Source organism: Rhodohalobacter sp. (assembly GCF_034521535.1).
Classification (GTDB): Bacteria; Bacteroidota; Rhodothermia; order Balneolales; family Balneolaceae; genus Rhodohalobacter.
On record NZ_JAXHMF010000010.1, the window covers coordinates 1 to 115,343 of the forward strand.

At 43.4% G+C, this 115,343-nt stretch carries 95 protein-coding genes and 1 pseudogene (1 of these 96 running past the window's edge); 59 read left to right on the forward strand and 37 right to left on the reverse strand.

Translation table 11 applies throughout. The features are described 5' to 3' along the window. Window positions 1-37: 37 nt before the first annotated feature. Window positions 38-724 (reverse strand): outer membrane beta-barrel protein, encoded by a 687-nt coding sequence (locus U5K35_RS18315; RefSeq protein WP_322572969.1) that lies wholly within the window; start codon window positions 722-724, stop codon window positions 38-40. 240 nt (window positions 725-964) lie between these two features. On the opposite strand from U5K35_RS18315, the gene U5K35_RS18320 reads away from it, so the two are divergent. The 3 genes from U5K35_RS18320 (at window position 965) to U5K35_RS18330 (ending at window position 5,545) form a co-directional block, all read left to right on the forward strand. Beyond that, window positions 965-2,116, forward strand: a complete 1,152-nt coding sequence (locus U5K35_RS18320) for a DegT/DnrJ/EryC1/StrS family aminotransferase (RefSeq protein ID WP_416221676.1) — start codon at window positions 965-967, stop codon at window positions 2,114-2,116. Between the two features lie 180 nt (window positions 2,117-2,296). Further along, window positions 2,297-4,213 carry a nucleoside-diphosphate sugar epimerase/dehydratase gene (locus U5K35_RS18325; protein ID WP_322572971.1) on the forward strand — a complete coding sequence of 639 codons (1,917 nt, stop codon included), beginning with the start codon at window positions 2,297-2,299 and terminating at the stop codon, window positions 4,211-4,213. Between the two features lie 264 nt (window positions 4,214-4,477). Beyond that, window positions 4,478-5,545: a hypothetical protein gene (locus tag U5K35_RS18330; RefSeq protein WP_322572972.1), complete on the forward strand. Its 1,068-nt coding sequence runs from the start codon at window positions 4,478-4,480 to the stop codon at window positions 5,543-5,545. Between the two features lie 6 nt (window positions 5,546-5,551). Here the strand turns inward: U5K35_RS18330 and U5K35_RS18335 are convergent, their stop codons facing one another. Both U5K35_RS18335 and U5K35_RS18340 read right to left on the reverse strand, forming a co-directional pair. Next, entirely contained in the window at window positions 5,552-5,827 is a 276-nt protein-coding gene (locus U5K35_RS18335) for a hypothetical protein (RefSeq protein ID WP_322572973.1), read from the reverse strand. A 1,003-nt stretch (window positions 5,828-6,830) separates the two neighbouring features. Beyond that, on the reverse strand, window positions 6,831-7,229 hold the full coding sequence (locus U5K35_RS18340) for a hypothetical protein (protein WP_322572974.1): 399 nt from the start codon (window positions 7,227-7,229) through the stop codon (window positions 6,831-6,833). Window positions 7,230-7,629: 400 nt separating this feature from the next. On the opposite strand from U5K35_RS18340, the gene U5K35_RS18345 reads away from it, so the two are divergent. After that, the gene (locus U5K35_RS18345) at window positions 7,630-7,881 is read left to right on the forward strand and encodes a hypothetical protein (protein WP_322572975.1); all 252 of its coding nucleotides are present in this window, start codon (window positions 7,630-7,632) and stop codon (window positions 7,879-7,881) included. Between the two features lie 18 nt (window positions 7,882-7,899). On the opposite strand, the gene U5K35_RS18350 is transcribed toward U5K35_RS18345, so the two are convergent. The 6 genes and pseudogenes from U5K35_RS18350 to U5K35_RS18380 all read right to left on the reverse strand — a co-directional run bounded on the left by U5K35_RS18350 (window position 7,900) and on the right by U5K35_RS18380 (window position 12,102). Then, window positions 7,900-8,688, reverse strand: coding sequence for a lysophospholipid acyltransferase family protein (locus tag U5K35_RS18350; RefSeq protein ID WP_322572976.1), 789 nt, complete (start codon window positions 8,686-8,688; stop codon window positions 7,900-7,902). A 71-nt stretch (window positions 8,689-8,759) separates the two neighbouring features. Then, complete coding sequence (locus U5K35_RS18355) at window positions 8,760-9,122, reverse strand: YraN family protein (RefSeq protein ID WP_322572977.1); 363 nt, start codon at window positions 9,120-9,122, stop codon at window positions 8,760-8,762. A gap of 4 nt (window positions 9,123-9,126) precedes the next feature. Then, a complete protein-coding gene (locus U5K35_RS18360) occupies window positions 9,127-9,714 on the reverse strand; it encodes a hypothetical protein (RefSeq protein ID WP_322572978.1) in 588 nt (195 codons plus the stop codon). A 4-nt stretch (window positions 9,715-9,718) separates the two neighbouring features. Continuing rightward, entirely contained in the window at window positions 9,719-9,970 is a 252-nt protein-coding gene (locus U5K35_RS18365) for an FmdB family zinc ribbon protein (RefSeq protein ID WP_322572979.1), read from the reverse strand. 91 nt (window positions 9,971-10,061) lie between these two features. Next, window positions 10,062-11,271, reverse strand: a pseudogene (locus tag U5K35_RS19870) (pyridoxal phosphate-dependent aminotransferase). A gap of 264 nt (window positions 11,272-11,535) precedes the next feature. Beyond that, the gene (locus tag U5K35_RS18380) at window positions 11,536-12,102 is read right to left on the reverse strand and encodes an NUDIX hydrolase (protein ID WP_322572981.1); all 567 of its coding nucleotides are present in this window, start codon (window positions 12,100-12,102) and stop codon (window positions 11,536-11,538) included. A 14-nt stretch (window positions 12,103-12,116) separates the two neighbouring features. On the opposite strand from U5K35_RS18380, the gene U5K35_RS18385 reads away from it, so the two are divergent. The 8 genes from U5K35_RS18385 (at window position 12,117) to U5K35_RS18420 (ending at window position 17,990) form a co-directional block, all read left to right on the forward strand. Further along, on the forward strand, window positions 12,117-13,295 hold the full coding sequence (locus U5K35_RS18385) for an AMP nucleosidase (protein WP_322572982.1): 1,179 nt from the start codon (window positions 12,117-12,119) through the stop codon (window positions 13,293-13,295). A 271-nt stretch (window positions 13,296-13,566) separates the two neighbouring features. Beyond that, on the forward strand, window positions 13,567-14,379 hold the full coding sequence (locus U5K35_RS18390) for a DUF2975 domain-containing protein (RefSeq protein WP_322572983.1): 813 nt from the start codon (window positions 13,567-13,569) through the stop codon (window positions 14,377-14,379). Then, on the forward strand, window positions 14,376-15,002 hold the full coding sequence (locus tag U5K35_RS18395; RefSeq protein ID WP_322572984.1) for a DUF2975 domain-containing protein: 627 nt from the start codon (window positions 14,376-14,378) through the stop codon (window positions 15,000-15,002). Before U5K35_RS18390 ends, U5K35_RS18395 begins: the two co-directional genes overlap by 4 nt. A gap of 2 nt (window positions 15,003-15,004) precedes the next feature. Continuing rightward, window positions 15,005-15,217: a helix-turn-helix transcriptional regulator gene (locus tag U5K35_RS18400; RefSeq protein ID WP_322572985.1), complete on the forward strand. Its 213-nt coding sequence runs from the start codon at window positions 15,005-15,007 to the stop codon at window positions 15,215-15,217. 474 nt (window positions 15,218-15,691) lie between these two features. Then, window positions 15,692-16,411: a RadC family protein gene (radC, locus tag U5K35_RS18405; protein ID WP_322572986.1), complete on the forward strand. Its 720-nt coding sequence runs from the start codon at window positions 15,692-15,694 to the stop codon at window positions 16,409-16,411. A 120-nt stretch (window positions 16,412-16,531) separates the two neighbouring features. Then, window positions 16,532-17,071: a sigma-70 family RNA polymerase sigma factor gene (locus U5K35_RS18410; protein ID WP_322572987.1), complete on the forward strand. Its 540-nt coding sequence runs from the start codon at window positions 16,532-16,534 to the stop codon at window positions 17,069-17,071. Between the two features lie 98 nt (window positions 17,072-17,169). Continuing rightward, complete coding sequence (locus tag U5K35_RS18415) at window positions 17,170-17,667, forward strand: hypothetical protein (protein WP_322572988.1); 498 nt, start codon at window positions 17,170-17,172, stop codon at window positions 17,665-17,667. Window positions 17,668-17,729: 62 nt separating this feature from the next. Further along, on the forward strand, window positions 17,730-17,990 hold the full coding sequence (locus U5K35_RS18420; RefSeq protein ID WP_322572989.1) for a hypothetical protein: 261 nt from the start codon (window positions 17,730-17,732) through the stop codon (window positions 17,988-17,990). Between the two features lie 86 nt (window positions 17,991-18,076). Here the strand turns inward: U5K35_RS18420 and ppk1 are convergent, their stop codons facing one another. Next, complete coding sequence (ppk1, locus tag U5K35_RS18425) at window positions 18,077-20,311, reverse strand: polyphosphate kinase 1 (RefSeq protein WP_322572990.1); 2,235 nt, start codon at window positions 20,309-20,311, stop codon at window positions 18,077-18,079. An 82-nt stretch (window positions 20,312-20,393) separates the two neighbouring features. Here ppk1 and ruvB point away from each other — a divergent pair, with 82 nt between their 5' ends. From ruvB to U5K35_RS18445, 4 genes are all read left to right on the forward strand, one after another. Beyond that, complete coding sequence (gene ruvB, locus U5K35_RS18430; protein ID WP_322572991.1) at window positions 20,394-21,422, forward strand: Holliday junction branch migration DNA helicase RuvB; 1,029 nt, start codon at window positions 20,394-20,396, stop codon at window positions 21,420-21,422. Window positions 21,423-21,507: 85 nt separating this feature from the next. Next, window positions 21,508-22,659, forward strand: coding sequence for a methionine adenosyltransferase (gene metK, locus U5K35_RS18435; protein ID WP_322572992.1), 1,152 nt, complete (start codon window positions 21,508-21,510; stop codon window positions 22,657-22,659). Window positions 22,660-23,666: 1,007 nt separating this feature from the next. After that, a complete protein-coding gene (locus tag U5K35_RS18440; RefSeq protein WP_322572993.1) occupies window positions 23,667-24,959 on the forward strand; it encodes an amidohydrolase family protein in 1,293 nt (430 codons plus the stop codon). A 12-nt stretch (window positions 24,960-24,971) separates the two neighbouring features. Beyond that, on the forward strand, window positions 24,972-26,216 hold the full coding sequence (locus tag U5K35_RS18445; RefSeq protein WP_322572994.1) for an amidohydrolase family protein: 1,245 nt from the start codon (window positions 24,972-24,974) through the stop codon (window positions 26,214-26,216). Between the two features lie 171 nt (window positions 26,217-26,387). On the opposite strand, the gene U5K35_RS18450 is transcribed toward U5K35_RS18445, so the two are convergent. Beyond that, complete coding sequence (locus tag U5K35_RS18450) at window positions 26,388-28,625, reverse strand: Na-K-Cl cotransporter (protein WP_322572995.1); 2,238 nt, start codon at window positions 28,623-28,625, stop codon at window positions 26,388-26,390. A gap of 992 nt (window positions 28,626-29,617) precedes the next feature. On the opposite strand from U5K35_RS18450, the gene uvrA reads away from it, so the two are divergent. The 5 genes from uvrA (at window position 29,618) to U5K35_RS18475 (ending at window position 37,662) form a co-directional block, all read left to right on the forward strand. After that, the gene (gene uvrA, locus U5K35_RS18455) at window positions 29,618-32,434 is read left to right on the forward strand and encodes an excinuclease ABC subunit UvrA (RefSeq protein ID WP_322572996.1); all 2,817 of its coding nucleotides are present in this window, start codon (window positions 29,618-29,620) and stop codon (window positions 32,432-32,434) included. 419 nt (window positions 32,435-32,853) lie between these two features. Beyond that, on the forward strand, window positions 32,854-33,471 hold the full coding sequence (locus U5K35_RS18460) for a porin family protein (RefSeq protein WP_322572997.1): 618 nt from the start codon (window positions 32,854-32,856) through the stop codon (window positions 33,469-33,471). Between the two features lie 322 nt (window positions 33,472-33,793). Beyond that, complete coding sequence (locus U5K35_RS18465; protein WP_322572998.1) at window positions 33,794-35,344, forward strand: hypothetical protein; 1,551 nt, start codon at window positions 33,794-33,796, stop codon at window positions 35,342-35,344. Window positions 35,345-35,374: 30 nt separating this feature from the next. After that, window positions 35,375-36,916 carry a hypothetical protein gene (locus tag U5K35_RS18470; protein WP_322572999.1) on the forward strand — a complete coding sequence of 514 codons (1,542 nt, stop codon included), beginning with the start codon at window positions 35,375-35,377 and terminating at the stop codon, window positions 36,914-36,916. Next, window positions 36,901-37,662 carry an ABC transporter ATP-binding protein gene (locus tag U5K35_RS18475; RefSeq protein ID WP_322573000.1) on the forward strand — a complete coding sequence of 254 codons (762 nt, stop codon included), beginning with the start codon at window positions 36,901-36,903 and terminating at the stop codon, window positions 37,660-37,662. Before U5K35_RS18470 ends, U5K35_RS18475 begins: the two co-directional genes overlap by 16 nt. Window positions 37,663-37,766: 104 nt before the next feature. Here U5K35_RS18475 and U5K35_RS18480 read toward each other — a convergent pair whose 3' ends face one another. Then, complete coding sequence (locus tag U5K35_RS18480) at window positions 37,767-38,864, reverse strand: MFS transporter (RefSeq protein WP_322573001.1); 1,098 nt, start codon at window positions 38,862-38,864, stop codon at window positions 37,767-37,769. Between the two features lie 409 nt (window positions 38,865-39,273). On the opposite strand from U5K35_RS18480, the gene U5K35_RS18485 reads away from it, so the two are divergent. Beyond that, on the forward strand, window positions 39,274-40,029 hold the full coding sequence (locus U5K35_RS18485) for a GNAT family N-acetyltransferase (protein ID WP_322573002.1): 756 nt from the start codon (window positions 39,274-39,276) through the stop codon (window positions 40,027-40,029). 38 nt (window positions 40,030-40,067) lie between these two features. After that, a complete protein-coding gene (locus U5K35_RS18490) occupies window positions 40,068-40,835 on the forward strand; it encodes a lysophospholipid acyltransferase family protein (RefSeq protein WP_322573003.1) in 768 nt (255 codons plus the stop codon). Window positions 40,836-41,384: 549 nt separating this feature from the next. Here the strand turns inward: U5K35_RS18490 and U5K35_RS18495 are convergent. The 6 genes from U5K35_RS18495 to U5K35_RS18520 form a co-directional block, all read right to left on the reverse strand. Then, entirely contained in the window at window positions 41,385-41,708 is a 324-nt protein-coding gene (locus U5K35_RS18495; protein ID WP_416221673.1) for an efflux RND transporter permease subunit, read from the reverse strand. Further along, window positions 41,611-44,466: an efflux RND transporter permease subunit gene (locus tag U5K35_RS18500; RefSeq protein WP_322573005.1), complete on the reverse strand. Its 2,856-nt coding sequence runs from the start codon at window positions 44,464-44,466 to the stop codon at window positions 41,611-41,613. Before U5K35_RS18500 ends, U5K35_RS18495 begins: the two co-directional genes overlap by 98 nt. 87 nt (window positions 44,467-44,553) lie before the next feature. Continuing rightward, window positions 44,554-44,943, reverse strand: a complete 390-nt coding sequence (locus tag U5K35_RS18505) for a four helix bundle protein (RefSeq protein WP_416221674.1) — start codon at window positions 44,941-44,943, stop codon at window positions 44,554-44,556. A gap of 43 nt (window positions 44,944-44,986) precedes the next feature. Further along, window positions 44,987-48,259 (reverse strand): efflux RND transporter permease subunit, encoded by a 3,273-nt coding sequence (locus U5K35_RS18510; RefSeq protein WP_322573006.1) that lies wholly within the window; start codon window positions 48,257-48,259, stop codon window positions 44,987-44,989. Between the two features lie 12 nt (window positions 48,260-48,271). Then, window positions 48,272-49,612 (reverse strand): efflux RND transporter periplasmic adaptor subunit, encoded by a 1,341-nt coding sequence (locus U5K35_RS18515; RefSeq protein WP_322573007.1) that lies wholly within the window; start codon window positions 49,610-49,612, stop codon window positions 48,272-48,274. A gap of 298 nt (window positions 49,613-49,910) precedes the next feature. Continuing rightward, window positions 49,911-50,366 carry a GAF domain-containing protein gene (locus tag U5K35_RS18520; RefSeq protein ID WP_322573008.1) on the reverse strand — a complete coding sequence of 152 codons (456 nt, stop codon included), beginning with the start codon at window positions 50,364-50,366 and terminating at the stop codon, window positions 49,911-49,913. Between the two features lie 123 nt (window positions 50,367-50,489). On the opposite strand from U5K35_RS18520, the gene U5K35_RS18525 reads away from it, so the two are divergent. The 3 genes from U5K35_RS18525 to U5K35_RS18535 are packed head-to-tail and all read left to right on the forward strand — an operon-like array spanning window position 50,490 to window position 53,116. Then, window positions 50,490-51,170, forward strand: coding sequence for a MarC family NAAT transporter (locus tag U5K35_RS18525; RefSeq protein ID WP_322573009.1), 681 nt, complete (start codon window positions 50,490-50,492; stop codon window positions 51,168-51,170). Between the two features lie 8 nt (window positions 51,171-51,178). Beyond that, on the forward strand, window positions 51,179-51,646 hold the full coding sequence (locus tag U5K35_RS18530) for a DinB family protein (protein ID WP_322573010.1): 468 nt from the start codon (window positions 51,179-51,181) through the stop codon (window positions 51,644-51,646). Window positions 51,647-51,697: 51 nt separating this feature from the next. After that, the gene (locus U5K35_RS18535) at window positions 51,698-53,116 is read left to right on the forward strand and encodes an alanine/glycine:cation symporter family protein (protein WP_322573193.1); all 1,419 of its coding nucleotides are present in this window, start codon (window positions 51,698-51,700) and stop codon (window positions 53,114-53,116) included. Window positions 53,117-53,875: 759 nt separating this feature from the next. Here U5K35_RS18535 and U5K35_RS18540 read toward each other — a convergent pair. After that, entirely contained in the window at window positions 53,876-54,292 is a 417-nt protein-coding gene (locus tag U5K35_RS18540; protein ID WP_322573011.1) for a hypothetical protein, read from the reverse strand. A gap of 93 nt (window positions 54,293-54,385) precedes the next feature. Beyond that, window positions 54,386-54,784, reverse strand: a complete 399-nt coding sequence (gene mce / locus U5K35_RS18545) for a methylmalonyl-CoA epimerase (protein WP_322573012.1) — start codon at window positions 54,782-54,784, stop codon at window positions 54,386-54,388. A gap of 109 nt (window positions 54,785-54,893) precedes the next feature. Between mce and U5K35_RS18550 the strand changes: the two genes are divergently transcribed. Beyond that, window positions 54,894-55,322 carry a YciI family protein gene (locus U5K35_RS18550; RefSeq protein WP_322573013.1) on the forward strand — a complete coding sequence of 143 codons (429 nt, stop codon included), beginning with the start codon at window positions 54,894-54,896 and terminating at the stop codon, window positions 55,320-55,322. A 7-nt stretch (window positions 55,323-55,329) separates the two neighbouring features. Beyond that, entirely contained in the window at window positions 55,330-55,905 is a 576-nt protein-coding gene (locus U5K35_RS18555; RefSeq protein ID WP_322573014.1) for a DNA-3-methyladenine glycosylase I, read from the forward strand. 160 nt (window positions 55,906-56,065) lie between these two features. Here U5K35_RS18555 and topA read toward each other — a convergent pair whose 3' ends face one another. The 7 genes from topA to U5K35_RS18590 form a co-directional block, all read right to left on the reverse strand. After that, entirely contained in the window at window positions 56,066-58,615 is a 2,550-nt protein-coding gene (topA, locus tag U5K35_RS18560) for a type I DNA topoisomerase (protein WP_322573015.1), read from the reverse strand. 65 nt (window positions 58,616-58,680) lie between these two features. Continuing rightward, window positions 58,681-59,154 carry a peroxiredoxin gene (locus U5K35_RS18565; protein ID WP_322573016.1) on the reverse strand — a complete coding sequence of 158 codons (474 nt, stop codon included), beginning with the start codon at window positions 59,152-59,154 and terminating at the stop codon, window positions 58,681-58,683. Window positions 59,155-59,666: 512 nt separating this feature from the next. Next, window positions 59,667-60,158, reverse strand: a complete 492-nt coding sequence (coaD, locus tag U5K35_RS18570; protein ID WP_322573017.1) for a pantetheine-phosphate adenylyltransferase — start codon at window positions 60,156-60,158, stop codon at window positions 59,667-59,669. A 454-nt stretch (window positions 60,159-60,612) separates the two neighbouring features. Beyond that, window positions 60,613-61,170 carry a 16S rRNA (guanine(966)-N(2))-methyltransferase RsmD gene (gene rsmD / locus U5K35_RS18575; RefSeq protein WP_322573018.1) on the reverse strand — a complete coding sequence of 186 codons (558 nt, stop codon included), beginning with the start codon at window positions 61,168-61,170 and terminating at the stop codon, window positions 60,613-60,615. After that, on the reverse strand, window positions 61,167-62,054 hold the full coding sequence (locus U5K35_RS18580) for a hypothetical protein (RefSeq protein ID WP_322573019.1): 888 nt from the start codon (window positions 62,052-62,054) through the stop codon (window positions 61,167-61,169). The genes rsmD and U5K35_RS18580 overlap by 4 nt, the downstream gene beginning before the upstream one ends. A gap of 1 nt (window position 62,055) precedes the next feature. Continuing rightward, on the reverse strand, window positions 62,056-62,532 hold the full coding sequence (locus tag U5K35_RS18585; RefSeq protein WP_322573020.1) for a hypothetical protein: 477 nt from the start codon (window positions 62,530-62,532) through the stop codon (window positions 62,056-62,058). 128 nt (window positions 62,533-62,660) lie between these two features. Next, window positions 62,661-63,320, reverse strand: a complete 660-nt coding sequence (locus U5K35_RS18590) for a hypothetical protein (RefSeq protein WP_322573021.1) — start codon at window positions 63,318-63,320, stop codon at window positions 62,661-62,663. 73 nt (window positions 63,321-63,393) lie between these two features. On the opposite strand from U5K35_RS18590, the gene U5K35_RS18595 reads away from it, so the two are divergent. Both U5K35_RS18595 and U5K35_RS18600 read left to right on the forward strand, forming a co-directional pair. Then, window positions 63,394-64,704 (forward strand): MATE family efflux transporter, encoded by a 1,311-nt coding sequence (locus U5K35_RS18595; protein ID WP_322573022.1) that lies wholly within the window; start codon window positions 63,394-63,396, stop codon window positions 64,702-64,704. A gap of 74 nt (window positions 64,705-64,778) precedes the next feature. Next, the gene (locus tag U5K35_RS18600) at window positions 64,779-65,276 is read left to right on the forward strand and encodes a histidine phosphatase family protein (protein ID WP_322573023.1); all 498 of its coding nucleotides are present in this window, start codon (window positions 64,779-64,781) and stop codon (window positions 65,274-65,276) included. Between the two features lie 457 nt (window positions 65,277-65,733). Here the strand turns inward: U5K35_RS18600 and U5K35_RS18605 are convergent, their stop codons facing one another. Beyond that, window positions 65,734-67,959: a S46 family peptidase gene (locus U5K35_RS18605; protein WP_322573024.1), complete on the reverse strand. Its 2,226-nt coding sequence runs from the start codon at window positions 67,957-67,959 to the stop codon at window positions 65,734-65,736. 111 nt (window positions 67,960-68,070) lie between these two features. Between U5K35_RS18605 and U5K35_RS18610 the strand changes: the two genes are divergently transcribed. The 5 genes from U5K35_RS18610 to U5K35_RS18630 all read left to right on the forward strand — a co-directional run bounded on the left by U5K35_RS18610 (window position 68,071) and on the right by U5K35_RS18630 (window position 73,802). Continuing rightward, entirely contained in the window at window positions 68,071-68,421 is a 351-nt protein-coding gene (locus U5K35_RS18610) for a hypothetical protein (RefSeq protein ID WP_322573025.1), read from the forward strand. 183 nt (window positions 68,422-68,604) lie between these two features. Next, entirely contained in the window at window positions 68,605-69,072 is a 468-nt protein-coding gene (locus U5K35_RS18615) for a Dps family protein (RefSeq protein ID WP_322573026.1), read from the forward strand. 150 nt (window positions 69,073-69,222) lie between these two features. After that, entirely contained in the window at window positions 69,223-70,044 is an 822-nt protein-coding gene (locus U5K35_RS18620) for a mechanosensitive ion channel family protein (protein ID WP_322573027.1), read from the forward strand. Between the two features lie 191 nt (window positions 70,045-70,235). After that, window positions 70,236-72,467 (forward strand): DUF349 domain-containing protein, encoded by a 2,232-nt coding sequence (locus tag U5K35_RS18625; protein ID WP_322573028.1) that lies wholly within the window; start codon window positions 70,236-70,238, stop codon window positions 72,465-72,467. A gap of 207 nt (window positions 72,468-72,674) precedes the next feature. After that, window positions 72,675-73,802, forward strand: coding sequence for an MBL fold metallo-hydrolase (locus U5K35_RS18630; protein ID WP_322573029.1), 1,128 nt, complete (start codon window positions 72,675-72,677; stop codon window positions 73,800-73,802). A gap of 267 nt (window positions 73,803-74,069) precedes the next feature. On the opposite strand, the gene U5K35_RS18635 is transcribed toward U5K35_RS18630, so the two are convergent. Further along, the gene (locus tag U5K35_RS18635; RefSeq protein WP_322573030.1) at window positions 74,070-74,534 is read right to left on the reverse strand and encodes a hypothetical protein; all 465 of its coding nucleotides are present in this window, start codon (window positions 74,532-74,534) and stop codon (window positions 74,070-74,072) included. Window positions 74,535-74,706: 172 nt separating this feature from the next. Between U5K35_RS18635 and U5K35_RS18640 the strand changes: the two genes are divergently transcribed. From U5K35_RS18640 to cdaA, 9 genes are all read left to right on the forward strand, one after another. Next, the gene (locus tag U5K35_RS18640) at window positions 74,707-75,303 is read left to right on the forward strand and encodes a TIGR04282 family arsenosugar biosynthesis glycosyltransferase (protein WP_322573031.1); all 597 of its coding nucleotides are present in this window, start codon (window positions 74,707-74,709) and stop codon (window positions 75,301-75,303) included. Further along, entirely contained in the window at window positions 75,300-75,995 is a 696-nt protein-coding gene (locus U5K35_RS18645) for a TIGR04283 family arsenosugar biosynthesis glycosyltransferase (RefSeq protein WP_322573032.1), read from the forward strand. Before U5K35_RS18640 ends, U5K35_RS18645 begins: the two co-directional genes overlap by 4 nt. Before the next feature lie 204 nt (window positions 75,996-76,199). After that, on the forward strand, window positions 76,200-79,421 hold the full coding sequence (locus U5K35_RS18650) for a TonB-dependent receptor (RefSeq protein WP_322573033.1): 3,222 nt from the start codon (window positions 76,200-76,202) through the stop codon (window positions 79,419-79,421). A 275-nt stretch (window positions 79,422-79,696) separates the two neighbouring features. Continuing rightward, window positions 79,697-82,366: a TonB-dependent receptor gene (locus tag U5K35_RS18655; RefSeq protein ID WP_322573034.1), complete on the forward strand. Its 2,670-nt coding sequence runs from the start codon at window positions 79,697-79,699 to the stop codon at window positions 82,364-82,366. An 86-nt stretch (window positions 82,367-82,452) separates the two neighbouring features. Then, window positions 82,453-83,688: an ectonucleotide pyrophosphatase/phosphodiesterase gene (locus U5K35_RS18660; protein ID WP_322573035.1), complete on the forward strand. Its 1,236-nt coding sequence runs from the start codon at window positions 82,453-82,455 to the stop codon at window positions 83,686-83,688. A 20-nt stretch (window positions 83,689-83,708) separates the two neighbouring features. Further along, a complete protein-coding gene (locus tag U5K35_RS18665) occupies window positions 83,709-84,950 on the forward strand; it encodes an alkaline phosphatase family protein (protein WP_322573036.1) in 1,242 nt (413 codons plus the stop codon). 128 nt (window positions 84,951-85,078) lie between these two features. Then, entirely contained in the window at window positions 85,079-85,417 is a 339-nt protein-coding gene (fdxA, locus tag U5K35_RS18670) for a ferredoxin FdxA (RefSeq protein ID WP_322573037.1), read from the forward strand. A gap of 58 nt (window positions 85,418-85,475) precedes the next feature. After that, window positions 85,476-86,339, forward strand: a complete 864-nt coding sequence (folP, locus tag U5K35_RS18675) for a dihydropteroate synthase (protein WP_322573038.1) — start codon at window positions 85,476-85,478, stop codon at window positions 86,337-86,339. Between the two features lie 25 nt (window positions 86,340-86,364). Beyond that, window positions 86,365-87,177, forward strand: coding sequence for a diadenylate cyclase CdaA (gene cdaA, locus U5K35_RS18680; protein WP_322573039.1), 813 nt, complete (start codon window positions 86,365-86,367; stop codon window positions 87,175-87,177). A gap of 205 nt (window positions 87,178-87,382) precedes the next feature. Here cdaA and meaB read toward each other — a convergent pair whose 3' ends face one another. The 5 genes from meaB to U5K35_RS18705 form a co-directional block, all read right to left on the reverse strand. Further along, window positions 87,383-88,450 carry a methylmalonyl Co-A mutase-associated GTPase MeaB gene (gene meaB / locus U5K35_RS18685; protein WP_322573040.1) on the reverse strand — a complete coding sequence of 356 codons (1,068 nt, stop codon included), beginning with the start codon at window positions 88,448-88,450 and terminating at the stop codon, window positions 87,383-87,385. A 66-nt stretch (window positions 88,451-88,516) separates the two neighbouring features. Then, window positions 88,517-88,897: an endonuclease domain-containing protein gene (locus U5K35_RS18690; RefSeq protein ID WP_322573041.1), complete on the reverse strand. Its 381-nt coding sequence runs from the start codon at window positions 88,895-88,897 to the stop codon at window positions 88,517-88,519. A gap of 175 nt (window positions 88,898-89,072) precedes the next feature. Further along, window positions 89,073-89,459, reverse strand: coding sequence for a GxxExxY protein (locus tag U5K35_RS18695; protein WP_322573042.1), 387 nt, complete (start codon window positions 89,457-89,459; stop codon window positions 89,073-89,075). A gap of 158 nt (window positions 89,460-89,617) precedes the next feature. Further along, complete coding sequence (gene scpA, locus U5K35_RS18700) at window positions 89,618-91,756, reverse strand: methylmalonyl-CoA mutase (RefSeq protein ID WP_322573043.1); 2,139 nt, start codon at window positions 91,754-91,756, stop codon at window positions 89,618-89,620. Next, window positions 91,753-93,735: a methylmalonyl-CoA mutase family protein gene (locus U5K35_RS18705; protein ID WP_322573044.1), complete on the reverse strand. Its 1,983-nt coding sequence runs from the start codon at window positions 93,733-93,735 to the stop codon at window positions 91,753-91,755. The genes scpA and U5K35_RS18705 overlap by 4 nt, the downstream gene beginning before the upstream one ends. Before the next feature lie 153 nt (window positions 93,736-93,888). Between U5K35_RS18705 and U5K35_RS18710 the strand changes: the two genes are divergently transcribed. The 8 genes from U5K35_RS18710 (at window position 93,889) to U5K35_RS18745 (ending at window position 103,785) form a co-directional block, all read left to right on the forward strand. Continuing rightward, window positions 93,889-95,058 carry an acyl-CoA dehydrogenase gene (locus U5K35_RS18710; RefSeq protein ID WP_322573045.1) on the forward strand — a complete coding sequence of 390 codons (1,170 nt, stop codon included), beginning with the start codon at window positions 93,889-93,891 and terminating at the stop codon, window positions 95,056-95,058. A 224-nt stretch (window positions 95,059-95,282) separates the two neighbouring features. Beyond that, complete coding sequence (locus U5K35_RS18715; RefSeq protein ID WP_322573046.1) at window positions 95,283-96,542, forward strand: PAS domain S-box protein; 1,260 nt, start codon at window positions 95,283-95,285, stop codon at window positions 96,540-96,542. Window positions 96,543-96,602: 60 nt separating this feature from the next. Beyond that, on the forward strand, window positions 96,603-97,037 hold the full coding sequence (locus U5K35_RS18720) for a SufE family protein (protein ID WP_322573047.1): 435 nt from the start codon (window positions 96,603-96,605) through the stop codon (window positions 97,035-97,037). Window positions 97,038-97,127: 90 nt separating this feature from the next. After that, window positions 97,128-97,736 (forward strand): DsbA family protein, encoded by a 609-nt coding sequence (locus U5K35_RS18725; RefSeq protein WP_322573048.1) that lies wholly within the window; start codon window positions 97,128-97,130, stop codon window positions 97,734-97,736. Between the two features lie 3 nt (window positions 97,737-97,739). Next, window positions 97,740-98,288 carry a gamma carbonic anhydrase family protein gene (locus U5K35_RS18730; protein ID WP_322573049.1) on the forward strand — a complete coding sequence of 183 codons (549 nt, stop codon included), beginning with the start codon at window positions 97,740-97,742 and terminating at the stop codon, window positions 98,286-98,288. Window positions 98,289-98,592: 304 nt separating this feature from the next. Further along, window positions 98,593-99,729: a radical SAM family heme chaperone HemW gene (gene hemW / locus U5K35_RS18735; protein WP_322573050.1), complete on the forward strand. Its 1,137-nt coding sequence runs from the start codon at window positions 98,593-98,595 to the stop codon at window positions 99,727-99,729. 4 nt (window positions 99,730-99,733) lie between these two features. Beyond that, entirely contained in the window at window positions 99,734-101,452 is a 1,719-nt protein-coding gene (locus U5K35_RS18740) for an ATP-dependent DNA ligase (RefSeq protein WP_322573051.1), read from the forward strand. Between the two features lie 89 nt (window positions 101,453-101,541). Further along, window positions 101,542-103,785 carry a tetratricopeptide repeat protein gene (locus tag U5K35_RS18745; protein ID WP_322573052.1) on the forward strand — a complete coding sequence of 748 codons (2,244 nt, stop codon included), beginning with the start codon at window positions 101,542-101,544 and terminating at the stop codon, window positions 103,783-103,785. A gap of 3 nt (window positions 103,786-103,788) precedes the next feature. Here U5K35_RS18745 and U5K35_RS18750 read toward each other — a convergent pair whose 3' ends face one another. Beyond that, on the reverse strand, window positions 103,789-104,772 hold the full coding sequence (locus U5K35_RS18750; RefSeq protein WP_322573053.1) for a hypothetical protein: 984 nt from the start codon (window positions 104,770-104,772) through the stop codon (window positions 103,789-103,791). Then, entirely contained in the window at window positions 104,769-105,206 is a 438-nt protein-coding gene (locus U5K35_RS18755) for a hypothetical protein (protein ID WP_322573054.1), read from the reverse strand. Before U5K35_RS18755 ends, U5K35_RS18750 begins: the two co-directional genes overlap by 4 nt. Before the next feature lie 138 nt (window positions 105,207-105,344). Between U5K35_RS18755 and U5K35_RS18760 the strand changes: the two genes are divergently transcribed. Next, a complete protein-coding gene (locus U5K35_RS18760; RefSeq protein WP_322573055.1) occupies window positions 105,345-106,811 on the forward strand; it encodes a potassium/proton antiporter in 1,467 nt (488 codons plus the stop codon). Window positions 106,812-106,820: 9 nt separating this feature from the next. On the opposite strand, the gene U5K35_RS18765 is transcribed toward U5K35_RS18760, so the two are convergent. After that, entirely contained in the window at window positions 106,821-107,753 is a 933-nt protein-coding gene (locus tag U5K35_RS18765; protein ID WP_322573056.1) for a hydrogen peroxide-inducible genes activator, read from the reverse strand. A 99-nt stretch (window positions 107,754-107,852) separates the two neighbouring features. Here U5K35_RS18765 and U5K35_RS18770 point away from each other — a divergent pair, with 99 nt between their 5' ends. From U5K35_RS18770 to dnaE (U5K35_RS18795), 6 genes are all read left to right on the forward strand, one after another. Continuing rightward, complete coding sequence (locus tag U5K35_RS18770) at window positions 107,853-108,155, forward strand: acylphosphatase (RefSeq protein ID WP_322573057.1); 303 nt, start codon at window positions 107,853-107,855, stop codon at window positions 108,153-108,155. A gap of 3 nt (window positions 108,156-108,158) precedes the next feature. Beyond that, complete coding sequence (gene thpR / locus U5K35_RS18775) at window positions 108,159-108,704, forward strand: RNA 2',3'-cyclic phosphodiesterase (protein WP_322573058.1); 546 nt, start codon at window positions 108,159-108,161, stop codon at window positions 108,702-108,704. Continuing rightward, window positions 108,701-109,516, forward strand: coding sequence for an alpha/beta hydrolase (locus tag U5K35_RS18780; RefSeq protein ID WP_322573059.1), 816 nt, complete (start codon window positions 108,701-108,703; stop codon window positions 109,514-109,516). The genes thpR and U5K35_RS18780 overlap by 4 nt, the downstream gene beginning before the upstream one ends. A 623-nt stretch (window positions 109,517-110,139) precedes the next feature. Then, window positions 110,140-111,351, forward strand: a complete 1,212-nt coding sequence (locus U5K35_RS18785) for an ATP-binding protein (protein ID WP_322573060.1) — start codon at window positions 110,140-110,142, stop codon at window positions 111,349-111,351. 162 nt (window positions 111,352-111,513) lie between these two features. Continuing rightward, on the forward strand, window positions 111,514-113,733 hold the full coding sequence (gene dnaE, locus U5K35_RS18790; RefSeq protein WP_322573061.1) for a DNA polymerase III subunit alpha: 2,220 nt from the start codon (window positions 111,514-111,516) through the stop codon (window positions 113,731-113,733). Beyond that, on the forward strand, window positions 113,720-115,343 hold the 5' portion of the coding sequence (gene dnaE, locus U5K35_RS18795) for a DNA polymerase III subunit alpha (RefSeq protein WP_322573062.1). It continues 395 nt past the right edge of the window; 1,624 of the gene's 2,019 nt are visible here — the first part of the coding sequence; its start codon is at window positions 113,720-113,722; the stop codon falls past the right edge of the window. Before dnaE (U5K35_RS18790) ends, dnaE (U5K35_RS18795) begins: the two co-directional genes overlap by 14 nt.

Here is a 115,343-nt window from a genome sequence, read left to right on the forward strand (position 1 = left end):
ATAATAAACCGCCATCGTAACTCCCATATTCTGCGGCTTAAAGACCTCTAAGAACTTCGCGATTGCCGGAGTCGGTTATCGAAAAGAATGCCCTTACTTCCAGACCGATCTTTGATTTGGCTCCATGCTCAAGCCCGCCGCCTAAAATCAGTCCGCCGTCATAGGTTTTGTACTGATCGATCACATCTTCAGAAAAATCTCCCTGAAACTGGATTCCGATCGGGGCACCGCTGTTTGTGCCGCTAAATGTGGCATCGAGCAGGTAGCCGCCATAAAAGCCGCCCGTAAGGTGGTAGGTAGTCTCTGCTCTTTGGCGTCCGTAAACAGTGCGCTCGGGCGGTGTGGTGCTTAACTGTAGAAGCAAGGGCAGCTGAATGTACAGTAGGTCTGTTTTGCTGTCGGATTGAAAGTTGAATCCGCGCAATTCGAAGCTGTCGTCATACTTCGCTCCAATCCTGGCGATGGACGGTTCAGCTTGGAACCGGAGTGATTTATTGATAGGTACTCTTAAAATGAGTCCCCCATTTAAGCCCATTTTTGTACCGGGATTGAAGTCCAGATTGATGTCTCCTTCCTGAAACTGAAAGTTTTTGAGGTGGGAACTAACATTCGCTCCCGCCGAAATCCCTATTTGAACTCCCTGCCCGAAAGCAATATTTACCGTAAAAACAGAAAACAGAGTGGTAATGATTGTAAAAATAGCTGCATAAATAATGCTTTTCATAAATATGTCTTTAATAATTGGTGGTATCTCTCCGTGGATTGCGCTTAATCTAATAGAGAACAAATCTATAAAAAGAAAACCGAAATCAGAGGATTTTTCGGGATAATTAGAAAGGTGTAATGTTCATGAACTTACTCTTAATCTGCATTGATAGTGACAAAATTGTAGCTATTTTTCATTAGGTACTTAATCGTAATACAAAAACCTGCTTTGGATAGAATTTATCTTTCATCACCTCATATGGGGGGACAAGAAATTGACTTTGTACAGGAAGCCTTTGATACAAACTGGATCGCTCCGCTCGGTGCTAATGTAAACGGCTTTGAACAGGATTTGCAGAATTATACCGGGAGAAAACACGCTGCAGTGGTTACATCGGGGACAGCTGCCATTCATCTGGGGCTGATTCTCTGTGGTGTTCAGCCGGGGGATGAGGTGATCTGCCAGTCATTCACATTTGCAGCAACGGCCAATCCTATTAAATATCAGGGTGCGGAACCGGTTTTTATCGATTCAGAGCCTGAAACCTGGAATATGGATCCGGAACTTTTGGAAAAAGCCCTGAGAGAAAGAGGCGATAAGGTAAAGGCGATTGTTGTGGTTCATTTGTATGGAATGCCTGCAAAAATGGAGAGGATATTAGAGGTTGCTTCAAAATACGGGGTGCCGGTCATTGAAGATTCTGCTGAAGCTCTGGGTTCATCCATAAATGGAAGAAAGTGCGGCACGTTTGGTAAAATGTCAGTTCTATCTTTTAACGGGAATAAAATTATCACGACCTCAGGCGGAGGAGCGCTGTTGAGTGACGATGAAGAACTAATCCAAAAAGCACGGTTCTTAGCAACCCAGGCGCGGGACGATGCCCCTCACTATCAACACTCCGAGCTCGGTTATAACTATCGAATGAGTAACATTGTGGCGGGAATTGGCAGGGGGCAGATGAAGGTTTTGGATGATCGTGTGGAGGCGAGACGATCTTTGCATCAGCAATACTTTGAAAGTCTGAATGGAGCGTGGTACAACGGAGATGGCACAAGCTTTTCTCAGGATGATGATAGGGACGGGTCAGGATTTTATTTTCTGAACGAACCGGATGGGTACTACAGCAACAGATGGCTGACTACGATTTTGGTAAACCCCGAACAAACAGGTGGGTTGAGCAGGGAAGATATCAGAGTGAGTCTTGAAAAGAAGAATATTGAAAGCCGGCCGCTATGGAAACCGATGCACCTTCAGCCGTACTATAAAGACAATGTAATGTACAGTAACGGAGTGTCTGAGTTTCTGTTTGAACACGGCCTTTGCCTGCCATCAGGAAGCAATCTTACCGATGAGGAGAAGATTTTTGTAATCGAAAATGTAAAGAAGTTGTTGAAAGGCAGCGCAATGTGAGTGAAGTAATTATGATTAAGAGATTGTAATCAGACTTTTAATCTTAATTGGATAGATTACTGAACCAATTTGGGAACTTAGGTGGAAAAGCCTAATCAGTAAATTTGAAAATTAGGGGTATGAATTATTTTTGTTTCATCAGTTAGTTCGTTTTTAAATAGTGAATGAGAGTAGGAAATAATGAAGTTCAAAGAATCAAGCAGAAAATATAAGTTTCTGAATAAATACACCCGTGGGGCAGTGTTACTCACAGGCGACATGATTGGAGTTCTCCTATCCTGTGCCATCGCTTACCAGCTACTGTTTACAGTTTTAGAAGAGCAATTTTCTTTTGTAGTCGGCTACTCCCTGCTGATGACCGGTTCTATTCTTGTAGGGTTAGGTCTGTTTAAAATGTATGTGGTTACTTGGCGCTATACGGGATTAAGGGAGCTGATGCGCCTTATTTTAGGAATAACTGCCGGTGGACTTTTTACGGTTGTCATATCAAACATTTTATGGGAGCCGGGCCATACCGAACTAAATTATATGGCTTTGGTATTGGCAAATAGCATTTTGCTGATTGGTGCATTTAGAATCAGTAAACGCGTCGTTATAGAGCTGATTGATCTTCCCGGTAAGGATAAAAAGCATGCGATTGTCTTAGGCGGAGGTACCGAGGGCGAGCAGATCTTAAGGGATATAAAGAGAAATAGCAGCTGGGATCTCTTTGTGAACGCTATATTTGACGAGAGGAGTGTACCGGGAGTGATGATTCATGGTGTACACTGCCGGGGAGGGATTCCTGAGATGTACAGATATCTTGAGTCCAGCCCGGTTGAAATACTGATTGTTGCCTATCCGGAACTGCCTAAAAAAGAGTTAAGAGAGATTATTGACCGGGTAAAAGAACTTCGCCCGAAGATGGAGATCAAGATACTGCCATCTTTCCATCACTTGACGGACGATCCTGTTGGAATTAAAAATATTCGGGATATCAGCATTGAGGATATTTTGGGAAGGGATCCCGTAACCCTGGATATGGAGTCGATTACGGCCAGTATTAAGGATAAGACGGTTCTTGTGACTGGCGCGGGTGGTTCTATCGGGAGTGAACTGGTAAGGCAATGTATTAAGCTAAATCCGTCTCTGATTATTGCTTTGGATGTTGATGAAACGGAGCTATTTCATGTTGAGAATGAGTTAAAACATACCGGTGTTAATTTAATTCCTTGTGTGGCCAGTGTAACCGACGAGCACAAAATGAACCGAATATTGAATTACTACAGGCCGGATGTGATTTTTCATGCCGCTGCCTATAAACACGTCCCTATGTTGGAAAGCTATCCGGAGGAAGCTGTTAAGGTTAATATCGGGGGGACACATAATCTGGCAGAGCTTGCTTGTAAATATATGGTAGATAAATTTGTTATGATCTCTACCGATAAAGCGGTCAACCCCACGAACGTTATGGGAGCAACAAAACGCGTTGCTGAAGAGATATGCATGTCGTTCAATGGGGAGTGTGTCACTAAATTCATATCCGTACGATTTGGTAATGTTCTGGGTTCCAGGGGATCTGTAGTGCCTCTCTTTATGGAGCAAATCAAGAATGGTGGCCCCATTACACTTACTGATAAGAAAATGAAGAGATACTTCATGACCATACCTGAGGCTGTGCTGCTTGTAATGCAGGCCGGCTCTATGGGTGAGGGAGGCGAAGTGTTTGTACTCGATATGGGAGAACCTGTGAAGATTCTCGACATGGCATACGACCTAATTCGATTGCATGGGTTAGAACCTGAAAAAGATATAGATATAAAGGTAACCGGCTTACGTCCCGGAGAGAAGCTGTTTGAGGAGCTTTTAAATGCCGAAGAAGGAGTACTGAAAACGGATCATATTGAGATTTTTAAAGCGATTTGCAGTCGCAAATTGACGAAGCTGGAGCTTGAGATGAAGATTACAAATCTTTTCAATTTGATTGAGAAGAATGCAACCTCTTCGCTGAGAAACTCCCTTCAGGAAATTGTTCCTACGTACACGTTTAAGGATGAATTGAGAAATATGGGTTTTCTTCAAGATCAGCTTGATACTCATACTCAATCCGGTAAATAAGCACACTGCGTGAATCGACTTAGCCTCTCTGTTAATATATTCTAATCGCTATAGGCTCTTATTAGGCATATTTACGTAAGTATTAGCTTTTAAATTGCGTAAATTATTGTTAAATACTTAGTCCTGAATAAGGAGCGGAAAGTTTTTTATACAGGATATATGCTTTACAATAATAAGCTGTATTAGAGAGAATACAGGGTAAATTTTATAGGGGTAATTTTAATGTTGACGAACGAACTATATTTAGTACTCCCGGCGGTGATAATGGCTTTTTTATTAGCCTCTTTGCTGGTACCGGTATTAAATTCGATTGCGAATAAGACTTCTGATTTGAAAGATGACTTGAGCGAGGGACAAAATTCAGGGAATAGAGTGGCTGCCGGTTTAGGGATAATGTTAGCTGTGATCCTGTCTTTTCAACTCTGGAGCGTAAATGATATACACACCTTTCATCCATATTTCTTCGCTTCATTAGCTCTATTCCTGGTGTCCGGATATGTGGCCGGCAAAGGTTTTGCTACATCTTTAGTAAGAATTGGTATTCAATTTTCAGCTGCAGCCGTTTTGATTGTTGGAGTCAGTGGTGAGGTTGGTGGCTTTTTAGGCCTGATGGGATTTGAAGGTTACTCAATATACTTCTCTGTACTGTTCTTATCCGGTATCTTCACTTTGATCGCGTTCTTATTTAAATATATATCGAGAGTACCTGAAATGGCGGGTGGAATTGCGATTATAATCACAAGCGTTCTTGGAATTTGGTTTTGGGCAGCCGGCTTCTTTAATATGGCACTGTTTTCCTTTATCGTCTCGGCTTCCATTATTGGATATATGATGTGCAGAACAAATCTAAAGTCTGCCAAGCTGGGTAAATTTGGCTGGAGCAGTATGGGATTTGTTATCGCATTTCTGATGATGGAATTCTTGCTGGCAAACTCAATGGTTGCCGGAGAAGAAATTCACCTGGTGAATGGTATGGGTTTAATATTGTCACTGTTGATCATCCCGATGGTTATTTGGGCTGCAGATCTTATAAGCAGAAAAGGATTGCAGATTGAGGATAAAAGAAGTGGATACTTTTTAGTGAATCTATACGGCAGACTCGGAATGGATAAAAATCAGATCTCTTTTCTCTTTTGGATGATAAATCTGATTATAATCGGGATGGCCTATTCAACAATGCATTTGAACGTATCCATCCAGGCTGTTATTCTGATTGGTTTTGGCGTTCTTTACACAGTGGCTACTCATAAGGCTATACTTTTCACGAAAATTCTTTCCCGGAAAGTATCTAAGGTGGAGGCGAATTGGGTTAGGAACTGGATCAAAGACTAAAAAAAATTACGTCTCCGATTCATTTTTTTCAGCGGAAGGACCTAACAGTGAGCTAAACTTACCTGAAACCGAATTTAGGCTAAATCCACCCTGTTTGATTCGGAAAAAAAAATCTTTGCTCTGCTTCGACATATAGAGGAGATGAATAAATAGTGCCCCGCCAAATACCAATGTTGCAAGCAGCGGCCAATTCAACCACAAAGTTAGGCCGTAGATAAGTGGAGTAATTACAGCAATTACGATACTGTAGTAGATCATATCTTTTTTAGTGGTAGAGCTCATGCGAGTTATATTAGCGTGAGTGGTTATAGCTATTTCAACACATCATTTGTTATTAAGAGTCAAGAAATTGGTTTTTGTTACCAATTATCTTGAATCCATACTTATATTAATAAAATCTAATCTAAATTAAAAACCGGTAACATTAGAAATTAGTGGTTTGGGTGTAGGTGTATACATGGTGACGGCTTGCATTAGGGATGTTATTTAAAATGACGCCAGGGGTGCAACATGCATAGGAAGGGAATAATTTATCTGACCTTTAGAAATAAAAATTAAATTTTGGGTCATGCCTACGGCACTTTCGAATGGGTTATCGATAACATGAAACCCCACAATGAATTGTGGGGCTAGTGTGTTGGTCGTGTCTGACGACACTTGTTCGAACCAAAAACTACGACCGAATAAACACTGGTCTACTGAATTTTAATGCATACTAAATAAAACTAAAGGATACCGGTTTTCTGGAGCTGTATTGTTATAAACCAAATGGCGTAGCCATGATTAAACATCATAGCCACAGGTTTCAACCTGTGGTAGTAATGGATAGCGGGTTGGTAGAGAATGCCGTAGGCATGGTACACAGCTTGGGTTTCTCATGATCTGATGGGAAATTCATGATTGGCTGTGTTTGCAGCGTTTAATGAAGGCGGTGAGTCAACTAAAGAGATTATGCAGCTACCGCATTACTCCACCTGTTGCAGGCTTACAGCCTGCTGTCTGTTCTGTTGAACCTATTGACCCGGGACGTTGTCCCGGGCTGAGGTTGATTATATCAGGCTTTCAGCCTTTTGGTTCATTAAGAATAGATATGATTAGCCGTACGAATAAAGATAGTTACAAAATTTATGCTATTGTCGATATTCAAAGGTAAATGCATTCAGAATTGAGCCAGATCAGGTACTAAATTAAGTTAGTTCTTAGATGTAATAGGAATTCCCTTTATGAGGGATGTCCTAAGATGATTAGCGAACGATGAGATTTATATAGGGGCGCGGCTCTATTGTCACTTCCCCTTCGTCTTGGTTTTCTTTTTCTTTTTCACCCTTCCCCATGTGAACGTTCCAAACCAACCTGTAAAAATACCAAACCCAATGGCAAGCACCATAGAAAGAAGAAACTGGCTATGAATCATATTGGAGATGAGAATACGACTTACAAAGTAGGTAATTACAGCGAGCATGTATCCGATAATAAAGCTGGATATCATATCCTTTGACTTAAGGTTGACCACAAACAACGTGACAAATGAAGCGATTATACCCAAAAGCCCCCAAGAGATCAGAAATGAGATTTCGGTAAAATCAACCGCACGGTCTGTTTGAGTCCACAGAGGAATTCCTGCAGCGAGTGTAGAGATGAATATCGCTATGAGTTTATAATTTTGTCGGGTTGTATCAAGCATGATATCAGGTTGAATAGTTGTTAGAGGGCTTAGCAGAATCGGTTATTTGCCCAATTTTTGCGTTATCGTTCTCTTGAAAACCTTACATATGAACAATATCTGCGGTTTCAATTTTCCTCCGGCCTTGAACTTTACCAAAATCCCTGGTGCTGCAAAGTCCTCTGTTAGTAAATAAGAAAATAGTCAAAATCGGATAACTTTATATTTAAGTATTGAAAATAATTTTGTCATCAGCGAAATTATTAAATAAAAACAATTTAGAGAATTGTATATAAATGTTAATATCAAAATGATGGATTGGAATATTGAATTGATTGTAAAAATTATTTATTTATTGCGCCAAATGTATAAAGCTTTTTTATATTAAAGTGATGATTTAATAACTAACAAATAAATCGTAATGGATATAAAATTTGTCAAACGTTCTCAGGTTCAGTCCAGTAAAAGAAGATCTTCAAAATTTAAACCGTTGATGGATGCTCTTGATAAACTTGAGCCCGGCGGTCAGGCAGTTGAAGTAAGTTACACAAACGAAAAAAGTGTAAACTCAATGCGCACAGCTGTTTACCAGTACAACCAGGAACACAACGTGAAAATTAAAAGCGGTAAAGACGCCAACAACAAAAAGATCTACTTTTACAGAGAAAAGTAAACCGATTTTAAAGCACTCTTACTTTAAAGAGTGCTTTTTTAATACCGAATTCTCTTCCTCTGTTACGCCCGCCCATTTCAAATAGAGGTTCCTGACTCTCTCAATTTTTTCATCAATATTATTCAAACTCCAATCATTAGTTGAAATAGGTTCGTGTATGTGAGCTGTTGCCTTTCCGGTATGGGTAAATAGAAACCCGCCTTCACTTAACTCTCTGTTACCTTCAAAATAGATTGGCACGATTGGGTAATTTAAATCCATCGCCATTCTGAATGGCCCTTTTTTGAATGGACCGATAATCCCCGGATGTTTTCTTGATCCTTCAGGAGCCAGCATCACCGTCAATCCTTTCTCTTTTATTCGATCTACATTTCTTTTTAAGGTCTGTACGGCTTTGTCTGATTTTTCACGGCGTATAAAAACCTGCCCGGTTAACCTTCCCAATAAGAAGAATATTGGATTGTACTGGAGCTGCCACTTGGCTACAAAACGAACTTTGGGTAACCCAAGCGCAAGAATTGTCAGTATATCCAGTGTAGAACTGTGATTGATAATATAGACGGCGGGATAGTGAATTTCATCACAGTGCATTTTGATTTGAAAATCAATTCCCGCTACCCAAAAAGCCGGTTTGACAATAAATGGAGCGATCTGCTCAACAACAAAGTTGCTCATCTTTCCGAATGAAATGATCAGCAGAAACAGAATAACAGGCGTTGCCAGAAGAAGCATCAAAAAGAAAACGAGTATGGATAAAATACTTCGTATGTATTCTGTGATAGTGAGCCGTTTTTTTCTGTCTGTCATTTAAGATTTGTTTTTGAGCTGTTTCAAATCAATGTAATGAAATAGCTGTACGACAAACAAATAGATGAGTCTTATCGGAATACGTCTTTGAAATGTTTGATGTTCGGGGCGCTGTTTCCTTTTTGGGTAATGGAAATGACATCAAAACGAGCAACGGCTGTTTCCATCTTTCGTTCATAAAGCCATGCTTCGGAGGCTTTGCGAATGTTCTCTTCCTTTTTAGGGGTGATGAAATCTTCAGGCTCACCGAAATGCGTATTGGTTCGATATTTAACCTCAACAAAAACGATGTAATTTCTGTCAGTCGCTACAAGATCAACCTCGGCTTTTTCGAAGAAATAGTTGCGGTCAAAGATCAACCAGTCTTTTGATTCCAGATAGGCTGCTGCAATATCCTCGCCATGATTCCCGATCTCTCTCGTTGTTTTACCCATTTCTTTATGATTCTTCCTTCGATTTTTGATTTCCACTCTTCAATGACTGATGAGCTTCGGCAAGCTTGACGAGATGCTTCAAAAAAGTGAGATTTTTCTTGTTGATGTAGGGGAGGAGCGCTTTTGTGAATCGATCAAACATTTCGAGAAATTCGACAATGTTGTCGATTCGCTCTTTAAATTCCCGTTCTTCCTGATTAAGGTCATCTACATTCTCCAAATTGGAGAGTGTGCTTACTAAATTCTCTTTTATAGGCTCAATTTCACGCATTTGACGCTCTTCAACAATGCGAGATACAATGGTCCAGACTTCCTGTTCTGCCGAAAAGTAATCCTTCCGCTGCCCTTTGTAGTGAACTTTTTGAACCAGCTTCCACTGCATCAGATTTCGCAGGTTCATATTGGCATTTCCCCGGCTGATGCTCAGCTGATCCATGATCGTGTCTGTGTCGAGAGGTTCCCCCTCAGCGTACAGCAGCGCATGTATTTGAGCCATGGTGCGGTTAATGCCCCAGGCTGACGCCATCTCTCCCCAAACCTGAACAAATTGCTCAATCGCTTTTTGGTGATTATCAGACTTGGGAGTTTCCATGACGTTATTTTTCAACTGATTCTGCAGAACAGGCACACGTACTGCCGGAAGCGGGTTCGCAGGACGGAGCCGCTGTTTTATTTTTATAGTCCGTGTTGTAGAAGCCGGTCCCTTTGTAAACCACTCCGCCGCCACCGGAAATAATTCTCTTCACCGGTTGTCCGGTTTCAGGGCAGCTTGCAAGTGCATCGTCGCTCATGCTTTGGAAAACTTCAAAAACCGATCCGTCTTCTCTTTTGTATTCGTATGTAGGCATATCTTTAATTAGTTCTTTGTTGATAAGTTGCCGTAAACATCAGCAGAAAATGTGCCAATTTCGTTTTACGGTAAAGATTGTCAGGCAGAATTTATTTTAGCAGACCAAAACCGTTTTTCAATCTGATAACCGCCTGTTCCAAATTTTCCATTGAGGCCGCATAGCTGAGCCGAAGGCCGTTCGGTTCGCCAAATGCATCGCCCGGCACAGTTGCCACTCCGTGATCTTCAAGCAGGTAAAGCGCAAGATCGGTTGTAGTGTCCATTTTTTTACCGCCCGGAGTTTCCTTGCCAAGCAGTTGATGAACATCCGGAAACACATAAAAAGCACCGGAGGGTTTGAAGCACTCTACGCCATTCATGGAATTCAACTCTTCAACTATAAAATCGCGACGCTCCTTAAACGCCTTTCGCATATCGTGAATCGGTTTCATAGTTCCGGTATAGGCAGCCAGTCCGGCTTTTTGGGAAATGGATGAAGGGGCCGATGTCTCCTGGCTCTGAATTTTTGCCACAGCATCTGCAATCGCTTTGGGTCCGGCCATATATCCCAGTCTCCATCCGGTCATTGCAAAACCTTTTGAGAAATCCGTTGATGATCACCGTTTGATCTTTTAACTGAGGCGCCACATTCAGAATGCTTACGTGATCCTGATCGAAAACAATGTATTCGTAAATTTCATCTGATATGATCAGGAGATCAGGATGCTTTTTCAGTACGTCGGCCAGCTCCGTGAGTTCCTCTTCAGAATAACAGGCGCCGGTAGGATTAGACGGTGAACAGAGAATGAGGGCTTTTGTTTTGTCTGTGATGGACTCCTCGAGCTGCTCGGCAGTCAGCTTATAGTTGTTGTCAAATGTGGTGTTGATAATCACCGGTTTCCCATCCGCCATTTTCACCATTTCGGGGTACGAAACCCAGTAGGGTGCGGGAATCAAAACTTCATCACCCGGATCGATTGTGGCAAGCAGCGTAAATCCTATGGACTGTTTTGCCCCGTTGGAGCAGACAATCTGATTGGGATCAAATTCAAAACGATTGTCTTTTTTTAGTTTGGCGCTGATCGCCTCACGAAGTTCGGGCATTCCGGTGTTCATCGTGTAGCCGTGAAATCCATCCGTAATTGCCTCAATAGCTGCATTGCAGATATGGGCAGGAGTTTTAAAATCGGGTTCACCGGCGCTGAGAGAGATGACCGATTTACCTTCCCTGGCCAGCTCTTTGGCACGTGCCGTTATTTTTAAAGTTTCCGATGGTGATAGCTGTTGAGCTCGCTTTGATATCATGATTTCCTGATTTATAAATGAGATCTGAAAGGTAGTAAAAAGGCCTCTGTTTGTCTATCGGGTTCTTTCGTTGAATTGTGAGTGTTGAGTAGTAAGTATCGAGTATTGGGTATGGAGTAGAGAGAAGATGGCAAATAATTAAGTAGTGTATGTTTGATTTTGTCAGTAAAAATAAATCAGCTTTTTCGTAGACCGTAGACCGTAGACCGTAGACCGTAGACCGTAGACCGTAGACCGTAGACCGTAGACCGTAGACCGTAGACCGTAGACCGTAGACCGTCACTCGCTACGCTCATTCAATAGAAACTGAGCCACAGCGGCAAGTACGATCGCGTGGTGAACAGTCCCGTCCCGAACGAGGTCCAAAAAATCATTCAAAGGCATTTTATGAACCTTAATGTCTTCCGACCCGTCCGGATTATTGCTTCCGGTATACGTACAGTCTTTAGCAACATACAGATGGGTAAAATTGTTCAAAATGGCGGGATTGGAGCTGGTCTTCCCGATAAGCTCCCATTCATTTGATTTATATCCGGTCTCTTCCAGCAGCTCGCGTTTGGCAGCTTCCAGTGGTGATTCTCCCGCATCAACCATTCCACCCGGCAGTTCCAGCGTGGTTTGATCCACTCCAACCCGGTATTGCTCCACCAGTACAATTTCATTGTCTTTTGTGAGCGGGAACATGTTGATCCACTCCGGAGCTTTCAAAACATAGTAAGGATGCAAGGATTGCTGCCTGGCCGGATTTAATTCTAATTGGTGAAGAGAAAAAATGGGAGTTTCAAAGAGTTTCTTATCTTTGAGCAGTTCCCATTCGGGCTTGGTAAATTTGAACGAATTACTCATCAGTAAATTTTTTTATGGATAAACGACTAGAAATTACGAAAGACTCAATCAGCAACGAAAAGGAAATCAATGATCTGGCGAATAAAGCCTGCGATTTGATGGAGAAAATCTATGATGAGGGAGACTATCCGAAGCTGATGATTAAGCGATCCTGGTCGGAGCACAATCCTATCATAACGGGAGAGATGGCTCTTCCACATGCCTATCGCTGGTATTTGACCCGTGAGCTGAAAAAATTGATGCAAAAGGGAGCGGATGTTAAGGTATTTCCATCACGGCCTCGTGTTGAGATGAACGACCCAAATCTGTTTGATAACGCCGACGAAGATGAGTGGGATATCACACAGAAGAAACTGTTTCTGTTTACGCCGGAACGGATTGATATTTCCCTGAACAGGCTGGAACACTACACCGGTACAAAACCTCAGGATTTTCAGCGCTACATATTGTTTACCAACTACGACATGCACGTGGAGGTTTTTAATGCACGCTATCCGGACTGTGTGAAACCGGACAGGGCTGTTCAGATGCCGGCCTATCACCATAAACTTCCCGACAATAAAGGGGTGACGCTGATTAATATGGGAGTAGGGCCATCAAATGCGAAAACAATCTCTGATCACGTTTCCGTGCTTCGTCCGGATGCCATGGTAATGGTGGGACACTGCGGCGGACTTCGAAATCATCAGGAGATCGGGGATTTTGTACTCGCAACCGGTTTTATGCGCGAAGACAAGGTTCTGGATGATATATTGCCACTCAACATCCCGATCACACCCAATCATCTGTTGAATGTTTATTTGAAAGAGGTGATGGATAAATATGAAAGAGACTACCGGCTCGGTACGGTTTATACAACGGCCAACCGGAACTGGGAGTTTATCAAAAAACGAGCGGTAGAGCAGATTCACATCAGTCGGAGTCTGGCGGTGGACATGGAGTCGGCAACGGTGGCAACCAACGGTTATCGCTACCGGGTACCGTTTGCAACGCTGCTATGCGTGAGCGATAAACCGCTTCACGGAAAACCCAAGCTGTCCGGAGCGGCTCAGAGCTTCTATGAAAACTCCAAAGAGCTTCACTTGAAAATGGTAATTGAAGCACTTGACCTGAGTAAAACTCACTATCCGGAAGGATTGCCCAACTCCAGTATCCGTGCAATCAACGAGCCGCTGATGGGTGGGGCGGAATGATGTGATTGGCGAGAGGCCAGACGCAAGTTTAGTATAGATTTATAAAAACAGTTTATTAGCCGGCAGATTTGAAAGAGTCTGCCGGTTTTTTTATGCCTCCGTCAGACTGCTTCATGCGGTTAGACGGATATTTTAAATCAAGATTTAGCTTTTTGCCCGTTCGTCAGTAAGTACTAAATGATGTATGAATTTTCTATAAAGAGTAAATATTTGTTGTTTATCAATAAATTATTGGTGATATTCGAAATGTTCTTTAAATAAATAAATGGATATGAGTTTACCGAATAAGTTTTCAATCTTGGTTTGGACCTGTAATCTTACGCTTGTTGTATTATCAGCGATTATAATTGCTAGCGGTTACTACTATTCTGTTGTGCCCGGCCTGGTTGGTTTGGATAATACTTTCGAAGGGGCAACAAAATATTCTTCCCGATGGTCACAGAACTTTTTATCCGACCACTTTCTTTTTGAACAAATTGTAGATAAAGAAAAAGACATAGATACAGAGAATTATTACTTCGCTTCCACGTGGAATCTTTATCAAATTCCCATTACTGACTCTGTGCGTGTTGAGGTTAATAAAATTGATGAAGAGCTTAGTTCATCAGAAAGTAATTTTGCAGGCATCGTTACTAAAAAAGTAACCGTAAGCGAACCTGCCGGTACTCTACCGGTTCGTTTAGCCGCACCTGCCATACCGCTTGAGCGTGAGCAATATATTTCACTTGCACGCTCAAATATTCTCTTTTTTGCACTTACAGCTATCTACACGTTAATTTTTGTTTGGTTTTTGAGACGGTTTGTATCAGGATTGCGTAAACCTGACTTTTTCAATCGAAAAAATTCCCGAACTTTATACATAACAGCATCTTTGGTGTTGATGGCCCCGTTTTTAATGTGGGGATGGTTTACATGGATACGGCCGGACTTATTCTCGGGATACATCATTGGAAATGCATCTGCACTGGATACAGGTTCGCCACTTCCGGGAGCTCTCATCGTATTTGGTGTTATTTTGTTTGTAATCGCCTGGTGTTTTGATCAAGGCGTAAAACTCCAAAAAGAACAGGAGCTCACGATATGAAAATTTTTGGAAGCTGGTCGATTATCTCTTTTCTGCGCTTTGCAGTTCAATTGATCTGGGCGGTTCTGCTAGTAACAATAGTGGGGCAATTTCTGATGCTTGGCATATTTATTTATTCAGGGGGTGAGATTTGGGGTACATTCTCGGTTTATTTGGATTCATCATTTTTAGTTGATCATCTAAAAGAGATTTTAGCCGACGAACAGGCATTTCTATTCTCCGGAGGTTCTGTAAAAATGAGTTATGTGCCACTCCACGGTGAATTGTTTTTACGTACACTGTTATGGCTAATTCAAATCGGATTAATCGGGTTGGCGCTATACGGTTTTTCAGTGCTGAAACGTGTTCTAAATGCTATGCATATGACGGATACGTTTACGATTCAAAACGGGTCGGATATTCGTATCGTGGGTTTCCTTTTGATTGTAGCCGCACCTCTCAGGTTTCTTTTCGAGTGGGGAGTAAAACTCTATTTTGAATCTCATGTTATGACGGATGAGATCACAGCTGTTTTACCTCCGTTTGACTTTACTTTCTTCTTTGCCGGATTGGTCTGTTTTGTGATAGCTGAGATATTGAATCAGGCTTCTATTATGCATGAAGAACAAAAATTGACGGTGTAATCATGGCCATCATCGTAAACCTTGACGTAATGCTGGCCAAGCGAAAGATGTCGCTGACGGAACTTTCCGAGAAGGTCGATATTACCATGTCGAACCTATCCATTCTGAAAACCGGCAAGGCCCGGGCGATTCGCTTCTCTACCCTTGAGGCAATTTGCGAGGCGCTCGAGTGCCAGCCGGGAGATATTTTGGAGTTTCGGGAAGATGAGGGTTGATGAATATTGAATATCGAATCATGAATATCGAATGTTGAAGTATTGTTCGCCCACAACTTAACGTGAGTTCGATGTAAATACTTTGAATTTTTTTCCAAGAATTGAGACTGTCTCAAAAGTAAAAGTAATCGAGCTTAAGTAATTTAGACGACAAATCCCTCTCTATTAGTTAGAGAGGGAAATAGGGTGAGTCTGAAAGAAAGGTCTAAATTACTTAAGCGGTTTTAGAAGTACTTGAGTGCCAGCCGGGTGATATTTTGGAGTATCGGGAAGATGAGGAATGATGAATATTGAATAATGAATATCGAATGTCGAAGTGTACAACTATAACATAGCATGATTTTAGGCCCGAGCAATAAAGATTAAGCAGACTTCTTCCTACTTCATCATTCAATATTCGACGTTCGATATTCAACATTTCTAAATTTTTTCTGTAAGGATTTCTCTGTTTTTCCCTCTTACATATAAAAAGAGATGATGAAAACAGAGGAATTTGATACGAAAAAATACTTTGGAAGAGCGGTGCGGGACATGCAGCCGGATGAACAACCAAGAGAGAAGTTGCTCAAGTACGGGGCCGATTCTCTTTCCGACGCCGAACTGCTGGCCATTTTGTTACGAACCGGAACCAAAGGGATGAACGTGATCGATGCGTCTCGTGCGCTGCTGGATCGGTTTGATGGCCTGAGGAATTTGTCGCGGCAGAACTGGCAGTCGCTGAAGGTGATTCCCGGAATTGCCAAAGTGAAGGCGCTAACGCTTGAGTCTGTATTTGAGTTGTCCAAGCGGATTCAAATGGCATCGCTTGGCGACCAGGTGAAAATTACATCGCCGGATGATGCAGCCGCTTTTTTTGCTCCGCGTTTGAGAGATCTTCCACACGAGGAGTTTTACGTGGCGTTTTTGAACAATGCGAAAATTTTGACCGGATATAAGAAAATTAGTCAGGGCGGAAATAAGGCTACGGTTGTGGATGTTCCCGAGGTGATGCGTCAGGCTATTTTGAATCAGGCCAATTCGATTTTGGTGGCTCATAACCATCCATCCGGATATGCAAAAGAGTCTGCTTCAGATATAAACCTGACGAACCGCATTATTGAAAGCGGCAAACATATTGGAATTCCACTGGATGATCATATCATTATAGCGGGAGATCAGTACATAAGCTTCAGAAATAAAAACCTGATTCGCTAGTGGAGTCTTAGGATTTGAATTGAGAAACATTATTTACCTACGCTTTTACACGTATAATCTAATTTGCTCAAAACTTGCCAACTGTTATCTTCATATCTCTAAACAAAAACCAAATGGGGTATGGACTATTCTGAACTTGTAGATGCATTACGGAATGGGGATAGCAATTCTGTGAATGAGATTTGTTCCGATTCGCTGATCATCTTAAAAAAATATCTGATTGCCACCATGGGGGCCACGCCTCATGATGCCGAGGATGCTGTTCAGCAGATGTTCGAATATTTGATTCCAAAAATCCGCATGGATGTAATTGATAATCCGGGCGGCCTGGCAAAATATATGATGAAGGCTTCCAGGCACAGCTATCTGAATCTATTGAGAGATGATGATTTTAACGACCATGAAGTTCTGAGCGAGGAGCCGCATGTGGATGAGAATCAGATATGGAACCTGGTTAATGATGAGAGGGCAAAAATTTTAAAAATCTGTATTGAACAGCTCAAAACCCATTATCGCGCTCTGGTAGACTTCATTTTCAAGTATCCTGAAGCGGATGCCAAAGACGTTGCCGAAAAATTTGACATTTCACTGAATAATGCGTGGCAGCGTAAGCACAGAGTTATTAAGCAGTTAACTTCCTGTGCTGAAAAACATTATTAAAAAGTTAATTTATTCTGTAAGGATTGTTGAAAATCGGTTTCTTACAGCTGAATTCTGTGTTTGAAAATTCAGAGCTATCGAATAGTAAATAAAGAGAAATGTCAGAAAAAGAGATCTACAGAGAAATTACCCGTTATATAGATGGAGATCTTTCTAAGGAAGAGGTTGAGAACCTTTGGGCTCAGTTTGTGGATAATCCTGAGTACTACAAGTGGTTTGAAACAGAATTACATTTGAAAGATCTGGCGAAAAAGGCATCCCAGTCTAATATCCATTCTATCCAATCGGATTCTGAAGAGGACACCCCCAAAAGTTTCTGGAAGAGTTCTAAAGGCTGGATTTTAGCAGCGGCTGCAGCGGTGCTGATCAGTTTTGGATTGCAGCTATTTTCAGTAAGTGATACGGATATCTCCCATCCGGACTCCATTTCAAAAATTGACTTAAATGAAATGTCGGGTTCCGATATTCTGCGTTCAGAAGGAGATGTTTCGCAAACGATGGATATTGAGATAAACAGAGCCTTAGCATCTGCCTACGAAGACGACTCGGAAGGTGCCGTAAGAAAATTCAGGGCATTGCTTGCTTCAGGATCCTGATCCTCAACAGAAAGCTAGAATTGAGCTGAATCTTGGAATCCTGTACTACAACATGGCAGATTATGATCAGGCGGAAAGTATTTTTTGAGTCTGTAGCCAAGACAGAGGCGATGAACAGATTTTTCACGGAAAAAGCGTGGTGGTTTTTAGGAAACGCTTACTTGAATTTGGAAAAGCTTGAAGAAGCAAGAGAAGCCGTTTATAACGCCTATACATCCGACGGCAGATATGTGGATGTTGCACAATCCCTCTTAAATAAACTTGATGAAGAATTAGACAATGAACCTCCGGTTCAGGCAGATACGGAAACGCCTGAAAAATAAACCGAATTATTCACGAAGGAGTATATTACCAGGGTTATAATATTGATTTGTTTGTATGATTTCTCGGTGAATATTCCGGGTTAAGGTCACTTGGATGTTGAACAGGGAATTGGCGGATTGCCTGCTTTTACGTGATTCATCAGGAACCGATGTATTGAAAGCTCTTCCTCATCCTTGCCGGGCTTTACTTTTTTATACTTGCCATTCGGTTTGAGTACCCATCTCTGTTGATTGTCTTTCATATTTAGGTTCAGAAAGAACTTTAAATATTTTTTGAGTGCGGTGTTTTCAATAGGAGCTAAAACTTCGACACGCGCGTCAAGATTGCGGTGCATCCAATCTGCCGATCCAATAAAGTATTTATCCTCACCTTCGGAATGAAAGTAGTAGCAGCGGGAGTGTTCCAAAAAACGTCCGATTACGGCGTGAACATGTATGTTTTCGCTTAGTCCCTTTTTTTGTGGAATTAATCTGCAGACGCTTCTTACAATCAGGTCGATTTTAACACCAGCCTCCGAGGCTTCATAGAGCTTTTGAATAATTAACGGATCTTCAAGATTATTCATTTTACCTATAATGCGTGCTTCCTTTCCATTTTTGGCAGCTTTAATTTCTCCATCAATCAGATCTGTAATTCGCTGTCGCATATGTTTCGGAGCAACAAGCATCTTTTGGTACGACTGATCCGGCGCATAACCAGTAAGCAGATTGAATATATCCGTTACATCAGATGCCAGATCTTCCCGGCAGGTAAAGTATCCCAGGTCTTCGTAGAGCTGTGCTGTGTCGGGGTGATAGTTACCGGTGCCGATATGCAGATATCTTCTCAAGCCATCGTCCTCTTCTCGTACCACAATGGTGAGCTTGGTGTGAATTTTCAGCCCTGCAATTCCGTATGAGACATGGGCTCCGGCTTTTTCAAGTTTTTGGGCCCAGGAAATATTGCGCTCTTCATCAAAACGTGCTTTCAGTTCAACCAAAACAGCAACCTGCTTATCGGCTTCGGCAGCTCGAACCAGGGCGTGCATCACCGGCGAATCGCTGGAAGTTCTGTACAGTGTCTGTTTGATAGCAAGCACTTTTGGATCTTTGGCGGCTTCTTCGACAAATCGCTGGGTGGACGTTTCAAAACTTTGATAGGGATGATGGACTATAAAATCCCCATCACGTATCGCATTAAAAATATCCGGTAATTCTTCGTCTAGTTCGTGTTTGAAAACAGGATGAAGTGTTGGCGTCCACGGAGTATCTTTTAAATGACTGTAGCCTTCGATATCGTAAAGTTGAGTTGCGTCTGCGAGACCTAGCGGACCGTCCATTTCAAAAACATCGTGTTTTTGGATCTTTAACTGATTGAGCAGGAAATTTTTCACATCATCCGGCATCTCCTTATCAATTTCCAGCCGTACAATTTCTGCAAAACGCCTCTCTCTGAGTTCGTCTTCAATAAGCTCAAGCAGATCATCAGCCTCTTCTTCATTCCGTTCGATATCTGCGTTGCGCGTAACGCGAAAAATGTGCGCAGAAACAATATCCATACCGGGAAAAAAGCTGGAAATTTTCTGTTTGATGAGGTCGCTCGTAGAGAGTAAAATCACTTCATTCTTATCTTTTTGAAGTGTAATCCAGCGGGGTCTGTTTGCAGGTACCTTAACTCTTGCAAAGTGATGTTTGTCGGATTTCTTTTCCTTTAGTTTTACGGCAAGTGAGCGGCTTTTATTAGAAATAAAAGGGAATGGATGGGCTTCATCGACAGCCAGAGGCGTAATAATAGGGTAGAGCTGTTTTAAAAAGTAGTCGTCAGCTTTCTCTTTCAGCTCATCATTCAGCTTTTTGTAGTTTAAGATTTTGATGCCTTCTTTTTGGAGGGCGGGTAGCAGATCGTTGAAAAAGCAGTCGCGGTAAGCCCGAATCATCTTGCCGATATCTTTCCGTATGGCTGTGAGTTGTTCCTTGGGGGTGAGCCCATCCAGGGAGAGCTCTCTTACACCCGCATGAAACTGCCGCTTCAGTCCGCCAACACGCTTTTGGTAAAACTCATCCAGGTTGGAACAGACGATGCCGATAAACTTCACTCTTTCAAGCAGGGGGTTATTTGGATTTTGAGCTTCATGCAGAACTCGCCAGTTAAATTTCAGCCAGCTCAACTCGTAGTTGATGAAATACTCTTTGCCAAATATCTTTAGATCGCTGGGTTGATCATCCGGATTTAATCCTTTATTACTCAATACTTCATTCTTTTTTTGATTAACAGATGCTTTTTTATCTGCATTGGCAGAGTTTTTTAACAGTATACCCGGCAGACGTGATGAATTAGCCATAGCTCAGTTGCGATAAGCAATTACAGTTCAAAATAAGTATTATAATGTTACCTAAGTTTAAACAAATCAGACAAGATTCGCTTTGCAAAACCCTTTATTAGATCCTGAAGAAAAAGATTTTACAGTAGAAGAAAACCTTCGGCCTTCGTCCCTCAGTGAATTTGTTGGTCAGCAAAAAGTGATCAGTAATCTGAATGTATTTATTCAGGCCGCTAAAAAGAGAAACGAAGCGCTCGATCATGTTATTCTATCCGGTCCTCCGGGATTGGGAAAAACCACGCTTGCCTACATTGTAGCTTCGGAGATGGGAGTTCAGATCAAACCGACAACCGGACCCGTACTGGAGAAACCGGGAGATCTGGCCGGGCTACTGACAAATCTGGAGAAGGGTGATGTTCTGTTCATTGATGAAATTCACCGTCTCAACCCGGTTATTGAGGAGTATCTCTATTCTGCGATGGAGGATTATAAGCTGGATATCGTGATTGATTCGGGACCGAATGCCCGCAGTGTTCAGATCGACCTGAATCATTTTACGCTAGTCGGCGCAACCACACGAAAAGGACTGTTGACGGCTCCGCTGCGAGCCCGGTTTGGAATCGATATGCGGCTCGACTACTACGATACAGAGCTTTTGCAGAGAATTGCTCTGCGGACAGCCCACATTCTCAACTTTGGGATCACGGAGTCCGGTGCGCACGAAATTGCACGTCGGAGTCGGGGGACTCCGCGAATTGTGAACAAGCTTTTGAGGAGAACCCGGGACTTTGCACAGGTTGACGGACTGACGGAGATTGACGACAAGATTGCCGATAAAGCACTGAATGCGTTGGATGTGGATCAAAACGGCCTTGATGATATGGATGTCCGGATTTTGAAGGCGATTATTGAAAACTATAGTGGCGGACCCGTTGGGCTGAGCACGCTTGGCGTGGCCGTAGGAGAAGATAAAGGGACGATTGAGGAGGTGTACGAACCATTCTTAATTAAAGAGGGTTTTATGCAGCGAACGCCCAAAGGTCGTGTGGCGGCCGCAAAGGCGTATCAATATCTTGGAATCAGTAACTCCGGTTCCGGAGATAACAAAGATCTCTTTTCAGGGGATAAGTAAAATTGTAATGAGTGAAAACCTTACAAAATTTTCGTACTTTCAATCCGCTTTTAAATCAACGAATTAATTTCTACAGACAATTTTGATGAAAAGATTATTTACTTCCGAATCGGTATCAGAGGGGCACCCGGACAAAGTTTCAGACCAGATATCAGATGCAATTTTAGACGCTATGTTGAAGGACGACCCAAATTCACGGGTTGCCGTTGAAACCCTTGTAACGACAGGACTGGCCGTTGTTTCGGGCGAGGTTACAACCGATTCTTACGTTGATGTACAGGAAACGGTTCGGGAAGTAATACGCGATATTGGCTATACCAAACCGAGCTACAGGTTTGATGCCGACTCGTGCGGAGTGCTGACCACCATTCATCAGCAGAGTCCTGATATTGCGCAGGGTGTTGATGAGTCCGGTGAGAAAGAGCAAGGTGCCGGCGACCAGGGAATGATGTTTGGGTATGCGAACCGGGAGACCGAGCAGTATATGCCGATGACGCTTCAGTATTCTCACGATCTGCTTCGCAAACTGGCTCACATTCGCAAAGAGACAGCGCTGATGCCGTATCTGGGTCCGGATAGCAAGAGCCAGGTAACGGTTGAGTATGATGAAAACCGGCAGCCGAAACGTATCGACACAATTGTGATCTCTACCCAGCACGATGAGGGAGTTGAGCAGTCTCAGATCAAACAGGATATCAAGAAGCATCTGATTGGAGAGGCAATACCGGAAGAATTTATGGATGCCAACACCATTTTGCACGTGAACCCAACCGGCAAGTTTGTGATTGGCGGTCCGCACGGTGACACGGGTCTAACGGGAAGAAAAATTATTGTAGATACCTATGGCGGACGCGGTGCACACGGCGGCGGTGCTTTTTCAGGTAAGGATGCATCAAAAGTGGACCGAAGTGCTGCATATGCCACTCGCCACATCGCTAAAAATATTGTAGCAGCAGAACTCGCGGATGAGTGCCTGGTTCAGGTAGCCTACGCGATTGGAGTTGCCGATCCCGTTTCTATCAATGTGAATACCTATGGTACAGGAAAAGTGGACGACATGAAGCTGGCCGAAGCGATCATGAAGACGTTTGATCTAACCCCTGCAGGGATCATCAAAAGGCTGGACCTGAAAAAACCCGTATTTAAGAAAACCGCAGCGTACGGACATTTTGGCCGCGACGAGTTCACCTGGGAGAAGCTCGATTTTGTAGATCAAATAGCGAATGCGGTTAAATAGTCTTGAGTCATGAGATGTGAGTCTTGAGAATTCCCTCGTCCGGAGCTCCGCTCCGCGACGACAAGCATGCAGCTCTGCTGCAAAATTCTATTGGCGGTAATACCGCCTCTATTCCATTCGGAGCGCCACACCACGCTCTCTGTTCGGCGGATGAATGTTGACCGCCGCTCATATATCCTGGGTTTCACCCAGGGCTAATCACATATCACCCCGCCGGGGTGATTTCTGAATTCTTTCAGATTTAAACACACCTCTGAATCTTACTCCCGATCAAAAACATCAAGACAGTTTAGAGGAGTGGTTCTTTCCCTCGTCCCGGTGCTCCGCTCCGCGACGACAAACACGCAGCTCCGCTGCAAAATTTGATCTGCGTGAATACCGCCTCTGTTTCATTCGGAGCTTCAAACTACTCTCTCTATTCGGCGGAAATTTATTTCTTTGTTTTAGTGCTATAAACAGGCCATTCCGCCGGGGTGATTTCTGAATTCTTTTAGCCTAGAACACATCTCTGAATCTTTCTCCCGATCAAAAATATCAGAATAGTTTAGAGGAAAGTTTGTTGAAAATCCCCTCTTGAGAGGGGAAAAGTTAAGGTGAGAATGCGTGAGCATTGCTCACTGTACGAGGGGTGTGTTAAAGGAAATGTGGATTTTGAAGTAATTCGCAATTTTGAGGTGCGCACCTCACCTAGCGTTGAACACACCTCTGTTTTTATAACCTTTCTAAAACCCATTGCACGAACCGGCGAACTGTACTCCTATTTAAGGTTTCAGATAACAGCCCATTCATGCCCTATTTATTCAGATATTTAACTTCTCGACTTCATCCCGATAAAAGGCTATCGGGATTTCGCTCGAAGTGACGGTAATAATAAATTACATTTTGAAGCCTGAAGCCTGAAGCCTGAAGCCTGAAGCCTGCAAAAAATCTTTATTTCTTTTTACAAACAGGCTCCGAATAACTATGTTAATTCATCTTGTTAACGTAAACCAAACTGAGTCAGATTTATGAGAAAACTGCTTACTGTATGTGTGATGTTGAGCCTGTGGGCCATTAGCCTGCAAGCACAAGATCGACCGCATGTTTTTGAAGGTGCGGAGATCATCCCGATTGCGGGAGATGTTATTTCCAACGGTGTGTTGGTGGTACAAAATGGAAAAATTGAAGCTGTAGGTGAGGCGGGATCCGTCTCGATCCCGCGAAATGCCGTTCGCGTGGATGCCTCCGGGAAAGTAATCATGCCGGGACTGGTGGATACCCATTCCCATATCGGAGAGGGAGATGGCGGTGATCGATCCGCAACGCTCCATCCGGATGTCCGCATCATGGATACGATAGATCCGAGAAGCAAAACCTTTTACAAGGCACTTGCCGGCGGATTAACCACGGTAAATATCATGCCGGGTTCGGGACATTTAATGAGCGGACAGACGGTGTACGTGAAAACGAGTCCGAAAAATACGATCGAAGAGATGCTGATTATGGTAGATGAAGAGACCGGTATTTACGGCGGACTGAAAATGGCCAACGGAACCAATCCGCTTCGTTCAGACGGATCACCCGGTACCCGTGCAAAATCTGCAGCGATGGTTCGATCCCTCTATTTAAAGGCACAGGAATATCAGAGAAAAATTGAAGAGGCCGACGGTGATCCTGAAAAAATGCCGGCGCGCGATCTGGAGATGGAAACCCTGGTTGAAGTTCTGGAAGGAAAACGCATTGTTCACAACCACACACATCGTCATGATGATATTCTGACGGCCATTCGCCTTTCTGAAGAGTTTGGCTACCGGCTGGTTCTGCAGCATGTGAGTGAAGCGTGGAAAGTGGCTGATGAAATTGCCAACTCAAATGTGGTCGGATCATCTATTATCGGTTTGGATTCACCGGGCGGTAAGATGGAGACGATTGAAATTTTTGATATCAACGGACGCGAATTGGAAAAAGCCGGCGCGGATGTGGCGTTTCATACCGACGACCCGATTGTAGATTCCCGTTTTCTGTTCCGGATGGCTGCATTGGCAGTGAAAGAAGGAATGAGTCGCGAGAAAGCTCTTGAGGCGTTGACGCTTGCCGGTGCAAGAATGCTGGATCTTGACCATCGTGTCGGTTCATTGGAAAGCGGCAAGGATGCTGATTTTATCATTCTCTCGGGAGATCCTTTCAGCGTTTATACGCATGTGGAGCAGACCTGGATTGATGGAGAAAAAGAGTGGGACCGTGAAGATCCCGAACTGGGAAAATATGCTACCGGCGGTTACGATATTTTCCGGGCAACTACACTTCACACTCACCACTAAGGAGGCCGAATTATGATGAACAAAAAATTGAAAGAAATGAAGAATAAAGTGAAATTTTCAGGCCTTGTCATGGCAGTGATGATATTTTCGGTGTCCCTTTTTGCCGACGCTGCAGATGCTCAGATCGCCGTAAAAGGTGAAACGGTTTACACCATGAACGGCAACGCCATTTCAAATGGCGTGGTCTTGATCAGGGATGGCAAGATTGAAAGGGTTGGTTCAGCCAATCGGATCAATATTCCGTCCGGATACGAAGTGCACGAGGCCAAAGTGGTTACCCCCGGACTCATCGACGCACGTTCTGTGGTTGGCCTGGCCGGATATTACAACCAGGAGCACGATCAGGATCAGCTGGAGACATCCTCTGCAGTTCAGCCGGAACTGCGTGCCTCCGACTCCTACAATGCGCGTGAATTCCTGGTTCAGTATTTGAGGGAGCACGGGATTACAACCATCCAGACCGGCCATGGTCCGGGAGCCGTGATCAGCGGACAGATGATGATTGTTAAACCTATCGGATCAACCGTGGATGAGGCTCTGATACAGGATGCCACCATGCTGTCCATGACCATGGGATCCGGAGTGAGACGAAATTTCAGTTCGCCCGGAACACGATCAAAAGCTGTTGCGGTTTTAAGGCAGGAGCTGATCAAGGCTCAGGATTATTCAGCCAAAAGAGCAGAAGGTGAAACCAACGGAACGGATTTGAAATCTGAAGTTTTGGCCGATCTGATCGACGGTAACATTACGGCAATGGTGTATGCTCAAACCGCGCAGGATATCAATACAGCTCTTCGGATTCAGCGGGAGTTTGGCTTTCCAATGGTTCTGGAAGGAGCTGCCGAAGCCTACCTGATGATCGATGAGATTAAGGAGTCGGGAGTTCCGGTCATTATTCATCCTACAATGGCCCGGCCGGGTGGTGAGATGAAAAACGTCAGCTTTGATACAGCAGCCAAACTGCATGAGGCCGGTATTCCGGTCGCCTTCCAGAGCGGATACGAGGGATACGTGCCCAAAACAAGGGTGGTCCGTTACGAAGCCGGGATTGCCGCCGCGAACGGGCTGGGAATGGAGAACGCTCTTCACGCTCTGACAGTCGGCGCCGCTGAGATTCTGGGAATTTCGGATCGGGTGGGAACACTCGAGCGCGGCAAAGATGCGGATGTCGCTATGTTTGACGGTGATCCGTTTGAGTATCTGACGAACGTTCAGGGAGTGATTATCAACGGTGAGGTGGTTTATAAGCCGGAGTAATTCAAAACTCATCAATATCTATAAAGCCCTTCTTCAATAACATTGGAGAAGGGCTTTTTAGTTTAAGGATCAGAAGGGTTCACCGCGAGGACGCAAAGGGCGCGGAGAAGAAATTGTTGGTCGCGGGATACATCCCCGCGAAAAGTCGGCAGGCAGGAGTTGAGAGAGCCTCTACGTCTCCTGGAATTCATCCTGCTGCAGCAGAACCTCGCCAAAGGACATCTCCTCTCCGGCAAGTACCAGTGCTGTTGTAGGCAGGTCTTTCAGCCGTTCCTGTATCGAATCGTAATAAGCAACAAAGTCATCGCCGGGTGTGGCCATACCCAATAAAATAAGATCGGCGTTGCTTGATGAGGCGTGCAGAATTTCTTTAAAAGACCGGCCCTCGGAAACAATGAGTTCAATGGACGCCTCAATACGAATCTTGTTGAGGATTTTCACAAGATTTTTCCGGATACCTTCAACAGCATTTTCATGTTTCACTACCATCTTGATGGTAACATCGGCATTGTGCCAGCGTATACTGCTTTGCAGCATGTAGGTCAGCAGAATCATGAGGCCGCCATTCTTTTTCAATCCGCCCCACCACACGTCGATTTTCTGGTAGTTGTTGAAATGCACTTCTTTGTTGTCGTGTATAATGATGACATTTCTTTTTTGGTGATAGAAATACCGGATCATATCGCAGTACTTATCGCGAATTTCAAGATTTTCGCTATCTCCAAGAATTATGGTATTGGGCACCAGAGTTCCGAGACCATAGGAATCGACCAGTCGCTTTGCTCCCTCAAATGAATCGGGTGCGGAAATAACCCGGACCAATCCCTGAACACTTCGTTTTGCAAGATAATCCCGGACATTCGCTTCCATACTGGATCGTTGCTGGATCCTAACCTTGTCGCTTGTTATAACGGAGGAAACGGTTAATATTCCGCGTCCCTGTGTCAATGAGGAGGCAAACTCGATGAGATGCCATCTTTTGGTTGGGCTTCCGGAAAGTACCAGCGGATGAGGTCTCCAGGTTTTCTCCTCTTCTGTATCATCCAAACGCATGAGCCCGCCGCGAATCAGGGCCATCCAGATACCTCTTCGTACATCACCCCAGGTGGTTTTTAACTCTCTGCTTTCGAGCCATGCAAAGATGACGGCTACAAACACAAAAGCGATACCGGTAGCCACTGCGTTAATCAGGAACATAACGCTGATACAGCCGATAGCCCCCAACAGTGAAAAGATCCAGTGAACTTTAAACTTCGGCCTGAATGAGGGACTGCCGAGCAGGCGCTCTGTACCTGCGGCAATATTCAGAACTCCGTATGTGGTGAGGAAGAACATGGTTAAGATGGGGGCGATCAGGTTCAAGTCTCCCATCGCAACGGCAACAAGAGCGATACCCATAGTGAGTATTGTTCCCAGGCGGGGCGTGTCATCTTCACCTTCACCGCGTCCCAGCCAGCGAAGCCAGCGGGGCAGAACACCGTCGCGGGCCAACGCCTGCAGAACTCTTGGCGCTCCCAGAATACTTCCCACTGCACTCGAAAGAGTGGCGCCCCAAACACCGATCAAAATGGCATCACCCCAGTAGGAGATTTTGCGCATAATTAGCGGGTCCTCAATCAGGGTGATGGCGTCTGCCCGGTTTGCCAGTATAATCGGCAGGAGCATATAAATGACATACCCGACTCCAATGGCATAAAACGTACCTTTTGGGATCGATTTGGCAGGTTCCTTTAGATCGCCGGACATATTCACACCCGCCATAATACCCGTTACGGCCGGGAAGAAAACCGCAAACACAACCCAGAAACTTTCCGAATTCCGGTCGGCCGCTCCCCACATTTCAATGGATGACTCTTCAATTGGGCTTCCGAATATCAGCGAAAGCAAGGATAATCCAATCCCAAACATGATAAAATACTGTGCCCGGATGGCGGCCTTTGCGGAAACGAGCGCCAGTGCCGCAACCGCAACTGTAGTGACAATGCCTACCCATTTGAAATTCAGATTTGGAAAAACGCTGACAATACTTTCTGCAAAACCAATGGTGTAGAGTGCGACTGATAGGGCCAGAGCAAAAAAGAGCGGAATTCCGATAGCACCGCCCGATTCAATTCCCAGCGAACGGCTGATCATGTAGTAGGCTCCGCCGATTCGCACCCGCTGATCCGTTGCGATGGATGCAATTGAAAGTGCAGTAAGGAAAGTAATTGAAGTGGCGATTGTAACAACGATAAGAGAACCGATCAGCCCTACATTTCCTACAACCCAGCCAAATCGCAGATACATGATAACGCCAAGGATGGTAAGAATGGAAGGTGTAAACACCCCGCCAAATGTTCCGAGCCCGGATTCTTTGGGCTCTATTACATGTTCATGATTGCCAGATTTGTTGCTGAAGGGATTCTGCATCTATCGATTTCGAATAGTATATGTTGATTATAGGTCGATATAAAAGTCAGACTGAAAGTACAGTATTTGAACCAAAAGAGTAAAGGATTAGTCGAATCTAAATTAATAGATAAAGATAACTATGAAAGTGAACGTAAAATTCACCGCGGAGTCGCGGTGTACGCAAAGGAGTATGGGAGATTTTTATACATGACCTAGGTAAATATTAGATGGATTTCTGGGGATTCCTCCACTGCAACCCGACAAAAAAAAGCAGTCGGGGTTTCCAGTCGGAATGACAGGCTACAAATGGGAATAGGCGGCGGGCAGCTCTCACCATTTTTCCCATATACAGTTTTCTGCCCGCCTGCGCCGAGGCTACGAAGGACAGGCCCGCTGCTGCCTTACCCAGTACCATGTCGTCCCGACTAAGAGAGTGTAGCGAACGCTTGGAGGGATCTCATTGAAAAAGGCTATAATCGCTTTAATACTTTATTTAGATATTGAAGCCTTCACCAATATTATTAAAGATGTGTACACACGGTAGCTCACCAAAGGGGGGTGTCAAGTCACAAAGTTTCACGAAGTATAAACTGCGAGAAAATCTGTTTAGAATTTTAACTCCGGTTATTTTCAAAAATCACCGATTGAACCTCCCCTAAATCACTTCGTGGGAATCGCTGCGCTCGGAGCCCCTCCTTGAAAATGAGGGGACTTTCGTTCATCAAAATATTACGAAATCTCATTGAACACCCCTCGCCTTCACTCTGTTACGGCACTCCCCTCAAGGGGAGACTTTACCACACAACCCATTCATGGGTTACACACACGAGCGTGGGATTTATCCCCGCGACCTACCCATTCCACCTCTGCGCCCACCGCGCCTCCGCGGTGAACCACTGAACGCATCAGACCGATCAGATTGTTATTAATTATTCTGCAAATCCATTCTGCCATTCGGGTAAATAGTTTCGTATTTTTACACGTTTGCGGAATCATCTAATTAACGCTTCATGAGCGAATCAGCTATCGAAAAGAAAGAAAGTTCAAAAAACGGAGTCCCTACTTCAGAACGCCCCATCATTGTAAAGGGAGCAAGGGTTCACAATCTTAAAAATATTGACGTTGAAATACCCCGGAACAGGCTCACGGTCGTAACGGGGGTATCCGGTTCAGGTAAGTCCAGCTTGGCATTCGATACGATCTATGCCGAGGGTCAGCGCCGCTATGTGGAGAGCCTGTCGAGCTATGCCCGCCAGTTTCTGGAGCGGATGGACAAGCCCGATGTCGATTTTATGCAGGGGATTTCTCCGGCGATGGCCATTCAACAGAAGACAACCAGCAGCAATCCCCGCTCCACGGTTGGGACTTCCACGGAGATCTACGACTACATGAGGCTGCTCTTTGCCAGAATCGGGAAGACAATCTCACCAAAGTCAGGCAAACAGGTTCAGAAAGATACGCCCGAGACCATCATCAAGGAGCTGTTTGATGAGCTGGAGGAGAAGACCAAATTTTATGTTCTCTTTCCGATCGATTTGCGAGAGGGTCGGAAGATGGAAGAGCAGCTCACCGTGTTGAAAGAGAAGGGGCTCACGCGTCTGCTGAAGGTGGATGATGAGCAGATGGTGGATTTGAGCGGTGATGATGTGGATCCGAAAAAGATCAAGCCGAAAGATTACCGTGTGTTGGTTGATCGCCTCGCCCTGAAAAAGGATGACGATGGCAGGAGTCGTCTGGCCGACTCTATAGAAACGGCTTTCAGAGAAGGAAACGGACGCTGTTCCATCAAAGTAAGAGATGGTAAAGAGTATCCGTTCAGTGAACGGTTTGAACGCGACGGGATGGAGTTCCTGGAGCCTACGCCACAGATGTTTTCGTTCAACAACCCGTTTGGCGCCTGCGATACATGCGAGGGATTTGGCCGGGTGGCCGGAATCGATGAAGATCTGGTAATTCCAGATCACGATAAGACGATTCGAGGCGGTGCCGTTGCTCCGTTCGATTCGCCAAAGTTCAGCAAATATTTAAAGGATTTTATCAAAGTGGCGGCTAAGGATCAGCTGCCGATTGACGTGCCGTACAAAAATCTGGATAAGAAAACGAAGCGCATCTTGTGGAACGGGAAAGGCGGGTATGCCGGAATCCACGGGTTTTTTAAGGATGTTAAGAGTCAGTTCTACAAGGTGCACATGCGCGTGCTCTACTCCCGTTATCGGGGATACAGCCGCTGCCCGGATTGCGAAGGATATCGCGTGCGTAAAGATGCGCTCTATATAAAAGTGGGCGGTATGCACATCGGAGAGGTCTCGGAGATGACGATCGGTCACGCCCGCGAGTTCTTTGAAGACCTGACGCTCTCCGATTTTGAAAAGGAGGTGGCAGGACAGATTTTGTATGAGATCAGAAAACGCCTGAAATATCTGGATGAGGTCGGGCTGGATTACCTCACGCTGGAACGTCTCACAAATACATTAAGTGGTGGAGAGTCGCAGCGGATCAGCCTGGCAAACTCACTGGGGAGCTCGTTGATCGGAAGTTTGTATGTATTGGATGAGCCGACAATCGGACTTCATCCCAGAGACAACAACAGGTTGATCAATATTTTGAAATCACTTCGGGATATCGGAAATACCGTACTGGTTGTGGAGCACGATCCGGAGATGATTAAGGCGGCGGATAATATTATCGATATCGGGCCATTTGCGGGAAGCTATGGCGGGGAAGTGGTTTACAGCGGTCCTTATGATGAACTTTTAGAATCGAATACGCTCACCGGAAAATATCTGAGCGGCAAGAAAAAGATTCCTGTCCCTGAAAAACGCCGGAAAGGAAATGGGAAGTCACTGCTGGTTGAGGGTGCATCCGAGCACAACCTGAAGAGCATTGATGTGGAGTTTCCGCTCGGCAAACTGGTTACCGTAACGGGAGTTTCCGGCTCCGGTAAATCGACTTTGGTTCACGACACGCTCTATGCATCTATTCAGAACGAGTTGGGAACGTGGAAAGAGAAGATCGGAAGGCATCGCAAACTGAGTGGACTGCGACACGTGGAAGCGGTTGAGATGGTGGATCAAGGTCCAATCGGGCGCTCTACACGATCAAATCCGGCTACCTACACGAAATCATTTGATGGCATTCGCGATCTGTTTTCAAATACCCGTCAGTCTAAAATTATGGGCTACACACCCGGACATTTTTCATTCAATGTGCCGGGCGGACGCTGCGAGGCGTGTCAGGGTGAGGGCGTGCAGAAGATCGAGATGCAGTTTATGGCCGATATTGAACTGGTTTGTGAGGAGTGCGGGGGAACACGGTTCAGGAAAGAGATACTGCAGGTAAAATATCGCGGTAAAAATATTCACGATGTACTGGAGATGAGCGTAAGCGACGCCCTCGACTTCTTTGTGGATGAGGCGTCGATCGTAAATAAACTTCAGCCGCTGGATGATGTTGGGCTCGGCTATTTGAAACTGGGTCAAAGTGCGACCACACTTTCCGGGGGTGAGGCACAACGCGTGAAACTGGCGAAATTCCTCTCCAAGACCAACAACCAGCATACACTCTACTTTTTTGATGAGCCGACCACAGGACTCCATTTTGAGGATATTGCGAAATTGCTGAAGTCATTCAACGATCTGGTGAATCAGGGGCATTCGGTTATTATTATTGAGCACAACCTGGATGTGATCAAGTCGGCCGACTGGATTATTGATATTGGTCCGGAAGGTGGATTTGGCGGTGGACAGGTAGTAGCGACAGGTACCCCGGAGGATATCGCGGCAGTGGAGGAGAGCCATACCGGGCGGTTTTTGAGAGAGGTGTTATAAAAGTGTTCAGAAAATTAAGATTATGACCATTCGAAGCCACTTTGATTCAGTTCAGGGTGGCTTTTGTTTTTGGGTATAGGAAAGTTGGGCTCATGTTGATTTATGTAGTTTACACCATCAATTCATGCTGAATGATAAAGCTGTAAGACTATTCTTTGGCATCAAAGCCTATAAGTATTGTTAACCAAACCCTTACAGGCTGAAAGCCTGAGACAACCCAGCTTGGGGCAGCGCCCCAAGTCAACAGGTTAAACCTAAATTCAACAATACTCATGCCGACCAAGACAGAACCTGGATTATTATCCTCGATTCATAAAATATCTATTTTATTTAATGGACAATTTTGATTAATTGATGTAACAAACAATGAGGGAAACTATCCTGAATAAAACAAACACCTTAAAAGATAGAGGTACATTATGAAAAAGCTAACAAGTCTGCTAATCATACTATTTATGACAGCAGCTATGATACAACAAGCAAATGCACAGAGTCCGGTCAGTTTTGGATTGCAAGCGGGAATGAATATTTCAAATTTTAGCGGTTCAGATTTTGAATATGAGGCCAAAACCGGATTAACGGTAGGTGCTACTCTGGATATATCTCTTCCGGCTATACCGTTTGGTATTGTAAGTGGCGTAAACTACACTCAAAAAGGTGCCAAATTAGAAGATGAGGGTGTCTCCGGTAAAATTAAGGTCGATTACATTGAAGTTCCGATAATGGCTAAATTTCAATTAGGCCCTCCCGGACCTATCACTCCTCATTTTTTATTCGGCCCGTATATCGGATTTAATATGAATGCAGAAGCGGAGTTTGATGACGGTGAGTTTTTTGCTGGAGGTGATATCAGTGATTTTACCAAAAGCACTGAGTTTGGTGGAGTTGCAGCTGTTGGACTCGACTTTAGTCTGGGTATAACGAAGTTAAATGCACAGGCTCGTTATAGTTACGGTTTTTCATCCGTTTTTGAAGATGATTCTGATGACGGTGAGAAAAACGCCGTACTCTCGGTTGTAGTTGGAATCATGTTTTAAAGAATCAATGAATCGTTTTAACTAAAAGCCCCGGAATAAACTTCGGGGCCTTTTTTTGGCCTGATTACACTTTAAAACTGTGTTCGATTATTAAATGGATCATTCATTGAACATGTCAGTCATTACTTTTTTACCACGAAGACGCTAAGACCCGAAGTAACACGATGTAATATAAAAACAGACAATTAACCTTCGTGGCTCCATAAAATAGATTTATTGATTATTTGCCTCTTAATATTCTCACATTCTGGGAAGGACGGGAATTTTAAATACTTAAATCGAACTCAGATTTTATCTGCTTCTTTACTTTGTAAATGAATTTATGATCAGCAAACTGCTATACCTGAATTGGAAAATGTTCTTGTCGAAACTGACAACGTTTCAGACAATTTTGCTGATTGGGTACGGTCTCTTTTTATTTGTGACGCTGATCAATTTAATGGGCTCGGCACTGGTTGTGGTTTTTCTTGATTCCACTTCTGAACTTGCGGTTGAGCTTCCATGGCTGACCCCGGAAATACATCAGCTTATTATCCTGGTCTTTGCCAACGTGTTTTGGATTATGCACTTCTCCTTTACAAGCACACGCCTGTTGAATATGGAAGAGAACAGGAAATTGCTTGCGCTGGGCTATCCGGCAGGTAAACTCTCTTGGCACCTGAATCTGATGGCGCTTTATCATCCGGTCAATATGATTTACAATATTACCTGGCTCGTTTTCCTGTCGCTTCAAATCAACAGCGGCTGGAATATTCCCATTTTGGTTACCGCCGTACTGCTCAACTACGGCATGATCTTCTCCATCAAGCATCGCTTTTTAAGAATGGTTGAGAAGCGGTTCAGAATCATTGTCTTCAGTTTTATCTTTATCGTATTTGGCGTTATTTCACTGCTCACAATTTTTACCCGTCGCCCCGAATCATTCTTTGGTCAATTTGCCGAACAGTTTACAGGATTTACAGAGTTCTTCTACTGGTTGCCCGGTGGTTTGCTATTACAGTCCGCTTCATATTCGCATGAACTGCTTTTAACAGGGGTTTTGTTTGCTTTTATGTTTGTTCTGACATTCCTGATTTTCCGCGATCACTTCTACAAAACCAAAGAGGGCTTGATGAAACCCTCGGCTATCAAATTTCGAAAAGAGGCGGGATCACTGCAGAGATTTCTGAAAAAATGGCTGGGTCACAACGCCGGAAAGTACTACTACTATGTGATGACTCATCCGTATAACAAGCTTCAGATTTTTGCGATCGCCTTGATTCCGCTCGTCTACATCCCCCTGCTTCTGCTGGTCGATTTTGGAGTAATCTCAACGATCTTGATTACAACCATGCTCGCAGCCATACCGGTGGCACTTCTCGGCATGGTAATGGCCAACATGTTCGGGTATGAACACAGAGAGTTTCTGCTGCACCTTCAGATGCCGGTCTCTTTTGAGAAGCAGCTCAAAGAGCGTTTTTTGGGAATCATTACCGTGCCGCTCTTTATTTTTTACGCTATAACTATTTTTGAACTGACCTACCTGCCGCAGCTGGGAACAGTATTTTCTATCTATATCGCGAATACATTCTTTTTTCTCTGTTTTATGATCATCTTTCTCTGGAGCTCATTCTATCAGTTTCAGCAGGCGAGCTACAGTTCCTTCAGTTTCAAGCATCCGGTTATTCCGCAAAAAGTGACTTTTACAATGTCATCCGCGATATTCATCCTTGGCTATTCGGTATTTGTGCCCCTGGGCGAGTGGCAACCCTATCGGTTGTGGGTAATGTTCGCCTTAATCGGGGCAATTGCGATCTACTTATGGCTAAATTTCGATCTGTTATCTAAGGCGTTTAAGAGTAAAATTTTGCATCAGCTCTGGAGCAACTACTAACAGAGCGTATTCATCTACTCAAGACAGTTTATGACAAAACTATTTTTTGAACTAAACAGTAAATTGTGGTGGCGCTCACTTCGTGGAGTTGAGATAGGGGCTATTCTATTTTATTCCCTGTTCTTGCTCTTCATTTTCGGGCAGTTTGTCGGCGTGGCATTTACGCTCATATTTGTATCAGATCATGAGTTAGTTCAGCAAGAATACCCCTGGTTCACGCTGGATGTTCAGTTTATGGTGCATCTGATTTTTATTAACCTGGTGTGGTTTTCGCAGCTATTCTATACCAAAATCAGCAGATTACGCCTCAATGATAACCGAAAACTGCTGGCTCTTGGGATGCCTCTCAATCGGCTGATTAACTACATGAACATAGCCGGATTTCTCCATCCCGTAAATTTGATGTTCAATCTGTTTTGGTTTGTCTACCTGGGATTAATGGCATCAACAGTTTTTCAGGCCGTGATGGTATCCGTTCTGATTGTACTGAACTACGGTTTGATCAACGCCATTAAGTGGAGATTTAAAAGAATCACATCAGAAAACCCCAATTGGTTAAACGGCTTATTTGGGCTGATTGTAATGATTTTGATTCTGTTTTTGGTGCAGCTGGATATAACCAAATATATCACCCAGCCGGATGTATGGGCAGCGAGCGTTAACGAGTGGCTTATCTATTCGCCCGGAATGATCTTCTATTCGGCAGCGGTGTGGATTCCCGGTGAGATTATCTTCCTTGTGGTGTTTATTACGTTTATGATATGCGGTTTTGTTCTCCAAAGGGATCTGTATCTGCAAACCAGGGAAGCTCTTCTTACACCGGTTGCGAGTGATTCATCCGAAGATCATACAAATGGAATCCAATTTTTTATCAAGTGGCTGGGAAGTCAGGGTGGTAAGTTTTTCTACTCCGTCTGGAAACATCCGTTCAGTAAAACCCAAATACTGCTCACATACTTTTTTGTTATCCCATATATCGTATTTATCTCGGTGGGAAACGAATCCGGCGGGTTTATGACATCGGTTTTTCTGGCACTCATTCCGGTTATATTTTTGATGGTGATGATGGCCAATATGTACGGATTTGAAAACAGGGAATTGCTGCTTACCCTGCAGGCTCCGGTCAAAAGAAATACGATCATTACAGAGCGACTTATGGCGTCTTTTAAAATCACGTTGATTGGATTGGTTTCCGTGCTCATCTTTATTCCCTTTCTGTATCAGTCGGTAGCAACCATGATCCAGGTGTTTCTGGGAGTAACGTTAATTACGCTGGTATTTTCGCACTATGTTTTCAAGAGCTCTATGAATAACTACAAAAAGATTGAAGATGTGAGCTTGATGTCGGTTTCGAATCCGGTTGTGCCTGCATCTGTGAATTTTACCGGCATGTTTATAGTGCTTATTTTAGGAGCATTTACATTTCCCGTTTATGAAAACGCACAGTTTTACCATATTGCCGCACTGGTTGCCGGGAACGTAGTTCTTTTATTTATGTACATTAAAAAAATGAAGAGCGTATCAGTCGCCTTCAATAAAAAAGTGATACCCCATTTATGGAACGAGCTGTAATTATTGAAAAATTGACAAAGTCGTACGATAAGGAACCGGTTTTGATAGACCTGGATCTTGAAGTACCAACCGGAACGATATTTGGTCTTATTGGCCCAAATGGCGCGGGTAAAAGCACGCTGATTGGAATTCTGACAGGCTTGCTGGACTACAACCAGGGATCTATTATCATCAATGGTTTGAGCTACAATGCATCGAACGAGATAGAAATTAAAAAGGATGTGGCTTCGGTGCTGCAGCCACCGCTACTGTTTGAGAATTTTACGTCTTATGAGTTTGTGACGTATGTTTGTGAGATGTACAGTATTCCTGTGCACGGCCTGGCCGAAAAAATTGATTCACTGTTCGACTATTTTGAAATCACGGAATTCAAACACGTAAAGACCAAGCAGCTCTCTTCAGGAAGCCGTAAAAAACTGGCGTTTTGCGCCGCCATTTTAACAGAACCAAAACTTATGTTTCTGGATGAACCGTTTGAAAGCGTGGACGTGATATCCATTGGAAGGATGAAGAACGTAATCCGGAAGCTGAAGCAGAAGGGAACGACGATCTTTATTACCAGCCATATCCTGGAAGTGGTAGAGAATCTTTGCGATGATATAGCCATTCTCCATAAAGGGAAGATACTGGCCTACCTCGATTCAGCAACCCGTAAAGAGTTGGAGAAGAACTCCAATCTGAGTGAGATTTTTGAACAGTATGTGGAATCGGGAAGCAGGGGTGATGAGCTGCTCAGCTGGCTTTAAGATCAGAAATATCGACTGATCTTTTTCCGGTGCGAATCAATGTGAGACTGTTTAGAACAAACAGACCCCCGGCGATGGCGGTAACATAAAATGTACCTTCAAGACTAATATGAAGGTAAACCAATCCCAGAACGTAGGGACCTAACGCCTGTCCGACACGCATCACCATCCAGTTGACGGATAAGAAAGGCGGCTCGAAATTCTTTGGGTGCATAGCCGGTAAGCAGATTTAAAATACTTGGAATATTCATCCCCTGGGCTACTCCAAAAAGAGAAATGGGAAGAATGAAATACCAAATATTATCAACCATCGGTATCATTAAAAAGATAACCGTGTAGAGAATTGCAGCTGCTGAAATCAGATTTTTCTCACTGAACCGCTTGGTCAATTTGCCAAGCTGAGCCGATGTAATGGCCGTTACCAGTGATGATCCCGACAGAATAATACCAATGGCCAGTGAGCTCTTTTCGAACTTCTCATCCAGCAGTATGGTGAAAAATGTTATATACCCTCCATAAAGAATGATGAATGTGAGAAACATGCCAATAAACAGACCAAGAACCATTTTCGACATCAGTGCTGTTTTAACCTCTTTGAGGTAGAGATTGATGCCCAGCCCGTTTTTCTCGGATTCCTGATTTAGAAAGAAGAGCGCGAACAGCCCAACGGGAATGGCAAGTAATGTGAGAAAAAAGGGGTAGTTCCATCCCAGAATCGCCAGCGCACCGCCGATGGCAGGATACATTGCTGTACCAATGCTGAGCACACTTCCGTTGTAGCCCATTACCGACGCACGCCGGTTTCCGGAATAGAGGTCGCCGATCAGTGTTAAGTTGAGCACACCGAGTGCGGCGCTACCCACTCCCTGGAATGCACGGAATAGCAGTAATTGATCGAAGGATGTGGCGAATGCACAGGCAGTCCCGGCAATTCCAAAAAGGAAAAGCGAAGGAATAAGGATCACTTTTCGATTGTACCGGTCTGCGAGGATTCCAAAAATGGGCGTAAATAGTATACCCGGGAGAGTAAAAAAGGTGATAAGTAGACCAATCTCGGCAGATGTTACATCCAGTGACCGGGCAATGGTAGGGAATGCCGGTGCTATACTGGATACCCCCATTACAGACGTGAGTGTTACACCAAAAATGATGTATAGATTCAGATCACTAAACAGTCCTTGATTTTGTTCTTTCGTGCTCAAAAAAAGTAGTTAGTTTATGAATTTATCTTTCAGCTGAGTTTGATTATGAGATTTAGGAAAAAGGCTCCCCTCCTTTTTAAGGAGGGGTCGAGGGTGGTTCTTTATTCTATTCGCATGGTAACGAAATCAAAAAGTTGATTTGTAAACCATTTCAACCACCCCTAAATCCCCTCCTTGGAAAAGGAGGGGACTTTACAATACCTCAAATATTTAGTCAATAATCAAACTCAGGTTATCTACCCGACTGAAATTCAGAAGGGGTAAAAATAGTTTATTTATCAGAGAATAGAAGAAAACGTTTGGTTCTATTTTCGTTCATAAAGAGATAGTTCTTAATTTGTAATACAATTATTTGCTAAAATTGTTACCATCAAGTGGTCAGAACTGAAATTCATTAATTGGAAGAGTAGTGCTAATAAAAGACAAAGTTCTAAACGAGGTAGGAAGTAACCAATACACCATTAAGTTCGCAAATACAGAAGCAGAAGTAGATGCTGCCATGCGGCTCAGGTATAAGGTTTTCAATGAAGAGCTTGCCAGAGAATTTGATTTTGATGCCGGCAGAGATAAAGATAAATATGATGAGCAGTGCCATCACCTAATTGTTGTGGACAATAAGAGTGAAGAAATTATTGGCACCTACCGGATGCAAACGTATGAGCAAGCCAGTCGGGGAAATGGATTTACCAGTGCTGTTCGTTTTAACTTGAACGAACTGCCCGATGAAGTTCTGAAAAACGCTGTTGAGGTAGGACGCGCCTGTATAAACAAAGAACATAGAAGTGGCCGGGTCTTGTTTTTATTATGGAAAGGATTTGCCGGTTACCTCGAACATTTTAATAAACGCTATCTTTTTGGGTATGCAGCCTTGAACACTAACAATATGAAGGTGGCCCTGAATACTTTTGACTACCTGAAAAAAGAGGGGCATATCCACCCGGACTTGTATATTGAACCCAAAGAGGAGTATAAACCGAGAAAAGAACAGTTTAAAGAGGATACAGATAAGTATGAAATTCCGCCTCTTTTTAAAAACTATCTTGATGTCGGGTCGAAGGTTATCGCCGGCCCGTCGTACGATAAAAAACTGGATCTGATCCATTTCATGATTTTACTGGATGTTGAGGAGATTTCAGACCGTACCAGAAAGATGTTTTTCGGGTAATATAGACCGGTGATTAAAAGCAGACTGAAAAAAGTATTATGAGAACATTTATAGCATCGATAAAAATATTTCTTCTCATTGCTTACACACTTTCTCTATATCTGATTTACTTGGTGGTATACGCGTTTTTATGGCTTTTTAAGCTGCCATACGAGCCTTTGCGAAATTTATACATGTACTCGTGGTCGCAAGGTATGTGTGCGTTTTTAAATATCAAGGTTAAAACGATTGGAGAACCGCCGAAAGCTCCCTTTTTTCTGGTATCGAATCATCTTAGCTACGTTGATATTATTCCTCTCTACCTGAACCTGAAATGCACCTTTGTGGCAAAGAAGGAGGTCAGATCGTGGCCACTACTGGGTTTTATGGTAAAAACAATGGGTGTGATATTTATTGACCGTTCAAGAAAACGGGACGTGACCCGGGTGAATGAAATTCTATCGAAGAGCCTGAATAAGTATCAGGGTATCATTCTTTTTCCTGAAGGAACAACATCGGCCGGTGAGGATGTGTTGTCTTTTCGCCCGTCACTGCTGGATTATCCTGCAAGCGAAGAGATTCCGGTTTACTATTCCACCATACAGTATAGAACGGCAGAGGAGAAGGGTGATCTTCCCGCAAATGAGAGCGTCTGTTTTTTCGGTGCGCGTGATCCTTTCCACAAACATGTTCTGAATCTTGCAAAAACCCGGCGTATAGATTGCACGATTCGTTTTTGCAATAAACCGGTTCAATGCAGCGACCGTAAAGAACTGGCTCAAAAACTCCATTCAGGAATGAGCGGAATATTTGAGCCAACAAGTTGAGTTAAATATACTAAGCTTGGTTTGAAAGAAATCTATGAAAACTCTCCCCTCCTTTCCAAGGAGGGGATTAAGGGGTGGTTCAAATAAGTCAGTTTCATTTTCCATATTACTTTTGGGCCGCCAAAAGTAATCAAAAACTTCCCGGGCGGTGATTGCTTCCGGGCCTGGTTTGCCCGCCCGGTTACACAACATCAATCGCTCCCGGGGGAGCAGATGTTGTGATGTCTCCCGCGCTTAGATGCAAACCATGCTACTCCTCCACCAATCAAGGCCGGAGGGATTTTTGCTTTTCTAAACAAAGTATGAGTTAATAGTGAAATCTGATTTTTCTATCACAAAAAAACGTGTTAATGTATTGTCTTCAATGCATTAACATTACTAAGGGTATGTTTGCATGGGTAATGTCAGGATGGTTACTGCACTTACTATCATTGTTACAGCTTAATATATTGATTCATAGAATTTTTCAACCTCTCCTAAATCCCCTCCTTGAAAATGAGGGGACTTTCGAGCACCAAAATTAACGTTTTAATAGTCGAATTCAGATTACTAAGCCGATAACGACTTGTCGATCAGCTTTCTGCGTTTCTTGGAGATGCCAATTACAACGGTTGGCACAACGAATAGGGTCAAAACTGTAGCGAATGCCAATCCGCCAATAACAGATCTGGCAAGGGGACTCCAGGTTTCAGATCCTGCCCCAAACTCAAGCGCCAACGGGATCATGGAGAAGATGGTGGTCATGGCTGTCAGCAAAATGGGTCGCATTCTGCGCTTACACGCTTCCAGGAAAAGATCGGCATAGTCGCCGGAATCTTCTTTTCCGGCTGTTTTTAGATGAATATAGTCGAGCAGTACAATTCCGTTGTTCACTACAATTCCTATCAAAATGACAATACCGATATATGCGGGAACGCTCAAGTGGCGTAGCCGTAATGTATAGGAAAAACAGGGAGCCAAAGAATGCCAGTGGCACAGAAAACATGACAATAATCGGATCCCTGAGGTTTTCAAAAACGGATGCCATTACCATGTATGTCAGTAATAGAGCCAGAATAAGAGCGATCAATATTTCATTCGAACTTTGCTGCTGAGAAAAAATCGATCCCGTAAACTCGTATCGGTAACCCTCCGGCAGAATGATTTCATTTTCAAGCACATCTACAATCTTTTGCTGATACTCTTCCATATCGCCACGAACCATAACGGCCACATCGAGCAACGTTTCCCGGTCGCGACGTGTAATTCTGTTGAGTCCTTCCACAGGAACAAAATCACCCAAGCCCAGAACAGGTATTCGCTGATCTTCATACTGAACCAATTCCAGTGAAAAAAGATCTTCCCGGGTCTGAAACTGATCCCGGTTATTTCTTACCTGTATGGCAATTTCCCTTCCTTCTTCACGGAAGAACCCGGCACGGTTGCCCCGGGCCTGAGCGCCAAGTGCACTGGCCACGCTCTGCGAGGTTATTCCGGTCCTGCTGATACGGTTGCGATCGAGCTGATATTGTAGTTCAGGCATCGGGCTTGATCGAGGATTACTCACCGACATAACCATTGGATCGTCGATCAGAGCGTTTTCCATTTCGAGCGTCAGTCGTTGTAGAACTTCCACATCCGGGCCGATCAAACTCACGCGTATTCCCCGGCCACCCCAGCCGCGACCCGAAGGTATACCACCGCCCAGGTTGGCAATTTCTATGTTAATTTCCGGCTCTTGCAAACGATTTTGAAGCTCAGATGCAATATCTGCAGTGCTCTGCTCGCGATACTGATCATCAACCAGGGTAATACTTAAAGTCCCGCCATTGGTTAAAGTACTTCTTCCGCGTCGACCAATGTTTGTGATAACGGTCTTAACTTCCGGGGCGTCAATTAAAATATCGGTGTAATCTCGCAGTTTCTCGGCGGTCGTTGCCAGGTTGGTTCCGGCAGGCAGTTCGATACGAAAATCAAACTGTCCTTCATCAGTTTCAGGGAAAAACTCCTTTTGTATGTCCGTGAAAAGATATCCTGCTCCTGCAATCACAAGAACAACACTGAGGGCTATGACGTATTTTCTGGCAAGTATCCACTCCAGAATTTTAATGTAGTTGTTCTCCAGAGATTTGATCCAGGCAAATGTGAAACTCTTTTTAATGAACTCCTCCCGCTTTAATAGCAAGGACGCCAAAACAGGAATCAATATGATGGAGGCGATAAAAGAACTTGTAATGGAGATCGAAATTGTCAGAGCCAAATCTTTGGCAACGGTGCCCTGAAAACCGCTTAAGCCCATGATTGGAATGAAAACGGCAAGGGTTGTCAATGTTGATCCGAGAAGGGCACCGATAACCTCATTGGTGCCGGTAACTGCAGCTTTGAAACGGCTTTCACCCGCTTCGAGCTGATTTGCAATACTTTCAGAAACTACAATTGAGTTATCAACCAGCAGACCAATGGCCAGAGCCAGCCCGGTTATGGAGATAATGTTTAGTGTGATATCCAGGAAATACATAAAGGCGAAAGTGGCCGTCAAAGAAACGGGGATACTCATGGCCACCACAAATGCTATTCGCCAGCCTCCCATAAAAAGCAGGAGGATTAAGATGACTACAACAAGTGCGATGAGGGCCGACTGCGCCAGATTGGAGATCGAGTCTTCAATAAACTGACCCTCGTTATTTAAAACCTGCATGCTCACACTGGCAGGGAGATTGGGTGCAAACTCATTCATTGTTTTGATGATCTGCTGAGCCACATCCAGCGTGTTTGCATCCGACTGTTTCTGTATTTCGATGGTCACACTGTTTCGACCGTTAATTTCCACGATACTGGTGATATCTTCGTAATCATCTCGAACCACGGCAACATCCCGAACCCGGATTGGAACATCCTCTCTCATTGTAATGATGGTCTGGGCAATCTGATCTACGTTCTCGTACATGGAGTTTGCGCGGATACTATAGCTGGTTCGGCCGGCAATAAGACTTCCAATCGGTTGCTGTACATTATTGCTTTGTATGGCACTCGAGACTTCTGCAGGCATGATTTGGTGCCTCGACATTGCCTCGGGTAAGAGATCTACGTAAATATTTCGATTCAAACCGCCTCTTGTATCTGCCGCTGCCACGCCGGGTATACGTTCAAATCGGGGTTCAATAAACTCCAGGGAGAGTGTACGCAGCTCGTCAAGTCCTAAGGCATCCGATTCAAGGCTGAGCTGCATAATTGGTGCCCTGTCGGGATCGAATTGAAAGATAAAGGGCTCGTTAGCCTCGGCAGGGAGTTCCGACCGGATCCTGTCTACAGCTTCTCTGACTTTTTGTTCGGTAACCATGGTGTCGGTTCCCGGTTTGAGCCTGAGGATCAAAAATGCGCCACCCTGACGAATGTTTGAGTCTAATGATTCAACTCCTTCAACACCCATGATTACACTCTCTATGGGTTCCACAACCAGCCTGAGCATGTCATCCGGCGCTACATTGGAGTAGTTGACCGACACAGCCATTATCGGAATATTAAAGGTTGGATACAGCGTAACCTTCAAGTTCATAAGAGAGAAAATTCCAAAGCCGATAACCAGCAGCGACATCATAATGGCCGTTACCGGTCGCTTCAGAATTCTTTCTGTAATTGTGATTTTTTTCATGGCAAAATGCCTTCCTAGAGGAAGGGGTTTCAGGTTAAAAGTTTAAGGTTTCAGGTTTACCTCAACAACATTGTTTTACCTGTTTAATTACTGTTTATATTTTGGACCCTTTATATCAGATTTTTTGAGATAATTCATTAATGTTGAAATTTTCTTACTGATAGAAATTGCGCTGTTTGTAAGTGATTTAAGTTTGGCTTCAGTAATGTATTTACAGTCAAAAGCTCTATAAAGTTGGGAGCGTGTTTCGCCGCAAGATCCCTTAGCTATACTAAGAAACTGTATGAATTCTTTATTACCTCCACGCTCAAATCCTTCAGCGATATTATCCATTATTGAACCAGATGATCCGCGAATTTGATCTATAAGTTTAAAGTCCCTTGAAAATGGCTCAAGACTGGTTATCTGATATACATCCTTGCAAAGCTCTCTGGAGAGCTGCCATATTTCCAGATCTTCAAACCTTTCAACTTTCATAGAACCTCCAACTTTAAACCTTAAACCTTGAACCTTAAGAACTTTAAACCTTAAGCGGATCTTCCTTGTGTATAGCATCAAAACCGGCTTTTTCTACCAGCGAATTGATCAGGTTATACATACATGGAACGGCAAAAAGCATCAAGATGGTACTCATGGTTAAACCACCAATTACAGCGCGGGCCATCGGGCTCCAAGTCTCTGCACCGGCACCCAGCTGAAGCGCCAGAGGAACCATCGCTAAAATGGTGGTAAAAGCGGTCATCAAAATGGGACGTAACCTTCTGCCTGCACCGTTTACAATTGCATCGTGCCGGTTCTGTCCCCGCGATTGCAGAATTTTGATATAGTCAATCATCACAATACCGTTATTCACTACAATACCGGTCAAAAGTACCAGGCCGACCATCGCCGTAACGCTTATCGGTGTTGACGTAATCCAGAGCATTAGCAGTACTCCGGTGAGTGCCAGTGGAATGGTTACGATAATGATAAATGGCTCAACAAGGCTTTCAAACTGAGATGCCATTACCATATAGGTCAAAATTCCGGCAATGAGAAAGGCTATCATCAAATAGAAGAACGACTCTCGCTGTTCTTCAGCTGATCCACCCAGCTCATATCGATATCCCTCCGGGAAATCAATGTTGCCTATGGCTGCATTCGCCAGTTCAGTTGCAGTCTGCAGATCAATACTGCCCAAATCACCTTCCACCTCAACCATTCTCTCCTGGTTAACCCGTAGAATATTTGATGGGCCCGTGTAGCGCTCAATGCGTGCTAAATTCTTTAAAGGCATCCAGTCGCCCGCCGGTGTCTGGATCTGAAGTTCCTCCAATGAGGTAGATTGTGCTTTGTCTATGGGATCGATTTCAACCAGCACTTCAAACTCAATTCCTTCATCTACAAACGTAGTAGCGGTTGCACCCTGAACAGCGTTGCTTAAAGAGGTGGCTACCTGAGATGTGGTCATTCCCACCCGGGCAATTCGCTCCCGGTCCATCTCTACACGAAGTTCGGGGCGTCCCTGATCGGCAGAGCTAAATACATTTACGATACCTTCAATGTCGTCCAGTTCAGTCATTACTTGTGAGGCCAGTGCCCGTTTTACATCCTGATCAAATCCATAAACCTGGACAATTAATCCGGTTTCGCCATCGGGGCTGAGCGGATCTTCCCGAATTTCCCTGATATTTGCACCCGGAACCGCGTTCAACGATGAAAGAACGGAAGAAGCAATCTCCATCTGGCTTCGATCACGATCGCCAACTTCTACGAGCTCTATTCGAATTCTCCCCTTATTGCCACCGGGATTGTCGGCACCTTCGATGCCAATCTTATCGCCATAATCCGAAACAATGAGCCGGGCCTCGGGAACTTCTTCACGAATAATATTTTCAGCCTGAATGATTGTGCGTTCAAGTTCCAGCAGGCTTACACCGGGCTCGCGCTGCACCTCCAGAATGATGAAGTTTTCATCAACCTGAGGGAAGAACTCACCGCCAAGCAGGAAATATATCGGCAGTGAAGCTATGAGGAGCGCGAATGCACCAAAAACTACGAGCCCGCTTCTTTTCAGGCTTTTGTCCAGTGCGTTTTTGTAACCGTTCTCCATTCGATCGAAGGCTCGGCCCAAAGCCGGACCCAAACGACCCGAAAAGAAAGATTTAGATTTGGAGGCAATCCAAGCCCAGATTTTCAGGAATGGCCAAAGCAGGAAATATCCGATGAAGAGTGGAATGGCCAGGATTCTTGTGAATATATTCTGTCTGCGCCAAACCAATAGTTTGTTCATCAGATTTTTGGCCGGATCTTTTTTATCCGCGTCAATCAGTTCCCTGTCAAACAAGCGAGAGCTCAGAACGGGAATCAACGTAATTGCAATGAGCACGGAAACAATCAGGGCAAAGGAAATGGTAAGGGCCAAATCGCGGAATAACAGTCCGGCGATTCCGGGTACGAAAAGTATCGGGAGGAAAACGACAAGGGTTGTCAGGGTAGAGACGATAACCGGAGCGGCCACTTCCTGAGCACCCGAAACAGCCGATACTTTGCTGGTCTCGCCATCCTCTTTAAATCGGAAAATGTTTTCCAGCACTACAACAGCGTTGTCCACAACCATACCCACGGCCAGGGTAAGCCCGGAGAGCGAAATGATGTTCATGCTCACATTCGAAAAGTCCATGATGCTGAATGTGGCAATGATAGAGATCGGGATGGTAATAGCCACCACCAGGGCAGATCTTCCGTTTCGAAGAAACAGCAGGAGCATAATAATAACCAGGATCACCGCTTGCAGCCCGGTCATAATCAAATTGTTAATAGAGAGGCTAATGAAATCTGCCTTGTTCGTCAGTATCTCAAGGCTTACATCTCCGGGCAACACATTGCGAATCTCATCCAGGGTGTTTACAACTCCACCGGCGGCGCTTACAATGTTGCTGTCGCTCTGTTTGTAGATGTTCATGATAACGCCTTCGTTACCCTGAACCCGTACATTTCCGATTGGCTGTGCGATCCCGTCTTCAACCCGGGCAATATCTTTCAGATAAACCGGATTTCCCTCGTCAGTAACCGAAACAATGCTGTTCCGTATCTCTTCAATATTTTTAAAATCACCGATAGTTCGAAGTGAGAATACGGTTTCACCCTCGGTAAGTTCACCGGCGGGGACCTGCACATTTTCCTGTCTCAGCCGGTTCGAAATGTTGCCCACATCCAGATTGTAGGTAAGCATTTGGGCGTTACTGATTCGCACGTTGATCTGTCGGTCAAATCCTCCGGCTGTTTCCGCCGAAGCTATTCCCTCAATCCGCTCTATCCGCTGCTCAATCTGCCTGGTAGCTAACGTTCGCAACTCCCGCGGACTCCGTGAATCTGAGGTTAATGCTAGAACCAATACCGGTTCATCGTTCGGGTCGTAAGAGAAAACAATGGGCTGCTCAACTTCATCAGGGAGGCCTCGCCGGATCATATCAAGGCGTTTCCTCACTTCGGTTTCGGCAATAAATAGATCTGTTCCCCAGTTGAAATTTAATTTTACAACCGACGATCCCTGGCTAGAGAGAGAGCGTACGCGCCGGACACCGGATATACTGCCAACCTGCTCTTCGATAGGCCGGGTAATCAGCGCTTCGATATCTTCCGGAGCTACACCTTCAAATGTGGTATATACAGTAATTGTGGGGAAAGATACATCAGGGTATAAGTTAAGCCTGAGATTATTCAGGCCATACAGGCCGAACCCGATCAGTATGATGCTGGCCATCATAAAGGTGATGGGCCTGTTTACAGCAATTTTGGGTAAATTTTTCATGAATCTTGGTTCTTAATTATTACCGCTTTCTTGCTGATTATTCCCGGAGCGCTGATTGCGATTTTGCTGTATTCTCTCGCGCATTTCCTGCCGCTCTTCCGGAGACATGTTCTGAAGTCTCTCTCTTCTCTCTTCAGGGCTTAGGTTCATTAAACTTTGAACCTGAGAGGTATCCTTTTGAACTTGTTCAGGTTCTTCTCTTTCAATAGAACCGGCTACCCGAATTTTGGAACCGTCATCTAAATTACGCTGACCGGTTACGATTAAACCATCACCCGGCTGAAGTCCGCTAATAACCTCAATTCGATCACCTTGCTGTATTCCCAGCTCAAGCTCACGCCTTACGGCTATTGAATCGCCCTGATTCACAAATGCTGAATAGGTTCGTTCAAGCTCAATGGTTCCGGTTTCCGGTTCAATGTAAGTGTCCACTTTTTCTACCATGGCCGACCGCGGAATTACAACTGCATTTTCTCTTGTTTGAAGATTAATACGAGCCTGAACCAGCGCTCCCTGATAGATGGATGTTTCAGTTTCTGTAAGAGTGATGACCACTTCACCCAATCCTGTTGTTGGATCAAGCTGTGGACTGATTCGCGAAACCACACCCTCGGCGATGGCCTCCGAACGGCTCGATAGAGACAGGGAAACACTTTGGCCGGGCTGTATGAGCTCCCAGTCCTGAAGAGGTAAAAAGACCCGGGTTTCAAATCCAACAAGGTTGGCAACTTCGAAAGCAACCTGTCCTGATGTAGCTATTTCACCCTCTGCGATGGAACGGCTCAATACAACACCGTTCACAGGCGACTTGATTTTAGTGTTTGCAAGATTTTCCTGACTCTGAGAAAGATTTGCTCGGGCAGCTTCCAGTTGCGCTCTGCTGTTAAGATATGTAGCCCGTGAGTTATCAAGTTCAGATCGGCTGATGAGATTTCGCTCAAAAAGCTGCTCTTGGCGAGCAAATTCAGAGCTATCGCGTTCAAAAGCTACTTCCTGTTGGCGGATTTGAGCACGTGCCTGCTCAACGGCATCTCTGAATGTGGCGTCATAAATTTCTGCCATCACCTGACCTTCAGACACATTATCGCCCAGATCAACCAAAATTCGGGTTACCCTGTTTGATACCTGAGGAGTAATGGAGACAACATCCTGTGCCCGGATTGTACCGTAAGACAATACCTGATCAGAAATGGATTCAGTTTGAACGGGTACTACTTCAACACTGGCTGCGGATCCTTCGCCAAAGCCACCCTGCCGGTTAGATGATCTTTCATTGTTTTCGTCAGATGATCCGCACGATGTGAGTGTGAATGCAAAAATTATCGCTGCGGATAGGTAAAGTAGCTTTTTCAACCGATTAGTCGTTTTATTAAAATTTTGATTTTGAAAATGTAAGAAGTCGTACGAAAGAATATTACAAGAGATACAATTTATCACAGATAAAGCCCTGATTTTTATAATTTATTACAACTTTAAATGTTTTGTAAGACCTCATTCATTATTGCCAAAAACCGATCGTCTGCCCAAAAGATATGCTCGGAATTTTCAGGCCTTATCTTAGACGAAAGAAAAATAGATCGGTTTGGTTGATGTGCAAAAAACCACCCGCCTCTCATCTTCGTTCAGGTGGCTAGTGTTAGGATTGAGCTGCTTAGAATATTGCAGAAAGCTCTTTACATATATCTTCACAAAGTGTTTGGAGATCCTGAGTGATAGCATCCTTGGTGTGAGAGTCGATATCAAGCTCTCCAACAAAACGATCCTCCTTCATGATTGGAACAACGATCTCGGATTTTACATGCAGACTACAGGCCAGGTAGTTGTCTGCTTTATTTACATCCTGTACAACAAAAGTTTTCAGAGTGTTAGCCGCCTGTCCGCAGATTCCCTTGCCGAATGGGATACGTGTATGATCGGTTTCTTCACCAACATATGGACCCAGTTCCAGCATATTCTCCTCATCCTTAGCTACAAGATAGAATCCGGTCCAATCGAACACATCAACATCTTTGTCTAAGAGCTCGCAAATGGCTTGAAGTTTTTCATTCCTGCTTTTATCACTGTTTATAATTGATTTTGCCTTACTTATAGTTTCTGAATAGGACATGATGAGTAGAGATTTTTGTTTCTGAAAATTGGGTGAGTAAAGGTAACAATTATTTCAACTTCTCTGAATATTAGAAGGAATTTTTGGTATACAATGGAATAAATCATTTTTATCTTTGGAGCTATGTTTGAATGGATACCTGATACAGTTACAGATGGAACGGCATCTCACTTTTTAACCTGGGGGGGACTTCTTTTTGCAAGTTTTACCTCACTGTTTTCCGTTGTTAACCCTCTTGCGGCAATGCCGCTGTTTTTGTCTTTAACAGACCGGTTTAGTGACGCTGAGCGAGATCAGACAGCTCTCTGGGCCTCGTTTTATATGTTTGGCGTACTTATCGTTTTTCTGCTGCTTGGTACGTTTATACTCAGCTTCTTTGGAATTTCACTGCCCGGAATTCGGATAGCCGGCGGATTAATCATTATGCGGGCTGCTTATTCGATGTTAAATCCGGAGAAGTCGGGAAGAAAGCTTACGGCTGAAGATGAAAAAGCTGCGTTGGAAAAAGAAGATATCTCATTCAGCCCGCTTGCTCTGCCGCTATTGTCGGGGCCGGGAAGTATTGCTGTAGTGATTGGATTTGCTACACAGGCCGAGAGTGTTTTTGATTACCTAATAAATGGTATCTCTATATTTCTGGTTGTTGTAGCAACGTATATCCTGTTGAGGCTGGCACCAATATCAGCAAAATATATTGGACATACCGGACTCAACGTAATGACCCGGTTAATGGGTTTTATCGCACTGTCTATCAGTGTGCAGTTTATTTTAAGCGGAATTGGCAGATACTTTGGACTCGCATAATTAATTGAATGGATCAGCGTCAGGCACTTCAGCTTCTCTTTACCTACGATTTATGGTGTACGCGCAAATTGCTAGATCACATAAACGATCACTCTCCATTTAAAAAAGATGTGGCCTGCCTCGCATTTCTGGCCCACATAGTAAACATACAGGAAATATGGTTTAGCAGAGTTGTCGAAACCTCGTTTAGTGAAACCGAAAAGTGGGATGAGTATAAACCGGGAGAGCTTCGCAAAAAAGCCAGAAAACTAAACAAGAAGTGGTTAGATCTCATTGGTGATCACGAAGTTGAACTCGATTCAGAAATTATTTTTTTTACTGAAAAAAGGGTTAAAAAAAGTGCAGAATTAAAAGATATTTGCAGACATCTTGTTATTCATGGCGAATTTCACCGAGGTCAAATTTTACTTTTTCTCAGAAATTGTGATATTAAGCCGCCTATGATCGATTATTCTGCATATCGATCTGTGCTCTGAAAGCAGTTGCTTTCTTGTAACTAAAAATAAAACCCAATGTGAGGTGCTGCTCTGGAATTTTTAGAACAACTTTTTGTCGATTTTGCCAATTATGCCTGGGGGACGCCACTTCTGGTTTTGCTTGTTGGCGGCGGAATATTTTTTCTCGTCTTCAGTCGGTTTATGCCTTATCGAAACTTCAAACACGGTATTGAAGTACTTTCCGGTAAGTATGAAGACCCCGATGCACCCGGCGATATCAACCATTTTCAGGCTCTCTCCAGTACGCTTGCCGCAACCGTTGGAATGGGAAATATCAGTGGAGTTGCGATTGCCTTAGGTATTGGCGGACCCGGTGCTATTTTCTGGATGTGGGTCACCGCCATAGTGGGAATGGCCACTAAATTCTTTACCTGTACGCTCTCAATTATGTATCGCGGTGAGGACAGCAGCGGTAAAATTCAGGGTGGTCCGATGTACTATATTACAGAAGGTTTGGGTCAAAAATGGAAACCGCTGGCGATCTTTTTTAGTGTTGCCGGTTTGATCGGTTGTACCCCAATGTTTCAGTCTAACCAGCTCACGCAAATTATTCGGGATACGATGCTGGCGGAAAACGGATTGCTTGGATACGAAACCATGATCCTTGCCGGATCAGTTCTTACTGAAACAGGATTTCGCCTTTCAGATATGATCGTGGGTTTGATACTTGTAGCCCTGGTTTCATTGGTTATTTTTGGCGGAATTAAACGGATTGGCCATGTAGCTGCACGATTGGTGCCATTGATGGTACTTCTCTACATTTTTACTGTTGTGTATATCATCATCAATAATATTGTTGATGTGCCGCATTACTTCTGGTTGATTGTTTCGGACGCATTTACCGGTGAAGCTGCTGCCGGCGGTGCATTATGGGTGGTTATTTCGAACGGTATTCGCCGTGGAGCATTTTCGAATGAGGCGGGAATCGGTACGGAAGCGATGGCGCACGGTGCCGCTAAAACACGCGAGCCGGTTCGTGAAGGACTGGTTGGAATGCTTGAGCCCGCAATTGATACGCTTCTTGTTTGTACAATGACGGCTTTCGCACTGCTTATGACAGGCGCCTGGACCGATAATACGGTTGACGGTATAACGATGACGGCTGTAGCATTCGATACAGGAATTCCTGTATTCGGAACTTACTTACTGCTGATCTGTGTGTTTATCTTCAGTATTACAACCATGTTTACCTATTCGTATTACGGTACTAAGTGTCTCAACTTTATAGGAGGTGCACACCGAAAGCACTACTACAACTACTTCTATATCTTCTCAATCTTCATCGGGTCTATTACAACAATTGATATGGTAGTTAACCTCGTTGACGGAATGTTTGCAATGATGGCGATTCCAACCATGATTGGTACACTTTTATTGGCTCCAAAAGTGGTAGAAGCTTCAAAAGATTATTTTATGCGCAAGAAAAGGGGCGATTTCGATCACTACTAAATCGTAAAAGTCAGAAAAATAGTACAGAAAAGGGGTGCCGGATCGTTTAGGAGAGATCTCTCGATGCATTCTCTGCCGATAGCTTTTGCGGCACTCCAATCAATAGGAGGGTACGTTTGTGGGGGTAACGGACTTGAAACGGCTGTGGATTATGATCAAAGTTCCAAAACACACCCCTCGGTGTAAAAATCGGTGTGCCACCGTTTTTACATCCTTTTCCCCTCTCAAGCCACACCTGGTCCCGATTTTTCGGGGAGGGGAGTTCTACCCTGTATCACCTTTTAAATAGTGTTGCGCCGTTTTTGTAAATCTAAACAGGGAACTTGCCCTGTAAGGGCAGAATGTGATTAGCCTCAGGTGCAGCGAAGCGAAACCTGGGGTATATAAGGCAACACCTATCACCCGCCGAACAGAGAGATTGGTTTGAAGCACATTACTGGATAGAGGCGGTCATTCATCGAATTTGTTCTTTATATTATGACCAACGGATCTAGCTAAAGAAAACGATCAATATTTTTGTTGCTTAATGGATCTTTAAACTCGCTGCTGTGCTTGCCACCGGTGGCAGATTAGGAAAAGCTTCTCATTGCACATCAAACACCCCTCCCCGAGAAATGCATTCAGGGCCAGAAAAATATTGGCAGTGGGGACACCTTCCTGTAATAGATGTTTTGTGGCATAAAGTTTAAAGAGTCCGCATGAGTGAGATGTTCTCAATGATGGATTGTTCTATCTACCCACAAGGTTGCCAGTAGAAGCTCAATTTTTAGCTTGGTACTCCTTCAGGGTCTGAATATACTCGTAGCGGGCTTTGATTCCCGCGCGGTTACCGTAAATCATTCCCAGAATACAGGATAAAGCCAGAACAAAAAGAATCAGTAGTTCTGTGGTAGTGATGGCATCTGAAAATACAATAATCCAAACGGCGGGTGGTAAAAAGACAAGAGCCGTCAGCAGCATATGCAGGTTTGTTGGAAAAGGAACTTTACGAATGTATCGTTTTACGGCAGCATAAGTGAGATTCAGGTATAGAAAACCAAATGCCAGAAGTACCAAAGTGCCAATCCAGCCGGGTTCGGTGATAAATTCCAAAAAACGGTTGGTAAACAGGATAATGGCCAGTGAAATCATAACTGTCCATGTGGCGTAAGCAAAAAAACGAGCGCCGTCTTTCATACAAATGATGGGATTAGTTTTAAGAAATTACAGTCTGTAAAGGTAAGGCTGTTTAAACTGAAGTGAAAAATTGTATCCGGAGTTTACGCCGGTCTATTTTTTAGACTGACAAAGTTCAACCAAGACTCCATGATTTCCCTTTGGATGCAAAAAAGCCACTAATTTGTTATCAGCTCCCTGTTTGGGAGAGTCATTCAATAGAGTGAATCCTTCACTTTTTAATCGCGCCATCTCAGCGTCGATATCCTCCACTTCAAAAGCCACATGATGAATTCCTTCACCGCGTTTTTCAATATAGGTATTGATAACAGAATCGGGTGCGGTACCTCCCAGAAGCTCAACTTTCGACTCACCCGTTTGAAAAAAAGCCGTATCCACTTTTTCAGTTTCTACAACTTCGCGTTTGCAGCATGGGGTGTTTAGGATTTTCTCGTACGTTTTAACGGCTTCCTCAATATTTTTTACGGCAATACCAATGTGGTCAATATGCATAGTCTGCGATTTATTTTATATAGTCGTTAAATGAATTTTGTCTGATGTGTTCATCATAAAATAAAACTTTGTAGCTTCTCTGTCACAACTTGAATTAACGGGTGGGAAAATGAAAACATTGCTCTTTACAATTGGACTGATTCTGGCGGCTGCGGTAACAGTTTCCGAAGCTCGACAAACCGACTCTACAGCGGTTCCTGAAACGTTTATTTACGAATGGGCCGGAGAGGAGATGACTATGCAGAAATATTTTATCGTCTTTTTGAAGTCGGGTCCCGAGCGCAGTCAGAACGCCGAAGAAGCAGCCCAACTGCAGCAACAGCATCTTCAGTACCTGGGAAATTTATACGAGGAAGGACTAATTGTTCTGAACGGCCCAACCGGAGATGGAGGTGATATTCGCGGATTTTCAGTTTACAGTACGGCCACAATTGAAGAGGCTGAAAATTTGGCGTCAGGTGATCCCATGGTGAAAGCAGGAAGGCTCGAAGTGGAAGTGAAGCCGTGGTGGCTTGCAAAAGGATCTGTGGTTAACTGAGGAAAAAATGGCAGACAGAAAACGATGCGAATGGGTTGAGGGTACGTTTCAGCAGTATGTCGATTATCATGATCGGGAGTGGGGCGTGCCGGAACATGACGACCGGGTTCTATTCGAGTTTTTGGTTCTGGAGAGTGCTCAAGCCGGACTTAGCTGGAGTACAATTTTAAAAAAACGGGAGTCTTACCGCGAAGCATTTGCCGGTTTTGATCCGGAGAAAGTGGCTCAATTTGATGATTCTGATGTAGAGCGGCTTATGCAAAATGATGGAATTGTCCGGTATGATAAAAAAATCAGATCAGCCATCCAGAATGCCAAATGCTTTTTGGAGGTTCAAAAGGAATTTGGATCATTCGATAAGTATATCTGGGATTTTGTGGATCACAAACCGATTATAAATGCTCCGGAATCACTGAAGGAAGTGCCCGCTAAAACGGAGCTGTCAGATCAAATTGCAAAGGATCTGAAAAAGAGAGGTTTTTCATTTTTAGGCAGCACAACAGTCTACGCCTATCTGCAGGCATGCGGCCTGGTGAATGATCATACAACAGATTGTTTCCGTTTTAACGAGCTGAAATCCTGATTTTGAGATAAGAATTTGCTAAAGAGTGTCCCCCTTCGAAGGGGGAATAAGGGGGATGACTGTCTGAGTGCTGATTTAAAACCAGAAAACTTCAGTGCAGAAAAAGAAAAAGCCCCGACAAACATGCCGGGGCTTTTCAATAGATTGTTTATAAAAAAAACTACTTCTTTCCTTTTTCATCAATCAGCTGAACCGCATCACCCATCGACACTTTTTCGGGCTCTGTTCCTTTTGGCAGGGAGATGTTCTTCTTGCCATATTTCAAATAGGGTCCGTAGCGGCCGGTCATCACTTTGACGGGCTTGTCCGTCTCGGGATGATTTCCGAGCTCAGCAATCGTTGAACTTCCGCGACTGCCTTTGCCCTTCTCTTTCAGAAGTTGCACGGCGCGATCGAGATCAACCGTGAGTACATTATCATCTTTTTTCAATGATTTAAACGTGCCGTCATGCAAAACAAAAGGGCCATATCGTCCCACACCGGCCTTCACAACTTTACCGGTTTCCGGATGTTCACCCAGAGATCGGGGCAATTCCAGGAGTGATGTTGCGAGATCGAAATCAACATCGTCGGGTTTCATGCCTTTCAGTAAAGAAACACGCTTGGGCTTCTTATTATCGTCAGTGACCTCTCCAAGCTGCACATAAGGCCCGTAACGTCCTGAAAGCACAAAGACGGGCTCACCTGTTTCCGGATGGTTCCCAAGCGATTTAGGACCCTCTTTCTCAGCTTTCATCAATTCTCTGATTTTCTCGGCTGAAAGCTCGCCCGGGTCCAGATCCACGGGAAGTGAAGTGGTTATTTCCTCACCGTCAATTTCACCTTTTACGTATGGACCATAGCGGCCAACGTGCACCTGCATGCCGTTGAGTCCTTCAATAGGTAGGTTCAGCACGCGTGCTTCCTGAGGATCAATTTTATCCTCGCGCTGATCAACCTTCTCTTTCAGGCCATCTTTGCCTTTATAGTAATCATCCAGATATTTGACCGGGTCGTACTTACCCTTGGCAATTTGATCCAGCTTGTCTTCAAGTGCCGATGTAAATTCACTGTCCACAATTTCTGGAAAATGATTCTGCAGAAGTTCGGTAACGGCAAAAGCGGTATAGGTAGGCACGAGGGTTTTCCCCGCTTTCTGTGCATATCCACGATCCTGAATGGTGCTTATAATGGTAGCATATGTACTTGGCCGTCCTACTCCACGCTTTTCAAGCTCTTTCACTAATGTAGCTTCCGTAAATCTTGCGGGAGGCTTGGTCTCATGGGAGATCGATTCCAGATCGTGGAGATCTATTGTTTCACCTTTCTTCATTTTGGGAAGAAAGTTTTCCTGATTTTCAAGTGCCTCATCAGGATCATCACTTCCTTCTACATAGGCACGGAAATAACCGGGGAACAAGATCTTTTTACCGTTTGACCGGAAATCTGCCTCGGTATCGTCTTTTTTTGCCGTGATGGTGACGTTTGTAAACTCAAGCTCAGCTTCTGCCATCTGGGTAGCGATAGTACGCTTCCAAATGAGGTCGTAGAGTTTAAATTGTCGACCGCTGAGTTTCGCTTTTTCCGGGTGTGTAAAACTTGATCCTGCCGGACGAATAGCTTCGTGAGCTTCCTGTGCTCCTTTCGATTTTCCGTAATTCCGAACACGCTTGAAGAGATAATCTTCACCATACTGTTGCTCCACTTCATTACGGGCCGCGTTAATCGCCTGACCTGACAGATTCATGGAGTCTGTACGCATGTAGGTGATCAGTCCGTTTTCATACAGCTTCTGAGCGATACTCATTGTATCACGGGCTGAAAATCCGAACTTGCGGTTTGCTTCCTGCTGCAGGGTAGAGGTAATAAACGGTGGAGCCGGATTTCGCTTTTGAGTTTTTACATCAATATCAGTTACAGACCAATCCGCTTCATTCAGCAAATCTCTCAGCTTCTCTGAATCTTCTTTCAGCAGAAGTACAACACTGTCCGGTTTTTTCAGTTTACCTGTATTTTCGTCAAAATCTTTTCCGCTGGCTAAACGCTTTCCGTTTAGATGCATGAGATCCCCCGGGAAGGAGTTCTTTTTGTCATCTTCCTTGGAAAGTTGTGCCTTAAGGTCGAAATAAGTGGCTTTTTTGAATTTCATTCGTTCCAGTTCACGCGATACCAGGAATTCAACCGCAACAGACTGAACACGACCTGCAGAGAGGCCCGGCGCAATTTTTTTCCAGAGCAGCGGTGAGATCGTATAACCTGCCAGACGATCCAAAATTCGGCGCGTTTCCTGGGCATGAACCAGGTTCATGTCGATATCCCGAAAGTTTTCGAGAGCGTTTAGAATGGCCTCTTTGGTGATCTCGCGAAAAACCATTCGCTTAACGGGTACTGTTGGTTTTAAAAGCTCGGTTAAATGCCACGAAATTGCTTCACCTTCACGATCTTCATCCGTTGCGAGTATGAGTTCATCGGCATCCTTCAGTTCTTTTTTTAGCTTTGCAACGATTTTCTTTTTGCCCGCGGGAACTACGTAGAGAGGATCATAGCGGTCATCAACATTAATGCCGAGATTTGACCATTCCTCTTTTTTATACTTGGCGGGAATCTCTTTGGCTGATGATGGTAGATCGCGAATATGCCCCATCGAAGAATCTACCACATATCCTTTTGGCAGATATTTCTTGATTGTTTTTGTTTTTGTAGGGGACTCAACAATTACTAACGATTTCATGAAATATGGTTTATTCAGGTTTCCAGGTAAGCGATTGCCTGTTCAGGCGATTGCTTATTTAAAAATCAGAGCTTGTCGATTAGCTCAAAAAGCTCCTCGGCATGCGCTTTTGTATTTATTTTTTCTATTACTCCCAATACGGTTCCATCCTCATCAAGGATAAATGCTGAACGGGAAGGAGCGTTAAATGTTTTTCCGTACATCTTTTTTTCAACGATAGAGTCTGTCGCATCGGCAAACTTAAAGTCCGGATCGGACGCCAGGGTATAATTGATGCCCAGTTTTTCCGCATAGTTCTTGTGAGAACCACAAGTGTCTTTGCTCACAGCAACAAGGTTATAACCTTTTTCATCAAACTCATCGGCATGCTCAGCTAAACTTCGGTTCTGTTTATCGCAGCCACCGGTGTTGTTTCGCATATAGACCGAAACAATTGTCGGTCGCGTTAACAGCTCTGAGAACTTTACCTCTTTCTCTTCTCCATCCCGGACAATACTTAAAGTAAAATCGGTGTCAATTTTTTCGCCTTTTGAAATCATCTATGCTATTTATTTTGATTGAAGTTTGATTGATATAAAGTCAATCAGTCGGCAATTCGTTCTCAAAACCACGCCCTGCTTGTGACAGACTTTTATAATACACATTAATTTATGCCGGGGGCAAACAGTTTCTCGGATAGAAACTTTATACGCTAAAAAGTAAAAACCTGAGCTCGATTATTAATTTTTAGTGAAATGCTTCAAAAGTCCCCTCCTTTTTCAAGGAGGGGATTTAGGGGTGGTTGAAAAAGGCAGTCACATATTTTTAGTTTTTTGCATAAATAAAAGTTCTATAACCACCCCAAGAGGCTGTCGGAAAAAGCTCATTAGTTCAAATAGCGCTTAAATAATTTAGTTTTCTACTTCAGACTCACCCTATATCCCTCTCTAACTAATAGAGAGGTATATAAAGTTTAAATTATTTAAGCTTGGTTATGTGTTGATTCACTTTTTGGACATCCTCAGCATCTTTTATCGTAATTTTTAAATCGAACTCAGATTAAGTGTAAGCGTTAGGTGTCGTATTTTTCTCGAAGAGCTCTGCCTACGTTATTGGGAACAAAACTGCTGAGATCCCCACCCCAGGCGGCAATCTCTTTCACTATCGTAGCAGAAATAAAGGTGAGCTGCTCATCAGGCATTAAAAATACGGTATCTACTTCCGGCGCCAGTCTGCGATTGGTAAGAGCCATTCTGAACTCATATTCAAAATCGGATATCTGTCTTACGCCCCGCAGTAAAACATTGACCTCTTTTTCCCGTGCAAGATCGATTAGAAGTCCGGTAAACTGAATAACTTCTACCTGTGCAGACCATTCATAGCTACTGATGGACTCTTCGATAAGTTTGATTCTCTCTTCACCGGTAAAAACAGCATTTTTTTTGTTATTTACCGCAACTGTGACAATGATTTTGTCAAACATTTTAACGGCTCGACTTAGGATATCCAGATGTCCGTTTGTCCAGGGATCAAATGAGCCGGGATAGAGTGCAACGCGTTCCATATAGAAAGGTTAGTTTATAATCTGTTCGGTTCTTAAATGCTGATTATTCTGTTTTAAGCTGTTCAAAAAGTATAACAACTAAAGAGCGACTCAATTTGTTTAGCTTAACTTTTAATATTTTATAGAATACTTTCTTCGTGCTGCTTCGTGTCCTTGAGTCTTCGTGGCAAGAATGCAATGTTTAACCGCGAAGCCACCAAGTCTCAAAGGTCCACGAAGAGAACTTAAATAATAAGGGTATCCATATATCAAATATACTTTGTTGGAGCAACCTCTATAAATGATGAGCCCTCCTTTATAAGTATTGGACTTTCAAAAACCTAACCCGATATAATATTAATCGAACTCAGGTTTGCATGATTGTTCCGATAAAGTATAGATATTCAGACTGATACTCCAATTTAGAAATATGAATCGGCCTGATGGTCGGATAATTAAGAAAGGGAAACAGAAATTATTTAAAACCTTCATCGGTGTAGCGGAAAATGGCTACCACGGTTCTGCCATACGGTTTTGAAAATCGGCACAGCGGATGTTTGGAAAAGTCATGGCGCTTGTCGTGTTCAAGAACAAACCAGCCATCCTCTTTTAGAAGATTGCTTTCCATAATCTGATCTACCATTTCAATCATCCAGAAATAGTCGTAGGGTGGATCTGCAAATATAAAATCAAATGAGCCAAACTCTTTTTTCTCGAGAAAAATCTCAATATCAAGGGAAATCGTGCTGATTTGATTTTCCACCCCGAAAATTTGTGCAGTCTTTTCAATCTGCTTCAGGTGATCAACCTCCCGATCCACAAAAAGTACGTTTTCGGCACCGCGGGAAATGGCTTCAAATCCCAGGTTACCGCTGCCTGCAAACAGATCTAATACACGGGTGTTGTCTAAATAAGTTCTGGCAGCGATTACTGAAAAAAGTCCCTCTTTAGTGCGGTCGGATGTAGGTCGTAAAAGATCAGTGTTCGGAACCGGAATGTTTCTTCCTTTAAGTTTGCCGGTAATAATTCTCATGATGTCGGTTCTTCAATTTCTGCGTCTTTGTTAAGACTCATCATTATAGCAGGATATGCGCTCTCTAACTTAAATCCATACGTCTTCTCTTCTGCATCAACATTCATAACCTGCAGACTGTTCATAATTTCGATGGCTCCTGTATCGTCCCAAAAAGATCTCAAGGATTGAATGACGGAAGGACTATTCTGGCCATAAGCGTAGATCGTATCGTGGAATCCGTTCATCCAGCTGAGTTTATCAGCGTAGAGGCTCCACATGTAAGGCAGGTCGGCGGCGTCTTCATATCCGATATAAGTGCATCCCCGAAGTTTTCCCAAGATAAAGGATGAAACAGACAGATAATTTTTTTGGCAATAGACTTGCAGAAATGAGCCGTTTACCCCGCTGTGTGTCTGCCAATCGGCACCAATTTCGAATTCGGCCACATATTCCGAATCAGTGAATTTTCCCAAAAGGTAGTTAAACCCCTGCATGGTTTCGCGATTTCTAAGAAGCAGCAGCTTGTAGTCTGCGTTGCTAACCGGAATCCACGTAGTTTCGATGTTACTGCGATTTATTCCGTGCATCAGCAGGGAGATATGAGCTTCTCTTTCTGCAGAGTCTTCATAAACGGAGCGGGGAACAATTGTCCAGCACTCTTCAGTGGAAGGAGAAAGAATTTTTACGGAAGAGCAGTTGTACTTCTCTTTTAAATTTTCGAGAGAAGTTTTGAGAGCGGGGAATGCCTTTTCATCCCCCGTAATAATTGCATGTTTTACATCGAAATTAAAATCGATGCTGCCTATATGTTTCAGATAGTTCTCTTTGTTAGGGTCATTAACCGAATAAAATAAGTGATTGTCGGTGTAAGAAACCCCTAAACAAGAACCATCCACTGCCATGCTAATTCCAGTTTGGTGCGTTTAGCAAAGTTGTTCGCTGAAGGTCACCAATTTTGTCACCGGTACCGGGATTTTCCAACAGGTAGAGCTGCGGACGGATGGTATCGTTCAATGTATACTCGAATCTGTTGTATGGAGCTCTTGGTGAGTATACAAGTGAATCCGGGTTATAACTGCTTGGAGGCATGAATGCAAAGAGAGAATCGGCGCGTTCAACAATAAATTCGTTTGTTTTAACAAACTGTACAAGGCTGTCGAGACCGCCATCGGTAGGAGGAAAATCTCCTCTTCTATTTCTGTACTGTACCAAAGCATCGCGAACCAACTCCATACGGTGGCGTTCACGTTCTACCATTTCTCTTTCTTCAATGACTTCCTGGTAAGGATCAACAATAGACTTGTAAAGGAAGTAAGAAAGGCCAATGATGAGTATGCCAAGAACGACTGTTAAAATATTATTGCGCGTATATAAATCCATGTGAGAAAATGTGTTGGTTTACGATATGGGATATTGCGAAACAGAAAATAATTGCAGGTAATTTGATATGCAACCTTCTTATTCGATTAAAAGCTAATCTTAACAATAATTGGACGTTTTCTTCAAATTTAAGTTGTAAAAAGAATAAATCTCTCCCTAATCTCGCTATTTAATCCGCGATATTGAAATTTTTTAAACCGATTAAGGTCAAGTATGTTCTGTTCGAGAATTTCTTTTTTAAACTTCCTTCCAAAATATTCGTTCAACTCCGGTTCAGAAACGCTAAATGGCGGGCCCGGCATCTCATCCTGCTTGTAAATAAAATGGTGCAGCAGTATGTATGTGGAGTCCGAACAGAGTGAGACCAATTTTTCAGCATATTTGGCCCGTTTTTCGGGAGGAAGTGCAACAAGTGCTGCTTTGTCATAAATCAGATCGACGGGCGGAAGTTTTCGCGCCGGCAGTTTCATAAAATCTCCGCACCAGAGAGTGATTGATCCGGCTTCAAAAATTTTAAAATCTGCAAACGAGCTCTCAGTTGCGGTGAGTCCATTTTCTTGTAAAAACTCCCCGATCGCCTTTTCGGAGATCTCAACACCTATAACATTATTAAAATGATGAGTCAGGGTGATCAGATCACGGCTCTTTCCACAAAGAGGAACAAGTACCGTCTGTTGTTTAGGAAATGAATTGTGGTTTAAATGACGTTCCAGTGCCGGATAGCCATCGGCCATGTGGAATCCGATCTTGTTTTTACGCCATCGGCTCAACCAATAACTGAGTTCCATATCCGGGTTTCTTTCCTTGAAATTAAACGATAGCTTTGCATGCTTGCGAAGCTGCTAATGTAACCAACTTTTTGTGAACAAAAACATACTTAAGCTGGCCATTCCCAATATCATCAGCAATCTGTCGGTGCCGCTGCTGGGAGTTGTGGATACAGCACTTGTAGGACATCTTGATCAAGTCTACTACCTGGGGGCATTGGCTGTAGGCGGGATGATCTTCAATTTTCTCTTCTGGGGATTTGGTTTCCTGCGCATGGGAACTACCGGTTTAACCGCGCAGGAGTATGGCGGAAGAAATCGAGAGGGTATGATGATGATTCTGGCCCGGGTTCAGCTCATTGCCTGGTCGATGGGTTTGCTGATCATCTTACTGCAGTCGCCCATTGCGCTATTCAGTTTGTGGGTTATCGACAGCAGTGCAGAAGTTGCAAACTTTACGAAGGTCTATTTCGATATCCGGATTTACACGGCGCCCGCAGTATTGGCCTTATATGGTCTGAACGGATGGTTCCTGGGAATGCAGAATGCGAAATACCCGATGATCGTCACAATTGTTCACAATCTGCTGAACATCGTTCTAAATATTTTCTTCATTCAGGTACTGGATATGCATGTAGACGGAGTGGCATATGGAACCCTGATTTCCACGTACATGGCTCTCGGTCTGGCTGTTTTTCTCTATCTGAAACGGTACAAACGATACCTTTCCCATTTCATCAGAACAGAGCTGTTTAATCCAGAAGAGTTGAAGCAGTACTTCTCGGTGAACCGGGATATTTTCATTCGTACACTCTGTCTGATTTTCACTTTCTCCTTTTTTACGGCAATGTCGGCCAAACAGGGTGATCTGGTTCTGGCGGCAAATACCATTCTGCTGCAGCTGTGGATGGTTGCATCCTACGGGATCGACGGATTCGCCTATGCGGCTGAAAGTCTGATCGGTAAATACAAAGGACGTGGCGACCAGGAAGGATTGAAAAAAGCTGTATTTTTAAATTTAGGATGGGGTCTTGCGCTTGGGCTGATCGGATCGATGGCCTACGGTATTTTTGGCGATTCAATACTTCGGATTTTTACCAACAACACGGAAGTTATTGAACTGGCAAAAGGGGTGTTCTTTTGGACGGTAATGGCTCCCACAGTGTCAAGCTTCTGCTATATTTTAGATGGGGTTTTTATCGGTGCCACGGAAACAGCCCCGATGAGAAACACGATGCTGGCTGCAACATTTCTTTTCTTTTTGCCGGCCTATTATATTGGTACAGAGCTGATATCCATTCATGGGCTTTGGCTGGCTATGGTGCTTTTTATGCTGGTGAGGGGTGCAGCATTGATGCTCTATCTGCCGGGTAGAATTTTGAATAAGCTACCCGATAAAACCTGAAATGGATTGATGTGTAGTCAAAAACGGTAGTTCAAATAGATGAAATTTTAATAAATAGAGAAACGGAGACTAGAGTGAAGAAGAAAATTTTGATCATGAGACATGCGAAATCCTCCTGGAGTGATGAAAAATTACGGGATTTTGACCGCCCGCTTAATTCAAGAGGGGAAAAGGATGCGCCCAAAATGGGCCGCTACCTGAAAGAGATGGGTATAATTCCGGATCAGATATTCAGCTCTCCGGCAGAGCGCGCAAAATTGACAACACTAGCCGTAGCGAAAGAACTGGGGATGGATTCAGTCGCAATCCGCTGGGATGAGGAGCTCTATTTTGGAAACCCGATGGCTTATCTCAACGCAATCCGCTCGGCCGATCAGGATAGCAGCGTAGTTATGACGGTGGGACACAATCCAATGTCGGCGGAGATTATGAGCGCCCTGTCTCTGCAGAGCTTTACTCATCAAGTACCCACAGCAGCGCTGGCCTGTTTTGAGGCGGATGTTGAAAACTGGAAGGATATCAAGCAGAGCGGCTGTAAGCTACTGTGGATAGTATCGCCGAAAGATATTTAACGTGAGTTCTATATAGGATTTTGCAATAGAGTGTCCCCCTTTGAAGGGGGCAATGGACGCAGTAGTAGATTCAAAGTTAAATGATGAATGTTCAAGCTGAAAATTAGTCCTTCCTCGTCACGGTGCTCTGCTCCGGGACGACAAGCAAGCAGCTCCGCTGCAAAAAAAACATCTATGCGTAAACCGCCACAGTCCCATTCGTATTCCGTAATCCCTTCCGAAAATCCGTTATCAGTTTTATATCGGATCACTCCATTTAATTCGATCGAATTTGAAGCTCATCCAGGAGTCTGGCTGCATTGTCGATCTCTTTTCCTCGTCACGGTGCTCTGCTCCGGGACGACAAGCAAGCAGCTCCGCTGCAAAAAAACAACTATGCGTAAACCGCCACAGTCCCATTCGTATTCCGTAATCCCTTCCGAAAATCCGTTATCAGTTTTATATCGGATCACTCCACTTAATTCGATCGAATTTGAAGCTCATCCAACAGCCTGTCTGTATTGTCGATCTCTTCCATCATAAAGAGAATGAATTTGATGTCCACACTTATAGTGCGGGTCAATTCGGGTATGAAAAAGTAATCGCTGACAATTCCCTCAATATTCCCGTCAAAAGCGAGCCCGATGATTTCACCGTTTGCGTTCAGTACAGGGCTTCCGGAATTGCCTCCCGTAATATCGTTCGTAGAGAGAAAGTTGAGAGGCAGTTCGCCTGAGTAGTTTCCGTATCCGCTAAAATCTTCAGCAGAGGTAGAATCGGGTGCATATTCTAAAAGTTTGTCGGGTACCAGAAACGGATATCTGTTCCGGTTTTTTTGAATCATTCCTCTAAGCGTGGTAAATGGCAGGTTGTAGACTCCGTCTTCCGGCTGATATCCCATAATTTCGCCGGCGCTTAGTCGGAGCGTAAAGTTTGCATCGGCAGGATGAATTTTCCCGGGATCCATCTCCAGAATTCCCTCTACATATCGTTTTTGTGCAGGCAGCAAGTAGGTGAAATGACGAAGATAGTTATCCCGGCTCTGCTCAAACATTTTCCTCACATCATCGGCAATCAGATATAAACTGTCCGGTACTTGATTTTGAACGGCTTCGTATTCCGAAAAGATCAGGTTCCTGGCAGATGCTGTGTCGGTGAGTATGGAGCTGTTGAACCGCCTGTTCAGAAACCGTTCTAGTTCAACTTTTAGTTGAGAGGTTTCGGTTTCATCAAAGAAACGATAGAATATGAGAGGCCGTCTCTCTTCAGGCAGCTCTGCAAAAGCGTACAGAAAATCCTTTAAGATCGTGTACTCAGCTTCATGATTGTACGATTGGTGCAGCTGGCGAAAATAGTCGTAGGTCATCAATTTCTCTTCTTCAGAGAGCTCTATGCTTTCTCCATCTTCCACTTCATAAAAATCATCAAACAGGGAAGAGGATTGTAAAACAGTGCTGAACTGAAGTGCATAAAACGTGAGGTAAAGAACATCGCCGGTTTGATCTGCTATGGAATAACTCTGTTCAAGCTGAGGCAGAACCCGGCCATATTTTATTTCACGCAGTGAATCTGCCGACACCCACTCATCAAATCGCTGATCAAAATTACGTTTCTGATTTGTGACATTATGGTTGTCAAATCCATCGCGGATGCCTTCATAATATTTAAGTGTATTTGCGATAGATGCTTTCTCCGCAGTGTTGAGCTCATTCGCAGGAGCTTTTTCAAGGCCATTTAGATACGCCCGAAAAGCTTTCTGCAAAACCGGAAACTGACGTTTTTCATAAAAATCAAAAGCGTAACTGCTTTCTTTTCGATAGGTTGAACCGGGAAAACCGAGCGTCATCGTGAAATCTCCGGTATTCAGAACAGAATTTCTGATCGGGAGTGAGTAGTCCGGCTGAAACGGCACATTCTGTGGTTGATACTCAGTGGAGCTGCCATTTTCATCTACATAGGCACGAAAAAAAGTATAGTCTCCGGTATGTCTTGGCCACATCCAATTGTCTACATCGCCACCAAATTTACCAATCGACTCTTCAGGAGCATATACCAGTCGAATATCCCGAATAACTCTGTATGAAGAGAGGAGTTGTCTGTTTCCGCCAAAAAGATCGACTACTTCAGCAGTCAGGTCCGGGTTTTCACCAACATATTCATCAATGATTTGCTGTTTTATCTCTTCCTGTTCCGACAGCATTTCCTGAAAGGTGAGGTTATCTGAAAGCCTTTTCTGTATTTCATCCGTCACATCAATTTGTTCAATTGGAATGTGAACTGAATACCCCGGAACAGGTACCTCGTCCTCGATGCTTTCCGCATAAAATCCATTTTCGAGAAAGTTCTCCTCTCTGCCGGCAGCTGAAGCAATAGCGTCGTAGGCTACATGATGATTTGTAAGAATAAGTCCCCTGTCGGAAACGAAAGAGCCGGTACCTCCACCTTCTTCACCGATATTGATGCGCACGACAGCTTTGTGAATGGACGCTGATTCCGGGTTGTAAATCTCATCAACTGAAAGTTGCAGGCCGCGCCGGTTGAGCAGCTGATACAGTTCACTGTCAAGCTGTGACATCAGCCACATTCCTGAATGATCGGGGGATTCGGGTGGAAAAGTCTCAGCGGGAGATAGCTGTTCTTGCGTTGCACAGGAACTGGCGAGAAGTGTGAAGATGAGTAAAAAGCCGGATAACGTTAATTTCATATCCCCAAAAATAGATTGTTGATTCTGACCTGCAGCTATGGCTATACTTAGGCAGAATTTTGATACAAATATTGTATATTCGTTTAAAATAAAAAGATATCAGACAATCAGATGATCTATAAGCAAAAATTTTACTATCTCTGCAAAACTCCACTTAGCGCTGAAGGCCCTGAGGATGTTGAAGTTGTGGATCGGGCAGACGATAACAATCAATTTCCCGCACTTTTTCAGAAATATGAAGAGCTGCGTTCGCACGCTTTTAATGAAGAGAATATCTACAGTATCGTTCGTGCTGATGATATCTACGACCTGCTAAGAACAGGTACGGAAAAAGAAGCAAAAGAGATGGCTTACGAGAGAGCCGAATCTGAGATTATCACGAACTTGCAACACCGTGTTATGCAAGGAAGCGATAAAAATGCAAAAGCTATTCTAAAAGAAGTGCATCAAATAGACGCCTGATGTAACTGCTTTTTTTCCTTATCCATTCTTTCCTTTTTTCTGACGATTTAGATCGCATTTAAGTTCGATTACTGGCGGAATGATATCCGGTTCATACTTGTGTTATAAGTAAATCAAGTAAATTCGAATAAATTTCGATATACAATTATGTCTGATATCAACACGCTAAATGGCACAGAAAAAATGAATATTAACATTGGAATTTCGGACGACCATAGAAAAAAGATCGCTCAAGGTTTATCAAGAGTGTTAGCCGACAGCTATATGGTCTATTTGAAAACCCATAACTATCACTGGAATGTGACCGGACAGCTGTTTCACTCCCTGCACGGGATGTTTGAAGAGCAGTACACTGAGCTGGCGGAAGCTATTGATGAAATAGCTGAGAGAATTCGTTCAATAGGCTATAGAGCGCCGGGTTCGTTTCGTGAATTTTCCGAACTCACTTCTATTGAAGAGGATACTGATCAGCCCGATGCAATGGAGATGGTAAGACGTCTCGCTGTTGACAATGAAACAGTTCTCAGAACAGCCAGAGAAGTATTACCGGCATGCGAAGAGGCAGGTGATGAAGCAACAATCGACTTGATTACTGAGCGATTGGATGTGCATTCCAAAACTGCCTGGATGCTGAGAAGTCACCTCGAATAAAAATACTTTTAGAAAAAACCGGCTCTGTTCATGCGGAGCCGGTTTTTTTATGTAACATTCTGAATATATAAGAGATAGACTATAGTTTGTAAAATTGAACTCTTTTCTAAAACAAAGCTAACCTTAATAAAACAACATAGAGTATAGAATATGGAAAATCTGGATGGACAATTAGAAGAACTGACACCGATGATTATTGAGCATGGGTTAAGCGTTTTAGGTGCAGTGTTTATACTGCTAATCGGTTGGTGGCTGGCCGGATGGGCTAAAAAGAAAGTGATGAAAAAAGGTCAAGCCGCCAAAGGCATGGACAATACTTTGGTTCCAATCCTTGGGCAAATCACTAAGATTTTAATTTTAGTAATTACAATATTGGCCGTACTTGGCCAGTTTGGCGTAGAAACCACAAGTATTATAGCTGTTCTCGGTGCTTCCGCATTGGCTGTAGGTCTGGCATTGCAGGGAACTCTCAGTAATGTTGCGTCCGGTGTAATGCTGCTCATTTTGCGACCGTTTAAAGTAGGTGATGCCGTAGAAGTAGGTGGAACCACCGGTGTTGTAGACTCAATCGGGCTCTTTACTACAGAAATGCATACGTTTGACAACATCGGCGTATCCATGCCAAACTCTAGTGTATGGGGATCTGAAATTAAAAACATGAACCGGTTCGAGCAACGCCGTGTCGATATGGTTTTTGGAATTGATTACAGCGACGATATGGATAAGGCGATGGATATCATTAAAAAAGTATTGAGTGAAGATGATCGGATTCTTTCGGATCCTGCTCCTCAGATCGCTGTCTCGAACCTGGGCGACAGTTCAGTTGATATTATAACGCGCCCATGGGTGGATACTCCAAATGTATGGCCTGTCCGCTTTGATATTACCAAGAAAGTGAAAGAGCAATTTGACGCGAATGACGTCAGTTTTCCTTTTCCTCAACGAGATGTACATTTATTTAAGGAAAATTGATTTAATATCCAGAAGCGATCGCTTTGTAAAAGCTCCGGTTTTCCCGGGGCTTTTATTGTTTATGGGTATAAACCGGCGTAAGGCCCGAAAACCCAATTGAAAGTTGCTTCCATAATGAAACTTGTTTAAACTAAGAAGCTACATAAGAAGGCTTAGGGCCGTAATTTTGCAATTTAAAGATCCAATCTGTTTTGACTGATTCTAAGAATACCCAACCTGCCGACGACCAACATCTTTTCGAAAACGACTTTGTCTATGTAAATGCCGAAGGAGATGTAATACTGAAAAAGACAAATCTATTCGAGGAGCGAACACTGGCGACCGTTGATCCGGAGTCGGTTGAAGCCCGGATTGAAGCTTTTGAAAAGATCTTCTCAGGACTTGAACAGAAGGTAGATACTTTCCTGGAAAGTGCAGAAGAAACTGTAAAAGAGAGTCCGGAAAAAGCTGATGAGAAACTGGGTGAATTGATTGACGAAATCAAAGGGGCAGAAGCCGTCGGTGATTTTGAAAAACTGGTCAATTCGGCTAAAGAACGTTTAGAGGAGTTAAAAGAAGCTGCGAAACCAACGGAAGCGGAAGAGCAAGACAGTGAAGCAGAAGCTTCAAAAGAAAAATCTGATGAAGTAGAAGCGAAAGAAGAATCGGAAGCTGCTGTTGAAACCGCTGAGCCGGAAGCTGAGGAGAAAGAAGAAGCCAAAGCTGAAGAAGCTCCTGCAGAAGAGGAGGAGACTAAAGACTCCGATGAAGAAGACGACCCTCTGAGTTATTATAAAGAGCTTGAGAAAAAAGCGGAAGAGCTGATGGATATGACGGATTGGGCATATGTATCCATGGAGTTTGATAATATTGATAATGCTTGGAGCGAAGGGCCGGATGCTGAGGATGAAGAGATCCAGCCGCTGAAAGATAAAATTGATAAGCTGCGCGAAGATTTTGAGCAGAAAAAGAAAGCTCATTACGAAGAGAAACAGAGAAGACGTCTCGAGAATCTGGAGAAGAAGAAAGACTTACTGAACCAGCTGAAGGAGATTGTTGATGAGAAGAAATGGAGTCATACCAAAGATGTGGGAAGAATTAAGGGACGCTGGGAGCAGATAAAATCAGTGCCCGAGGATGAGGCTGAAAAGCTGGAGTCAAAATTTGAATCTCTTCTCAGTACGTTTGATGAGCACAAGGTTGATCGTCTCGTAAAGCAGAAACAAAAAGAGGAAGATAACCTAACGGGTAAACTGGTTATTCTCGAGAAAATGGAAGGGTTTGTGAGCGGGCTGGATGAAACCGCCGACTGGCCTGAGCAGGAGAAGAAATTTGATGAGTTGACCAAACAGTTTAGAAAAATAGGACGTGTGCCTTCTGAGAAGAACCGTGAAGTATGGGCACGCTACCACTCTGCGCAGGATACTTTTCATTCCATGCGTTTTAAATACGACAAGAAATACAGAGAACAGATTGAAAAATTCTTATCTAAAAAGAAAAAGCTAATTGATGAAGCTGAAGCTCTTCTGGATGCGGACGACCTGGCCGATGCAGCACGCCGTGTAAATAAACTGCATCGCCGATGGAAGAAAGTTGGCAACCTCCCGCAAAAGGATGAAAATGAAATGTGGGATCGGTTCAAGGCGGCAACAGATGCTTTTAATGATAAAAAGTCGGAAAACCTCGACGTTTTAAAAGAGCAGGAAGAGGAGAACTACGAAGAGAAGCTGAAGATTGTTGAAAAAGCCAATGAGCTGAAAGAGTCTGAAGATTGGGAAGCTACCCACAAAGCTCTGCAGGGTTTAATGGATACATGGAAAAAGGTTGGCCCGGTACCCAAGAAGAAGTCAGGTAAGATCTGGAAGAAATTCAAGGGCGCTATGGATCATTTTTACGACAGGCGCCGGGATCATTTTAAAGAGGTGAAAGAAGAGAGAAAAGATAATCTCAAAGAGAAAGAAGAGGTGCTGGAGAAACTTGCGGAACTGAAATCGCATGATGATCCGATTGAAGCTGTTGAAAAAGCAAAACCTCTGCAGGAAGAGTTTAAAAAAGCGGGTTATGTGCCAATCAAGCATAAAAACCGTCTATGGAAAGAGTATCGCGAAACCTGTGATGTTATCTACGACCGTTTCAGAGCTGCAAAAGCTGCCGTTGATGTGGTTGGCCGTGAAAATGTAGAAAACTTTTCAGCTGATGACATTGCTGATATTCGCAAGAAACAGAGTGAAATTAACAAGCTTAGAAAAGAAGTTGGAAAACTAACCGGCGAAGTTCTTCAAATGAAGGAGTCGTTAAGTTATTTTAAACCTTCGGGCGGTTCAAGCAGTTTGCTGGATGACGTTAAGGAGAAGATCAGTAAAGCCGAGAATAAGCTTGAGAGCAAAGAAGATAAGCTTGCAGATCTGGAGAAGGAGGTAGACCAGATTAAAAAAGACTCATAGCAGCTCTCAAAAATATCCAATACATTTAAAATCGTTCTCTGATGTAAAGTTAAGATTGGATTCCCCCATTATACTCTGAAAAATCTACATACAAATATCGCTCAAATTCTTGCGGCAAAAACAGCTGAAGGAAACCTTCGGGAGTGGCTGGATCAGCTCGAGATAGAACTCTTTTCTTCAGCTACTGATACAGAAGCTGATAAGGATTTGGGTGGACGCCAACCCGACGTACTGATCATCGACAAATCATTTCTGGATGAGTACTACAATCAATTTGAACAGACTGTAAAACTGCATCCTGGACTCAAATTTGTACCTGTGGTTTATTTGGGTACACGAGACGATAAGGGAATCAGAAGCCTTGTACAGTTCAACAGCTGTCAAATCGTAAAAGATGAAGATACTATGCTTGATGCGGTCAGTGAACTCCTGGTACCGTCTGTCCGGATTCGTTTTTGGGGCGTTCGCGGATCAACACCTTGTGCAAATTTTGAGAATATTGAGTATGGCGGAAATACAAGCTGCCTGGAGATTGCCGCCCCCGGAATGGATGAGCTGCTTATTTTTGACAGCGGTACGGGAATAAGAAATCTCGGGAATCATTTAGAGCGGCTGGACGAGATTAGCTGTAAGGGGCACATATTTATCACGCACCCGCATTGGGATCACATTCAGGGATTTCCATTTTTTAAACCTTTCTACTCCGCTAAGAACAAATTTACAATCCATCTGCCGGAGCAGTATCGCGGCGGTGCCCAGGAGATATTATCAGGTCATCTTACCAAAACGTTTTTCCCTGTAACATTGGATATGCTCGACGCTACCATTGAGTACGTTACTCAAAAAGAAGAGCGCGTAGATTACGGTCACTACTCCATAGAATATTTTGTAGCGAATCATTCTACTAAAACAGCAATCTATAAGATAAGAATTGGCGGACGGGTAATTGTTTACGCTTCCGATAATGAATTGCCACTCAAAACAACTCCAATTCGATTTGTTGAAAAGTTTCAGGAGTTCGTGAAAGACGCAGATATTCTTATACACGATGCACAATATACACTTCAGCAGTATAAAGAGAGGGAGGGCTGGGGGCATTCCGCATGGGAGCGTGTTATTGAAGTTGTGAAGCCCACAGGAGTCAAGAATCTCTATCTAACTCACCACGATCCGGATACGAATGATGCTGAATTAGGGCGCAGAGATCGTCGTCTTCAGCAGTATGTTGGTGCTCCTTTTGACAAGATAAGTCTAACCCGGGAAGGTGCTGAGGTGAGGATACCGGTGAAAAAACCGGAGTCAACTCTTAAAAAAGGCAAAGCAAAAGTATCCTAATTGGATTTTGAATAAAAAAAGGGAGAGGGGAAAAGGCCACTCCCTTTTTTGTTTAAGTAAGGTTATAAGATCTTAAATAACGTGAGTTCGAGATAAAATCTGAGCTATAAGTCCTTAAACATTATTTGTTTATCGAAATTGGTTATATAATAGCCACTGAAACACGAATAAACAGATATTATTCAGTGCTTTCCGTGCTTCCGTGGCTATCTTGTACTTAAAAACCGGTATAAGTTTTTTTTATGTAGAAGACATGTCGAATTCACATTAAATAAAGATTCTCACACCAATACCGCCATTCACCCCAAAGCTGGTTTCCGGAATGAGATCCAGTGTTGGTGCAACTTCAAAGAACATGGAAAGCCTTGTTTCCGGGAACAAATATTGTAGTCCAACCGGAATTCGGGCTCCAAACTTAGAGTCATCAGAAAACAGGGCTCTTGCACCAATGCCATAATAAAATGCCAGGCTACCGCTATCTACATCCAACCAGTTGTGGCGCAAGTAGTCTGCATGAAGGTGAACGGAGCCGTTGTCGCCAAAAGACCATGCTAAAGCAGCATCGATGGCGGTTCGCTCTGATTGCCAGCCTTTAAAACTTATTCCGGTTGGTTCTCCTAAAATTACACCTAATTCAGTATTACTATATCTGGATTGTGCATCTAAAGTGGAAATTGCCCCGAGTAAGAGAGCAAACGCCAAAGAAAGTGTCGTTAATTTCAACGTTTTCATTTTTGTATGTATTTAATTGTGACGGAGTAAGTTAGTTGTCTAGTATGTAGTCTTAAACAATAGGCGTTACTTAAAGTTCCAAAATCATACTGTAGGACAACACATGAATGAATATCTCTAATAGTTAATTTAGGTAATTAACCAATGCAAAAATAGTAACACAAGTGAATATATGAACAAGAATGAATTAATTATTTTTGTTAAAAATCCGGTTGAAGGTGAGGTAAAAACAAGACTTGCCTCCTCAGTCGGTGATGAAAAGGCACTGGAAGTTTATCAGCAACTATTGAAAATCACGGCCCGGGAAACTGCAGGTGTGAAAGCTGATAAGCTCGTCAGCTACTCAAAGTATGTAGAAGAGAGTGATGATTTTGAGGAAGACATTTTTGAAAAATCGGTTCAAATAAAAGGTAACCTGGGAGAGAAGATGAAACATGCTTTCAGGTCCGGTTTTGATCAGGGGTATCATCGAATTGTATTAATTGGGAGTGACTGTCCGAAGATATCACAAAGCCTGATTGATGAAGCTTTTGAAAAACTTTCTGATGCTGATTCTGTTATTGGTCCGTCGGATGACGGAGGTTACTATTTGATAGGATTAAGCCGCTTTATGCCCGAAATATTTGATGACATAGAGTGGAGCACCTCTTCGGTTTTCTCATCCACAGTGAAAGCGCTGGACGATATGAAAGCGACATATCATGTTCTCAAAAAACTTAATGACATTGATACGGAAAGCGATCTGAATGCAAGTGATTTACTTATATGAGTGTTGATACAATTAGTATAATCATTCCCGTCCTGAACGAAGAAGATCAGATTGGGAATGTAATTAGAAACCTTCAAGCCCTTCAGTCCGGGAATGTTAAAGAGATCATCGTTGTAGACGGCGGCAGTGATGATCGCACCGTTGAGGTCGCAGGTTCTGCCGGCGCTACAATTGTTGATTCAGAAAGAGGACGGGCAAAGCAGATGAATGCCGGTGCAGAGATTGCAAATGGAGAGATTCTCTACTTTTTACATGCCGACACAAAGCCCCCAAAACATTTTGATCGTGAGATTGAAGACGCTGTAAACGGCGGGTATGATTTTGGATGTTTTCGACTGCAGTTCGATTGGAATCACCCGCTGTTAAATTTCTACAGCCGGTTTACACGATTAAAAACCACTGCTGTTCGGTTTGGGGATCAAAGTCTGTTTGTCAGAAAAGAGATATTTGAGCAAACGGGTGGATTCGATGAAGATCTGATTGTAATGGAAGACCAGGAGATTTACCGGAGACTGCATTTGCACGGAAAATTTTATTTGTCCGAACAGAATGTGATTACTTCTGCGAGAAAGTATAAAGAAATCGGGACGGTAAAGCTTCAAATACTGTTTACTTTGATATGGTTGGGGTACTATTTTGGGCTGAAACAAAACACGCTGGTAAATTTCTATAAAAAGTTCATTATGCCTTAAAGAGTGCGGTAGTTGAGTTTAGCAAAAGCTTTTAAAAATGTCGGGATGAAGGGGCTGTTTATTATGTTATAATATTGTGAAAATGGTTCTAATCCCGATGAAAAATCTTTACCTTTTTTTGAAATTAATAGTCGGTTAATATTGGACTGTTAAATTCGGAATAACTACAACAAATCAATAACTAACGCAAACATATTGCAACTTATGAAACGATATTTACTATTACTCGTCGCTCTGCTTGTGCTGCCAATTTCTGTGTTCGCACAGGGTACCACAACCGGATCGATTGAAGGAACAATTACAGATGTGACGGGCGAGCCGTTGCCGGGAGCCAATGTGGTTGCTGTGCATATGCCAACCGGAACAGAATATGGTACGTCAACTCGTGCTGACGGACGTTACACACTCAGAAGTTTACGTGTTGGCGGCCCTTACGAAGTGCGCGTTACATTCATCGGATTTAATTCTCAGATCAAGGAGATTAGCGGAATTGAGCTTGGTGAACGTGTAAACTTAGACTTTGAACTGGAAGAAGGTTCATTGGAACTGGGAGAAATCTCAGTAACGGCAGTTGCCGATCCGGTTTTCAACTCCGACAGAACCGGCGCCAGAACTAATATCAGCAGTGAAGATATTGCTGCCACACCAAGTGTATTCCGTTCTCTTGGAGACTTTACCCGTCTGACCCCTCAGGTTACCAGCGGTAACAGTTTCGGAGGCGCGAATGACCGTTACAACAATATTCTTGTTGACGGTGCAACCCTCAACGACGTGTTTGGTCTTGGAGATGCTACTCCGGGTTCTCAGGCAGGTGTTGGTTCACCTCTTAGTATCGACGCAATCGCTGAATTCAACGTGGATATTGCGCCATTTGACGTAACCAACAACGGTTTTACCGGTGGTCAGATAAACGCTGTTACAAAGAGCGGTACAAATACTTATACAGGATCTGTTTATTTCCAGACGAGAAACCAAAATCTGGTAGGGAACTACACCATCGACGATGAGACCTCGAATGATTTCCCTGACTTTACCGAGCGTTACATCGGTTTGAATGTTGGTGGTCCGATCATTGAAGACAAGCTCTTTTTCTTCGTGAATGCTGAATTCAAGCGTGAAACAAGTCCTATCACAAGTGGTATCTTAGGCAGTGGAGCGCCAAACGTAATTGGTTTTGAGTCATCTACATTTCAAGAAGTTAAAGATGTACTGATTAATACATATAATTACGATCCGGGTGAGTTTACATCGCCTTTGGATACTGATACAAACAATGATAAAGTTCTGGCGAAGCTGGACTGGAATATTAATCAGGATCACAAATTGAGTTTCCGCTACAACTATGTTGATGCCATTGCAAATAGAGGAATCAGCAGGGGTTCTAGCTCGTTTACATTCTCGAATCGTCAGTATAACTTCAACAGTAAGCAAAACTCTGTTGTTGCAGAACTGACAAGCAGTATTAGCGATAATGCTTTTAACGAAGCTCGTGTGGTTTATACTACAATTCGCGACTCAAGAGATGTGCCTTCTCAGCGATTTCCAAGTGTAACTGTTAGTATTCCTTACGACGATGCCTCAGTAAGTCCAGGAAACTTCGGTGCCATCAACGCAGGAGTTGAGCGATTCTCTCAGGCAAATGCACTAGATCAGGACCTTATCGAGATTACCAATAACTTTACGTATATCTCCGGAGATCACGAACTGACATTTGGTACCAGCAACCAGATCTTTACATTCGACAATACATTTGTTCAGGATGCATTCGGTACGTATACATTTTTTGATATCGATGATCTTGAAAACGGTGACCCGGTGGAATATCTTCACAGCTATTTATTGCCGGGTGGGAGCCCTACTGCAAACTTTACCGGAATGCAATTTGGCTTGTATGCACAGGATAAATGGACAGTATCCAATAGCTTAACACTGACATACGGCTTGAGAATTGATATTCCCGTATTGCCGGATGAACCAACGTTCAACCCTCAGGTTCCTGTGTCGTATCCGGGATTCTCCACAGATAAAGTTGCATCAGGAAATATTCTGTGGGCGCCAAGGTTTGGATTTAATTGGGATGCCAGTCAGGGAGAGAGAACTACGCAGATTCGCGGTGGTGCCGGTATTTTTTCAGGTACACCTCCTTTTGTATGGATCTCGAACCAGTACAGTAATACAGGTGTAGATTATGGACGTGTCGATACCGGAACTAACTTTAGTAGATTCCAGGGGCTGTTTTCACCTGATCCTGATAATCAGCCAACTCCGGCTACCAGTAACGTACTTGACCCAATTGAAACATCTGAAATCAACCTGATTGCAGACGATTTCAAATATCCGCAATCATTCAAAGCTAATTTGGCTATTGACCAAGAGTTGCCATATGGCATACGCGGAACGTTGGAAGGTGTTTTTTCAAAAGCAATTAATGATGTAGTTTTTGAAAATATCAACATAGCCCAGCAGGGAACATCTGCTTACGGACGCCCGATTTATGGAGATATTTTCTTTAACTCCAGATTTGGTAATGCATCAGGTAATCCTTCCAGAATAGATCCTAACTTCACTAATTCGCTGCTTCTGAAAAACAGCAATAAAGGATATCAGTACAGCATCACTGCCGAACTGGAAAAAAGATTTGAGAACGGATTATTTACAAGATTCGCCTATACATACAACAGAGCGAAGAATGTGAATAACGGTACTTCAAGCCGGGCTATTTCTAACTGGCAGTACAATGAGAATGTTGATGTAAATGATCCTGAAGTTGGTACTGCCGACTTTGAGAGAAGACATCGTATTCTTGGTATTGCTTCTTACAGAGTTTCATGGGCAGACCGTTTTGCAACAACCTTCTCGTTGATATACGATGGACGATCCGGTACTCCTTACAGTTGGATCTACAACGGTGATGCAAACGGTGATGGTCGATTTGATAATGACCTGATCTACGTTCCTGCCGCTGAAGGCGAAGTTGTACTGATGAGTAACAACTGGAATGAGTTTGACGAATGGCTATCCAGCGAAAGCTCATTGAGCGACTATCGAGGAACTCAAGTTGAAAGAAATACAGCGCGTGAGCCTTGGACTAACTTCCTTGACTTCAAAGTAAGTCAAATGGTTGAGACCTTTAATGGTCAGTCCGTTGAGTTTAGTGCAAGTATGATCAACGTTCTTAACTTCCTCAACGACGAGTGGGGAGTGCGTGAAGGAGTTAGCTTCAACAACTATCGTGCGTTTGATTTTCAACAATACGTCGATCAGGACTTCATTAACGATAACCCGGGTTTAGGTCTGACTAACGCAGATTTAGATAAGCCGGTTGTATTCTTTGATCCTGCGAACGTAGAAGACGATACGAAGTATAACGTCAGCGACTTCGGTTCAAGATGGCAAATGCAGTTTACGGTTAGATACAACTTCTAAACAGACTGTAAATATTATTATCAAAAAAGGGAGGGCATTTTGTCCTCCCTTTTTTATTTGTAAAGGTTGTACCTCATGGAATCGTTATCTGTTTTTCGAAAATGAACCAACACAGTTCGTAAGGTTATAACATTACTCATTAATGTAATTTTTCGTAATAATTGGTTAACATTGAATGCCTAATTTGGACCCGATAGAAATCCATTAAATAAAAAAAACAATCATATAATATTATTATGAATCAAAATTACTTTAAGCTAATGCTAACGAGCTTAATGTTTGTTTTCATAGGTTTAGGGCAAACTGCTCTAGCTCAGGTAACCATTAGTGGTTACGTGACTGATACAAACGACGGTGAGCCACTATTCGGAGCAAACGTTGTACTGGATGGTACAATGAAAGGGGCTTCAACAAACATTGAAGGGTACTATGAAATCTCAAATGTAGAATCCGGTAGTTATACTATCAAAGCTACATTGGTGGGACATAGAGAAATTACGAGAGATATCACAGTTGGTTCCGGCAATATGGAAATCAATTTTGAAATGGAGCTGCTGAATGTTGGTCTGGAGGCTCTCTCAGTTTTCGCTTCCCGTTCAGATCAGAATACACCGGTGGCCTTTACTGAACTCGACAGAGAACAGGTAGAAACTCAGTTGGGCTCACGCGACCTCCCAATGGTACTTAACGTAACTCCTTCAGTTTATGCAACAGAACAAGGAGGTGGTGCAGGTGATGCCCGTATTAATGTACGCGGTTTTGATCAGAGAAACGTTGCAGTAATGATCAACGGAGTACCTGTAAACGATATGGAAAATGGCTGGGTTTACTGGTCTAACTGGGATGGAGTAGGCGACGTTGCAAACTCTATTCAGATTCAGCGTGGAATGAGTAATGTAAACCTCGCGACCCCTTCAGTTGGTGGTACATTGAACATCTTGACTGATCCTGCCAGCAACGAAAAAGGCGGTCGGTTTAAGCAGGAAATTGGTTCCGGTGGTTTCAAAAAAACCACAGCAATGCTAAATACCGGCTTAATCAATGATAAATTTGCATTCAGCGCAGTTGGTGTTCGAAAAACCGGTGATGGTATTGTGAATGGAACCTGGACTGACTCTTACGCATACTATTTCGGTGCTTCTTACCAGATTAATGACAAAAACCGTCTGGATTTATTTGCACTGGGTGCTCCACAGCGTCACGGACAAAACTTATATGCTCAAAATATTGGTACTTACAGTGAAAGTTTTGCCAGAAGTCTTGACGGGTATGATAATGCTGCTCTGGATGTTTTCTATCAAAAAAGCAGATACTATAATGCGAACATCAATGGAGTTTCCAGTTCATATACAGGCAATCAATATACCGGTGCAGCGTGGGAAGGCCCTGTTGTAAAAAGCAGATATGACAGATCCTTTATCATGGAAAGAGAAAACTTCTATCACAAACCTCAGGTTAACCTGAACTGGTACAGCCAGTTTTCAGATATTCTCTCTTTCTCTAATGTACTCTACTACTCCGGTGGACAAGGTGGTGGTTCCGGTACATTGGGAAGTATCGTTTGGGATTATAGTCATCCGCAACGAATTGCAAACTGGGACGCTACTATTGCGCAGAACAGCTCAAATCCAGGTGGCGAATCAGACGGTATTTTAAGAAATAGCCGAAACAATCAGTGGACAGTGGGTAATATTGCAAAACTGACTGCAGATCTGGATCAACTTCAACTACAAATTGGTGTGGATTGGAGAACGGCTGAAATTGAGCACTATCGTGAAGTTCGCGATCTTCTTGGCGGAAACTTCTATGTAGACAGCGGTGACGATTTCAGTCCAAATCGCAGAGTTGGATTGGGTGATATGGTAGACTACAACTTTACCAACACGGTAGACTGGTTAGGCGGTTATATTCAGGGTGAATACCAAACCGATGATTTCAGCGCGTATGCTACAGCCGGATATACTACAATCCGTTATAAGCACGATAACTACTTCACACGAGATCCGGAAAACACAAACCAGTATCTATTCAGAGAATCTGACTGGATTAATGGCGGACAGCTTAAAGCGGGTGCTCTCTACTCATTCAGCAGAAACTTCGAAGCTTTTGCGAACGTAGGTTTCATCTCTAAAGTACCCATCTTTGATGATGTAATTGATGACCGTTCAGGTGCGATCAACGAAGATCCTGTAAACGAGAAGTTTTACTTCTACGAAGCGGGTGTTCACATTTTTGATAACGCCGGCAAGTTTGGAATGAATGCCAACTTCTATTTCACTGACAGACAGGATAGAACATTCACTCAGGGTATAACTCAACAGGATGGTACAGAAGGTATTATCAACATTTCGGGTGTTGGACAACAGCATTATGGAATTGAGCTGGAAACATCTTACCAGTTTTCACAAAGGCTGAGACTCGATTTTTCGACATCTCACAATCTGTGGAAATATACTGACGACGTAAGTGCCAGATATCTTGAAGATGTTTCTCAAGGCCAATACCAGGAACTTGATCTATTCATTGATGACCTGAGAGTAGGAAATGCGCCTCAGACACAGTATGCGTATACACTGAGCGTACAACCTACTGCTGAACTGGAAGTTCAGTTGATTGGAAAAACATTCATGCGTCACTATTCAGACTTCAACCCTCTGGACAGACAAGATCCAAACGATCGTGCTCAGACATGGAAAGCACCTAACTACAGTGTGTTTGACATGCACCTGAACTACCGATTGGATAATATCTTCCAGGGCACTCGTCTGTTTGTGAATGTATTTAATCTCTTTGATGAGGTTTATGTACAGGATTCAACCGATAACAGTCGGTTTAACTCATACAGAGTAAATGGTGATATCGTAAATCCACATTCTGCTGATGCAGCTGAAGTTTTCTTAGGTCTGCCAAGAAGATTTAATGCAGGCTTTGCGATTGACTTCTAAATCGTTGAGAAATAAATAGTATTTTTTGAAGGGAGTGTCATTTGTGGCGCTCCCTTTTTTTATGGCAATAAATTCTTAAGGAAAATATGATACGTTTAGTCACTAAAACTCTATTACTCAGTGCTCTTCTATTTGGGTTTTTATTTCAGGCCTGCAAGCCTGATGATAACTTTCAAACCCATAAGCTCCTGCTAATCTCTATTGATGGATTACATCCCGATTATGTTGAGAAATATGAAACCCCGAATATCGACCGGCTGGCTGAATCCGGAGTTCTTGCAGACTACATGATCCCAATTTTTCCGACTAAGACTTTTCCGAACCACTACTCAATTGCAACGGGGCTCTATGCTGAAAACAGCGGCCTGATCGCCAATAACATGGTTGATGAAAATATTGATGATTCCTACAGTTTGGGTAACAGAGACGCGGTTCAGGATGCTCGCTGGTATGAAGGTGAGCCGATCTGGGTGACCGCTGAAAAACAGGGAGTAAAAAGCGCGCCAATGTTCTGGCCGGGATCTGAAGCACCCATTGGCGGAGGTTACCCAACATTTTGGGCACCATTTAATCAAGAACTACCCTACGATGCCAGGGTCGATTCTGTGATTCACTGGATGACTTTGCCTCAAGAGCAATCACCCGGTTTTATGACACTCTATTTTAGCAAAGTGGATACCTATGGTCACCGGTATGGCCCTGAATCAGATTCCGTTGCTGTGGCAGTTCAGGAAGTAGATGAACAGCTGGGATATTTGATGGAAGAACTTAAGCGGATCGGCCAAAGAGACAGACTAAATATGATCGTAGTGTCTGATCACGGTATGGCTGAAATATCCAACGAACGTGTCATTTTGCTGGATCAGATCATCGATTTAGAAAGAGTGGATGTGATAGACTGGAATCCGGTAGCGATGATCAACGCGAAAGAAGAGGTTGATACGGAAGAAATTTATGGGCAGCTAAAATCCGGTGAAGAGAACTACACCGTGTTCAAGAAAGAGGATTTACCTGAAAGGTATCACTTGAAAAATCACCATCGGGTACCGGAAATCATTCTGATTGCCGATCTTGGCTATAGTATAACAACATCAGAGCGGCTGGCAGCAAACGGCGTTTCAGGTGGAGCTCACGGCTTTGATAATGAACATCCGGAGATGCGAAGCTTTTTCCTGGCAAACGGCCCGTCATTCAAAGAGGGAGAGCGAACAAAGGGTTTTCAAAATATTCACCTCTATGAATTGATGGCTCACCTGTTAAATCTAGAACCGTCACCAAACGATGGGAGTCTTGATTCATTAATTCATATCTTAGAGGAATAACAATCAATCCATAATTCAATATGCTACAGAAGAAATTTTTATATCTGCTTACGTCACTCTTTTTACTGCTCAGCCTGAATGGCTGTGTAAATTCCGGTTCAGATCGCACAGATACCGGACAGTCCCCTGTCCTGCTGATTTCTGTAGACGGTATGATGAATAAGTACATCGAACGCAATGAAACACCAAACTTCGATCGTTTTTTATCTGAGGGTGTTCAGGCAGAGTATATGATTCCGGTGTTCCCAACCAAAACGTTTCCAAATCACTGGTCACTGGCTACGGGACTCTATGTGGAAAATCACGGAATTATCTCAAACAGTTTTTATGACTATAATCTGGAAAACCGATTCAGCTACGGAGCTCCTGATGGACAGCACGATGAGCGATGGTGGGGAGGAGAGCCCATTTGGGTAACCGCTGAAAAACAGGGAAAAACATCGGTCAATTTTTTCTGGCCGGGATCGGAAGCCACGTTTGATGGTATGCAGTCCACCAAGTGGGTGGACTACGACGGTTCAATACCCGACAGCACCCGGATCGACAGTATTGCCGCTTGGTTTAATCCTGAAGGTGAGGTTCAGGCAGATTTCGGTACACTCTATTTCAGCTTTGTAGATAGCCAGGGACACAGATACGGTCCTGATTCACCTGAAGTGGATGAAGCCGTAAAGGAGATGGATACGCTGCTGGGCTATTTTATGGAAAAAATGGATGAAGTTGGTTTGTCTGAGGAGCTGAATATGATACTGGTATCGGATCATGGAATGGCCGAGCAATCAGAAGAGAAAGTGATTTTCCTTGATGAGATCATCAATCTGGATGATGTTGATATGGTGGACTGGTCGCCGGTAGCGATGATTCGCCCAAATGCGGGTAAAACAGATGAGATTTATAATGCATTGAAGGAAAACGAGGAGAATTACAGAGTTTACCTCAAAGATGAAATGCCGGAGCGTTTTCACTTCAGCAACCACTATCGAATTCCTGAAATTATCATGATAGCGGATATAAGCTATTCGATTACAACCCGTGAAAATTTTGAAGACAGGGGCGTGGTTCCCGGAATGCACGGTTTTGATAACATGGCGCCTGAAATGCATACCTTTTTTGCAGCGAAAGGCCCGGCCTTTAAAGTGAACGAAGTTGAAGGCCCTGTTGAGTCCGTAAATATTTATGAGCTGATTTCACATCTGTTGCAAATAGAACCAGCAGAGAACGATGGAAGCCTGGATGCGGTTAAAAAGTTTTTGAAAGAGTAGGTCAATAATTGCTTTTAAAAGATTTAAATGCGTGATTTTCATTTTTTGAATTGCATCTAAGCCGAATATAAAATACCATACGCAATTGATCATTGTGTAAAAATCCCAAACAATACCTAGACAGATAAATGGCATACGTAGTAACAGAACCTTGTGTAAACTGTAAATACACGAATTGCGCAGCGGTATGTCCCGTTGATGCTTTCCGTGAAGGCCCCAACTTTCTGACCATTGATCCGCTTGAGTGCATCGATTGCGATGCTTGCGTGTCCGAATGTCCGGTTGAGGCAATCTATCCCGATGATGAAGTACCTGAAGAGTGGGAACACTATATTGAACTGAATGAACGGCTGGCCGAAAAATGGGAAGATCGCATTATTAATGAGACCAATGATGCACTTCCGGACGCAGATGAGTGGGCTGAAAAAGAGAATAAGCTCGAGTTTTTACAGGAAGATTGGGATTAATTAAATCCAAGACACCCGTAACCGCTCTCTAAAACTTTCTTAAAGACCATCTGTTCCATTGAGTAAAACTGCAGAATCCCATCACATTTTAAAAATCAGGAATAAAGAGCTTGATTTAAGCACTCCTAAAGTGATGGGAATTCTGAATGTAACCCCGGACTCATTTTCAGACGGAGGTGAGTACAATCAAAAGGAAGCCGCGCTCCATCGGGTAGAAGAGATGATCCAAGAGGGGGCTGAGATCATCGATATTGGAGGGGAATCAACCCGGCCGGGCTCTGACCCTGTCTCAGTGGATGAAGAGGCTTCGAGAGTGTTGCCTGTGCTGGGAATTGCCATTGAGAGATTTCCGAACACATTTTTTTCGGTCGATACAACAAAATATGATGTTGCCCGGCCGGCACTTGAAATGGGAGCACATATTATCAACGATGTGAGCGGGCTGCAGAAAGAGCCTCGATTTGCGGAGTTGAGTTCAGAGTTTAATGCAGGTTATGTGTTAATGCATTCGCAGGGTGATCCCAAAACCATGCAGAACAGTCCGGAGTACCGGGATGTGATTTCAGATATCATCGATTTTCTGGGCCGACAAATTGAAATTTTGGAAAGTAAAGGCGTAGAGAGTGTAATAGTTGATCCGGGTATTGGGTTTGGGAAAACGCTTCAGCATAATCTGAAAATCATTTCCGGACTTCATAAATTCACTAAATTTGGCTACCCTGTGTTGATGGGGGCTTCCCGTAAATCGATGATCGGAAAAATTTTAGAAGACAGGCCTGCAGACGGCAGACTGGCGGGAACACTTGCTATACACTACCATAGTTTACTGCAAGGTGCTAAAATTTTAAGAGTGCATGATGTGCAGGAAGCCACCGACTCAATTCAAGTATTTAACGCTATAGTATCAGCTGAAGGCAGATAGCAGATAAACCTCAAAATAGATAATCGTGATACCGATAGGATTTTTAGAGTTTGGTCTTAAAGACCTGATGGAGACACTGGTGATTGCACTGGTGCTGTTCTATTTGTATAGATGGATTCGGGGTACATTTGCGATACAGGCTGCCTTGGGACTGCTGTTTGTAATCATTTTGAACGGTGCCGTGAGCCTGCTGGGCTTCACAACGCTTAACTTCATGCTGAAGAGTATTCTGGATGTAGGTGTATTGGCTGTTTTTATCATCTTTCAGCCCGAGATCCGCAAGCTGCTTTACAGCCTTGGACAAAATACTACGTTTGACCGGTTTATCGGACGGTCGGGGGCGGATACCGTTATCGAGGAGGTTATTGATGCCGTGAAGAATATGGCCCAGGTTAAAACCGGAGCCCTGATCGTTTTTGCACGAAGTTCTTCTCTGCAGGATCTTGTTGATGTGGGTGTGAAACTGGACGCACGAGTAAATGCACAGCTTTTGCAAACCATATTTCAGAAAGATACACCTCTTCATGATGGTGCGGTTGTCATTCGAAATAACCGGATTGTGGCCGCAAGCTGCTATCTGCCAATTTCTCAGAATCCCAATATTTCATCTGTATTCGGAACCCGTCACCGGGCAGCTGTGGGTGTAAGTGAAACGAACAACGTGTTTGTGGTGGTGGTTTCGGAAGAGACCGGACGTATTTCGATCGCAAAAAATGGAGCACTAACGAGTGGGTTGTCCATTCAAAAACTGCGTGCCGAGATGGAGACATCTCTGGGTGAAGACAAAGGGGATAGTATGGGATTCAGCTCAGAAAAAGCTGATCTCGAAATGAATTGATATTTTAAGCTATTGTGAGTCGAGATAAGAATTTGTAGAAAGTCTCTCCCCTCCTTCGTAAGAAGGGGCCGGGCCCTTCCGAAGTCTCGTACGAAGAGAAAAGTAAATAATTAAAGCATTCATATTTCAAATACGCCTTTTTGGACGACCTCACTTCTCGGTTTTCCAAATCCAGAGTATTTATATTGAAATCAAGTATTTTAACTTACCGATCAAATAATTCAAGAAGATCTTTTGCGGCTTTAAAAGAGCTGATTTTTCCTGTCTGAACGTCCTTTTCAAACTTTGTCAGCTTCTCTTTAACAACGGGATCAGAATAAAATTTCTGCTTCAACTCCCGGTTAATGGTTTCGTACATCCAGTATGCAGCCTGTTCTTTGCGGCGTTTTTCAAAAAAGCCGTTTTTGGATGTTAATGACAGATATTGCTGAACTTCACTCCAAATTTCTTCTATTCCTATTGTCTGCAGTGCAGAACAGGTCAATACCTTCGGTTTCCAGCCTGAAGGTGAAGGAGGGAATAAGGATAGTGCATTTTCATATTCTCTTTTTGCACGTTTTGAAGCTTTGATATTATCTCCTTCAGCTTTGTTGATGGCAATCAGATCAGCCATCTCCATGATTCCACGCTTGATTCCCTGTAGTTCATCCCCGGCCCCGGCCAGCATCAGAAGAAGGAAAAAGTCGACCATGGAATGAACGGTGGTTTCAGATTGTCCCACACCAACGGTTTCAATAAAGATGATGTCGTAACCGGCCGCTTCACACAGCAGCATGGTTTCCCGTGTTTTTTGAGCAACTCCCCCCAATGTGCCTGAAGTTGGGGATGGACGGATAAAAGCTCGATCGTCTGTGGATAGTTTCTGCATTCGTGTCTTATCGCCCAAAATACTTCCTTTTGAACGGCTGCTGCTGGGATCGATGGTTAACACGGCAAGTTTGTGATTGTTTTGAATAATGTACTGCCCCAGGGCTTCAATGAATGTGCTCTTTCCAACACCCGGCACACCGGTTACCCCAATTCGGATTGAATTGCCGGTTTCAGGCAAGCACTCTTCAAGAATCTGCTGACCAAACTCTCTGTACTCATTTTTGGAACTTTCAATTAAGGTAATGGCCTGGGATAAAATGGTTCGGTCGCCATTTTTTACTCCTTCCACGTACTCTTTTAATGATCTTTTTGAAAGTTTCTTAGCCCGATAATTTGGATTGACGGAGTCGTTCACATCAGAACCTTTATTAATTGAGAGTGATTTGTTATTGGATTTAGGCATTTTAAAAGTTTCTCCCCTCGAGGGGAGTACCGCAGGCCGAAAGCTTTCGGCATGTGGGGAGGGGTGTTAAGAATTTTGATTGTGATTTAATATGATCCAATTGTGAATATCTTCTACTGCATCTGAAAGATTTTTTCTGACTTCTGATTCATTGAATCTAAGAAAGTTAACTCCAAGTTTTTCAATTTCCTGTTGCCTGGTAAAATCAGAAACAGATACTTCCGGGTGATCGTGGTATGAGCCATCAATTTCAATTGCTAAAAAAAGCTCATGGCAAAAGAAATCTACGATGTAATTTTTGATCGGAACTTGTCTGTGAAATTGGAACCCCAACTTTTCTTCTCGGATTTCTTGCCACAATAATATTTCGCCATATGTCATGTTTTTGCTCAGTTTTCTGGCAAGTTTTTTAAGCTTTGGATTATATGGGAGAATCTTATTTGGCACTTGAAATTAATTACTTACAATGAGTGGACACTCCCCTCGAGGGGAGACATCCAGTCAGACATTGTGTCCCTTCGTGCAAAACTTAGCGCCCTTTGTGGTTAAAAGAGAAAAAATTTGAATTATCCCACTAGGGAAGTTTTTTAACTACAAAGTATCACAATGGAATTCACAAAGGTCACGATGTCAGCTGACCGTTAATTATTCTTTTTATCCCGGATTTCAACCTTGAAACATTAAAGTTCAATAAAAAACCGAGTTTGATTTTACTCAATTTCAGATATGTCAAAACTTGTGCTAAATGAACATCGGATATTGAGTCAACGGACTTGATTTCAACAATGAATTTATTTTCGACCAACAAATCTATTCTGTAACCAATTTCGAGTTGTACTTCTTCATAGGTAAGAGGTAAGGGAACCTCTTTTTGAACAGAGAGCCCCGATTTATTTATTTCGTAATAAAGGCACTCTTGATAGGCTGACTCCAATAATCCGGGCCCCAATTGACTGTGAACTTTAAAAGCACAATCTAACACAACTTTAGAAATTTCATTTTCTGTCATATAATTATTCTTTGTGTCCCTTCGTGCAAAACTTAGCGCCCTTTGTGGTTAAAAGAGAAAAAATTTGAATTATCCCACTAGGGGAGTTTTTTAACTACAAAGTATCACAATGGAATTCACAAAGGTCACGATGTTAATTGACTGTTTATAAGTCAGAATTATTCATCCTTTATCAATATCTTCAAAATCTTCTGCGCTGCTTCGGCGATTACGGTGCCGGGCCCGAAGACGGCTGCAACGCCCTGGTCGTATAAAAACTGATAATCCTGGTTGGGTATCACTCCGCCAACAATCACCATGATATCTTCACGTCCCAGGTTTTTCAATTCCTCAATAACCTGAGGAACCAGCGATTTATGACCTGCAGCCAGGCTGGAAACCCCGAGGATGTGTACATCATTCTCCACAGCTTGCCGTGCAGCCTCTTCCGGTGTTTGAAAGAGCGGGCCGATATCCACATCAAAACCCAGATCTGCAAAGCTGGTGGAGATCACCTTGGCGCCGCGGTCGTGGCCATCCTGTCCCATTTTGGCGACCATAATTCGTGGCCTGCGTCCTTCCTGCTCTTCAAATTGGTCCGCCAGTTCACGGGCTTTTTTAAACTCTTCGTTGTTGTCTATTTCTGATGAATACACGCCGGATATGGATTTAATGGTTGCCTGGTAACGCCCGAAAGATTCTTCCATCGCGTCTGAGATTTCACCTAATGTAGCTCGCTTCCGTGCTGCATCAACGGCCAACTCCAGCAGATTACCCTCGCCGGATTCAGCACATTTGGTAATAGCACTGAGCGAGGCATCAACATCTTCCTGATTTCTTTCAGCCTTTAATTTTTGAAGACGCTCTATCTGAGACTGCCTAACTTTTTCGTTATCCACTTCAAGAATATCGATCGGTTCTTCTTTTGCGAGCCGATATTTATTTATACCTACAATGGTCTCTTTTCCGCTGTCTATTCGAGCCTGCTTCCGTGCTGCGGCCTCTTCAATTCTCATTTTGGGCACGCCGGCTTCAATAGCTTTAGCCATACCGCCCAGTTCTTCAACTTCCTCGATTAGCTCGAGTGCTTTTCGCGAAAGCTGATCGGTTAAACTTTCCACGTAGTAGCTTCCCGCCCAGGGGTCGATGGCTTTGGTTATTCCCGTCTCTTCCTGCAGAAAAAGCTGTGTGTTTCTGGCAATACGGGCTGAAAAATCAGTTGGGAGAGCAATTGCCTCATCCAATGCATTTGTGTGCAGTGACTGTGTATGGCCCAATGCAGCCGCCATCGCTTCTATTGCTGTCCGGGCCACGTTGTTATATGGATCTTGTTCCGTAAGGCTGTAACCGGACGTTTGGGAGTGGGTTCTCAGCGAAAGCGACTTCGGATTTTTTGGATTGAACTGCTTCATCAATTTAGCCCACAGCATTCGTCCGGCGCGCATTTTGGCAATCTCCATAAAATGGTTCATTCCAATTCCCCAGAAGAATGAGATGCGGGGTGCAAAATTGTCAACATCCAACCCGTTTTTAATGCCCGCCCTTACATATTCCAGTGCATCCGCAAGCGTGTAGGCGAGTTCCAGGTCAGCGGTTGCTCCGGCTTCGTGCATATGATATCCGCTCACACTGATTGAATTAAAACGCGGCATTCTTTTGGAAGTGTATTCAAAAATATCACCTACAATTCGCATGGACGGTTCAGGCGGATAGATATAGGTATTGCGAACCATAAACTCTTTGAGAATATCGTTCTGAATGGTTCCGCTGAGCTTTTCGGGAGAAACACCCTGCTCTTCTGCTGCCACAATATAAAATGCCATAACCGGAATAACGGCTCCGTTCATCGTCATGGAAACCGACATCTCGTCCAGGGGAATCCGATCAAACAGAATTTTCATATCCAGGATGGAGTCGATTGCAACACCCGCTTTCCCGACATCACCTGAAACTCGGGGATGGTCGGAGTCGTATCCGCGATGTGTAGCCAGATCAAAAGCTACGGAAAGGCCTTTTTGTCCGGCCGCTAAATTTTTTCGATAAAAAGCGTTGGAATCTTCCGCAGTTGAAAAACCCGAATATTGACGAACAGTCCAGGGACGAACCGTATACATCGTGGAATAGGGTCCGCGGAGATAGGGTGGAATTCCGGCTGCAAAATCGAGATGATTCAACTTTGAAATATCACTCTCTGAATACCTGGATTTCACATCAATTTTTTCCGGGGTGGTCCAGTTAGACTGCGGTGATTCACCGGAGGTTGGCTTTTCTGCTGACAAGTCGGATTTAAGATTTATCTTTGAAAAATCGGGTCTCATGATGATGCCTTTTCTGTATTAAAAATTTGATCCTGAATTTCTGAAAGTATTTCAGGGATATTCATACCTGAATAGATAAAGTGATCGATGCCAAATTTTCTGAATTCAGCTTCTTTGTCTTTCGGATTACCGGCCAGCACAAGAATTCCCTTTTTCCTAAATGCATCACAAAACGGCTTGATGAACTCGGGATATTCATCGTCCGCTCCGCACAGTACATAAATATCGGAACTGTCAGAATCCAGTTTTTCAGAAGCAATCTCAACGGAATCGAAACCGATTGGTGAATCTATAGCAAATCCTGCACAGCCTAACATATTGGATGCAAAAGTAGCACGAAGTTTTCTCCATTTCATATTACCAACCGGTACCAGCTGAACACTTGGCTCTGTTTTGGCTGACTCGGCGTATTCCTGAGTCCGGTGCCGAATTGATTCGAATATTTCCGCGGCCCGAAAGGGTTCAAGAGAGGTATAAAGAACTTTTTGAGGTTCTAAATACGATTTAAATAGATCGCCAATAAGCTGACCGTTTTTGAGATTTTCAGAAAGCGAATCAATCAGCTTTGTAGAATCTATGGATGCTGAATGATCTGTAGTTTTTAAAGAATCGGTGTAATCGGTTGTAATTACGGGATCCGGTAGTTTTTCGTCGCTGTTGGGATAATTGTTGGTTCCGACTAAAGTGCGCTTACCTGTGGCATAAGCCTCCAATTTTTTGTTTCTGAAAGTTTCGATTTCAGTTTGAATAATTCTGTTTTTCAGTGCATCAAGAAATCCGCCCTGCTTCTCAATCAGCTGGAAAAACTCCCAGCTTTTTTGGGAAATCTCTTCAGTAAGCTGTTCAATGTAGTAAGAACCAGCTGCCGGGTCATCAACCTTACCAAAATGTGCTTCCTCAGCAATGATGTGTTGAATGTTGCGGGCAATCCGGGATGAGAATGAACTAGAACTTTTGAACTGACTGTCGTAGGGTTGAATCATAAGTGAATCAACGCCGCCAATGACGGCCGACATCGCCTCGGTTGTTGCCCGCAGGGTGTTGTTATGGGGATCGGCAAGCGTCTGATTCTGCGGAGTGGTTTCGGTATGAATGTTTAACGGCAAAGAGTCGTCGATACCGTAAGCGTCGAGCAGGTTAGCCCATAAAATTCGGGCTGCTCTGAATTTTGCAATCTCAGGAAAGTAGAGAGGCCCGGCGCTTAAACGAAATAGTATGGACCTTGCGGTCTGATTGAGGTAATCTTTATTGCTGCTTGCTAAATACTCGCTTGCAATAGCCAGTGAAATTCCCAGCTCCTGGACGATTGAAGCGCCCGAAGTGTGGTAAAAAAGTCCGTCGGCACACAGGGTATTAAAATCATTCTTACTTGCAAGCTGACGGATGAGGCTATTTAATTCTCCGGAGGGCACCGGTTCACGGCCATGTTTTGCAGTATACGTAAAAGGATCAAAAAAGAAAGAAGCATCCTGAATTTCAGTATCCGAGTTTTGAACCATGGCAAAAATTGCCGGGGTATTCATGCCGCTGTTGAAGAGTACTTTGTAGTCTGAAAAGTCAATGTCGGAGACTAAATCATTAAAGTTTTTCTGAGACTGGATCTGGGTTCCAATCATATTTCCACTTAAAGCCCCGTCGCTGTAAGAGATATCGCATTTGATTTGAAAAGCGTCAGCTCCTCCTTTAATGGACTCCTTCAATTCAGCATTGGCTTTAACCGGATCAGACTCTGAAATTAGTTCGCACCGTTTCCAGGCAGATTTGATATTCGTCCGGACTGAATCGAGGTGATATAACTCCAGATCCTCTAAATCGTCTGAGCGATAAAATGGCTGGGGAGTAAGTCCCTCAAGAGTGTCCCATTTTAGTTTCTGTTTATAATCAGCTCCCTTTAGATCTTTTTTGATCTGTTCTTCCCACTGCTGGCGGCTTACGGGTTCAAATTCTGAAAAAAGATTCGTTTCTTTTTGCTTATTCACTGCAATAAATTTTATTCTGTTTTTATAATCTCTTTGTAAAATAAAGAGGTGCACTCTGTTTCGCTAACATAAAAGAAATTGTGTACGGAAAAGCGCTTACAAACCGCTATATTTGTACCGAAAAAATTATTGAATAACTAAATAAGAACGACTATGTCAGATACAGAAAAAAAAATAGCTCCGCTCACACAATTGACGGAAGATGAGCAGATGCTGAGAGATGCTGCAGCTGAATTTGCAGATACGATGATTAAGCCAAAAGTTCACGAAATGGATGAGGCTGCTAAATTAGATGATGATCTGATCAAGCAGTTTTTTGACATGGGTTTTATGGGTATCGAAATCCCGGAGGAGTATCAGGGAGGTGGCGGATCATTTTTTATGAGCATTGTTGCCATTGAACAGATCTCAAGGGTTGATGCATCCGTCGCAGTTTTTATGGATGTGCAAAATACACTGGTAAATAACGCATTTTTAAATTGGGGTTCGGATGAAGTAAAGAAAAAGTTTTTACCTCAATTGGCTACCGAAAAAGTGGGAGCCTACTGCCTGTCTGAAGCCGGTTCAGGAAGTGACGCCTTTGCGCTGAAATGTGCTGCCAAAGAAGACGGTGACGAGTATATCCTAAACGGGACCAAACTCTGGATTACAAACGCGAAAGAAGCCGATATTTTCTTGGTATTCGCAACAGTGGATCCATCTGCAGGGTACAAAGGTATTACAGCTTTTATTGTAGAGCGTGGAATGGAAGGTTTTTCTGTATCTAAAAAAGAAAATAAACTGGGTATCAGAGCGAGTTCAACCTGTGAGCTGCTCCTCGAAGATGTTCGGGTTCCGAAAGAGAATGTACTTGGTGAAGTTGGAAAAGGATACAAGGTTGCGATCGAAACGCTGAACGAAGGCCGGATCGGAATCGGGGCGCAAATGATTGGGATTGCGCAGGGAGCATTCGATGCTGCTATTTCTTACACCAAAGAGCGGAAACAGTTTGGCAAAGCTATTGCTGATTTTCAGGGTGTTCAGTTTCAGCTCAGTGAAATGGCCACTCAATTGGAAATGGCAAGATTGCTTGTTTATAATGCGGCCAGACTGAAAGAAGCCGGTCAGCCCTTCTTGAAAGAAGCGGCAATGGCAAAATATTACAGTTCAGAAGTGGCGGAAAAAGTGAGTTCAATGGCGGTTGATCTCTACGGCGGCTACGGATATGTGAAAGAGTATCCTGTAGAGAAATATTACAGAGATGCTAAAATTGGTAAGATCTACGAAGGTACATCAAACATGCAGCTTGCCACCATTGCCAAAATTATCCTGAAAGAGGGATAACACGGATATGAGAAAAGTTAAAAACTGCGGGAGATTCTTTCGCAGTTTTTTTGCTTATGTGAGCAGTTTTTTACTGCTGGTTTAAGGTGCTGAAAAATTTTCAAAAAAATGGAATGATAACGAATGGTATTATCGTTTTTAAGGGTTGACTTGAAATAAGACTGAACGAAAAGTTTGTTTCTTAGCTTAAAAGAACAGAATCAGTAAGTAAACAGTATAGTTTGATGGATAATTTAGAACAGAAGTTGAAATCGCTCGCTAAAGATGAAAAATCCTTTAAAGAGTTGAAGGAGCTATTTAGTGAAGTAATTGAGGAGAAGAATAAATTTGAAAATCATCTGGATCTGCTCGAGAAAGCTATTCGCAGCGATTATGATTCAATTTTAATTACGGAACTTGGTCTTGAAAAGCCAGGCCCAAAAATTGTCTATGTAAACGATGGTTTTACAAAAATGACAGGCTATACTCGCGAAGAAGTCTTGGGTAAAACTCCCCGTATACTGCAGGGAGAAAAAACAGACCGAGCTGTATTGGATAAGCTGAAGGAACGGCTTAAAGAGGGTAAGGCATTTTTTGGCCACACTGTGAACTACAGAAAAGACGGTTCAGAGTTTATTAATCAGTGGGATATTCATCCGCTGACCAATGATAAAGGTGAAATCACCCATTGGGTATCTTACCAGCATGATATTACTGAGCGAAAACGATCCGAGAAAAAAGTAGTGGACTCCGAAATGGAGTTTGATAAGCTAAGAGAGGAGAGCAAGAAAACCCTGATCGATGTTGATGAGCAGGGAAATATTGTTACCACTAATAAGGCATTCCGTGATCTTACCGGATATGCTGATGAAGAGCTTAAGAAATTTAAATTTTGGGAAATTCTCAAAGATGAATTGATCGAAACCTACAAACATAAGTTTGATTCATTCAAGCCCAGTGATTTTAATGATCGATCCTATGAAATGGTCATCAAGAATAAAAAAGGTGGCCCTGTTGAAGTAAAGGCTACGGCCAGAATATTGACCGTGCATGGACAGAAGATTGTAAGAATGTCTTTTGAGAACAAGTCTCTGCAGAAACGCATCATGGCGATGCTATCAAAGAGAAATGCAAATTTCGAAAAAGTTTTTGAACGAGATAAAGATTTTAACTACAAACTGATCAAAACTGCCGAAAACGGGTACATGTTTGAATATGTATCGGACAGCTTTAGTAAAATAACCGGTATTACTTCAGATGAAGCAGTTACTTTAAGCATGGATGATATTATTCATGAAGATGACCTGAAAACTTTTCATAATCATTTAAGTACTGTGATGGATGGCACACCAAATACGGAACAGTATCGCATCAAGAGCAAAGATGGTGGCTACGTTGAAGTAATTGATTATGCAAAACCGGAGTGGAATGCAGATCGTACTGAAGTTGAAGCTATTAAAGGAGCTACATCGACAGAAATATCATCTGAGTACAATTCTAACTGATCTAAGATCGGGATCACTTAATACGCCTGTTTTTTGTAACTTTGCAGAAAAGAAAAAGCTATGACGATACAGGAAAAACAGGATCGAATTATACGTGAATTTAAGGCATTGGGCGATTGGCCTGAGCGCTACAAGTATATCATCAAGCTCGGCCAAAAACTGGATTCTCTTGATGAGGAGTATAAAACAGACGAAAACCTGGTTCGCGGATGTCAATCCCAGGTTTGGCTGCACACAGATCTTGAAGACGATAAAGTTATTTTTAAAGCAGACAGTGACGCGGCTATAACAAAAGGCTTGGTTGCGCTAATGGTCCGTTTTTACTCTGAAGAAACTCCTGACGATATCCTTACCCATAATCCCGATTTTATAAAACAAATTGGAATGCAGGAGCATCTTTCACCGACACGCTCAAACGGGCTTGCCTCGATGATTAAGCAGATGAAGATTTACGCGATGGCTTATAAAGCTAAACTGCAACAAGCAGAAAAGTAATTTAATAGAGTACTCTCGAAAATCTCTTCTTATATTCTGCGTTAGAAATTCCCAAAACTTTAATAGTTACACTTATCAACTGATATTATTATGAATAAGAAAAATATCCAGATTATCGCCTTGCTTGCATTTGTAGTGATTGCGGGCGGCGTTCTCTACTATGGGCTGAGTAACAACTCCGGTAATGATTCCGCAAATGCTGAACGAGAGGCCCAAAAAGTCCATATCCTAAAGTACAGTGATTATCAGTGCCCGGCTTGTAAAGCGTATATTCCGGCACAAGAACAGATCAAAAGAGAATACGGTGATATGGTCGAATTCGAATATCGTCATTTTCCTCTAAGTGGACACCAATATGCAGCTTTAGCAGCCTATGCCGCAGAAGCAGCCCGGGAACAAGGCAATTTTAAAGAAATGCATGATATGATTTTTGAGTACCAGGAAGTTTGGTCTCAGGGAGATGCACGTGATCATTTTACAGATTTTGCAGAAGAGATTGGGTTGGATATGGATCAGTTTACAGCGGATCTGGAATCTGATGAGATTCATCAGCGAGTAGAAAGACAGCGACAGGAAGGAATACGTCGTCAGGTTAATGCAACGCCAACATTTTTCTTTAACGGCCAGCGGTTGAGACAAAATCCGCAAAACTACGAACAGTTCAAGTCTATGGTTGAACTCTACATGTATCGTTCTTAATCAATGGTATATCAGTTTTTAGATAAATCCCCTCAATTCGAAGAGTCTGTGTTTGTAGCGCCAAGCGCAGATATAATAGGGGATGTGACTATTGGCAAAGAGAGTTCGGTTTGGTTTAACTCAACCATACGTGGCGATGTCAACTGGATTGAAATTGGAGAGCGCTCCAATATTCAGGACAACGCCTCGATTCATGTAATGAATCAGACCGGTCCTACGAAAATAGGCAATGATGTTACCATAGGTCACAATGCGATGGTTCATGGCTGTACGATCCACGATCGTGTTTTAATTGGCATTCATGCCACAATACTGGATAAGGCGGTTATTGAAAGTGATGTGATTGTTGCCGCCGGAACACTGGTACCTCCCGGGAAGGTGTTGGAATCGGGATATATGTATATGGGATCTCCCGCAATAAAGCACCGGAAGTTGACAGATGAGGAGATCGAGTCTATTCAGACATCAGCAAAAAACTATGTGAAATACCAGCGTACATATCGACAGGTTGATACGTACGATGAAAATCCTTTCTATACACCAAAGCAGTAATTTTTTTAAACCAATGAGCTGTTCATAAAGTGGATATTCGCTTAAAAAAGCTTAAATAATTTTGACATTGAAATCCCTCTCTATTTGATAGAGAGGAGAAGAGCAGATAAGCGCTAACATAATATTTTTGAGTGATGTATTTGAAGATTTCCCCTCCTTCATAAGGAGGGGATTTTACTAATTTCAACTACTTTTCTGTAAAGTTGACGCAAATGAGAATTTAGGGTGAGTTTGATAGAAAGCTCTAAATCTTATTAGTGTTACTTAAATCGCTTTTTTTGACAAACTCTTTTCTTTTCTATGCATGGCAGGAATTTACGTTCACATACCGTTTTGTAAACAGGCGTGCAGTTACTGCGACTTCTACTTCATTACCCGGAAAAAACTGATCGATCCATTTGTTGATTCATTAATCAGAGAGATAAAATCATACCGGGGAACACCTTATTCCAATGAGAAGATTGAAACGATTTATCTTGGCGGTGGGACACCCTCTCAGCTTTCTCCGGATCAAATACAGCAAATATTTGATGCACTGGAAGATACTTTTTCTTTAAAACCGGTTGAGGTGACCATGGAGATGAATCCGGATGATGTTACACCCGACTATTTGAAATCGCTCCTGGATCTGGGTATAAATCGGGCGAGCATGGGTGTACAGTCGTTCGATGAAAAACTGCTTCAGTTTATGCACCGGGCACATACGAAAAGTGAAGCCCTGAAGGCGTTGGAGAGTTTACAAACAGCAGGTTTCCCGACATTTACCGCCGACCTTATTTATGGGAATCCCGGGCAGACACTTGAAATGCTTGATGACGATATTGCTCAACTTCTTCAATTTGATCCGCCACATATTTCAGCCTACTCATTAACTGTGGAGCCTCAGACTCGTTTGGGAAAACAGGTAAAACTTGGAAGAATCTCTCCGCCGGAAGATGAGATGGTGGCAGAACATTTCGACCTGTTAACCGAAAGGTTAAGCAGCGCGGGAATTGAGAGATATGAAGTAAGTAACTTTTCCAAGCCGGGGAAAGAAGCCGTACACAACAGTAACTACTGGCGGCATGAAAATTACCTGGGGCTGGGCCCGTCCGCACATTCATTCTGGCTGCTTGAAGATGGAGCCCTAAGATGGGAGAACCGGTCGGATATCAAAGAGTATATGGATGATTTATCCGGCGGCGGCACAGATCCTGAGAAGCTATCCATGTTCAGTTTGGCAGAAGAGAGGTTGATGCTTGGCTTACGCACCAAATGGGGAGTTGGTTTTGAGGAGCTGAAATCCCGATATGATTATGTGTTAAACCGGGAACAAAGAGCATGGCTGAACTATCAAAGTGAGAAGGGAATGCTGAAAACAGAAGGTGATGTTTTGAGGTTTACATCGGAAGGATTGAAAATAGCAGATCTTTTAATCGTAGATCTGCTCTCAAAAAGTTAAATCTATGAGCACCTCGTTTTTCGAACTATGCAGTACCATTCAGCAGATCCGTGAAACACGAGGTACAAATGCTAAAATCACGATTTTAGCTGATTTTTTATCTGATATAGATACTGCAGAAGATTTAGAACTTGCCGCGCAGTTTATCGGTGAGGGCGCTTTCTCGGCCATTAGCGGAAAACGAGCTTCGGTGGGGAGCAGAACAACAGGACTAGCGGCTTCAGAATTTTGTGAAATTGATTATGACAACGTTTACAAACCGTGCAGAACCGCAACGGGCAGTAATTCGGAAGCAATTGAGAGGCTACTGCAAAATATCCCCGAGGCCATTGAGAAAAGAGATCCGGTAAGTTTATCATTGCAAGAGATGAGCGGGTTGTTTCATGATCTTCTTGAAGTTTCTTCCCGCGTGGATAAAATAGAGCTGCTCCAAAAAATGTGGAGAAAGATGCATCCGGTTGAAGTGAAATATTCCATCCGAATGCTTGGCCAGGGTTCACTTAGAATAGGTTTTGAAACAAGAAGTGTTATAGCGTCTATTGCCAAAGCATTTGGCTACAAAAAAGAGAGCGTTCGCTATGCCCATATGATTATGGGGAGTATTGGGAAGACAGCTGTACTGGCCAAAGAAAACCGATTGGATGAAGCTGAATTTAAACTCTTCCATCCACTGTCGTTCATGCTTGCCTCTCCCATTGAGAGCAGATCTGTTGATACTCTATCAGATTATATTGCAGAGGAGAAGTTTGACGGGATGAGGGCACAGGTTCACCATTCAGAGAAAAAAGTGGAAATCTACTCACGAGATCTAAATGAAATCACCCGATCCTTCCCGGAAATTCAGAATTTTTTCAAAGAGAGAGCACTTCCTGAAATTGTTCTGGATGGCGAAATTTGTGTTTACTACGATGAAAAGATTCAGCCGTTTCAACTGCTTCAAAAGAGAATGGGGCTGAAAAAACCCTCTCGTAAAATATTGAAAGAGTTGCCGGTTCTTTTCATTGCTTATGACCTTTTATATATGGATTGCAGTCCGGTATTTGATTTACCGCTTGAGCAGCGGAGAGACAAGCTCGAAGCACTTTCACAGAGTCATAGAATTCCTTTGTCGAATCAGTTTGAGCTGAATGACTCAGATATTTTGGATGAGCTGTTTGATCGCGCAATTGCTCACGGCAACGAGGGGCTGATGCTTAAAAAACGGGGTTCGGGCTATGAATATGGACAGCGGGGTAAATCGTGGTTAAAAGTAAAAAAACCGGGAGGCACCCTTGATACGGTGATGATGTATGCACACGCCGGAAGCGGGAAAAGAGGTGGTTTATATTCAGATTTTACATTGGGCATTTCGGTCAAGAATGATGAGCGCTACGAAGAAGAGTTTGTACCCATAGGAAAAGCTTACGGCGGCTACACTGATGAAGAGCTGAAAAAGATGAACAGTGAAATTAAGAAGTTAACCGTTGAACGGTATGGCCCAACACTGGGTTTGATTCCCGGACTTATGGTGGAATTGGAATTTGATGACATTCAGATCAACAAAAGAACCAAGGCAGGATATACGCTACGATTGCCCCGATTTAAGCGAATTAGATGGGATTTAAAACCCGAAGATGCGGATACATTGAAAGAGGTTGAGCGATTGTATAAAACAAGAGTAGAAAAAGAGAGGCTTGTTCAGGGAAATAATCCTTCGTTTTATTTCAACTCAAAAAATGATTAGGCGTGAATTTATTTTCTTTTTTATCGTATGCTGTTTTTACAAATAATCTATTATATTAAAAGTATCTAATATAACTAAGTTCTCACTGAATGAGGGTACTGCTCTGCCTGAAAATATTACTGCTTCTACAGTTTCTACAGATTGAGGTTCATGCCCAGCAAACTGAACTGGACAGCCTGCGATCTGCGGTTAACCCCGCTATATCAACTATGGAAACCGTTGAAGCCATTAACGAACTTGGAGAGCAGTTGGTGATGAGGGGAGAGTTTGCAGAGGCTCGTGAGTGGTATCTTCTTGCTTTTCAGGTTGCAGACAGACTGGATGAGGAGAGAGATCAAGCTCAGTTTCAAACACTTGTAAGTTTAGGATCACTTTATCTATCCAAAGAAAAACCCGATTCTGCTCTGATTATGCTTGATCAGGCAGGGTATCTCGACGTTCCTGCTGAAAGCATGAATACGCAAAAAAACCTGAAGGCGGTCGCACTTCAAATGACCGGTCAGCTAGTGCTCTCATCCAATCTGTATGAGGAGGCTATTCATGTGGCAGATTCTTTAGATCTGGAGAAACAGCTGGCTGGATTGAGAATGAACCTCGCTTCAGTTTACTCTTCGATGGGTGAGCAGATTGAGGCGCTCAGAAATTATTATGACGCTCTTGTATTTGCGGAAGATGTGCAGGATTCAGTTTTGATTGCCATTACATCAAACAATATTGGCAATCTCTTCAATGAAATGGAGGATTATGATCAGGCCGAATTTTACCTGGACAAATCGGAACAGATCAGCAGAAATATTGGTCATCAGATAAATTTACGCCGGGTTTTTGTAAATAAGGGCAATCTCTACTCAGGACAGGGTCGCTACGAATTGGCGGAAGAGTACTACACCGAAGGACTGAACTTAGCTGAGGCTGCAAATGATCGTTTAGCAGAAGTTCGAATCTATTACAATCTGGCCAGAATGGAAGCGCAGCGGGGTGACGTGGCCCGGGCTGAAGAGATTTTCCAATTTACACTGGAAGAGAGTGTCAGATTAGGAAGTGTGGAAGGACAATACAACAGTGCGATCAGCTTGGGTGATCTGGAGGCTGAAAGAAATAATTACGGCGGAGCAGCTCGGTGGTATGCCAGGGCTCAATCTATTGCAGAGGAGAGAGGATACAATGGGCTTCAAACGGAATCGTACAATAAGCTGTATGAGATCTATAAGAGTGCTGGAAATACAACACAAGCTTTACAGTGGCTGGAGCGGTTAAATGAACTTGAAGATTCTTTGGCATCTGAAGAGAAGCTCCGGTTACAGGCGGAATACGAAACACTTTTTAATATTCGAACCAGGGAGCAACAGGCCGAAATTATTGAGGCCCGTCAGCAGGAAATTCAGGCTCGCGTAAATCTACAGCAATGGCTCATTGTTTTTGCGTTCTCACTTGGAGGGTTTTTACTGGTAGTGGCATTTGTCCTTAATAAATCAAACCGGAAAGTGAAAGATGTTAACGCTGATCTTGAGGAGTCCAATCAGAAAATCCGGGAGGTAAACAAGACCGTAAAAGAGCAGAATGATGAACTTGAGCAGGTAAATCAGGTTAAAAATAAGCTTTTTGCCATTGTTGCCCACGATTTACGAAGTCCTTTGAGTTCACTTCAAAGCCTGATCTATCTGATCAGGGAGCACGACCTGTCTAAAGCTGAAAGGGATAATATCCTCGACTCACTGGATCAGAATATTCAGGACAATTCCAACATGATGGATAATCTGCTGGCCTGGGCAAAAGCTCAGATGAACGGTGTTCAGCTGAATAAACGTGTTTTTGAATTTTCGGAGGCAGCAAAAGCTGTTACTGAACAAGTTCGGTTTCAGGCAGAGAACAAAGGAATTTCAATACAGACAAAGGTCGTTGACGATCTGACTGTAAAAGCAGATTACGATATTGTGAAGCTTGTTTTACGAAACCTGATTGCGAATGCGATTAAATTCAGCAAAGAGAATGATACGATTACGGTGAGTGCCGTCAGAACTGAACAGTATGCAGAAGTTCAGATTATTGACGAGGGAATGGGAATCAAGGCGGAAGATCAGTCGAAATTGTTCGGCAATGAGCACTTTACAACCCGCGGTACGAAAAACGAAAAAGGCAGCGGGTTAGGGCTGAATTTAAGTAAAGAGTATATAGAAGAGCACGGCGGTGAGCTTTGGTTCGAGAGCGAGTATAAAGTGGGTACCACATTCTTTTTTACGCTTCCGTTAGCAGATGAGCATTCCGATGAAACGGACGTGTCGGACAATCATTCAGATGTAGAAGAAAGAGAAACTGTCGATCAAACCGGCTGATAGCTAATCCTCGGCTTCATACTCAAAGTTCATAAAAGAGCTTTCAATTCCTTCCTTATCCAAATAGTGCTGAACAACATCCGGGTTTGGGGTATGCGTTACGTAAACTTTTTTGGGTGATAGCTCCTTGCAGAACCGGATCAATTCAAAAAAATCGAGATGATCGGAAAGAGGAATGAGTTTATCTGCGGTGAGCTGGGATCGCCTGGACTCGTTTGATGCCCATCCGGAGCAGTAAGCCACTCTGGTTTTTGAAACATTGGAGGCGAATCCTTTTGATAATGCCGATGAAGGCGTGACTAAAATATTTCCCTCACACTCTTCGCGAACGTAAGTGGAGTAGTTTCCAAGATCAATTCCATGTTTCTCGTAAACATCACACAGTTTGTATCCGGCTCCGTGTATCATCAGGGGGAGGTTTAACGGAGCGAGCATATGCATGATTTCCTGCGCTTTTCCCAGATTGTATCCCAGAAAGATCGGCGTATAGCCTTCGTCAAGAGATGCAACTGCAAAATCTTGGATCTCTTTTTTAAGCTCATCAAGTGGTTTCCAGCGGTAAATGGGCAGACCAAATGTGGCTTCAGTAATCAGCAGGCCAACCTGATCCGGCGCGTCAAATCCCTCCGTGGCAGGTGATGGTGGTGTTTTGTAGTCGCCGGTGTATAAAATGGTACCCTGCTCAGTTTCCAGGTAGATCATGGCAGATCCCAAAATATGGCCTGCGGGATATAATGTGGCACGAAACCGATCTGATTCAAACGGTTGGTGAAACTCTAAGACGTTTCTTTCTCCTCTAAAACCTCTGCGCTCCATCAGATCCAGAGTGGCAGCAGTAGCATAGGCTTTGGTATTTTTGTTACGTGGCATGTGGTCGGCATGAGCGTGACTCACAAAAGCGTAGTCAGCGCTGGGATGATAACCGTCGAGAGATACACCAAGCTCCGGGAAATAGAGTCCGTGATAGCCTGTTTTTTTAATAATCATGATAGAATTGCGGAACGTTCAAGGAGTACATAGCTCAATAAAAACAGAACAATTCCGATCGAAATCATATTGGCGGCAACAAACCGGATTTTTCGTTTTAAAGTATCTTTGTTTTCAAGAATTGCCTTTGATGTTTGTTGCCAGACCAAAATGAGCTGACCTGCAACAAAGATGATCAGAAGAGCCCAAAGTGAAAACAGAAGCTCAATCCAGGAAAAAGGAATAAAGGAGAGGAAAAGCCCGGGCAGGGTAAAAAGCAGGAGGTATTTTAAAATTTTTTTCCATGACGGTGGAGGAGTCTCATTCTCTGCAACAGAAAGTAAGTACTCTTTCATACGTTCTGTTTTAAAGAGTAGAAAAACTCCGTAGCTCATCAATAAAGCGCCGAGAGATAAATAAAAAGCCAAAAACCACTGTGTTGAGAAGTTTTCCATGTACTACTGCTTTTAAATAAAATGATTGGATATGGTAATCGGGTGTAAATGTAGAGAATATTTCTTGTTTTCACAGAAAAAGCGGACTGAATTTATATCTTTATGGCTTGTAGAGATTTTAACCGATAAACGAGAATAATGGTCACAGATATCTACCTATTAATTGGAGCAGTACTGCTTCTTGTCAGTGTGTTGGCAAGCAAGCTCTCCATTCGATATGGGATACCGTCGCTTCTTCTCTTTCTGGGAATTGGTATGGCGATTGGGTCCGACGGGCTGAACTGGATCTACTTCGATGATCATCAGTTGGCACAGTCACTCGGCATTGTGGCTCTTGCCTACATTTTGTTTTCAGGCGGTTTGGATACAAACTGGAAAAGAATTCGGCCGGTTCTCAATCCTGCGCTTTCCCTGGCTACATTGGGCGTTTTGATCAGTGCCGCCGTGATAGCGCTATTTGCAGTTTGGCTGCTGAACTTTACATGGATTGAAGGGATCTTACTTGGGGCAATTGTTTCTTCTACGGATGCTGCAGCTGTATTCTCAGTTTTGAAGTCGAATGGAATGGGCTTCAAATATCGCTTAAAAGAGCTGATTGAGCTGGAATCCGGGACGAATGATCCAATGGCGATATTCCTGACCATCGGACTGATTTCAATTTTAGGAAACGACCAGGCAGGCTGGTTCAATTTTATACTGCTGTTTATTACACAGATGGGATTTGGTGTTCTTTTCGGTTTTGTGTTCGGAAAATTGTTTACATGGGTCGTCAACAAAATTGATTTAGTCTACGATGGACTCTATCCCGTTTTGATGGTGGGGCTGATCTCGTTTGTGTATGCCGTAACTGACCTCGTAAACGGCAGCGGATTTTTGGCCGTGTATATCGTAGGTGTGGTGATGTCGAGCTCCGGCTTTGTTCACCAGCGCAGCCTCACTAACTTTTTTGACGGGGTAGGCTGGCTGAGTCAGATTGTGATGTTTCTGATGCTGGGGTTGCTTGTTTTTCCAAGTCAGGTTTTGCCGGTTGCCGGGGTAAGTATGCTTATTGCCCTGGCGCTGATTTTCGTTGCTCGTCCGCTCAGCGTATTTATTTCATTGCTGTTTACCCAATACAACCGCCGGTCCAAGCTTATGGTATCGTGGATCGGTTTGAGGGGTGCCGTGCCGATTATCCTGGCAACCTTTCCGTTGGTTGCCGGATTGAATAATGCTGATCTGATTTTCAGTATTGTCTTTTTTGTTGTGCTTACGTCTGTTCTCATCCAGGGGACAACGATACCTCTTGTAGCAAAGTGGCTCCATGTAAACCTGCCGTTTACCAAACAGACCCGTTATCCAATTCAGTTTGAGCCGGATGTAGATACAAAGAGTGCTCTAAAAGAGATTATTGTTCAGGATGATTTCAGGATTGTAGGACAAAAAATCGTAGATCTTCACCTGCCTGAAAATGTGTTAATTGTACTGATTAACCGGGAGGGAAAGTTTTTAGTACCGAAGGGTAGTACAATTATTCAGTCGGAAGACAAACTGCTTTTGCTGGCGAGTAAGTCGGAGCTGGATGATGCCAGGAAAATTTTAAATCGCCCCAAACTGCAAGAGTGAATTGGTGACTTACTCAATCAGAACCCGTTCATTACCTTCTTTCAGTTCGGCCGGAATGGAGTTACAGATTGAATCTTTAAATGCCTGAATGATCGTTTTCTTCAAATGTTTTCTGCCATAGATCAGTCGAACTTTTCTTGATGGAACCGGCGTTTCAAACTCTTTGATAATGGCGTTAGAGCAGGAATCTTTGTGTTCGCTAATGGCGGTCCATGGAAGGAGAGTCATTCCAAAATTCTGTTCAACAAGACGTTTTAACGTCTCCAGGTTTCCGCTTTTAAATTCAACAGATGGCTCCTTGTGATCTTTGATCTCTTTACAAAGCTGTACAGCCTGATCCCGGAAACAGTGTCCCTCGCTTAAGAGCCAAATGTTTGCTAAGTCGAGATCTTCGATAGTCAGCTTCTCTTTTTCAATAAGAGGATGACTGTGCGAAAGATATCCCACGAATGGTTCTACATAGAGATCTTCCGTATAGATGAAGCTTTTTTCGGTAGGTGTGGCAATGATTCCCGCATCCAATTGATCATTCCCCAGTTTATCCAATACCTCACTGGTGATCAGTTCTTCAAAAACGAGATCTACATTTGGATATTTTTTTATGAATGACCGAATAAAAAGCGGAACCAGATATGGAGCAATGGTTGGAATTATGCCTACCTTAAATTTCCCCTGTAGTTCATTCTCTTTAAAGTTGGCAATATCGGATATCTGCTTTGATTCATTAAGGATGATTTTCGCCTGTGATATAATCTTCTCTCCAATTTCCGTAGGTATGACAGGCGATTTAGATCGATCAAAGATAGTAACACCCAGTTCATCCTCAAGTTTATGAATCTGCATACTCAAGGTAGGCTGTGTGACGTAGCTCTTTTCTGCAGCTGTTGCAAAATGTCTGTATTTGTCTACTGCAATGATGTAAGATAGTTGTGTAAGCGTCATGGATTTAAAATCTTTCAGATAGAAAACAGATGGATATTCTTAAGCTGTTATATTGTTATAAGATCAAATAAAAGATGATCATTACCAACCAAACAGATTATGGTGACTGATAAATATATGAATTTAAAAGAAATGAAATTAATGATCTCCGGAAGAGTTCAGGGAGTGGGGTTTCGCCACTATACACGAACAAATGCCGGCGAACTCGGGATCAAGGGCTGGGTTCGTAATCTCGACAACGGAGATGTTGAAGCACTTTTACAGGGACCGGAGGAGAAGTTAAATTTAATGCTCGAAAAGCTAAAAAGCGGACCAATGCCTGCTCGCGTTGATAATATTGATATTGTTGAAGAGAAAGAAAGCCCGGAAAAAGAAGAAAAAACGTTTCGCGTTGTGCACTGATCTATGAGCAGATATTTTGTCTCCATATCACTACCGGCGGATCTCCAGAAAAGTATGGATCAAATACTTCCTGAAAGCAGATATTGGAGAAAAACTGATCCAAGACAGTTACATCTTACGCTGAGATATATCGGGGATGCGGATGCCGGCGTGTTAAAAGAGCTGGAGGATAAATTGGCAAAGTTCGATATCCCGGAGTTTACACTCAGACTTCGGGATATCGGGTTTTTCCCAAAGAGAGGGACGGTTCGTGTTATCTGGCTGGGAGCGGAAATATCATCAACGTTGATAGAGCTTCATGATTTTGTAGATAAAGCGGTGTCCGAAGTTACAAACAGTGAAAGCGAACATTCATTTACACCTCATGTAACATTGGCGCGGGTTAAGGGGAGGGTAAAAAAAGAGAAACTTCTGACCGTAATTCCTGAAATTGACGATTCTTTTGAGTGCCGGATACAATCATTTCAACTGATGGAAAGCAGACAGGGAAAAGGTGGAGTGGAGCATTTGCCGGTTAGAACCTATCAACTGAACCCTAAAAGAAAATGATGAACGTGCTGTTTAAAATATTAATTGCCCTTGCCGGGATATACCTTTTTCTGATACTGCTTCTGTACATGTTCCAGGGGCAGATGCTTTTTTTACCGGAAAGGGAGCATTTTCGATCGCCGCAGTCGATGGGACTGGAGTCTGAAGATGTGTGGGTTGAAACGAGTGACGGCAAACGGATTCACGGCTGGTACTTTAACAAAGAGGGCGCTAAGAAGGTAGTTGTGGTATCCCACGGGAATGCAGGAAATATTAGCGGCAGGCTGGAGATTGCAGAGATGCTTTTGGATTTAGGTGTGTCCGTTTTGATGTACGACTATCGGGGGTATGGAAAAAGTGAAGGCCGACCATCAGAAAAAGGACTATATAAGGATATCGAAGCCGTAATTGGATTTTTGACGGAGCAAAAGAATTACCGGGAAAATCAGATTATACTGTATGGACGATCGCTTGGCGGTGCGGTTTCTGCCTACGGAGCGTCAAAATATAATGTTGGAGGATTGGTTTTAGACTCTGCTTTTCAAGACTTGAAAACGATGGCTTCGGATATTTATCCGATTGTGCCGTCATTTTTGGTGAGATATAACTTTTCTGCCATCAACTATCTCAAAAGCATTGAGAACATTCCTGTGCTGATTTTACACAGCCGGGATGATGAAATAGCGGGCTTCCATCATGGTGAAGCGCTATACGAAGCTGCCTCAGAACCGAAAACATTTGTTCCTCTCCGCGGCGGACATAATGATCTCTTTTTCACTTCAAATAATACCATTAAGCGAAGCTGGAGGGAATTTCTTGAAGAGCTGGACTAATAATGTCGATTAAGTCTTATGTATTACTTTTAGGCCGAGAAGAAAGCTTCACAAAGCTTATCCACAGAATGATTTCTCGAGGCAGGAATGGGAATGATGTCTTCCGTATGTGTTTTGCCCGCTAATATTGTAAGGCTGTAAGCCTTATCCATCTCAGCCCGGGGCAACGCCCCGGTCTAATGACGCCCATGACTATCTTCAAGGCTGAAAGCCTTGAAGAGGTCACTCTTCAGATAGAACGTCACATTCATTTTATTTATCTAGAAGAATATGAAAGAGTATAATGTGGTGAGATAGAACCTAGACCATTTAAAAAGGCTACCTGTAGCAGGCATTCAGCCTGCTGTCTGATTTGCGAATCTGTTAGCCTGAGGCGATGCCTCAGGTTGGGTTGTATTAGGCTTTCAGCCTTTTCTTTTGATATGAGTTGATTGGTTATCAAGGTGAATCAATAGAAAACCAAAAAGGATTGAATTCCTGTTGGGTTGTAATTTAAATTTCTCCTTTCATAGTGGGCCAGTGGTGCATTCTGCAGCAGTCACTCAATAGTTATTGTTTACTAAACAACAAATTTATTGTTTAGTAAACAACATAAATGTATTTTAGTATCAAACACTATTGCTATGGTACTAAAATCAGTATTAAAAGAAGTAGCTGAAGCACAAAAAGAAAACCTGTTAAAATTAAGTACAGGTTTAAAGAGGCATAAACTGGATAAAATGCCTGAACTGTCTTCACACGCTTTGGTTATATCGGGAATAAGGCGGTGTGGGAAAAGTACGCTTCTGCATCAGTTGCTTAAACAGAGGTACCAAAATGGGTTTTATCTGAATTTTGAAGACCCACGGCTGTATGAATTGGAGTTGAATGATTTTACACGACTCGATGAAGTGATTGCTGAAGTGGAAAGTGCTGCACTTCTTTTTGATGAGATCCAGGTTGTAGAAGGTTGGGAACGGTATATACGTCAGAAGTTGGATGAGGGTTTTAAAATCATCGTAACCGGCTCTAACGCATCGCTTCTTAGCAGTGAATTGGGTACTAAATTAACAGGCCGGCATATCACCAAAGAGTTATTTCCATTTTGCTGGAAGGAGTTTTGTGAAATTAAATCAACAGAACCTTCTGAAGAATTATTAATGAACTATATGGAAATAGGTGGTTTCCCGGAATATGTGAAAAGTGAGAATGAAGATATCTTACACCAGCTTTTTGAGGATATCCTTGTTCGGGATATAGCCGTTCGATATGGAGTCAGAGATGTGAAAACACTCCAACGTCTGGCTCTCTATTTAATATCGAATGTGGGTAACTTGGTCACCGGAAATAAGATGAGGAGTCTGTTTGGAATTGGCGCTACAAGCACTGTAATGGAATATTTTTCTTACCTGGAGCAAACTTGGCTGCTGCATTTTATTCCCAAATTTAGTTATTCAGTTCGCAAGCAATCTGTCAATCCCCGAAAAGTTTATGCAATAGATACAGGATTAGTTAATGTGAATTCTAAGTCATTTTCGGGCGATTATGGACGGATATTAGAAAATCTGGTATATCTCCATCTTCGCAGAAAACATAAGGAGATCTATTATTTCTCTGAAAAGGGTGAATGTGATTTTGTAGCCGTTGAAAATGAAGAAGCAACTGAAATTATACAGGTTTGCTACGAACTGACTCCTGATAATCTAGACCGAGAGCTAAATGGATTATTCGAAGCTCTTGTCTTTTTTGAAAAGGAAGAAGGTTACATCATAACCCAAAACCAAAGCGATCGATTTGAACGAAATGGGAAAGTAGTAAAGGTTCTGCCGTGTCATCACTACTTTCTTGAAGGATAGCGGTTGAATAGCGAACGACCTTGTTGAAGAGGTATATGCAATAAAGAAAAGTAGAACCAAAAAGGATTGAATTTCTGTTGGGTTCTAATTCAAACTTCCCTGTTCGGTTAGTATATTCAATCCACGAGATGTAAGCCAAACCGTTTGACATAGACCCCATATATGTATCTGATTTTTGATACCGAAACCACCGGCCTTCCCCAGAACTATTCAGCTCCGCTGACCGATTTTGACAACTGGCCACGCTGTGTTCAGCTTGCCTGGCAGGTTCATGATGTAACCGGAAAATTGATCTCTTCGGGAGACTATATCGTTAAACCCGATGGATTTACGATCCCTTTTAATTCCGAAAAAGTTCACGGTATTTCAACGGAGCGCGCTCATGAAGAGGGAATTCCTCTGAATGAGGTCATGGATATCTTCAGCCGGGATCTTGAAAAGTGCACATTTGTAATTGGCCACAACCTGGAGTTTGATCTCAACATTATGGGATCGGAGTATCTCCGGATGGAACGGGAAAATCCGCTGACTCAAAAAGTGCCGATCGACACGAAAGATGAGTCGACCGAGTACTGCGCAATTCCGGGTGGGCGGGGCCGATATAAGTGGCCGACTCTTGCCGAGCTACACGATAAACTTTTTGAAATCGGTTTTGAGGAAGCGCACAACGCTGCGGCCGATGTAGACGCTACAGCCCGAGCATTTCTGGAATTGGTTCGGATTGGCGTAATTCGACCGAACCATCCCAAAGATCCGTCACAGTCACCGGCAAATCCGGCTCAAAAAATTGATGAGTCTCACTACATGCCCAAGGTGGATGAACTCCGCAGCAGGGGTGTAACCGGCGAGGAGGACGAACGATCCTCCGCAATTGATCTTCCCAAAGAGTCAGCCGGAGAAAAAGTGGACTCACTGTTCACACAATTGCATAATCACTCCAAATTCTCTGTTCTTCAGGCCGCTTCAGGTATGAAGGATCTGGTGAAAAAAGCAAAAGAGGACGGCATGCCGGCTGTGGCACTGACCGATCTGGGAAATATGTACGGTACGTTTCACTTCACGAAAGCGGCGTATGCGGAAGGGATAAAGCCGATTATCGGTCTGGAGGCCTATTTTGTTGAAGATCGAAATCAAAAGAAATTTACCCGCGATCATAAAGACAAGCGGTATCAGCAGGTTTTTCTTGCCAAAAATATGCAGGGATATCGAAATCTGGCAGAGATGTGCTCTCTCGGTTTTATTGAGGGGTACTACTATAAATTTCCCCGAATTGACCGGGAACTGGTGGAAAAATACCGCGAGGGCTTGATCGCCACGACCGGCGGTCTGCTGGGCGAAGTTCCTGATATGATTCTGAACCGTGGCGAAGAGGTAGCTGAAGAGGCTTTAAAATGGTGGCATGAGCTGTTTGGAGACGATCTCTACATCGAACTGATGCGTCACGGTCTTGAAGAGGAAGAGCGCGTGAACAGCGTTCTGCTGAAATTCGCCAAGAAGTACGGTATTAAGGTGATTGCCACCAACAATACGTTCTATATGGAGAAGGAGGATGCCAAGGCGCACGACGCCCTGCTCTGTATTGATAACAATGATTCGATCTCAACGCCGATTGGGAAAGGGCGTGAGAAACGATTCGGTTTCCCGAATGATGAGTTTTACTTCAAGACCCAGGAAGAGATGAAGGCTCTTTTTGCGGATGTGCCCGAGGCGATCTCCAACACGCAGGAAGTAGTGGATAAAATTGAGGAGATCAAACTGGAGCGGGATGTGATTCTTCCCAATTTCGCCCTGCCTGAGGGTTTTGAGACGGAAGATGACTATCTGCGTCACCTGACCATTGAAGGTGCTAAAAAGCATTACGGTGAGCTTGATGATGAAGTGATGGATCGAATCAATCATGAGCTCAACATCATCAAAACAATGGGCTTTGCCGGATACTTCCTGATCGTTCAGGATTTTATCAGCGAAGCGAGAAGTATGGGCGTGTATGTGGGGCCCGGACGAGGTTCCGCTGCAGGTTCGGTGGTGGCGTTCTGCACGGGTATTACCAACATTGATCCGCTGAAGTATGATCTTCTTTTTGAGCGTTTCCTCAATCCGGAACGTGTGTCGATGCCGGATATCGATATCGACTTTGATGACGACGGCAGGCAGCGCGTCATTGACTATGTAGTGAATAAGTACGGAATTGATCAGGTTGCGCATATTATCACGTTTGGTACGATGGCCGCGCGTTCATCAGTGCGGGATGTTGCTCGTGTGCTCGATCTGCCCCTGGCTGATGCGGATCGCATTGCAAAGCTGGTTCCCGAAACGATCGGGATTTCACTGGAAGATGCATTCAAGGAGGTGAAGGAACTTACGGGATTTGAAAGAGTCTGACTCTCTTGAAGGCCGAACACTTCAGATGGCGGAAACATTAGAGGGATCCGTTCGAAATACCGGGATTCACGCTGCGGGTGTGATCATCGCTCCCGATAAGCTGACCAACTACATCCCGATTGGGACAGCCAAGGATGCCGAACTGTATGTGACCCAGTTTGACGGCAAAGTAATTGAAGACGCCGGAATGCTGAAGATGGACTTCCTCGGATTGAAGACGCTCTCCATTCTGAAAACAGCGATTGGCTATGTGAAGGAGAATCACGGCAAGGAGTACAATCTGGATGATATCCCGCTGGATGATGAGAAGACCTTTGAGATGTTCAAGAAAGGAGCAACCGTCGGAATATTTCAGTTTGAGTCGGACGGGATGCGCAAATACCTCAAACAGCTTAAGCCGTCGAAAGTGAATGATTTGATTGCTATGAACGCTTTATACCGTCCGGGACCGATGCAGTTTATTCCGGATTATATTAAGCGGAAGCATGGCGAGGAAAATGTAGAGTATGATCATGAAGATCTGATCGATATTCTGGAGCCGACCTACGGTATTATGATCTATCAGGAGCAGATCATGATGGTGGCGCAGCGAATGGGCGGTTACTCACTCGGTGAAGCGGATGTTCTCCGCCGGATCATGGGTAAGAAGAAACCGGAACTGCTTCCGCCTGAAGAGGAGAAGTTTGTTAGTCAGGCTGTGGAGAAAGGGTACGACAAGAAAACCGCCAAAGAGGTTTTTGATAAGATGGCGATGTTTGCCGGCTACGGATTTAACAAATCGCACTCGGCGGCCTATTCGGTTGTGGCCTATCACACCATGTATTTCAAGGCGAATTATACCGCAGAATATATGGCTGCTGTGTTGAGCCATAACATGAACGACATCAAAAAGGTGAGCTTCTTTATTGAGGAGTGTCAGCGAATTGGAATTCCTGTTGACCCACCCAATGTAAATTCCGCTGAAGGAAAGTTTGTAGCCAAAGACGGCAGGGTTCAATATGGACTCTTGGCAATTAAGGGTGTTGGCTCCAATGCTATTGAGGAGCTGGTGAAAGAGAGGGATAAAAAAGGAAAATTCTCTTCCATTTTTGATTTTTCATCCCGGATTGATACCCGTGTTTGCAACAGAAAAACCATGGAGAGTCTTGCACAGGCCGGCGCGTTTGATTCACTGCATCAAAACCGGGCACAGCTTGTGGCGAGTATTGACGATGTGATTAATTACGCTTCCCGCAAACAGGAAGAGGAGCGACTAAACCAGGTAAGTCTGTTTGGTGAATCATCGGGTGGAGGAATGGGCGGAGAACCCAACCTGAGAGAGTGTCCGCAGTGGACCAATATTGAACGTCTTAATAAAGAGCGGGAGCTGATTGGGTTTTATCTGAGCGGTCATCCGCTGGACAAGTTTAAGGAAGATGTGCGTCTTTTTGCTTCCCATTCATTGAATGTGGAAGAGTTGTCCAAATTGGGAGATCGAGAAAAAGTAAGAGTGATAGGAATCATCACATCTGTTAGAAGAATTAGTGATAAAAAAGGGCGCCCGATGGCATTCGCACAAATCGAGGATCTTGAAGGAAGTACAGAGGTTCTCATTTTCAGTGAAGTGTACG

Coding starts and splice junctions, on each gene's coding strand:
- U5K35_RS18315 (WP_322572969.1), bottom strand. CDS start 724: ATGAAAAGCATTATTTATGCAGCTATTTTTACAATCATTACCACTCTG.
- U5K35_RS18320 (WP_416221676.1), top strand. CDS start 965: ATGGGGGGACAAGAAATTGACTTTGTACAGGAAGCCTTTGATACAAAC.
- U5K35_RS18325 (WP_322572971.1), top strand. CDS start 2,297: ATGAAGTTCAAAGAATCAAGCAGAAAATATAAGTTTCTGAATAAATAC.
- U5K35_RS18330 (WP_322572972.1), top strand. CDS start 4,478: ATGGCTTTTTTATTAGCCTCTTTGCTGGTACCGGTATTAAATTCGATT.
- U5K35_RS18335 (WP_322572973.1), bottom strand. CDS start 5,827: ATGAGCTCTACCACTAAAAAAGATATGATCTACTACAGTATCGTAATT.
- U5K35_RS18340 (WP_322572974.1), bottom strand. CDS start 7,229: ATGCTTGATACAACCCGACAAAATTATAAACTCATAGCGATATTCATC.
- U5K35_RS18345 (WP_322572975.1), top strand. CDS start 7,630: ATGGATATAAAATTTGTCAAACGTTCTCAGGTTCAGTCCAGTAAAAGA.
- U5K35_RS18350 (WP_322572976.1), bottom strand. CDS start 8,688: ATGACAGACAGAAAAAAACGGCTCACTATCACAGAATACATACGAAGT.
- U5K35_RS18355 (WP_322572977.1), bottom strand. CDS start 9,122: ATGGGTAAAACAACGAGAGAGATCGGGAATCATGGCGAGGATATTGCA.
- U5K35_RS18360 (WP_322572978.1), bottom strand. CDS start 9,714: ATGGAAACTCCCAAGTCTGATAATCACCAAAAAGCGATTGAGCAATTT.
- U5K35_RS18365 (WP_322572979.1), bottom strand. CDS start 9,970: ATGCCTACATACGAATACAAAAGAGAAGACGGATCGGTTTTTGAAGTT.
- U5K35_RS18380 (WP_322572981.1), bottom strand. CDS start 12,102: ATGAGTAATTCGTTCAAATTTACCAAGCCCGAATGGGAACTGCTCAAA.
- U5K35_RS18385 (WP_322572982.1), top strand. CDS start 12,117: ATGGATAAACGACTAGAAATTACGAAAGACTCAATCAGCAACGAAAAG.
- U5K35_RS18390 (WP_322572983.1), top strand. CDS start 13,567: ATGAGTTTACCGAATAAGTTTTCAATCTTGGTTTGGACCTGTAATCTT.
- U5K35_RS18395 (WP_322572984.1), top strand. CDS start 14,376: ATGAAAATTTTTGGAAGCTGGTCGATTATCTCTTTTCTGCGCTTTGCA.
- U5K35_RS18400 (WP_322572985.1), top strand. CDS start 15,005: ATGGCCATCATCGTAAACCTTGACGTAATGCTGGCCAAGCGAAAGATG.
- radC (WP_322572986.1), top strand. CDS start 15,692: ATGATGAAAACAGAGGAATTTGATACGAAAAAATACTTTGGAAGAGCG.
- U5K35_RS18410 (WP_322572987.1), top strand. CDS start 16,532: ATGGACTATTCTGAACTTGTAGATGCATTACGGAATGGGGATAGCAAT.
- U5K35_RS18415 (WP_322572988.1), top strand. CDS start 17,170: ATGTCAGAAAAAGAGATCTACAGAGAAATTACCCGTTATATAGATGGA.
- U5K35_RS18420 (WP_322572989.1), top strand. CDS start 17,730: ATGATCAGGCGGAAAGTATTTTTTGAGTCTGTAGCCAAGACAGAGGCG.
- ppk1 (WP_322572990.1), bottom strand. CDS start 20,311: ATGGCTAATTCATCACGTCTGCCGGGTATACTGTTAAAAAACTCTGCC.
- metK (WP_322572992.1), top strand. CDS start 21,508: ATGAAAAGATTATTTACTTCCGAATCGGTATCAGAGGGGCACCCGGAC.
- U5K35_RS18440 (WP_322572993.1), top strand. CDS start 23,667: ATGAGAAAACTGCTTACTGTATGTGTGATGTTGAGCCTGTGGGCCATT.
- U5K35_RS18445 (WP_322572994.1), top strand. CDS start 24,972: ATGATGAACAAAAAATTGAAAGAAATGAAGAATAAAGTGAAATTTTCA.
- U5K35_RS18450 (WP_322572995.1), bottom strand. CDS start 28,625: ATGCAGAATCCCTTCAGCAACAAATCTGGCAATCATGAACATGTAATA.
- uvrA (WP_322572996.1), top strand. CDS start 29,618: ATGAGCGAATCAGCTATCGAAAAGAAAGAAAGTTCAAAAAACGGAGTC.
- U5K35_RS18460 (WP_322572997.1), top strand. CDS start 32,854: ATGAAAAAGCTAACAAGTCTGCTAATCATACTATTTATGACAGCAGCT.
- U5K35_RS18465 (WP_322572998.1), top strand. CDS start 33,794: ATGATCAGCAAACTGCTATACCTGAATTGGAAAATGTTCTTGTCGAAA.
- U5K35_RS18470 (WP_322572999.1), top strand. CDS start 35,375: ATGACAAAACTATTTTTTGAACTAAACAGTAAATTGTGGTGGCGCTCA.
- U5K35_RS18475 (WP_322573000.1), top strand. CDS start 36,901: ATGGAACGAGCTGTAATTATTGAAAAATTGACAAAGTCGTACGATAAG.
- U5K35_RS18490 (WP_322573003.1), top strand. CDS start 40,068: ATGAGAACATTTATAGCATCGATAAAAATATTTCTTCTCATTGCTTAC.
- U5K35_RS18500 (WP_322573005.1), bottom strand. CDS start 44,466: ATGAAAAAAATCACAATTACAGAAAGAATTCTGAAGCGACCGGTAACG.
- U5K35_RS18505 (WP_416221674.1), bottom strand. CDS start 44,943: ATGAAAGTTGAAAGGTTTGAAGATCTGGAAATATGGCAGCTCTCCAGA.
- U5K35_RS18510 (WP_322573006.1), bottom strand. CDS start 48,259: ATGAAAAATTTACCCAAAATTGCTGTAAACAGGCCCATCACCTTTATG.
- U5K35_RS18520 (WP_322573008.1), bottom strand. CDS start 50,366: ATGTCCTATTCAGAAACTATAAGTAAGGCAAAATCAATTATAAACAGT.
- U5K35_RS18525 (WP_322573009.1), top strand. CDS start 50,490: ATGTTTGAATGGATACCTGATACAGTTACAGATGGAACGGCATCTCAC.
- U5K35_RS18530 (WP_322573010.1), top strand. CDS start 51,179: ATGGATCAGCGTCAGGCACTTCAGCTTCTCTTTACCTACGATTTATGG.
- U5K35_RS18540 (WP_322573011.1), bottom strand. CDS start 54,292: ATGAAAGACGGCGCTCGTTTTTTTGCTTACGCCACATGGACAGTTATG.
- mce (WP_322573012.1), bottom strand. CDS start 54,784: ATGCATATTGACCACATTGGTATTGCCGTAAAAAATATTGAGGAAGCC.
- U5K35_RS18550 (WP_322573013.1), top strand. CDS start 54,894: ATGAAAACATTGCTCTTTACAATTGGACTGATTCTGGCGGCTGCGGTA.
- U5K35_RS18555 (WP_322573014.1), top strand. CDS start 55,330: ATGGCAGACAGAAAACGATGCGAATGGGTTGAGGGTACGTTTCAGCAG.
- topA (WP_322573015.1), bottom strand. CDS start 58,615: ATGAAATCGTTAGTAATTGTTGAGTCCCCTACAAAAACAAAAACAATC.
- U5K35_RS18565 (WP_322573016.1), bottom strand. CDS start 59,154: ATGATTTCAAAAGGCGAAAAAATTGACACCGATTTTACTTTAAGTATT.
- coaD (WP_322573017.1), bottom strand. CDS start 60,158: ATGGAACGCGTTGCACTCTATCCCGGCTCATTTGATCCCTGGACAAAC.
- rsmD (WP_322573018.1), bottom strand. CDS start 61,170: ATGAGAATTATTACCGGCAAACTTAAAGGAAGAAACATTCCGGTTCCG.
- U5K35_RS18580 (WP_322573019.1), bottom strand. CDS start 62,054: ATGGCAGTGGATGGTTCTTGTTTAGGGGTTTCTTACACCGACAATCAC.
- U5K35_RS18585 (WP_322573020.1), bottom strand. CDS start 62,532: ATGGATTTATATACGCGCAATAATATTTTAACAGTCGTTCTTGGCATA.
- U5K35_RS18590 (WP_322573021.1), bottom strand. CDS start 63,320: ATGGAACTCAGTTATTGGTTGAGCCGATGGCGTAAAAACAAGATCGGA.
- U5K35_RS18605 (WP_322573024.1), bottom strand. CDS start 67,959: ATGAAATTAACGTTATCCGGCTTTTTACTCATCTTCACACTTCTCGCC.
- U5K35_RS18610 (WP_322573025.1), top strand. CDS start 68,071: ATGATCTATAAGCAAAAATTTTACTATCTCTGCAAAACTCCACTTAGC.
- U5K35_RS18615 (WP_322573026.1), top strand. CDS start 68,605: ATGAATATTAACATTGGAATTTCGGACGACCATAGAAAAAAGATCGCT.
- U5K35_RS18620 (WP_322573027.1), top strand. CDS start 69,223: ATGGAAAATCTGGATGGACAATTAGAAGAACTGACACCGATGATTATT.
- U5K35_RS18635 (WP_322573030.1), bottom strand. CDS start 74,534: ATGAAAACGTTGAAATTAACGACACTTTCTTTGGCGTTTGCTCTCTTA.
- U5K35_RS18640 (WP_322573031.1), top strand. CDS start 74,707: ATGAACAAGAATGAATTAATTATTTTTGTTAAAAATCCGGTTGAAGGT.
- U5K35_RS18645 (WP_322573032.1), top strand. CDS start 75,300: ATGAGTGTTGATACAATTAGTATAATCATTCCCGTCCTGAACGAAGAA.
- U5K35_RS18650 (WP_322573033.1), top strand. CDS start 76,200: ATGAAACGATATTTACTATTACTCGTCGCTCTGCTTGTGCTGCCAATT.
- U5K35_RS18655 (WP_322573034.1), top strand. CDS start 79,697: ATGTTTGTTTTCATAGGTTTAGGGCAAACTGCTCTAGCTCAGGTAACC.
- U5K35_RS18660 (WP_322573035.1), top strand. CDS start 82,453: ATGATACGTTTAGTCACTAAAACTCTATTACTCAGTGCTCTTCTATTT.
- U5K35_RS18665 (WP_322573036.1), top strand. CDS start 83,709: ATGCTACAGAAGAAATTTTTATATCTGCTTACGTCACTCTTTTTACTG.
- fdxA (WP_322573037.1), top strand. CDS start 85,079: ATGGCATACGTAGTAACAGAACCTTGTGTAAACTGTAAATACACGAAT.
- meaB (WP_322573040.1), bottom strand. CDS start 88,450: ATGCCTAAATCCAATAACAAATCACTCTCAATTAATAAAGGTTCTGAT.
- U5K35_RS18695 (WP_322573042.1), bottom strand. CDS start 89,459: ATGACAGAAAATGAAATTTCTAAAGTTGTGTTAGATTGTGCTTTTAAA.
- scpA (WP_322573043.1), bottom strand. CDS start 91,756: ATGAGACCCGATTTTTCAAAGATAAATCTTAAATCCGACTTGTCAGCA.
- U5K35_RS18710 (WP_322573045.1), top strand. CDS start 93,889: ATGTCAGATACAGAAAAAAAAATAGCTCCGCTCACACAATTGACGGAA.
- U5K35_RS18715 (WP_322573046.1), top strand. CDS start 95,283: ATGGATAATTTAGAACAGAAGTTGAAATCGCTCGCTAAAGATGAAAAA.
- U5K35_RS18720 (WP_322573047.1), top strand. CDS start 96,603: ATGACGATACAGGAAAAACAGGATCGAATTATACGTGAATTTAAGGCA.
- U5K35_RS18725 (WP_322573048.1), top strand. CDS start 97,128: ATGAATAAGAAAAATATCCAGATTATCGCCTTGCTTGCATTTGTAGTG.
- U5K35_RS18730 (WP_322573049.1), top strand. CDS start 97,740: ATGGTATATCAGTTTTTAGATAAATCCCCTCAATTCGAAGAGTCTGTG.
- hemW (WP_322573050.1), top strand. CDS start 98,593: ATGGCAGGAATTTACGTTCACATACCGTTTTGTAAACAGGCGTGCAGT.
- U5K35_RS18740 (WP_322573051.1), top strand. CDS start 99,734: ATGAGCACCTCGTTTTTCGAACTATGCAGTACCATTCAGCAGATCCGT.
- U5K35_RS18745 (WP_322573052.1), top strand. CDS start 101,542: ATGAGGGTACTGCTCTGCCTGAAAATATTACTGCTTCTACAGTTTCTA.
- U5K35_RS18750 (WP_322573053.1), bottom strand. CDS start 104,772: ATGATTATTAAAAAAACAGGCTATCACGGACTCTATTTCCCGGAGCTT.
- U5K35_RS18755 (WP_322573054.1), bottom strand. CDS start 105,206: ATGGAAAACTTCTCAACACAGTGGTTTTTGGCTTTTTATTTATCTCTC.
- U5K35_RS18760 (WP_322573055.1), top strand. CDS start 105,345: ATGGTCACAGATATCTACCTATTAATTGGAGCAGTACTGCTTCTTGTC.
- U5K35_RS18765 (WP_322573056.1), bottom strand. CDS start 107,753: ATGACGCTTACACAACTATCTTACATCATTGCAGTAGACAAATACAGA.
- U5K35_RS18770 (WP_322573057.1), top strand. CDS start 107,853: ATGGTGACTGATAAATATATGAATTTAAAAGAAATGAAATTAATGATC.
- thpR (WP_322573058.1), top strand. CDS start 108,159: ATGAGCAGATATTTTGTCTCCATATCACTACCGGCGGATCTCCAGAAA.
- U5K35_RS18780 (WP_322573059.1), top strand. CDS start 108,701: ATGATGAACGTGCTGTTTAAAATATTAATTGCCCTTGCCGGGATATAC.
- U5K35_RS18785 (WP_322573060.1), top strand. CDS start 110,140: ATGGTACTAAAATCAGTATTAAAAGAAGTAGCTGAAGCACAAAAAGAA.
- dnaE (WP_322573061.1), top strand. CDS start 111,514: ATGTATCTGATTTTTGATACCGAAACCACCGGCCTTCCCCAGAACTAT.